The following is a 112,581-nucleotide window of genomic DNA, read 5'->3' on the forward strand; positions in this document are numbered from 1 at the left end:
CCGCGCATCTGAGGGAGGAGAATGCGATAGTCATCAAGCCCCTCTGCTCCTGCGAAAAGCGCTGACGCGGGCTCAAACTCGCGCACGTCCGGGTCGAGCACCGCAGCGTCCTCAACATAAGGCGGGTTGCACAGGATAAGGTCGAATTGGCCCAGATCATCCGCCCACCCCTCGCTCGTCCAATCGCGCAGCGTAAACTGCGCGCGAGTTTCGTCCAGGCCGAGCGCACGAGCATTGCGTTCTGCGACTTTGAGCGCGGCTGATGATTTGTCTGTTGCACAGCCACTCGCCTCCTTCAGCTCCAGCAAAGCCGTTACCAAGAGAGCGCCCGTTCCCGTTCCAAGATCCAGCACACGCCGTGCTTCTGGAGCGTATTCGAGTGCAGCGTCGATCAGAACCTCACTATCCCCGCGCGGGATCAGAGTGTCGGGAGTGACCGAAAAGTCGCGCCCGTAAAACTCCTGGTTCCCTGTGATGTGAGCCACAGGTTCGCGAGTTGTACGTCGGGCGATCAAATCACCATAAGCAACTGGTGCAGGGTCCGCCATATGCCGCAAAAGCATATCAGAGCGGCTCACCTTAAGCGCGTGCGCCATAAGCAATTCAGCATCGAGCCGTGCGGTGTCGCTTGTGGCTCCAAGCTTTGCGGCGGCGGCGCGGATTGCCTCAGCGACGCTCACTCCGCCAAAGCCGCCAGCCGCTTGGTCTCGTCCTCTGCGATCAGTGCCTGCACCAGTTCATCGAGCCCAGTGCCTGCGAGCACCTCTTCAAGCTTGTGCAGCGTCAGACCAATGCGGTGATCGGTGACGCGGCCTTGCGGGAAGTTATAGGTGCGGATGCGCTCTGAACGGTCGCCTGACCCCACCATCGCCTTACGCGCTTCGGCTTCGGCCCCTTGCGCTGCATCGCGCTGCGCTTCGAAAAGCCGCGCGCGCAGCACCTGCATCGCTTTTTCTTTATTCTTGTGCTGGCTGCGCCCGTCCTGACAGGTCACGACGAGGCCCGTCGGCTCGTGAGTGATACGAATGGCGGAATCGGTGGTGTTGACGTGCTGACCGCCTGCGCCGCTCGCGCGGTAGGTGTCGATTTTGAGGTCGCCAGGATCAATCTGAACGTCCACCTCATCGGGTTCGGGCAGGACTGCTACAGTCGCGGCAGAGGTGTGGATACGCCCCCCGCTTTCGGTAACAGGTACGCGCTGGACCCGATGCACGCCGCTTTCAAATTTGAGCTTGGCGAACACACCTTGGCCGGTGACATTGGCGACGATTTCCTTGAAACCGCCCACTTCTGACGCGTTCATGGAGACAGGCTCGACCCGCCAACCCTGCTCGGCCGCGAATTTTTCGTACATACGGTAAAGGTCGCCTGCGAAAAGCGCCGCTTCATCGCCGCCCGTGCCAGCGCGAATTTCGAGCATGGCAGGTTTGCTGTCAGCCCGGTCGCGCGGGAGCAGAGCGATGGCGAGAGCGCGCTCTTTTTCAGGGAGCGCCTCGTTAATCGCGGCGAGTTCTTCGGCTGCCATATCCTTCATTTCCGGATCAGCGAGCATTTCCTCAAGCCCTGTGATCTCCTCGCGAAGGCTCGTAACTTCAGCGGCAATCTTGGCGACAGGCTCAAGCTCCGCGTAATCGCGGCTGGCCTGAACGAATTCATCGCCTTCGAGAGTTCCGCTCGCCATGCGAGCTTCCAATTCGGCGAAGCGATGGGCGATTTGGTCGAGACGTTCTTTTGGGATGGTCATTATTAGCTACTCTCTTCGTCATTCCGGCGAAGGCCGGAATCCAACCTGATCGGGACGGTGACGCCGCCCTGGATCCCGGATCAAGTCCGGGATGACGAAGATGGCTAGACCTTGTCCTTCAAGAAGTCGGCGAGGGCCTGGTCAATTGTCTCACCCGAATAGCCATAGTAGCCACTTTCATTGACCCTCAAAATGGCCCTTGGGTCCTGCTTGACCGCTTTATCGTAGCGCTTTTTCTTGGAGCCTGACGCAATCATATCGCTCACGAAGCCAGCCTTGCGCAAATCGCTCAAAAGCTGCGTTGCGTGAGGAAGGCCAGCGTCATTTTCGAGCAAAACCATCGCTTCGAGGGGGTCGGATTGCCGCTCCCCCACCAACATCGCTAGCCGCTCGATCCCCGCAGCCCAACCGACCGCTGGTGTCGGAGGCCCGCCGAGGCTTTCCATCAGGCCGTCATAGCGCCCGCCGCCAAGGACGGTCGATTGCGAGCCCAAGGCACCCGCAGCCGCCGAGCCTTCATCCGGGATGAATTCGAACGCCGTGTGACGGTAATAATCGAGCCCGCGCACGAGGCTCTCGGCGCGCTTCCACTTCACGCCTGCCGCATCAAGCCCGCTGGTGACGCTCTCGAAGAACGCGAGCGCCTCGTCAGACAAGAATTCATCAATCTTGGGCGCATCCGCCACAAACGCCCGGTCGCGCGGGTCTTTGCTGTCGAGGATGCGCAGCGGGTTTTTCTCAAGGCGTTCCTGGCTGTCCTCTGATAATTCACCACGCACCTTGGCGAAATATTCGATCAAGCCAGCGCGCCACGCATCTCGGCTCGCCGCATCGCCGAGCGTGTTGAGATGCAGTGTCACGCCCTCAATCCCGAGCTCTTTCAAAAGCTGATCGGCCATCGCAAGCAGCTCGACATCGGCCTGCGGCTCGCCCGCGCCCAAAATCTCTGCGTCGATTTGGTGGAACTGGCGATAGCGGCCTTTTTGCGGGCGCTCGTAACGGAAGAGTGGTCCGTGCGTCGCCAGTTTCAAAGGTGCGTGTTGTTGCCAGCCGTTGGTGAGATAGGCGCGCGCAATCCCGGCGGTGAATTCAGGGCGAAGGGTGAGCGAATCCCCGCCGCGATCTTCGAAGGAATACATTTCTTTGGACACCACATCGGTCGTCTCACCAATGGCGCGGGAGAAAACCTCGGTCTTCTCGAACACCGGCATTTCAGCGCGCCGGAACCGGTAAAGCTTCCTCACCCGCTCAAACGTCTCAACCACGAAGGCAAAGCTTTCTGCTTCGGGTCCAAAGATGTCCTGGGTGCCGCGAATGGCTTTGGGAGTGTTCTTGCTCATAACTCTTGTATGTCTCAGGCGTCTAAACTGTGCCGCGCGATTACGACTAAGGAAGGTCTTTCGCAATGGCTTGCAGGTCGCTAGAGGCGCTTGGCAACCAGAGCGGGCGCAATTGCCTGCCGCAATTATCAGGAACCTCTCAATGCGTATCGACATGATCCCTACCGGGGACAATCCGCCAGAAGACCTCAACGTCATCATTGAAGTGCCCACCGGCGGCGAACCGGTAAAGTACGAGTTCGACAAAGCCAGCGGCGCGCTTTTCGTGGACCGTATTCTCCACACGCCCATGCGCTATCCTGCCAATTACGGTTTTGTGCCGCACACATTGTCGCCCGATGGCGACCCGCTTGATGCGCTGGTGATTGCGCGCTCGCCCTTCATTCCGGGCTGCATTGTGAAAGCGCGCCCTATCGGGGTTCTGAACCTCGAAGACGAACATGGCGGCGACGAAAAGCTCGTCTGCGTGCCGATCAACTCGACTTTCCCTTACTATTCAGATGTGGGCGAGACGAAGGATTTGCCTTCGATCATCCTGCAACAGATCGAACATTTCTTCACCCACTACAAAGACCTGGAAGCCGAAAAATGGGTGCGCATCGGTAAATGGGGCGATGCTGCAGAAGCACGACAAGTCGTCACCGAAGCGATCGAGCGCGCCAAAACTGGCGGTTAAGCTCTAGTGCAATGATTGCGCGATTTTCGCGGCTCGTTCTTAGACGAGTGCGAAAATCGCCTTGCACAGACCGGTCAATGCCAGCGGCAGACCGATTGCCATTACCCACAGCATAATAGTGTCGCGGCGAAACGCGCCTGCGAACGCTGGATCGACCGCCTCTTCGTCCGACATCACGGTCCAGCGCCGCTCAAACCAGCGGCAAGCCGGGATGATGGCAGCCACAAGAATAACCAGAGCGATGTAGGGAAGGATCGATGCCATCCCCTGATTGAGCGCTTTGACTGTCATGAAAATTTGCAAGGCGGTGTAGACCAGAAGCGCATAAGCGACGTGATCGCTCATGCGTTTGCGCCAATCCTTGACGCTTTCACTTTGCCTATCAGCAACCTCGTGCTGGTGTGACAGCTCTCTCATATGCACGCTCCCCAACGGCTTTCTCTCTCTGACGTGAGTATCTCAAAGAGTGCCGAGTCTTGCAAGCACAGTAACCAAAGTGAAATATCGCGACCTGCAAGCGGGCCCAACGCACGAAAAATTAGGGGGTTTTTCTTAGAAGAGCGTTGTCAAAACGGCGGCTCTAGCAAAAATCTTGCCAATTTGTCTTATGACCCTTTTCGCGAGGGCAAGGACGATGCTAAGCGAGAATCGTATGAGTGATACAACGACCTTTGATACGCCACCCGACGCGTCGCGCGAGAGCGTGATTGATGCCAATGCCCCAATGCCCGATGGCGGGCTGGAAGTTGTCTCTATTGCCAAAAGTTATGACAAGCGTGCGGTTTTAACCGATATTTCGCTGACCGTGGCAAAAGGCGAGGTGCTCGGCCTGCTTGGCCCTAATGGCGCAGGCAAGACCACCTGCTTTTATTCGATCATGGGTCTGGTGAAGCCTGATTCTGGCCGCATCCTGATGGATGGCGAGGATGTGACGAACCTGCCGATGTACCGGCGGGCCATTCTGGGCCTTGGCTACTTGCCTCAGGAAACCAGCATTTTTCGGGGCATGACAGTTGAACAGAACATCAACTGCGTGCTTGAAATGGTCGAACCCGACGCCCAAACGCGCGCGCGCGAATTGGAGCGGTTGCTTGATGAATTTGGCCTTACTCGCCTTCGCGAAAGCCCCGCCATGGCATTGTCAGGTGGTGAACGGCGACGGTGTGAAATTGCGCGCGCTTTGGCTGCCAAGCCTTCGATCATGCTCCTCGATGAACCTTTCGCCGGGATTGATCCGCTCTCGATCAGCGATATTCGCGATCTTGTGAAGGATTTGAAAAGCCGCGGGATCGGGGTTCTCATCACCGATCACAATGTGCGTGAGACTTTGGACATCGTGGATCGCGCTTGCATCATCTATGGCGGGCAAGTGCTGTTTGCAGGAACACCGCAAGCATTGGTCGCGGATGAAAACGTCAAGCGGCTTTATCTCGGCGAAAGCTTTACGCTCTAGGCCCACCCCCTATGGCCCTTGGTCCACGCCTCGACTTACGCCAATCACAACAGCTGGTGATGACGCCCCAGCTGCAGCAGGCGATCAAACTGCTCGCAGCCTCAAACCTTGAGATTGAGACATTCATTGGCGATGCACTGGAGAGCAATCCGCTGCTCGAAAGCGGCTCTGTTTCTGCTGACAATGATGGGCCTTCTGGCGAGGCGGACGACATCCCGCGTGAGGAATTCACCAGCGATCAATTGATGGCTCAAGGTCAGGGCGAGAGCGAGGCACCGCTCGACATTGATACAAGCGCGCTCGACCGCGACCGCGATACGGGCGAGGCCGATGTTGGAGGGCGCGCGGGACCGTCGGATGCGGAGTGGGGTGCGGCTGGCAGTTCAGGTGGCGGGCTCGACGATTTGCCGGGGCTGGAGGCCACCAAAGCTGCAGAGCTCACGCTCGCCGAGCATCTCGACGCGCAAATTGGCGGGCTTGCTACAAACCCGCGCGAAGAATTTGTCGCGCGCCACATCGCGGGGCTGCTCGACGATGCGGGCTATCTGAGCACGCCCTTGCGCGATGTGGCCTATGATCTGGGCGTCGATATGGATTGCGCTGAGGACGCGCTTGAGGTGGTCCAGATGTGCGATCCCACCGGCGTTGGCGCGCGCGACCTTGGCGAATGTCTCGCGCTTCAGGCGAAAGAGGCAGACCGCTATGATCCAGCGATGGCGACGCTGCTCGCCAATCTCGATCTGCTGGGCAAGGGTGAGATTGCGCGGCTCAAACGCCTGTGCCGTGTCGATGATGAAGACTTTGCCGATATGCTGCGCGAACTTCGCCAGTATGACCCCAAGCCAGGCCTCGCTTTCGCCTCATCAACAAGCGAGGCTGTCATCCCCGATGTGCTCCTGAATGCAAAGGATGATGGCGGCTGGGACATTCAGCTTAATGAAGACACGCTCCCGCGCCTTGTCGTGAACCGCGACTATTTTGTCGAACTTGGCGGTGAGAGCAAAACCGCCGATGCTGAAACGCAAGGCTGGCTGAAAGAGAAGCTTGCCGATGCACATTGGTTGATCCGCGCGCTGGACCAACGTCAGAAGACGATCCTCAAGACAGCGGCTGAAATCGTGAAGCAGCAGGACGGGTTTTTCCGCCGCGGCGTATCCGAACTGCGCCCGCTCACTTTGCGCGAAGTCGCCGAGCAGATTGATATGCACGAAAGCACGGTCAGCCGCGTAACCTCGAACAAATATCTGTGGTGCGAGCGCGGCACGTTCGAGCTCAAATACTTCTTCACCAGCGGCGTTTCCTCCTCGGACGGCGAAGGCGCATCTTCGGAAGCGATCAAGGCACGGATCAAGGCGCTCACCGATGCAGAGGACCCCAAAAAGGTTCTCTCCGATCAGAAACTCGCAGACCTGCTCAATGAGGAAGGCTTCGGCCTAGCGCGGCGGACGGTTGCGAAATACCGCGAGGCGATTGGGGTGGGTTCGAGTGCGGAGAGAAGGCGCGCGAAGAAGCTGGCGGGGATTTGACGATTACCTAAGCGCGGCGTTCGCTCTTTGACGCTGCCAATTTATTCTCAATTTGCTGGCGAACCTGCGCAAAATCCTGTCTCTTTACAATCCAATTTTTGAACCGTGGCTGCCAACGCCCTCGCCCCTTGACCGTGCCTCGTACCGCCTCAATCAACCGCTCGACTGGCGGGTTTCTGATGGCCACCTCGCTATTGCCTAGTGCGACAAATTTAATCTCGCCATATGGCGACACAATGGTTGAGAGATCAGGCTCATCCTGGCTCGCTTGTTTTTTCGCCGCGTGCAGCACACGCACATTAGAATTGGCTCTCTGTTCTTGTATCGGATCGATAGTCGGTTCCAATCCAAGCCGCTTCTCCCAGTCGAAAGTTATTGGGGTATGCGCACTGCACAGCTTATCGCCAAGCTCGCGCAGCCAAGCCTCATCCCGTTTTTCCCAAAGCGCGGCCGCCGCCATTTTCAGTGCGGTCATTGCCCCAAGTTCATTTGCTTGACGTTCCCACCATTCACCAAATTGGTCGGATTTCACGACCGTCACATCCTCTGGCATCTTACGGCGATCAATACTCGCGGTCGGAGCAAGCAAAACGAGTGGAAAGACTTCGAGGTAGCCATAGCCATTGAGCTTTAACCAGCGTTCAAGCACGATGGCTTGGCGGCGGGCCTGACTTACGGGAGACGGTACAGGCTGTGGCTTCTTGCCATACCAAACGGTCCACTCACCGTGCTCATTGCATTGCAATCGTCCGCCATAATTTTTCGTCTCGCAAAGCCAGAGACGCCCCTGCAAACGGTGAATTGCAAGGTGATCAATTTGAGCAAACTCGTCATTCACCGCTATCCGCAAATCGTGGACGATGCCGATAGATTTAGATTGGCCAAATTCACGGTTCATAAAATAGGCCGCGTCTCGCTCGCCTTTCCTGCCGGAACATAAATTTGCATATTCTTTATCAAGGCGGCGCTTCTGCACTTCGTCACAGCGGCCAGCCAAGCGCGTTAGTTCCAGAAAATCCCCGGCGCGGTCATCGGATTGCTTAAGAATCAAGATGCACTCTCCTCTTCAGTCCTCCGAAGTAGCCTGCAAGAATTAAGAGACAGTATTGCGCGCCATTCGATCATTATTTGCCGATACACGCTAGAGCCATGGAGATTTCCTACAACGCCCCATGGCGACTATGCCAGCGCTCAAATGGTAACCCTTTCTTCGTCAATCCTAACGCCCATCACCCACCCATTTGGCAGAAAATATTTTCGCCCCTTGAACAGTGTCTCAAGTGTCTCAAACGCCCCGGTCAAACCCTGATCCCTTCACTACGTATTCCCCCTGCGACTCGCCGGAATTGCTTGGTTTACGCTAAATTAACCTTTTCCGTTCAGAACTTGTGTGGTTAATAGAGGGCAATATCTCTTAGCGAGACGTTACCAATAACCTTTTACGTCCATCCGATGGGGCAAATAGGGGACCAGAAATGCGAGTGTTGTTGATTGAAGACGAGCCGACAACGGCAAAAGCCATCGAGCTTATGCTGACCACTGAAGGCTTTAATGTCTACTCAACCGATCTTGGCGAAGAGGGCCTCGATCTGGGTAAGCTGTATGATTACGATATCATCCTGCTCGACCTGAACCTGCCTGATATGCACGGCTATGACGTTCTTAAGAAACTGCGCGTTGCCAAGGTGCAAACGCCGGTTCTCATCCTCTCGGGCATTGCCGAGATGGACAGCAAAATCCGCTCCTTCGGTTTTGGCGCAGACGATTATGTGACCAAACCCTTCCACCGCGAAGAGCTGGTGGCGCGTATCCACGCTGTTGTGCGGCGTTCGAAAGGCCACAGCCAGTCGATCATCCGCACTGGTAAGCTTGCGGTTAACCTCGATGCGAAAACCGTCGAAGTCGATGGCGCACGTGTTCACCTGACGGGTAAAGAATATGCGATGCTTGAGCTTCTCTCGCTTCGCAAGGGTACGACCCTCACCAAGGAAATGTTCCTGAACCACCTTTACGGCGGCATGGACGAACCTGAACTCAAGATCATCGACGTTTTCATCTGCAAGCTGCGCAAGAAATTGAGCCTTGCTTGCGGCGGCGACAACTACATCGAGACAGTGTGGGGCCGCGGCTATGTGCTTCGCGATCCGCACGAGGATGCCGAAGCCGCGTAAGCGCCTCGCACCAAACACGAACTTCAGCGCGAAACGCCCGGTAGCCAAAAGGCCGCCGGGCGTTTTGCTTTCCTACAGGCTTAGTGGTGGTTTACGAGCCCCGGTCAACGAGCCTGGCGTAGTCGCTGCCCGAAGGCTCTTGGAATAGCTGCAAGTCAAACTCGGACACAATCGCGATCAGGTGATCGAAGATGTCGGCCTGAATGCCTTCATAGATCTCCCAGGCGGTTGTGTCGGTAAAGCAATAAAGCTCCAGCGACACGCCTTGCGGGCCGGGGGCAAGCTGGCGCACCATCAAGGTGAAGTCATTGTTGATGTGCGGATGCCAGCGCAAATAGGCCTCGATATAGGCGCGCAATGTGCCCAGGTTGGTGAGGCGCCGAGCATTGACGGGCGCGTCCTCGCCTTCAAGCTCCCTTGCGTTCCACTCGGCAATCTCTTCGCGCTTATCGGCAAGGTAGGCCTTGAGCATTTTGAATTTCTTGAGGTCCAAAACCTCCTCATCGGAAAGGAACCGCACCGAATTCTGATCGAGATGCAGCGCCCGCTTGATCCGCCGCCCCCCGCTCTCAGCCATCCCGCGCCAGTTCTGGTAGCTGTCAGCGACGAGGCGATATGTGGGGATCGACACGATGGTCTTGTCGAAATTCTGCACCTTTACCGTGTGAAGCGAGATGTCGATCACGGTGCCATCTGCGCCCATGCTGGTCATGGTGATCCAGTCACCCACGCGAAGCATATCGTTAGTGCTCAGCTGGACGCTGGCAACGAGACTGAGGATGGTGTCTTTGAAAACGAGGAGCAAAACCGCCGTGATCGCGCCAAGCCCGCTTAAAAGCAGGAAAGGGCTTTCGTTAATTAGGATGGAAATCAGGATGATCACCGCGCCGCAAAGGACGATAATCTTGACGACTTGCAAATAGCCTTTGATCGGGCGATTTTTCGCCTGCGGGCGGCGCTCATAAACCTCATTCACATAGGTCAACGCCTTGACGATTCCCATTGCGATGGAAAGAACGATAACCGACTGACTGACATCAGAAATCAGCTCCACCGCCCAATCTTCTAGGCCCGGTACAAAGCCAATACCCTTGGAAATCACCAGCAGCGGGGCAACGGTTGCAAACCAGGTGGCTGATCGGTCGATCGTGCTGCTCTTGCGATCCAGATACGGCGCAGCAATCCGCAAAATCACGTCTTTGAGAATGAAATTGACGAGGAGCGAGGCAATCAGAAGCCCGGTGACGCCGATGACACTTTGTGCCCACAAGGGCTGAGCGGAGAAAAAGGCCAAAAGCTGTTCCATATGCGGTGCGATATAGGAAGGAGCGGCGCAGCCTCAAGCGGCTTGCCCCTCTAATGGCTGGACAAATCCCCCCTCCTCCGACTAGCGAGCCTTCGCATGAGCGCATTTAAAGAAGGTGATCCGACGACATTGAGCAGGCTTTATGGCCGCTCGATTGGCAAACCCCTGAGCGCGAAGCAGCAGGGGCTGGTCGATAATCTGTTGCCGCAAATCGCTGTGCCTGCGGAAGGTCCGGTGACGGCTGAACGTCTGTTTGGCGAAGACTGCCAGATGCATTTCGAGATCGGCTTTGGCGGGGGTGAGCATTTGGCCTACCGCGCAGATTTGCTTCCAAATCATGGGTTTATCGGCGCAGAACCGTTTATTAACGGGGTCGCGCAGGCGTTGACGCACGTCGATGATGGCAAGCTTTCAAACGTGCGCCTTCACGCAGGGGACGCCTTGGAAGTGCTTGGCCGCGTGCCGGACGCATCGCTTTTGATGGTATATCTTCTCCACCCCGATCCTTGGCCCAAGAACAAGCACGCTAAGCGCCGGATGATGAACGACGGCCCGGTTCAGATGATCGCGGACAAGTTGAAACCGGGCGGTGAATTCCGCTTTGGCACCGATCACCCGATCTACGTGCGCCATGCGCTAATGGTAATGCAGCGCTTTACGAACGAATTTGAATGGGTCGTGGAGGGCCCGGAAAGCTGGCAAAACCGCCCCTCGGGCTGGTGCGAGACGCGCTATGAAACCAAAGCGCGCAATGTGTTCGGTCACGAGGTTTGGTACTTCCGGTTCAGGAGAAAGTGAGCCGGAGACGGAGCAGGCAGGCGGATCTTGAGAAGCGATTTAGTAGCCAAGTTCTGTTGGTGTGACTTCTGAATATCGAGATAGAAGCTTAGCGACTTTTGGATTGGTAGCAGGTTTCTTGCCCTTTGATTTCAGGCAATGATCCAAGCATTCTATAATCGCTTTGAGCTTAGTCGGATTGGCCGAGGGAATACTAGCACTGTTTAGTGTCTGCGGTTGCTTCTGAAAGCTCCTATTGAACAGTCGATCATGATGCGCGCATATGTTTCGTAAATCGACAAAAGCATCTTGCCAGCTCTGAAATACCGCGGTCGATGGAACCCCGAAGCCTCTCGCAACACCTCCTCTTGTTGTTCCGTCTAGACACTTGAATAAACGTCCAGCAGCCCCGAAGGTTAGAAATTCTTTCATCGTCCAGATGGGTGGCAGGAGCGGTGGGTTGTATTTTGCCCGGTAGTGCTTCGCTCTCTGATCCTTGCTTTTATCATACGTGGAGAGAAGCATTTGGTAGGCTTGTGCGTGTGCTTTCGCATTTTTGAAGGCAGCAACATTTTCGTAAGGGTGACCACCGAAGCGCTGGCTTAGTTCTTCTGACATCGCATTGCGAAATAAGAGTTCGTATTTGCCGATCGCATCAAAGCATATGGCCCGAAGCTTCTCGTCGAATTCGTAAATGCGCAAGATGTCTCGGTAAGATGTGCCGTGCAAGAATGGTCTGTGGGCTAGAGTATGGTCACGGCGGCTCAGAAAATAGATTCTCAGGCGCTCATAGCCGATTGAATCAATTTTCTTTGCCGCCACATTTGGCTGTGGAATATGTAAGCCACGGGCGCGCAAATGAGTTACTCTCTGAAGAGCGGTTGCGTGAGGTTTGGTGTAAGGGATTAACGTCATTAGAATAAAAAAGGACCGCCCTTTTGCACTCCTCTAAGAGGACGTGTGGCGGCCCATGACATGATCTGAATAGATATAAAATTGCATTTTTGCAAGTCTATTTTGTCTCGATTAGCGATAGTATATTCTCAAATATTTGAAATACCATCGGTAAATCGTCAGCGCTAACCCACAACCCCCGCGCTAGCCAGCACCGCCAGCGTCAACACATCGGGCGCAATCGCTGTCATTGGCGCAATCTGCACTGGCTTCTCCATGCCCAAGAGCATTGGACCAACCGTCGTGTTGGACCCAAGCTCACGCAGCAGTTTCGCAGACAGGTTCGCCGATTGAAGACCCGGCATGACCAGCACATTGGCAGGGCCGGACAAGCGGCTGAACGGGTAAAGCTTCATCACCGCAGGGTTGAGCGCTGCATCGGGCGCCATCTCGCCTTCATATTCGAAGTCGCAGCCTTCTTCATCAAGAATACCAACGGCTTTACGAATATCGGCAAGCCATTGACCCGACGGATTGCCGAAGGTTGAATAGGACAGGAACGCCACACGCGGTTCGTGACCCATTCGGCGCGCCACAGCAGCGGTTTCGCGCGCGATATAGGCAAGCTCGCTTGCGCTGGGCCGCTCGTTGATGGTGGTGTCGGCCAAGAATGTTGTGTGGTTCTTCCCGATCATCATGTGGATGCCAAACGGCAGCGCGCCCGCTTTCTTGTCGAGCACAAGGTTCACCTCGCGCATGGTCTGGGCATAGGTGCGCGTGAGGCCTGTAATCATGCCATCGCCATGCCCAAGCGCGACGAGAAGCGCAGCAAAGACATTCCGCTCCTGATTGACCATGCGGCGCACATCACGCTCAGTATAGCCGCGCCGTTGAAGGCGGTCATAAAGATAATCGACCATCGCAGGCACGTGCTCGCTATCGGCTGAGTTCTGGATCTCAAAGCTTTGCGGGTCAGAAACCGACAGCTGGTGAAGCTTGTCGAGCACCGCTTTGGTGCGACCCACGAGGATGGGCGTGCCATAGCCAAAATCGCGGAACTGGATCGCGGCGCGCAGTACAACCTCTTCCTCGGCTTCGGCAAACACCATGCGCTTAGGATTGGCCCGCGCCTCGTTGTAAACGCCCGTGAGGACCGAAGTGGTAGGATTAAGGCGCGATTTGAGAGCGTGCTTGTACTGGTCGAAATCCTCGATGCTCGCTTGCGCAACGCCTGAATCCATCGCAGCCTTGGCGACAGCGGAAGAAACCACTTCGATCAAACGTGGATCGAAAGGCGCAGGGATGATGTAGTCGGTTCCAAACTTCTGGTTTTTGCCATAAGCGCTCGCGACTTCCTCTGGCACCTGTTGGCGCGCGAGTTCCGCAATCGCAGTGGCAGCGGCGACCTTCATCTCTTCGTTGATCGTGGTCGCCTGCACATCGAGTGCGCCGCGGAAGATGAAGGGGAAGCCAAGCACATTGTTGACCTGGTTGGGAAAATCGCTGCGCCCGGTGGCGATGATTGCATCGGGACGCACGGCTTTTGCTTCATCCGGCATGATTTCAGGCGTTGGATTCGCCATTGCAAAGATGATGGGCTTGTCCGCCATATCGGCGACCCATTCGGGCTTGAGTGCGCCAGCAGCAGAAAGACCGAGGAAAATGTCAGCGCCCTTAAGAGCCTCTTCAAGGGTGGTCGCATCGGTTGCCACCGCATGAGCGCTCTTCCATTGGTCGACATTGTCGCGTCCCGGCGTGATCGGTCCTTTGCGGTCGCACATGATCACGTTTTCGTGACGCACACCCATGGCTTTGACGAGAGCGGTACAAGCGATCGCCGCCGCACCAGCGCCATTCACGACGACTTTGACATCTTCGATCTTGCGGTCGGTGAGGTAGCAGGCGTTGAGCAGGCCGGCTGCGGTAATGATTGCAGTCCCGTGTTGGTCATCATGCATGATCGGAATGTTCATGCGTTCGCGAAGGGCGGCTTCAATGATGAAGCATTCAGGCGCCTTGATGTCTTCTAAATTGATGCCGCCAAAGCTTGGCTCCATCAGGGCAACCGCTTCGATGAAGGCTTGAGGGTCTTCGGTCGCCAGCTCAATGTCGATTGAGTCCACATCAGCGAAGCGTTTGAACAGCACCGCCTTGCCTTCCATGACGGGCTTCGATGCCAGTGCGCCAAGATTGCCAAGGCCAAGGATAGCCGAACCGTTGGAAATCACCGCCACAAGGTTCGCCTTTGCGGTGTAGCGCGCGGCGAGCGATGGATCACCGGCAATCGCTTCGACAGGAACGGCCACACCGGGGGAATAGGCAAGCGACAGATCGCGCTGCGAGGTCATCGGCTTAGTCGCGACGATCTCAAGCTTACCTGGACGGATAGTCTCGTGGTAAAAGAGCGCTTCGCGGGCGGTAAATCCGCCCTTGGGTTCGTCTGACATAATGGGCCCCCTAAAGTGTAGCGTGCTGAGTGTCGCCGATGGAACGTGTTGTCTTGGCGTGGGTTTATCGTGAAGCCTTAGCCCGCCGCTCCCCGGTTGAATAGTGCCCAATCTCACATTGTCGGAAGCAGACAATCGCGGGAGCGAACACGAGAGCGGACACGGGGGCGGATAAGTGAGTTGCCCGCCCTTCCCGAATCGCGCCCACGCTGGTTAGGCCTGTTGCGATGGCCGGCTCGAAAACATCCTCTGGCAAACCCACTCCGATGATGGAGCAGTATCTTGCGCTTAAACGCGAGGCTGAAGGCTCGCTCCTGTTTTATCGGATGGGCGATTTTTTCGAGCTGTTTTTCGATGATGCGAAGGTCGCAGCCGACATTCTCGACATTGCTCTAACGGCACGGGGCGAACATGACGGAGAGCCTGTCGCAATGTGCGGTGTGCCGGTGCATTCAGCCGAAGGCTATCTGGCACGGCTGATCAAAGCAGGGCAGCGCGTCGCGATTGCTGAACAGGTGGAAACACCGGACGAAGCCAAAGCGCGGGCAAAACGCGAGGGCAAGCCATCATCCAAAGTGCTGGTCGCGCGCGATATTGTGCGGTTTGTGACAGCGGGAACGCTCACCGAAGAGGCTTTGTTGGAGCCGCGCCGGGCTAACCTCTTGGTTGCCGTATGCGAGGTGCGGGGCACTTTGGGCATTGCTTCGTGCGACATTTCAACCGGATCAATGGTGCTTGAAGAGTGCGAGCCTTCGCTTCTGAGTGCAACGCTCGCGCGCCTTGGCCCTAGCGAAGTTGTCGTGCCTGAGGATTTCGAACATTCGCTGGATGAGGCGGCGACACAGGCGAAGAGCCTGTTTGCAAGCGATGAGGGCGCTGAGCGACTGAAAGCGCTCCACGGCGTATCCACGCTTGATGGCTTTGGCGAATTTTCGCGGCCGATGCTGGCGGCGGCAGGCGGGCTTATCGCTTATCTTACCCATGTTGGGAGAGGCGAATTGCCTTTCCTCCTGCCGCCAAGCTCGCGCGCGGGCGCGCTGTGCATGGCGATGGACGAGGCGACCCGCACCAGCCTTGAAATCCTCGAAGCGTCGGGCGGCGGGCGCGCAGGAAGCCTTGTCGCAACGCTTGACCGATGTTCGAGCGGTGCGGGATCGCGGGCTTTGGCAGAGGATTTGTCAGCGCCGCTCCTTGACCAACAAGTAATTGAGGATCGCCTGGCGCTGGTGCAGTTCTGGCTCGATCGTCCGATTGAGCGGGCAAACTTGCGCGATTGCTTGCGAGCTTTGCCCGATTTTGGCCGTGCCCTTGGGCGTATTGTCGCAAGTCGCGGGTCCCCGCGAGACTTGGGGCAGGTGCGCGATGGATTGGGCGAAGCGGCGCGTCTTTATGACTGGCTCACAAGAGAGGCGGATCGCCCTGCCCTGCTCGACCAACTACTGCCAAAGCTGACCGGCCACGGGGCTCTGGTGGACGAGCTGTCGCGTGCGCTTGTTGCATCGCCTCCCACCGAGCGCTCGAACGGCGGCTTTATCGCTGAAGGGTATGACGCGAGCCTCGATGAATTGCGCGCAATGTCAGGCAGCGCGCGGCGCGCGATCGCCGCTATGGAAGCGCGTTATCGTGATGAAACGGGCATTGCCTCGCTCAAGATCAAGCACAACGGTGTGCTTGGATATTTCATCGAAGTGCCCAGCCGCCATGCCGATGCCCTGATGGCACCGGACAGCGGCTTCACCCATCGCCAGACGATGAAAGGCGCGGTTCGGTTCAACTCGCTCACCCTGCACGAAGAAGCATCTCGCGTCTCCGAAGCCGGAGGCCGCGCACTGGCTTTGGAAGAGGCGCATTTTGAAGAGCTTTGCCGGGCGGTTGCGCAGGTGCGCGAGGCGATTGCCGCCACCGCAGCGGCTCTGGCGCGCATTGATGTGTCCGCTGGCAATGCCGAACGCGCGAGCGAAGGCGATTGGGCGCGGCCCGAAATCTCCCAAAGCGGCGCGCTCAATATCATCGGTGGGCGCCATCCGGTGGTGGAAGCCGCGCTTGCGAAAGCGGGTGAGCGCTTTGTCGCCAACGACTGCAAGCTCAAAGACGATGATCGCCTGTGGCTCATCGGTGGGCCCAATATGGGCGGTAAATCGACCTTCCTCCGCCAGAACGCGCTCATCGCTCTGATGGCGCAAGCCGGGTGCTTCGTGCCTGCGACTTCTGCCCATATAGGTCTTGTTGACCGCCTCTTCAGTCGCGTTGGGGCCTCCGACAACCTCGCTAGGGGTCGTTCAACCTTTATGGTCGAGATGGTCGAAACCGCAGCCATCCTGAGCCAAGCGACCTCACAAAGCCTTGTAATTCTGGACGAAGTGGGTCGGGGAACATCGACCTACGATGGCCTCGCGCTCGCATGGGCAGTGGTTGAGGCGGTGCATTCAAAAATCGAGTGCCGCTGCCTTTTCGCAACGCACTATCACGAACTTTCCCGCCTTGCTGAAACCTGCAAGCAATTGTCGCTTCACCATGTGCGCGCGCGTGAATGGAAGGGCGATCTCGTCCTCCTCCACGAGCTTGCCGAAGGGCCTGCGGATCGCTCTTACGGGCTGGCCGTGGCAAAACTGGCGGGCGTTCCCAAGAACGTCATAGCGCGGGCCTCTCAAGTGCTTGAAAAGCTTGAAGCGGCGCGCAATGAAACGGGAGGCTTGGCCGCAGGGCTGGGCGAACTCCCGCTATTCGCTGCTGCGGCGGCAAGCGCGCCTGCTGAAACCAGCGAAGAAGCGCTCGCCCGGCGGCTGAAAGAGGCGGACCTCGATGCGCTTTCCCCGCGTCAAGCGCTCGACCTTCTTTATGACCTGAAAAAAGGATTGGACTAACGCCCGCTAAGCGTTTGCCGAAAACCAAACCTTAACCATCGCGAGGCTATCTCCTCCGTCATGTCCAATTCAATTTTCGGAAATCCCAAGATCGCACTCGGCTTTGCCGGGGGAGTTGTGGCCATCGCACTGGTCGCGAGCCTTGTGCTCAATGAGTATAAGCCCGGTGCGCAGCCCGCCGCTGAACCTGTGGCCAGCGCACCTGTGCCTGAGGCGGCTCCAACTGCGCCTGCCGAGCAGGGCTTTGCCGATGGAACGGGAGCGGGATGGGGCGATGCTGGCGGTGGCGATGCCGGATGGGGCGCCGCACCTGCGCCGCGCGCCGCGTCACAAAAGCCCAGCTTTACCGGCCCATCAGCCGCAGACCCGTTTGCCGACCTTGGCGCAATGGACAACGCGCCCACCCGTAACGCCGGCGGACGCAGACGCGACAGCGCGGGCGGCCCGACCATCACGTCGAGCGCAGCACCAAACGCACCCGCTGTTGAGCCACCAGGCGGCGAAAGCCGTGGCACCCTCAACACCACTGGCTAATCGCAATCAGCGCGTGGGGACTGGTTCCTCGCCAGTGTAATCGTAAAAACCGCGGCCCGTCTTGCGGCCAAGCCAGCCTGCTTCGACATATTTGACCAGCAAAGGCGCAGGGCGATACTTGCTGTCGCGCGTGGTTTTGTAGAGCACTTTGATAATATCAAGACAGGTATCAAGGCCAACGAAATCAGCTAGTTGCAGCGGACCCATCGGGTGGTTGAGGCCAAGACGGCAACCCTTGTCGATGTCTTCAATCCCGGCGGTCGATTGGCCCAGCACGAAGACGGCCTCGTTGATCATCGGCAAGAGAATGCGATTGACAACAAAGCCGGGTTCATCCTGGCTCAGCACCACTTCTTTACCCAAACCTTGCGCAAATTCGGTGACGCAGTCGGTCGTGTCCTTGGCGGTGGCAAGGCCGGGAATGACCTCGATCAGGCCCATGACAGGCACCGGGTTGAAGAAGTGAAGCCCGATAAAGCGCGCAGGGTCAGGCGAATGGTTCGCCATGCGTGTGATGGGAATAGAGCTGGTGTTGGATGCAAGGATCGCATCATCGCTCAAAACCTTGCCCGCTGCCTCGAAAATAGCGTTCTTGATCTCTTCGCGTTCGGTCGCTGCCTCAATGATGAGATTGGCCTCAGCCATCGGGGCATAGTCAGCAACCGGCGTAATCCGGGCAAGCAGTGCCTCTGCAGCATCGGCTTCCATCTTGCCGCGCCCAACCAGTTTCGCGACCGCTTTGTCGACCTTGGCCTTACCCCCTTCAGCGGTTGCCAGATCAACGTCTGAAAGCATCACCTGCATACCATTTGCGGCAACAGTTTGAGCAATGCCGGTGCCCATTTGTCCGGCTCCGATTACGGCGATTTTTTGCATAGCAGCAGGTCCCTTCGCAAGTGCAGCATGGGCTACTAGCGAAGGTTTGGCCAAATGACTAGCGGTTAGCGCATCACCGGTTGGCGCCGGGCACCCATTTAATGTCTGCCTTACCCGCATCATTGGCATCGCGGCCAAGAACAAAAAGGTAATCGGACAGCCGATTGATATAGCGAAGCGCAGCAGGATTAACGGGCTCCTCGCCCGCAAGAGCGGCCATGGCGCGTTCGGCCCGCCGCGCAGCGGTGCGCGCCAAATGCAGACGCGCGGCAGCTTCTGTGCCGCCGGGCAGAATGAAGCTGGTGAGCGGCTCAAGCTTAGCGGTCAAACTGTCAATCTGATGCTCAAGCCATTCCACTTGTACCTCGATGATGCGCAAGACCATGTCGGAAGGGGCAAAATCATCGTCCTTGCCCGCCGGTGTCGCCAAATCAGCGCCCAGATCAAACAGATCGTTCTGGATGCGGTAGACGGCATCGGCCGATGCACCCGAAAGCTTGCGAAGGGCAAGACCAAGCGCTGCGTTCACCTCGTCAACCGCGCCAATCGCTTCCATGCGCGCTGCGTGTTTGGGAAGACGTGAGCCATCGACAAGGCCCGTCGTTCCATCATCGCCTGTGCGCGTATAAATCTTGTTGATTTTGACCATGGAAAAGCGCGGCGCTATTCGCCGCCAGCGCCCGCAATCACGGCAATCAGAGCGATCACGGCGATGGCCATGGCCTGATATTTGATCCGGGCAAACATCGCCTTGTTCTGCATTTCCTGCATCTCAGGCACGGTTTCCGCCTCACCGCTATCAAGGTCAATCTTGGTGGTTTTGAGGAAAGCGATAATCCCGCGCACCAGCGAAAAGACGACAAGCGCACACAGCACCGCAAGGACAATGATCAGAAAATAATTCATGGGTTATAAATGGTCCTTACGCCTTCAAGTTCCAAGCTCGAATTTTTGCATCCTGAGTTGTTCGGCAAGCACGCGGCCATCATCGCCCGCCTCGCGCCGCGCTGCAAGGGCGGGTGACCCTCGCCTTTTAGCAAGTTTTTCGCCCCTTTCATCGAGCACAAGCGCATGATGGTGATAGGCTGGCGTTGGCAAGTCGAGCAGCGCCTGAAGCACGCGGTGAATATGGGTCGCTTCAAACAAATCCCGACCTCGCGTGACCAAAGTCACCCCATCCGCTGCATCATCAAGGGTGGCGGCCAAGTGATAGCTTGCCGGCTCATCGCGCCGCCAAAGCACTACATCGCCAAGCTGATAGGGGTCGCAAAACTGCACGCCGTCGAAGTCGTCATACCATTTAAGCTGACCCGTTAGCCGATCCGCAGCCTCCAAGTCGAGCCGCCATTGGACCTGCGTATCTGCGGGGATAACCACGTTCTTGCACGTGCCGGGATAGATCGGACCCATCGGCCCCATCTTTGCCCCAGCCGCCTGAACATCGGCCCGCGTACAGCGGCAAGGATAGACAAGGCCAGCCGCTTTCAACCTTGCAAAAGCCGCCTCGTAAGATGCCAGCCGCGTGGACTGGGCGGGCACCTCCTCCCATTCAAGGCCAAGCCACTCGAGATCGCGACGAAATTCATCGGCCAGCTCAGGACGCGAGCGCGCGCCGTCAATATCCTCGATCCGAACAAGAAACCGCCCCCCGCTCGCCTTCGCCAGGTCATGCGCGACGATAGCGGAATAGGCATGACCCAGATGCAGCGAGCCATTCGGGCTGGGCGCAAATCGCGTGATGCAAGGTCGGTTTGAAGCAGTCGGGGTGCTCATGCCTTTATCTGTGCCACAGGAGTTGTCCTCAGGCTATCCACACGCTGTTCCTGTGGATACCCACAATGTCACATATTTGACTCTGACACCGCCTAGGTCATGTTCAACATCAATCAGAAAAGGATTTGCGAACCCATGTTCAAAGCCGAACTGATCGAAACGGCGGCGCGCTATCGCAGCGCTGAGGACGATGCGGGCAGTCATCTCTCAGCCTGCCCTGCGCTTGTGCTGAATGCCGATTACACTCCGCTTTCCTACTATCCCTTGAGCCTGTGGCCATGGCAGACCGCGATCAAGGCGGTGTTCCTTGACCGGGTGGACATTGTCGCAAGCTATGATCGCGAAGTGCACTCGCCCAGCCTCGACATGAAGATCCCAAGCGTGATTGCATTGCGGCAATATGTAAAGCAGAGCGAGTTTCCCGCCTTCACGCGCTTTAACGTGTTTTTGCGCGACAAGTTTACCTGCCAATATTGCGGTTCGGGCGAAAACCTGACCTTTGACCACGTGATCCCGCGCCGCTTGGGCGGAAAGACCACTTGGGAAAACATCATCACCGCGTGTGGAACCTGCAATATGAAAAAAGGCGGGCGCACTCCGAAACAGGCCGCAATGCCAGTGCAGGCTCGCCCGATCCGCCCGACCAGCTGGCAATTGCAGCAGCAGGGCAAGATGTTCCCGCCCAATTATCTGCACGAAACTTGGCGCGACTGGCTTTATTGGGACATCGAACTGGAAGCTTAGAATAGCTGGAGCTCAGCGCGCCTCAAACGCGCGCCCGATCAACCCTCTAAAACGCGGGTTTCGGGGTGATGTTTATCCAGATGCTTTTTCAAAATGCGCAAGTTTTTGGTGTTGGAGCGGTAGAAGAAATCGGCTGCATCCCCGACCAGCGGCACAAGACCAAGAAGCGTATCGAAAGCAACATTGGCACCCATACGGGTCAGCTGAAACTTGGAAAGGCCGAGATTGCGCGCTTCCCACACGATGTAAGCGCCAAGCGCAGTGGTCACAATATCGCCAACGACCGGGATCAGACCGACAATAGCGTCAAGCCCGATCGGCATATTCACACCGGGAATCCGAAAGGAGCGCTCAAGCAATATCTCCAATGCTTCGACCCTTGCCCGAACCGAATGTGGATCCGTGCCAGTGGGAAGCGAAAAGCCCATCGTTTCTGCATGAAGCCCGGCATCGTTTTCCTGCCCGTCTGCTTTGCTTGGGCGCACAGGTGTCAGGATCGAGGGTCGGTCAGCACGGTTCGTCATTATGCACTCCTTCACCCTTAATTGGTGTTTTCAGCCAGCGCAGGCAAGGGGTGGAGACCCCAGGGGTTCGGCTGAAACCCCTCGACAGAGCCGCGAACGAGTGACCAGCGCACCGGAACGCCTAGCGGGATGAAGACTTCGGCCTCAGTCAAAATCGAATGCGCTTCGATCAAAAGGAGCTCTTTGGATTCGGGGTCTTTTAATGCCAGAGAATCGCGCACCAATGCGTCGGCTTCTTCTGAACACAGCCCCAAAGCAACAGCGCAGTTCAGCTGGTTCAAGAACCATCGCGGCGAGGAATAGCGGGCCAGCCGGTCGCGCAGTTCCAGATCTCCGCCCTCACCAATTCCGACGCGCCGCGTCGTCACGCCAATCTGGCGCCAACTGGAAGAAAGCGCATCGAACAAAAGATCACCCCCCGGCCCATCTGGGAGGCCAACGGAAACGCTCGGCTCCCCAGCGCTCCACGTCGCGATGCGACGGCGTGCAACCGCGCGGCGCTCTTCCAGACCAAGATCGGGCCAGCGATTGGCGGTCAGCGTTCCGGGAGTGAAGAATTCAGGGGGCACGATCCAGGTGGCAGAAACCCAGCCGCCAAGCCCAAAGGGCTGGATCAGCGCCTCGCGGTCAATCGCCATCGACAACGCTTCACGCCGATCAGGATCGGACAGCAATCCGCTGTCATTGCGCACTTGCAGGCCGAACAGACCGATAGCAGGATCAACCTGGACCGCGCCGCGCGACAAGGGGCCAAGCTCAATCATCGGAAAATCAGCAATCGAGCCGTTCAGAACAAGATCGACCTCGCCGTCGGAAAACGATTCAATCGCCTCAGTCGCAGTGAGATTGCGCACAGCGAGATTGCGAGTCATCTCCTCCCAATCCTCGCGCGCGGGAAGCCCGCGATTTTCAGGGGGCATCATCGCCAGTCGGGCAAGAGGCGCGTTATCATCGCGCGTCACCGTCATCGGCCCGGCACCCACCCCGCGGCGCCCGAAGGAAAAGCCAAGTTCCGGCTGAGCCAGAAGGCGAAGGAATTGCGGCATGGGCCCAGACAGGCGAAGCTCGATCACCCGCCCGGTCATCGCCCGCACCTCAACGACCTTGGCAAGGTCAAGGCCAAGCGAAGTGCCTTCAAGCTCGCGCAAGCGCTCTTGCAGCATCGTTCTGATGTCGCTGGCGGTGATAGGTTCGCCATTGGACCAATTGGAGTTGCGAAGGCGGAAAATATAGCTGAGCCCATCATCGGTGACGATCCAGCGTTCAGCTATCGCAGGCACAACCTGTCCGGACAGATCGAGCGCGACCAACCCTTCATTGGAAGCTGCGCGCAAATGCTGCGCTCCTGCGGAAAGCCTGACCCCTGTGTCAAACAGGGCCTCGCTTTCACCAATCACGCCAATAGTGACAGGGCCCCGGTCGGCTGCGGGTCCGCAGGCGAACAGGGCAATAACAAGGGGAAAGGCGAATGCGGCGCGTATCACAGCGCCAATCTAGCAAGGATTGGCCAGCAAAACACCGCCAAGTGCGGCTGCGCGTTGAAATTTACGCTAGATTTTTCGCAAATTGACCGGAGTTGCAGGCGGTGGAGGCGCGCGATGGGCACGCGAAATGCCGCTTTCAGACACATCTTGCCCGCCAGAGCCAGCTGGCGCACGAGCCGCAGCAGAATTGATCTCTTCATCAAAAGCAACGCCAAAGCGTTGATCCTGAACCCACGCGACCGAGCCTTTAACAGTGCCGATATTGCGCAGTTCAACCTCGACCCGGTTACCCCGGACGATTTGCACGGCCCCTTCGCCCATCATGCCACCATCGGACAGGTTGCGAACGCGCACGCGCGCAGGTTCGCCACTTTGCTCAACGCGCACGTTAGCCAGAAGGAAAAGGCTATCACGCGATACACTTCTCGTCTCGACACCTGTCATTGTCGCAAGATCTCCGTTTGTCACACCAGGCCCATTCTTCCAGAAGGCCGCTAATTCCCGGCGTTTCTTCCTCCTAAAGCACCCGGAAACGCGTCTTGGAAGATAGGTACAAGCACGCAGTTAATCACTTGTAAAATTCACCGCCGATTCACCCCCAAAATGGCGGCAAACGGAAAGGGTGTCCCAAAATGGAGCAGAATTGAGGATAAATCAGTCGTCGCGCGAGATTTTCTCACGACGCTCATGCGCTTCTTGCGCCTCAACCGTCATAGTCGCAACCGGCCTTGCAATCAGACGTTTGAGCCCGATGGGATCTCCGGTCACTTCGCAATAGCCATATTCGCCTTCCTTGATGCGGCGAAGGGCAGAATCGATTTTGGAGACAAGTTTACGCTGACGATCGCGGGTGCGCAGTTCGATACCCCAATCGGTTTCGCTCGACGCGCGGTCATTCAGGTCAGCTTCGCGAATAGGTCCATCCGCAAGCGATTGAAGCGTTTGACCGGCTGCTGAATGAATGGAGCGTTTCCAATCAAGCAAAAGCATTTGAAAATACGCAAGCTGACGCTCGCTCATATACTCTTCATCATCACTCGGTGTGTAATCTTCGCCAAGAAGCTCTTTGGCTTTTTCGATGATTTCAATCTCTTCAGATGCCGCCGCTGCCATGTGGTCCTCTAATCCCAAAACCCGTGTTGCTGACGGCCAGACTCATCGCGCTTCCACTCGCAAAACAGTCCGGCAATCCCATTGCTAGGCGCGCCTATAGGCAAGCCACCAGAACCCCGCAAGACAGTTTACCAAGGACTGGAAAAGAAACGCCCAAAAACGCCTCAATACGCCACGCAAACCCTTTGCTAGCACCTGCGCCCGCACTCCCGCCCGCACTCCCGTCCGCACTCCCGTCCGCACTCCCGTCCGCAGGGGGCAGCAAGAAAATCGCGATGTCGTTAACCAATTGTTGACCATGATCGGGGAGTTCTTGGCATCGGAGTTCAACCGGGGGGTTAGAACTTTGGAAAAACGGGGAATGTGGAAGATGGAATTGAAAGCACTTAATGGCCTTGATGCCGAAGTTGTTGGAAGCGGTGAAATTGATCTGGCGATTGCAGGTTATCTGGCCGATGCGATGGCTGGGGATGTCGCAGCCCTGTTCAATTTGGGCGTTGCCTATTCAACAGGCTCGAATGGTGTGGAATGTGATCTGGTCGAAGCGCACAAGTGGTTTAACCTTGCTGCATCAAGAGGCCACGAAGATGCCGGTTTTTGCCGCGCCGATGTTGCCGATGAGATGACTGCTCGTGAAATCGCCGAGGCGCAACGCCGCGCTCGTCGCTGGCTCGCTGAGGAGCGCCGCGCCGCTTAAACCCTTTTGATCAATCGCCTTTTTTGAACGGTGTTCTTTGATCCAGATACACTTGATCCGCGGCAACGCCTTGACGTTCGCGCTCAAGAAAATCGGCAACCGCTTCGCGAAAGCCGGGATCGACGAGATAGTGGGCTGAGAAAGTCTGCACCGGTTCATAGCCCCGGGCAAGCTTGTGCCCGCCCTGCGCCCCGGCCTCTACACGCGGCAAGCCAAGCTCGATCGCAATGTCGATCGCCTGATAATAACACAGTTCGAAATGCAAAAAGCGCACATCGCGCGTGCATCCCCAATAGCGGCCATAGATCGCATCCTTGCCGACGAAATTAAGCGCGCCTGCAATGGGTTCATCGCCGTCAAACGCAAGAATGAGGACGATACGATCGCCCATCCGCTCCCCCATCAATGTAAAGGCTTCTCGCGTTAGATAAGGCGTCCCCCATTTGCGCGCGCCAGTGTCTTGATAAAACACCCAAAACGCGTCCCAATGCTCTGGCTTGATCGCATCGCCTGAAAGCCGCTCAATCCGTAGGCCCCTTACCGCTGCCTCGCGTTCTTTGCGCAAATTCTTGCGCTTGCGCGACGCGAGATCGCCCAAGAACTCATCAAAACTATCGTAGTCACGGTTGAGCCAGTGAAACTGGAGGTCGCTGCGGATGAGCCAACCCTCTTCCTCAAAGATCGGCACCTGCGCAGGCTCCACAAAGGTTGCGTGAGCCGATGAAAGGCCATTTTGCGAACACACCACTTCCGCGCCTTTCAAAAGGTGTGTCGCGAGAGAGGGGGCAGAGAGCAACAAGCGAGGACCGCTTGCCGGAGTAAACGGCGCTGCGATTTGAATTTTGGGATAATAATTGCGACCTGCGCGGTGCAAAGCATCCGCCCAAGCATGGTCGAAGACATATTCGCCTTGAGAATGTCCCTTTGCATAGCTTGGCATGGCGGCGAGCAGCTTGCCCGCCTCATCGGTGATCGTGATTGGGGCGGGATCCCATCCTGTGCCAGATCCCACACTGCCTGAATCTTCAAGCGAAGTCAGAAATTCGTGCGACATGAATGGGTTATCCGCGCCCCGCAGCGCATTCCATTCGCTGGCATCAAATTCACCGACACCGGGTGCCAGCCGAACTGTAAGTTCGCCGTCGCTCATGCCAGACCCTCGCCTTCGCTGATCAAAGCGTTTGCGAATTTAAGAGCGTGCGCGCGCGCGTCAGGCGAATTGACCGTCCATGTCAGCACGGGAAGCCCGCTTTTGCGAAGCTCTTCAACCCACGGATTAGCCAGAGCAACCACATGGTAGGCGAGGAAATCAGGCTCCGCCTCAGCAAAAGCCGCCTCACGCGCTTCCTGCGTCTGAGTGTAGCCATAGCCGTCTTCGCGCATCACTAGGCCTGCGGCGACGCTTGGCTCTTCCTTATGGAACCACGCAGAAACCCTCGGATCAAAGCTCATCACGGCAAAATCGCCTGAATAATGCCGCACCGCATCAGCAACCGCTTTACAGCTTTGTTCCACATCATAGTCAGGCTTCGACTTTATCTCGATCAAAAGCGGCACCGCGCCGCTCACACATACAAGAAAAGCCTCAATCGAAGGGATCGGTTCCCCATTGGAGCGCAATGTAAGGCTTTCGAGCGCTGCTCGCGTGTGTTCTTCGGTTATCCCGGATGCAGCGGTAAGCCGATCAAGCTCCCAATCATGAAATACCATCGCCTGCCCATCGCTGGAGCGCTGAATATCGCATTCAATGCCCAATCCGGCAGCAATCGCTGCCTTTGCAGCCGCCAGAGAGTTTTCCGGCACTTCGGATGAATGCAGGCCCCGGTGAGCATATTCCCACCGGGTCAGCCATTCAGGTGCGCGCCGCAAGGTCGTCGGCTCAACGATTAGGAGCGCAGGGCGACAACTGCGTCCACTTCCACCGCCGCCCCTAGTGGCAATGACGGTGCGCTCACTGCGGCCCGTGCATGGCGACCCGCATCACCGAAGACTTCGAGCATCAGGTCAGAGGCGCCATTGGCGACTTTGGGCTGGTCAGTGAAATCAACGGTCGAATTGACGAAAGCGCCAAGCTTCACAACGCGGCTTACGTTCTCAAGCACCCCTGCGCCTTTCAACTGGGCCAGGATCATCAACCCGCAAGCGCGCGCAGCCTTCATACCGCCATCAAGATCGACGTTTTCGCCCAGTCGCCCAGTCACGAGATTTCCTTCCACGAAAGGCAACTGACCCGAAACATAGGCAAAGCCGCCTTCGACGACGACAGGCACGTAGCTCGCGACAGGGGCTGCTGCTTCAGGCAAAACAATACCAAGCTCGTTCAATCGGTTTTCAATGCTCATGCTGCATCCTCTTTCAGTTGTTGCGAGAGCCAAGGCAGAGCTTCGTCCCATATATCAATCCTTGCATGGGCATGGCCTGCCTTATGAGCGCAAGGAATTGCCGATGAGATCATGGGCTCACCGCAAAAATGAAGGCGTTTGACGTGAGGCGTAACCTCTTTCACAGAGGCGTGATGCTGAGCCAGATCGTCGATGAACAGCGCTCTACTGGGCCTAAATTCTTCGATGATCTTGGCCATTGCCGGGCCCTTTGGTCCCTGATTGGTGTACACCTTTGCATGGAGCCCGTGTGCGGCCAATTGCTCCGCGCGCTTTTCACGGTTTGCATCAACCAGATTGGTCAACACAACGACATCGGCCTCTTCTGCCAGCGTGTTGAGGGCGTGGATTGAGCCGGCGATAGGGCTTTGGCTATCCATCTCGGTTGCAAAAAAGCCGCCGAGCTTTTTCCAAATCTCTTCAGGGGCAAGAAATTCGCCCGTCTCGCGCCAACGCAACGCTTTGGAAAAGTCGCCAGTGCCAAGGTTGAATTCGACGCCCTGTGTTTCCTCAAGCCACACCTTGAAGGGTGCAACCATGTGCAAGATCACCTCATCACAATCGCTGATAATCAGTGGGCGGCTCATCAGGACAATATCCTTTGCATTTCGATCAATTCCTCCGGCGTCACCGCCAGCGCTTCGGCAGCGCGTATAAGGTCTGGTTCGTGATTTGCCAGAAATTCAAGCGCTGAGCCCAGGACGGTTGAATCATCAAGTCCCGCGCGAAGAGCATCAGGATCAAGCCCGGTAAGCGACAGATAGCGCTCGGCCCGGTCAGTATCCTGAAGGATCCAGCCAAGCGCAGCGAGAGCCAAGGTCTTCGCTCTTACGACCGGGTCATAGACGCCTGAGCGATCAGTGGGATCAGGGATTGTGATGGGCTTCCCCTACGATTAGGTGTGCGATGGTAGCAATGAACAGGCGAACCTGATGACAAAGCGAATTATGGTTGTTGAGGATAACGACCTCAACCGGAAATTGTTCTGCGATGTCTTACAGGCGCAAGGTTTCGAGGTGGAGCCTATCGCTGATGGGCATGAGGTGCTGGACAAGGCGCGCATCGCTGTTCCTGATCTTATCATCATGGATATTCAGCTTGCAGGGGTTTCTGGCGTTGATTTGATCGAGGCGGCGAAAAAAGACCCGGCCTTGCGCGAGATTCCGGTTTTGGCGGTCACGGCATTTGCAGCCAAGGGCGATGAGGAACGAATCAGGGAAGCAGGGGCAACCGGCTATTTATCGAAACCTGTGTCGATCATTCCGTTTATGAACGCAGTGAAAGACCTTTTGCCGAATTAAAGCACCAAGTTTTCGTAAGCGAAGACAATCCAGGTCACAAACACGCCCCATACAAAGGTGCGATAGGCGTAATTGAGGTATTTGTACTTCTTGGCTGCCAGCACCTGACCGCCTTGATGAATGTCGGTCAACATGGTGCGAAACAGACCTTCATCGGTTTCGAACCTTTCGAGCATATCCTCAATCCATTCATCCGTTTCTAGCGCGACGTAATGCCCGAAAAACAGATAGTTAAAGTGCTTTTTATCCTCGGGCGCCTTCGGCACAGAAGGGATGACCGACAGGACCGCAAAAAGGGAGGAGATAAACGCCGTCGCCGCCAGTGACAAAACCGCCCAAGTCGCGCCGCCGCCAAAAAGATTGGTGATCGACATTGAGAAGACGACAAACGTCGCACCAATCAGGATCGAAGCCTTATTATCTGCCATCGAAGAGAGCGACAGGGTTTGAACCTGAGCCGTTCTGACCAAATGGATCGCATGATTTGAAAATGTGCGCGGTGGTTCCTCGCGCCGGGCTGTTGCACCGTCAGCCCCGGCTTGTGCCAAATCTATCCCGCCTTGTGCCATATATTTCGTGCCCCATATCACCCGTGCAACCGTGATTGCCACTTGGCTCTAAGCTTGACAAGTTCGCCCCGCTCAAGCTTTGGCTAGTGCAACCTAGCACCGACCCGCGCCGTATTCTTGTAAGAAAGCACCCATCGCATGACCGAAGCCGAAGTCGACGAACGCATCCGCGCTCTGATCGAACCCTTCAACAAGAAGGGCGTAACAATCGAAAACAGCACCACCTTTGCCAACGATCTTGAGTTTGACAGCCTCACCGTCATGGATTTCGTGGCCGAGATTGAGGACGAGTTCGACATCATCATCAGCATGAACCAACAGGCAGAGATTGAGAATTACGGCCAATTGGTAACGGCAGTGCACAAGTTGCAGGATAGCTGATAAGAGCCATTTATGACTGACACTGCCACTGCGCCCAAAGGCGACCTATTTTCCAAGTTTGATGAACTGATCCAGCTACGCGAAGGCTTGCTCGCGACTGGCGTGGAAGACCCTTACAATCTTGTCATGGAAAAGGTGCTCTCGCCGACCCGCGCGATTTGCAATGGGCGTGATACTATCCTGCTCGGCACCTACAATTACATGGGCATGACGTTCGACCCGGACGTGCTTGAGGCGGGCAAGGACGCATTGGAAAACTTTGGTTCAGGCACCACTGGAAGCCGCGTTCTTAATGGCACCTATCAGGGTCATAAGGAATGCGAAGAAGCGCTCAAAGAATTTTACGGGATGGACCATGCGATGGTCTTCTCAACCGGCTATCAGGCAAACCTCGGGATCATTTCCACGATCGCTGGCAAAGGCGATTATGTCATCCTCGACATCGACAGCCATGCGTCGATCTACGATGGCTGCGCGATGGGCAATGCTGAAATCGTTCCCTTTCGCCATAATGATATTGAGGCGTTGGAAAAACGCCTGCGCCGTTTGCCAGAGGATGCTGGCAAGCTGGTTGTTCTTGAGGGCGTCTATTCGATGCTGGGCGATGTCGCTCCGCTTAAAGAGATGGTTGCGCTGTCCAAGAAATATGGCGCCATGGTGCTGGTCGATGAAGCGCACTCGATGGGTTTTATCGGAGAAAACGGGCGCGGCGTTTGCGAAGAGCAGGGCGTGATTGACGACGTCGATTTTATTATCGGCACGTTCTCAAAAAGCGTCGGCACGGTCGGCGGTTTCTGTGTGTCAAACCACCCGAAATTTGACGTGATGCGTCTTGTTTGCCGTCCTTACGTTTTTACAGCGTCGCTGCCGCCAAGCGTGGTTGCCACCGCTGCGACTTCGATCCGCAAACTGATGCACGGCGCAAACAAGCGTGCGCATCTTTGGGAGAATTCCCGCACTTTGCATAAGGGGTTGACCGATCTTGGCTTCAAACTCGGCACAGACACCCCCCAAAGCGCGATTATCGCGGTCATTATGCCTGATCTTGAGCAAGGCGCGATGATGTGGGAGGCGCTTTTGAAAGAGGGTCTTTATGTGAACCTTGCCCGGCCTCCAGCAACGCCTGCTGGGATGACGCTGCTGCGGTGTTCACTGTGTGCCGAACATTCAGCCGACGAAGTGCAGACCATCCTCTCCATGTTTGAGCGCGCCGGCAAAGCGGTTGGAATCATTTAAGCAAAAGGCGGGCCCATGGCAGATCCGGTTCTGGTCAAAGAAGACGGTGCGGTTGCAACCGTCACGCTGAACCGCCCGGATCGTTTGAACGCCATGAATGAGACGCTGATCGCAGCGCTCGATGGCTATTTTCGTGAGCTCCATGATCGCCACGACATCCGCATCGTCGTTTTGAAAGCAGCGGGCCGCGCATTTTGTGCAGGGCTCGATCTGGAAGCTTGGCGCCCAGCTGAGGGGGTTGGCTCGGTTCAGCACACCTGGCGCACCCAGCGTAGCATAGCGACGGTCATGCAGCTGATGCGTTCATGCCCTCAACCGATCATCGCCTTGGCGCAAGGGGCCGCGTGCGGCGGGGGACTATCGCTTCTGCTGTCGAGCGACATCCGCTTTTGCACGCCCGATTTTCGGATGAATGCAGCTTACATCAAGATCGGGCTTGGCGGCTGCGATATGGGGTCGAGTTACTTTCTTCCGCGCCTCGTGGGATCATCTCTCGCCTCTGAGATGATCCTTACCGGTCGTTTTGTTGATTCTGCGCGTGCACTTTCAAACGGGTTTGTAAGCGCTGTGGTTGAAGCCGACCGTTTGGGTTCCGCTGCGCAAGAAATCATCGACGAGATGCTATTAACCGCGCCTATGGGTCTTCGGCTTAGCAAGGATGCGCTCAACCGGAATATCGATGCCCCCGGTTTCGAAGCGGCGCTGGCGCTTGAAGATCGCCAGCAAGTGCTTCTTTCACAAACTGAAGATTCAACCGAAGCGCAGCGCGCCTTTCTGGAAAAGCGCAAACCCGATTATCGGGATCGCTAACCAAATTGGCGATAAAGTGCGGCTTTGTGCACCAATAGTTAGGCTCAAGAGCCTCTGACATTGGTTGCCGTATCGCAGATATGCGCCTCGCCTGTATCCTCATCGCTACTGGCCAATTGGGTGAACAGCACGAAGCCACCGACGACAAGCACGACAAAAAGCGTGGTGAGCAAGCCCAGATATTTGTCGATAATCGCCTTGATCGGCGCGCCGAAGATCTGGAACAGAATGCCGACCACCATGAAGATGAGCGATCGTCCAGCAAGCGCAGCCAAAGTAAAGGTCGCAAGGTTCATTTCGATAAACCCGGCGGTAATGGTCATTAGCTTGAAAGGCACCGGAGTGCCTGCGGCAAAGAAAACCGCCATCGCCCCCTGCTCACGGATGTAGCACGCCGCGACCGGGAAGCTCTCTGTAAGCCCCAATAGACCAATCACCCATGCGCCCACGGCTTCATAAAGGAAATACCCGATGCCGTAGCCGAGTAATCCGCCCGCGACCGATGCAAGCGTGCAGATCGCTGCAAAACGGATCGCTTTTTTGGGCTCAGCCAGACACATCAGGCCAAGCAGGGGGTGGGGAGGAATTGGGAAGAAACTCGATTCGATGAAGCTGAAGAACGCCAGCCACCAAACCGCATGAGGATGCGCCGCCTTTTCGAGCGTCCAATTGTACAAACCTCTGAGCCAAGCCATTTGCGTGTGATCCCAATAATTCCGCGTGCAATTTGCCCGTGGAACAGCGGGGACTAGGTCAGCCCCACGAGAGACGCAACCTCAAAAAACTAACCTATTTGGTTATTTTCTATTGACATCGTCGCGCTATTTGGCTAGAAAAAGACAACATCGCAAAAGTGTGAGTCGCTCCCAAGCAACCACGCACCTCTCGTTCGGCAGCCTCCATCTTGGAGCGCTGCCTTTTTGTTTTCTGGGTACGGAGAACACCTATGGCCGGTCGCAGAAGGCAAAGAACCAAGATAAAGAGCCAACTCAAAGAAGGAGAGAACGCCAAGCTCAACCGTCACTGGCGCGGGCTTTTCCTCGATTATCTTGCCGAAAGCTCAAACGTCACACAATCCGCACAGAAGGCCGGGATTAATCCCAGCCGGGCGTACAAAATTCGACGCGAAGAGCCCGAATTTGCCCGTCAGTGGCTTGCGGCTTTGTGGGAAGGCTACACCCATCTGGAAATGGAAATCCTCGGCCGCTTGCGCGAAGGCAGGCTGCAAACAGCCGATGGCGACAAATATGACTTTGCCAACGCCATCCGTTTGCTCGCTGCGCATCGCGAAAATGCAGCGCGTGCGCAGGCGCAGCAACGCAATGTAAGCGCGATTGAAGTTCGCGCGTCGATTGACCGCAAGGTTGATGCCATTCGCGAACAGGTTCGCCGCGAAAAAGAACGCGCAAAAACAGGCAGGCTCGCGTGAGTGAACGGTTCGATTGGATATTGTCTGCACCGCCTGAAACGCGCGACCGGGTGGTTGCTGCGCTCAACGCTGATGAACGCAAGGAATTCGATTGGCATTGGTTCATGCAAGCGCGCGAACCCCAATTGCCGCCATCTGGTGATTGGCGCACCTGGTTGATCCTTGCCGGACGAGGTTTCGGCAAAACCAGAGCCGGCGCTGAATGGGTGCGCATGGTTGCAGAAGAGAATTGCGAGGCGCGCATTGCGCTTATCTCGTCCTCATTATCAGAAGCACGTTCCGTTATGGTCGAAGGAGAAAGTGGTTTGCTTGCCTGCTGTTCTCCTGAGAGCCAACCTGTTTTCGAAGCATCCTTGCGCCGTGTGCGGTTTCCCAATGGAGCGCAGGCGCAATTGTTTTCTGCCGCTGAACCAGAGAGTTTGCGCGGGCCCTAATTCAGTCACGCCTGCAGGACAGGCGCAGAAGGAGCCATTTATCAATCATGCATTTTCCGCAATTGATGCACTTTTAACCGGGGTGATTGACGATTCGCTTGCAACACCCCCCTCCGAGCCGATTGAAGGTTCACGCTATCGCATTCTCGATAATGCTACCGACGAATGGCAGGGGCGCGATGGCGCAATCGCCATTCATGTGGGCGGCGCTTGGGAATATATAGCCGCGCAAGAGGGTATGAGCGTCTTTGATACCAGTGCTCGAACAACCTATTTCTTTACAGACACTTGGACAGCAGCTGTGACACCAGCGGCTCCCTCCGGTGGAAGTGTGATCGATGTCGAAGCAAGAGCAGTGCTGGCAAGCCTGATTGAGGCCCTTGAAACGGCGGGGATTTTTGAAAGGCCTCTGTAGGTAAAGCCCCCTAGCGCTTGGCCCGTCGAGCCAAGAATCTCATTTTTATGGAACTTTTCCGGCTGAAACACCTAATTAGAGGCAATCTTGCAACAGTAGATCACATTGTGTGCTTGCTTGTACATAACCGAGAAGTTAGACAAGCCGAGCGCCTCAACTTGAATAAGGGGATTTCCATAATGCGCAATTTCGTCATTGGTTTGGCGATGGCTTCAACGGCTCTGACAACACCGGCCATGGCCCGCGAGGGCCAGTGGTACATCCAAGGTGATGCCGGTGCGATGATCGTTGAGGACGTCGATTTTGATATTAACGGCACTCCGGATCAGGCTATTTCTTCGCACGACACAGGTTTCGACCTTGGTGCGGCTGTTGGCTATGACTTCGGTGGTTTCCGTCTCGAGACTGAGACAAGCTATCGTCGTGCAGCTCTCGAAAACGTCGAGGCAGGCTCGGCCGGCCTTCCGCTCAACTTCACCGGCGACGGTGGCGTGAACTTCTTCGGTCAGGAAACTCGTCCTGCAACGGGTACGTCAAGCGCTCTGAGCTTCATGGTGAACGGGCTTCTCGACTTTGGTGATGACGACGGACTGCAAGGCTTTGCTGGCGGTGGTGTCGGTATCGCTCGCGTCGATTACGAAGGCCGCGTCAATCAGAATGGCCCAGGTGTATGGGACGATTCGGACACTGGCTTTGCGTATCAGCTGCTTGCTGGTATCCGTTCACCACTCAGCGACAGCTGGGATGTTGGTCTGAAGTATCGTTACTTTGTGGCTCCAGGCGTTGACATCATCGATCCGGTTGGCCGCGATCTGAGCTCGACCTTCGTCACTCACTCGCTGCTTGGCACGTTGACGTACAACTTCGGTGGCGAAACTCCGCCGCCTCCACCGCCACCGCCGCCACCTCCGCCTCCACCGCCACCGCCGCCGCCGCCACCTCCACCGCCTCCACCGCCGCCGCCGTGCAACACTGGCCCTTACATCGTCTTCTTTGATTTCGATGAGTCGGTGATCACTGCAGACGCAGCGACGATCCTGGACAACGCGGTTACGGCTTACGCGAATTGCGGTACTGCTGCGGTCATGCTTGCTGGTCACACCGACCGTGCAGGTAGCGTCTCTTATAACGAGGCACTTGCAGCACGTCGTAACGCCAGCGTGACCGATTATCTTACCGGCCGTGGCATCCCAGGCGCTCGTATTTCGAGCGAAGCATTCGGCGAATCGCAACCACGCGTACCAACCGCTGACGGTGTTCGCGAATTGCAAAACCGCCGCGTGGAAGTCACTTACGGTCCAGGTTCTGGAATGTAAGCTCAGCTTTCATAAGCAAATTGAAAAGGGCCGGAGCGATCCGGCCCTTTTTGTTTGTGCGCAACCCTTGTTTTGAGAGGCTACGCAGCGCTTACTGGAACTCAACGACTACGCGCCGTCTTCACGGAACGCCTCGCTCGTCCCGGCCGCCAAGCCCGCCCATCGCAACGTCGCAGACGCAGCAAGGTGCTTCAGACGGTCAAGGTCTAAGCGGTAAATACTTTGCCAACCCTCAAGCGGCTATATTACGCGCAACCTGCGCGTGCTTCACCCAACGGTTCTGACAGCCAAACTCGACACTAGCTGAAATTCGGATCGTTTCGGTCAACCACTTCACCAGCAGCCGCAGCACGCGACACAACCGTCCGGCTAGCCTCCGGGGTGAGCTTGAGTGCCGCTATCAGCAAGACCAACCCAATTGGCGCAATCCAGAGGGTTGAAAGCACGCCCACGCTCAAATTATCAGAGTTGATCGTGGAAACGTAACCAGCAGTGAACGGACCAAGAGCCAAGCCTACCAGCGTCGTCGCGAGAAAGAATGTTGCGGTCGCAGTACCGCGCATACGCGGAAGAACAAGAGCCTGGCTCGCTGCAGCCGCGGCTCCCAGAGCAGAAGCGGCCAAACCGCCAACCACGATGTTCAGGGCGATAAACAGCCAATAGCTTTCTGTCGTGTACTGCACATATGCAAATGGCAATGGGCTCAAGAGCCCGAACATGACGACCCAAATTCTGCCTGCGCTCGTTTTGGCAAGCAGCAAATCGGCCATCCTACCCCCGAGAATAACGCCAAGAAAACCGCCAACCGCCCCGCCGCCGCCAAGCCAGAAGCCGAGGCTGCCCTTGGAAACTTCAAACACACGCTCCGCGTAAGGGGCACCCCAATAGCTTGCAGCATAGGCTGCAAACGAAACTGTGCTGTAGCCCAAAATGGTGCACAAAAATGCAGGCGAGCCCCAAGTGAGAGCGAATGTCGGATAATCACGGACGCGCAGTGCGCAAGCCCAGCTGAAAACGGCATAATAGCCAATTGCGAGCAAAAGCCATTGGTCAGTGATGGCTGGCACCGCGATACCAGAGCCATTTGCAATCGCCTCCATAATAAAGCCTTGCCCGGTGTCGAGTACCAAGGTCAGGCCGTGACCGACTGCAAGCATGAGCAAAAGCACAGCAATGTTAATCATCAAAGCTCCAACCCCGCGAGCACCAGCCCCAAAAAAGGTGAAACCGGGGATCACAGTGGTAAGCTCCCTCACAAAGCCGCGAAACGGATGAGGATCCTCAGGCGTCTCAATTCCGTCAATTGCGCCTCTCACGGGTTCCCGAAGGGTCATCACCCACACAGCGAGCAACAATCCGGGCAAGCCAACGGCTATGAAGGCCGCTTGCCAACCAGCAAGCCCAAGCGGGCCGCCATCGGGGAATGTCTGATTCCATCGATCAACAACCATGCCGCCAATCGCGAGCGAAATCCCGCCGCCGATGTAAAGGCCAGAGCTATAGATCGCGAGCGCAGTAGCGCGTAAGCGGGCGGGAAACCAATCCGATATCAGCGAATAGGCTGAAGGACTTGCGGTTGCCTCGCCGACCCCGACGCCAATGCGTGCTACGGTCAGCTGCCCTGCATCTTTTGCAAATCCCGATAGAGCCGTCATCGCTGACCACAGCGATAACCCCAGGGTCATCAAGCGAACTCTTTTCCAACTGTCAGCTAACTTGCCAAGCGGTATCCCGAAAAGAGCGTAAAAGATCGCAAACGCGGTGCCGTAAAGAAAGCCCAGATAGGCATCATCGACACCAAGATCGGCCTTGATATCGTTAGCAAGGATGGAGAGAATTTGGCGATCAATGAAGTTGAGGACATAGATCAGCACTAAAACGCTCAGCGCATACCAGCTGTATGCCGGAACCTCGGCGTCGCTTAGGCTGACGGGGGCCTGATCGTCTGCCCCTGTCGGCACAGCAGTATTGTCACTCAACGAAATCTCTCCCAAATTTTAGCATCAGCATCACGATGCGCTTACCTATGTCTCAGTCCGCGTAGATGGTGCTATCGACAATTCCTGCTTCGGCAAAACCCTTTTTACGCAAACGACAAGAATCGCATTTGCCGCAAGGGTGTCCCTCGGAAGTGGGATCGTAGCACGACCAGCTCCACGCAGGGTCCAATCCAAGCCGTATGCACTCTTTGGCTATGTCGGCCTTTGTCATATGCTGCAAAGGCGCATGGATAGCGAGCGGCCTCCCCTCAACGCCAGCTTTGGTGCCGAGCCTCGCTGTTTGCGCAAAACTTTCGATAAATTCAGGACGGCAATCCGGGTATCCTGAATAATCAAGCGCATTTACACCGATGAAAATATCACGGGCACCCTTGGCTTCTGCACAGGCGGTAGTAAGGGCAAGAAATACCAGGTTTCGCGCAGGCACATAGGTGACCGGGATGTGATCCTCGACCCCCGACTTTGGGACGTCAATATCATCGGTAAGAGCCGAGCCGCCGAACGCCCTGAGATCCAGCGAAACCTCGGTGTGGCTAGCAAGGCTCAGACGCTCCGCGATTGTCTGCGCGCGATCCAACTCTATCCTGTGACGCTGTCCGTAATTGACGGTCAAAGCGTGCACCGCAAAGCCACTTTCAATGGCCCGTGCAGCCGAAACCATGGAATCAAGCCCCCCTGATAGGAGGACAATTGCCGGTGATTGAGTGGATGTCATAGCAAAGCGGCTTAGCGGCAATTTGCCGATTGGCAATCCCGACTAGGCGCTTTGACGAGTCAGCAGCTTCCTGTGCGACGCGCTTCGGCTGCGAACTGGAATGGCAGGCCCGATGCAATGCCCTGACTTTCAATCTGTACCAGCGCACCTGTTTCCTTGCGAATATTGGTGCGTCCGTATCCATTGCCCGGACACGTGTACTGGATGGTAATCTTGCTCTTGCTATCTTCAACCACGAAGCGGCTGCAATCCGGCTCTTTATGGCGCAATTGAATGAGTTCGCGGCCCGATTTCACACAAATCTTACGGTCTGCTGAGCCGTCACGATGCTTTATAGTCCATTCGCCCTTCGACAATCCGCTCAGCATAGAAAGGCTGTCGCTTTGAGCAGCAACGGGCAAGGCAAGGCCGAGCATGACCATGCCGATCGCGGCAGTCATGCCAACAGGTGAAATTTTTCGGCTTGCACTCATCATGAATACCTCGGCTAAACCCGTGTCGATTCCTTGTGACAATTTACACTTCTACGATGAGTCGTTCCTGAACAGCGATAAACCGTTAGACAGAAAGCTCAAACGTCTTCGCACAAAACGCGCAATCGACCGAGATGATCCCCGAATCGTTGCGCATCTCATCGCGCTCGCCTTCGGGAAAGCGCGAGAGAACCGAGGCGTAATACTCCGCGCTGCAGCGGCAACCGCGCGATAGCTCGCTTCCTGACTGGACGCGCACCTCGCTTTCTTCATGGAAAAGACGCCAGACGAGCGTTTCCAGCGAGAGCTCTTTATCGAGCAACTCGTCATGACTGATCGAACCAGCCATGGTGGCAACGTGCTCCCAGTCAGGATGATCCATCCGCACGTGCAAGCGCTCACGCCCTTCTTCACCGTCGGCAAGATGTTGGATCAAGAGCCCAGCTGCCACGCCTCCTTTACCGCCAGAACGGCTGGCGACGCGGATGAGCGTGGGGATTTGCTCTGACTGGCTGAAATAGGCTTCGCACGCTTGCGCCAGACCATCTCCCTCTAGCGGCACGATACCCTGATACCGCTGCCCCGCCCCTGTTTCAAAGGTGATTGCAAGATACCCCTCGCCAAAGAGCGCAGGCAAAGTGGGGTTCGCTCCGAGTTCTGATAGACGCTCAGAGTCGAAATCTGCGTAGCCGCGCAAAGCGCCAGCGCGATAATCGCACACTAGGAGCGAAACCGCCCCCACTTTGGTTTGCGCTTGCATGGTGAGCTGCGCATCCTCGCCGTCAGCCTTCAGAAGGCCGCCCATCAGCGCGGTTAAAACCAGCGCCTCTTCAAGAAGGTGAGTGACAGGCGCAGGATAATCGTGCGCAGCGAGTACCTCATCTACCACACGGTCAAGACGCACCATGCGTCCGCGCGCACTGCGGTCTGGGACAGTAAAGCCCAAGAGCTTATCGGAAAAAGTTTCAGCTTTTGTATTCATCACCGCCGCATATGGTGGTTAGGAGGCTGTTCGGTAAGCCCCCTTTCCACCCAAAGCTCAGTCTAGCTTGTTAAAGCACCACAAGAGCACCGACTTTTGAGCATGGATGCGATTTTCTGCTTCATCGAATACGACCGATTGCTCGCCCTCAAAGACATCTTCGCTGACTTCCTCGCCGACATGAGCCGGAAGGCAGTGAAGAAAGATCGCGTCGGATTTTGCTTGGGCCATCAAGTCTTCATTGACCTGAAACGGCTCCATCGCTCGGCGTTTTTCATCGGCATCGGTCTGACCCATGGAAATCCAGGTGTCGGTTACAAGCACATCTGCGCCCGATGCCGCCACACTCGCCGAATTCGTCAAGGTAACACTGGCACCGCCTGCACGCGCCATATCGACGAACTCCTTCTCAGGCTCAAAGCCAGCAGGGGTCGCAACCCGGACGTTGAACTTCATCAATCCTGCCGCCTCAAGGATCGAGTGGAGGACATTGTTGCCGTCACCAAACCACGCGAGTTCGAGGCCGGGAAGCGCCTTCCCATGTTCAATTACAGTGAGAAGATCGGCAACAATCTGGCAAGGGTGCGAACGATCGGTAAGACCGTTGATTACTGGTACGCTGGCATGGCGCGCCATTTCCTCGATCTTGGCGTGATCATCGGTGCGCAGCATGATTGCATCGACCATTCGGCTGAGCACGCGGGCGGTGTCCGCGATGGTTTCCCCGCGGCCAAGCTGGCTTGACCCTGCTTCGAGGATTAAAACCGTACCGCCCAATTGCCGCATGGCGATATCAAAGCTTACCCGGGTGCGGGTGGAGTTTTTCTCAAACACCAATGCAAGCACGCGGCCTTCCAATGGGCGGTCGGTGTCGGCCATACCCTTGGGAAAATCAGCGCGCGCTTTCTTGCGATCAATCGCGTTTGCAATCATCGCCGCAATCGCATCGGGGCCTGCATCGCCAAGGTCGAGAAAGTGCTGGAAGGGTGTCGACATCATGCTGCTTCCGGGATTTTGAAACTAGCCGCACCTGCGGACAACTTGTCGAAGAATTCCTCGATCTCAGCATCGCCAATCACAAGCGGCGGGATGACCCGAAGCGTGTTGTCGCCCGCTGCGACCGTCAGCAATTGGTGGTTGTCGCGCAGGTGCACGAAGAATGGCCGACTTTCGACTTTCATTTTGATGCCCAGCATCAACCCCTTGCCGCGTACAAGCTCAAAAAGATCTGGGTAATTTCCGATGAACTGCTCAAGCCGCGTCCGAATACGCTCACCCTTTTCAGCAACTTCACCAAGAAATTCAGGGTTTGCAACCGCGTCCATCACTGCGCTGCCCGCCGCCATAGCGAGCGGGTTACCGCCATAGGTCGATCCGTGCGTGCCAAAGGTCATCCCGCGGGCCGCCTTTTCCGTCGCCAGCACAGCGCCCAGCGGGAAGCCGCCGCCAAGCCCCTTTGCCGTCGCCACAATATCTGGCTCAATGCCGTAATGCTCATAGGCGTACATTTTACCAGTGCGCGCGACACCGCACTGAACTTCGTCGAGCACCAGCATGAGATCATGCTCATCGGCAAGCGCGCGAAGGCCTTTCATAAAGGCATCGGACGCGGGACGAATCCCGCCTTCGCCTTGGATCGGTTCAACAAGAAAACCCGCCGTGTGCGGGCCCATCAATGCTTTGGCCGATTCCAGATCATCAAACTCGGCATACTTGAACCCGTCCAAAAGCGGCGAAAACCCGTGGTGCATTTTGGTTTGGTTCGAGGCGCTGATTGTCGCCATGGTCCGCCCATGGAAGGCATTTGCAAATGTGATCAGCTCGAACCGGTCTTTGTCACCCGCATCGCCCGCATTTTGATGGTAGGCACGAGCCGCTTTGATCGCGCCTTCAACCGCTTCGGCGCCTGAATTGGTGAAGAAAACTGTGTCAGCAAAGCTTGCATCCACCAATTGCTGAGCCAGTTTCTCGCCTTGCGGACTGCCATAAAGGTTGGAGACGTGCATTAACTCAGCAGCCTGCGTCTGGATCGCTTTGATCAATCCCTCATGCGAGTGGCCCAAAAGGTTCACCGCAATTCCGCTGGCAAAGTCCAAATAGCGCGTGCCGTCCTCATCGATCAGGTGGCAGTGTTCGCCCTTGACCGGACGCACTCCGCAACGTGGGTAAACTGGCATAAGCGGCGATATCGTCATAATCTCTTATCCTGGATTTTGTGGTCGGGCCAAAAGCAAATGGCGGCCCAGAAATGAGCCGCCATCCGAAAAATTTCAAGGCCGCTCTCAAGCTTGGTCAAGCGGCTGCAAGGTGAGGCAGGCTATTCCTGCACAGGCACCAGATTGACCGCAGAGTATTTGCCTCGTCGATCGACTTCGAGGTCGAACTCAAAGCGTTCGCCTTCGTTAATCTCGGTGAGGCCAGAGCGTTCAACCGCGCTGATGTGTACGAACGCATCAGGCTGGCCATCGTCGCGAACCAAGAAGCCAAAACCCTTCATGGAGTTGAAGAATTTCACTGTCCCGGTTGCTTTATCGCCGGTAAGTTCGCGCTTGGGCGGACCGTCAGCTTGCGGAGCTGCGATCACTTCACCAACAATCTGGAGATCTTGGGCTGAAATCTTGCCGCCGCGATCAACGAGGTTGAATTCAAGCTCCTGACCTTCAGCAAGACCTTCAAGACCAGCGCGTTCAACCGCGCTGATGTGAACGAATACGTCCTCACCGCCGGTTTCTTGCTGGATGAAGCCGAAGCCTTTTTGGCCGTTGAAGAATTTCACGGTGCCTTTGCCAGTACCGACAACTTGGGCAGGCATACGGTTGAAACCGCCACCGCCGCCGCCGCGAGGACCACCGCCCCCTCCGCGTGGGCCGCCACCAAAACCGCCGCGATCACGATCACCGCCGCCGAAACGGTCGCCACCGCCTCCGCCGCCGTAGCGATCACCGCCGCCAAAGCGGTCACCACCACGATCATTTCCGAAGTCGCGCGGGGGTGGAAAACCATCACCGCCGCCAAATGGATCGAAGCCGTCTTCGCCGAAACCGTCGCGCTTATCCCGACCGCGCCGACGTCCCCTATCGTATCCCATAACTGAGCAAATACCTTATCACGTCGCCCAAATTCACGAACGTTGACAGCGGGGGCAACGAGCCGCGCCAAACGTTTCGGGTACAATCAAGAATCTGATTGCGCCCTTTTCTCACATCATCATAGCGCACATAGGCATTCTATGCGAACGATTTAAGCTGTTTGCGTTCGTTGCAGCATAATTGTGACATTTTCGAACTGGCAATTGGTCCGCCAAAGCCGCACACAGCAAGAGCCAGACGCCCTGGTGACAAATGATCATGCGCTGAAATAATGACGCTCGAAATGGGAGCCCAACTACTTTGTCAAACTTTAAACCCCTTTCCCAAAACGTCTTTGCGAGCGAGCAGATTTCGCTTGCCGGTGTTAAAGCAGCAAAGGCGGCTGGCATCACCCTGATCGTCAACAATCGTCCAGATGGAGAGGATCCGAGCGCGCCTCAAAGCGAAGATGTCGAGGCCGAAGCCAAGTCAGCAGACATTGGCTATGTCTCTATTCCAATTGGACATTCTGGCTTTAGCGAGCAGCAAGTCGACGCCATGATCGAAGCTTTGGAAAGCGCCGAAGGCCCGGTGCTCGCCTATTGCCGGTCAGGCACTCGCTCGACCTTTCTTTGGGCATTGGCGAGGGCAAAAATGGGTGGCAACCCGGATGAGATAACGCAGGCAGCAATGTCAGCTGGATACGATGTGAGCCCGATCCGCCCAATGCTGGATATGCTTGCAGCGCGCTAATTGAACAACGCATCGCCCGAAGTTCCGACATATGAATATCCCACCGCTTGTTTTGCAGTTTGGAGGATCGTTGCTTGCGATCTTTACGCTCTTTCTGATTGCGCGAGCGCTGAGACTTGGTGGAACGCGCCTTTTTGAAACTGACGAATCGGTGAGATTCGCTGCAAGCGAGGTAGAGGACGGATTTGAAGCGCTGCGCATCTCAATCGCGAAAGGCGGCCGCGCTGCGCTTGCATCAGATGATCAGGGCCGGATCATGATCATAAAAAGTCACGGCAATCAATTCGCTGGTCGAATTCTTACGAGCGAGGCGCGCGTCAGTGAGGAAGTGGACGCCATAATCGTTGACTGCGGCGACGCGCGGTTTGGATCCGTTCGCCTCTCTCTTGATCAGCCTGCGCCTTGGGTCGACGCGATCAACCGGTTATAGGACACCCGTGATGCCAGACTTTTCTCCCACCCAATATGCAGTCCCTTTGTTCGTCATTGCAGTCCTTGCCGAGATGATCTGGGCGCGATTCAAACGGCCCGAAGCTTATGAGCCGATGGATACCTTGGTCAGCCTCGCCTTTGGGCTTGGCTCAACGATGGCCGGCGCGCTCTTCGGAGGGTTTGCCGCATATGTTTTCATTGAAGCTTACGATTACCGCATCTTCGACATAGGGGATGAGTGGTGGACAGTTTGGTGGGCCTGGCCGCTATGCTTTGTCCTTGATGACCTCAAATACTATTGGGTGCACCGCGCCGGACACCGGATCCGCTGGATGTGGGCAAGCCATGTGAACCATCACTCTTCACAGCATTACAATCTGTCCACGGCTCTTAGACAAAGTTGGACGGGAGCTTTCACCTTTGGCCTCTTGTTTGCGATACCCTTGGTGCTTTTGGGCTTTCACCCGGCGATGATCGCAATCTGCGGCGGGTTTAACCTCATCTATCAATTCTGGATCCACACCGAAGCCATTGATCGTATGCCAAAATGGTTTGAGGCGGTGATGAATACGCCCAGCCACCACCGGGTCCACCACGCCACCAATCCGCGCTATCTCGACCGCAATTACGCAGGTGTTTTCATTATCTGGGACAAGATGTTCGGCACCTTCGAAGCTGAAAAAGGCCTCAACGAAGGCGGCGAACCCATCCGCTATGGAATCGTCAAACAATTGGGCAGCTTCAACCTTCTTTATGCCGTATTCCATGAATGGATCGGCATGATTACCGACATTTGCCGCGCGCCGTGGAAGCACAAGCTGTCCTATCTCCTTCGCGAACCGGGCTGGTCCCACGATGGCAGCCGCGACACCTCTGACATGATCCGTGACCGGTGGCGGCAGCGTCAATTGAGCGGTTCCACTGTGGATTCAAAGCCAGTGGCTGATCGAAACCCGATTGAAGGCTCTGTGAAAGCTGCTAACCCTTCAATCTGAAGGAGAGATCATGGAGAGTTTTGACTACATCGTCATTGGCGGTGGCAGTGCGGGCAGCGCTGTTGCCGGACGTTTGGGCGTCGATGGGACCAGGCGCGTCTGTTTGTTGGAAGCGGGTGGCCGCAACGACAATATGATCATCAAGACGCCGGGCTTCATGCCCTTCATCCGCAATTCGTCGAACTACAAGTTTGAAACCGTGCCCCAAAAGGGCCTCAATGGTCGCATCGGCTATCAACCACGCGGACGCGGGCTTGGCGGTTCGTCTGCTATCAACGCGATGGTCTATATCCGCGGCAACCGCTGGGATTATGACAATTGGGAAGCGATGGGGTGCACAGGCTGGGGCTATGAAGATGTGCTCCCCTATTTCCGCAAAGCGGAAAGCAATGAGCGCGGCGCTGATGACTATCACGGTGCGGGCGGACCGCTTTTCGTATCGAACCAACGCGGCGTAAACCCGGCAAGCGAGGCATTTGTCGAGGCGGCTGGCGAGCTGCAATTGAAGCGCAATGATGACTTCAACGGCGAGACGCAGGAAGGGTTTGGCCTTTACCAAGTGACGCAGCGCGACGGCGAACGCTGGTCAGCCGCGCGCGCATATGTCGAACCCATTCGCGACCTTGGCAATATCGACATTCGCACCAACACTCTGGTCGAAAAGCTCGTGATTGAGGAAGGCCGCGTGACAGGCGTGCAAATCCGGCGCGGTAAGAAATCGGAAGTCCTTCATGCGCGCAAAGGCGTGGTGCTTTCAGCGGGTGCATTCAACTCGCCGCAAATCTTGATGCTGTCAGGGATTGGTCCTGCCGCTCACCTGAAGGAACACGGCATTGATGTCGTGATGGACAAGCCCGCTGTAGGCTCAAACCTTCAAGACCACATCGACTATGTTTCGGGCTGGGAAACGACAAGCGATGTGCCGATTGGCGGTACATTGAAAGGGACGCTCAAGATGGCCGCTGCCATTCTGGAGCATCGCCGTAGTCGCACAGGGCCAATGACCACGCCTTACGCTGAGGGAGGCGGGTTCTGGACGGTCACCGACGGCGCGCCAGCCCCGGATGTACAATGGCATTTCGTCCCCGCAGTTCTTGAAGATCACGGGCGCGAAAGAGTGAATGCACACGGCTTCTCGCTCCATGCCTGTGTTCTTCGCCCTGAAAGCCATGGCACAGTTCGCCTCGGCTCCAACGATGCGGCGGCAGCGCCGGTAATCGATCCCAATTTCCTTGACGATGACCGCGACATAGCCGTCTTACGGGACGGTGTGCGCTTGTCTCACCGGATTGTCGAGGCACCGGCAATGCAAGCTTTCGGCCCCACCGATCGCCATCCCGTCAATCTTGATAACGATGATGAGCTCGATCGATTGATCCGCGAGCGTGCAGACACCGTTTATCATCCGGTTGGAACCTGCCGAATGGGCGCAGATAGCGATGCGGTGGTCGATCCCACACTTAAAATGCGCGGACTGGATGGGCTTTGGATCGCCGATGCGAGCATCATGCCCAAGCTTGTTAGCGGCAATACCAATGCCCCAAGCATCATGATCGGCGAACGCTGCGCAGACTTTATCAAGGCCGCTGAAACCGCCTGATTAATCAATCCCTGATACAATAAAAAAGAGGCCGGAGCGTCAGTAGCGCCCCGGCCTTCATTAGTTTGTTCGTTCGCAGGAGGAACGTCGGTTGGCGTAAGGAAGGGAGAGAGAGGAGAGAGGTTCCTCCCTTACGCCAAACTGTTTGCGCTCTTACCGAGCGAATTCAGGATAGGCTTCGACGCCGATTTCAGCTTTATCGAGCCCCATCATCTCGTCTTCTTCCGAAGGACGCACACCGATGGTGTATTTAAGAGCGAGCCAGACGACAGCCGATGCAGCCGAGACCCAGACAGCGGTGAGAAGAACACCAACCAGCTGACCCATAAAGGTCGCATCACCCGTCCAGGCAACGATCAGCGTGCCCCAGATACCTGCAACGAGGTGGACAGGGATTGCGCCGACAACGTCGTCGATCTTGAACTTGTCGAGAAGCGGAACAGTGAAGACCACGATAACGCCGCCGATGCCGCCGATAAGGATCGATTGACCCACAGTCGGAGCAAGTGGCTCGGCAGTGATCGATACAAGGCCAGCCAGCGCGCCGTTAAGCGCCATGGTGACGTCCGCTTTCTTGTACATAACCTGCGTCAGGATGATCGCAACGACCACACCGCCGGCTGCTGCCATATTGGTGTTGACGAAGATCTTTGAAACGTCAGAGGCATCGCCCACAGTGCCCATCGCAAGCTGCGATGCACCGTTAAAGCCGAACCAGCCGAGCCACAGGATGAAGGTACCCAGCGTTGCAAGCGGGATGTTCGAGCCCGGAAAGACGTTCACTTTGCCGTCAGCGCCATAGCGGCCTGCACGTGCGCCGATGATGATCGCACCCACAAGAGCTGCCCAGCCACCGGTTGAGTGGACAAGGGTTGAACCAGCGAAGTCGCTGAAGCCGTGGACGCTATCAAGATAGCCGCCGCCCCACTCCCAGCTGACAACAACTGGATAGATGATACCGGTAAGGACGGTAACAAAGATGAAGAACGGAACGATCTTCACACGCTCTGCTACCGTACCCGAAACAATCGATGCGGTGGTTGCGCAGAAGACCATCTGGAAGAACCAGTCAGAAGCGACCGAGTAACCCGTTTCCGTGTCCGCTGAGCCGACGCCTTGCATTGCGTATGGAAAACCAGCGACACCAAAAAGGCCAAGCGACCCCTCGGCGAAGCCAGGATAGGCAATTGAGTAACCGATCACCCAGAACATCAAACCCGCAATCGAATAAAGGCCGATGTTCTTGATGCACTGGGTTGACGTGTTCTTTGCACGGACAAGGCCAGCTTCGAGCATGGCAAAGCCTGCGGCCATCCACATTACGAGGAAGCCACCGATCAAGAACAGCAGTGTGTTAAAAATGTAAGCGGTGCCAGCGGAAACAACTTCCGCGTCTGGCACGGCAGCCAAAGCTGGCTGTGCGATGAGCGCCGAAGCTCCAAGAAGAGCAGCGCCTTTAAGAAGAGGTGTTTTCATGAGCCTGTTCCCCGTGAGCTTAGAGTGCGGTTTCGCCAGCTTCGCCGGTGCGGATGCGCGTGGCGGAGGCGAGGTCGAGAACGAAGATTTTGCCGTCACCGATTGCTTCGGTGTTGGCGGTTTGCTGGATGGTTTCGACCACTTGGCCAGCGATCTCGTCGCTCACTGCAATCTCAAGTTTTACCTTTGGCAGCATATTGGTGGAGTATTCTGCGCCGCGATAGATTTCGGTTTGCCCTTTCTGGCGGCCAAACCCCTTGACCTCAGAAACAGTCATTCCAGCGACCCCGATCGCGCCCAGCGCTTCGCGCACCTCGTCGAGCTTAAATGGTTTTATGATGGCGATGATGAATTTCATCCTTGCCCCCTCTTGTAGGTTTCAGCCGGCCATTCCGGCTCGCCAACGCAAAGAGCAAAGAGCGTGCCATTTCTGGCGGAGAGGAGTTTTCGCTAGGGAATCCGCGAGAGCACGGCGTGAAGACGTTGAGCCCGATTGTGCAGTTGCACAAATATGCGTGCCTAACTTTTAATCTTTTGTTTAATTTTTAAGCAGGCGCGATCGATCTGCCTCAAAATTTCACTTCGCTCGTAATAATCTGTCGAAGCTTAAGACTCGCCCGTAATATATCGGTCAGATGCGCGAGTTGGCAGTCCATCAATGCTTGACGTACGAGCGGCAACCTTTGCCTCCCACGCGGCAGGATCGGCTTGACCATGATATTTGACCAGCGTGTCACGCTCGCCTTCAAGGCTCATGAAGGGCACGCCCCAGCCGCACGATGTCTGAATGCTCTCGACGTCGATCACAAAGATCTGACGCGTTCCGGGCAAAAGCGTAAAATTGGCCGCCAGCCCTTCCCATTCCTTGTCTTGCGGGAGAATTGGCCGAGCCTTGCCATAAATGCGCAATATTTGGGCCGGTTGCTGGAAATTGCAGAACATGATGGTGATGCGCCCCTTGTCGGGCTGATCAGCGATCACATGAGCGTGGGTTTCATTCCCCGACCCGCCAAGGTCAAGATAGGCGACCTGCGTGGGGGAAAGCACGCGAAACGCATCATAGCCTTTCGGACTTAGGTTGACGCGCCCATCACTGGCAGCGGTTGCGATGAAGAACACCGCTTGCTGCTTGATCATGGCTGCGTGCTTTTCGTTTAACTCATCGAAGAAATCAGCCACGTCAAAGGGATCCTAAACTCTACAGAAAGTCACGCAAAACGCCCATAAAGCGGTCGAACTGATCGTGGTGCAGCCAGTGGCCGGCATTTTCAAATTCGATCACGCTGGCGGTGTTGAAGTGCTTGAGCCGACCGTCTTTCTCTGGATTAGAGGCCCAACTTTTCTCTCCATAAAGAAGAAGCGTCGGGCAAGAGATCGCCCCCCACATTTCTTCCATGAATTGATCGGCAACGTCCTCAACCTGCCATACGTTGAGGTGCGGATCGAACTTCCAGCTATAAGTCCCGTCTTCGTTGCGATTGACACCATGGATGGTGAGGTGACGGGCTTGTTCCTTGGTGAGGTAGGAGTTTTCCTCAATCATCCGGGCAAATGCAGCTTCGATGCTTTCATACTTGCGTGGTGTCCGCCCCGCGGCCTTGCGCTTTTTCTCAATCCATTCGCGCATACGCTTTGGATAAGGTGTTTCGCGCTCTTCTTCCTTGCGCTTGGGCGACGGACCAAGCCCCTCGATAGCGACCAGCTTGGTCACCATATCAGGGAACATGGCGGTATATCGCAGCGCGACATTGCCACCCATTGAGTGCGAGACGATGGTCACTGGGCCCCGGCCAAGTTGGTGCACAAGCTGAGCCAAGTCATAGACCATGTCATTGGCAGTGTAGTTACCATCGGAAACCCAATCGCTGTCACCGTGGCCGCGGTGATCCATGGCAACGACGTGATAGTCCCTAGCAAGTTCTTCAGCCGTCCAATCCCAGCTTCGCGCATGATCACGACCACCATGCACCAACACCAATGGCGGTGCCTCTTCGTTGCCCCAATCGACGTAATTTAATTTGAGGCGCTGAGAGATGAAGCTTTGCGAAGTGGGGCCTGTTTGGGTCATGTGACCCCAATGCCGCGAACCGCTCTCTCTCGCAAGCTACCTTTCCTTAGTCGCGGAGAAGGTAAGCTCGGGGTTCTTTTCAACCTGATAGTTCACGTCCCATGGGCTCTTGGCCATGAAGACGAGATCGCCATCACGGTCGCGTGCGAGATTGGCGCGGTTGAAGCTTTCAAATTCATTGAGAGCCTTCGCATCACCTTTCAACCATCGAGCGGTGGCAAAGGGCGAGGCTTCCAGAGCCGCTTCGACTTTATATTCGGCTGAAAGCCGCGAGATGAGCACGTCCAATTGCAGCTGGCCGACGACGCCCACGATGTGCTGCGCGCCGATCTCTGGGTAGAAGACCTGGATCACGCCTTCTTCAGAGAGATCGTCGAGGGCCTTGCGCAATTGCTTTGTCTTGGTGGGGTCCTTGAGTTGAACCCGGCGCAGGATTTCCGGCGCAAAATTTGGCAGCCCTGTAAAACGAAGCTGGTTCTTTTCCGAAAGCGTATCGCCGACCCGCAGCGTGCCGTGGTTGGGAATACCGATTATATCACCTGCTTCTGCGGTGTCGGCAATTTCGCGATCCTGAGCAAAAAACAGGATTGGTGAGTGGATAGCGATCGGTTTACCCAGCCCTGATGGCGTCAGTTTCATGCCGCGTTTAAACGTGCCCGACACCTGACGCATGAAGGCAATGCGGTCGCGATGGTTGGGATCCATGTTCGCTTGAACCTTGAAGATAAAGCCAGTGACTTCATCATGGTCAGGTTCGACCTGCACTTGGCCTGCGGGTTGAGAGCGCGGTGGGGGCGCAAAATTGGCGATGGCTTCGATCAGCTCTGTCACGCCGAAATTCTTGAGCGCTGAACCGAAATAGACAGGCGTGAGATCGCCATTGCGATAGGCTTCAAGGTCAAATTCGGGATAACCGATCTGCGCCAATTCGACATTCTCGGCTGTGTCTTCGGGCAGGTCGAAGTCTGCAACCCGCTTGCCCTTAAACTCGCGCGATGGGCCTTCAGGCACAACCACGTCCCCACTTGCGAAGTCGAGAATACCTTTAAACTCTCCGCCCATACCAACCGGATACATTTGCGGCGACACATCGAGCGCAAGCATATCTGCGATCTCGTCCAGCAGCTCAAACACGGGTCGGCCCTCGCGGTCGACCTTATTGACGAAGGTAATGATCGGAACCGAGCGAAGGCGGCATACCTCGAACAATTTGCGCGTTTGAGGCTCAATACCTTTGGCCGCATCAATGACCATAACAGCTGAGTCTACGGCGGTCAGCGTGCGATAAGTGTCTTCAGAGAAATCCTCGTGCCCCGGTGTGTCGAGCAGGTTGAAAGTGACGCCATCCCGCTCAAACGTCATCACCGACGAAGTCACCGAAATCCCGCGCTGCTGCTCGATTTTCATCCAGTCAGAGCGCGCACGCCGTTGGTCCCCGCGCGCCTTGACCTCACCGGCAAGGTGGATTGCCCCCCCTTGCAGGAGGAGCTTTTCAGTAAGCGTCGTCTTACCAGCGTCAGGGTGCGAAATGATCGCGAATGTGCGTCTGTTGGACATGAGAATGTAGCGCGTTTGGGTTATCCCCTCAGCTCAGCTCCCACTTTGGCCGCCGCCGCAACGACATTGTCCGCGATTGCTTTGAGGTCCTTGTCCTTAAAGCTCTTTTCCTGCGGTTGAAGCGTCACTTCGATCGCGATGGATTTCTTGCCATCTGGAACACCTTCGCCAGTGAACACGTCGAACACGCGCGCGGCTGTGATGTTGGTCTTGTCCGACCCGCGTACCGTTTTGAGCAGATCCTCGGCGGCCAAATCAGCTGGCACCAGAAACGCAAAATCGCGTGTCACCGCTTGCAGGGCAGGCGGTGTGAAGCTTGGCCGGGCAAAGCTAACCGGACCCTTGCTCGCTTTCTTCGCAGGGATCGCATCAAGGAACAGCTCCACCGCAGCGACGGGGCCATCCATATCAAACGCCTTAAGCGTTGCGGGATGGATCATTCCGAATCGGGCGAGCACGTTCTTGGGGCCAAGGCGCAAGGTGGCCGATTGGCCGGGATGGAACTGGTCTCCTGCCTCACCCATGACCATCAACCGTGCGGTTGGAGCGCCCGCTGCTTCGAGCAGAGTGATAGCTGCCGCTTTTGCGTCATAGGCATCAAAACTCGTCGCCTTGCCATTGACCCAGCCGCGCTCTGTCTTTTCGCCAGCCAAAACTACGCCAAGTGTCGCGCGCTCATCGCTCGCACCACCCTTCCCTTTGAAATAACGGCGACCAAGTTCGAAAACGCGGGTCGCGCCTGCGCCGCGGTCGGCATTGCGTTTCGCCGCAAGCAGAAGCCCCGGAATAAGCGAGGGACGCATGACTTTCATGTCCTCGCTAATCGGATTGCTCAGCTTCCAAAGGTCATCCGTGGCGGTGAAGTGTTCAGCAACATTTTCAGGGAGGAACGACCAAGTGATCGCTTCATCAAGCCCGCTTCCAGCCGCTGCCCGGCGCAACTTGCGCTCAAGCATCTGCTGCGGGCTGGCCGTGGGGCGTGCGACGCCATCAACGCGCGGCAGAGCGACGCTTTCGACCTTATCGAGGCCATAAATGCGCACGACCTCTTCAACCAGATCGGCGGGCCCTTCGATGTCATTGCGGCGCAGCGGGCAGGTGACTTCCCACGCCTGCCCCGGACTTGATCCGGGGTCCGCCACGTTGAAGCCCAGCTTTTCAAGGATAGAGCGCTGCTCATCTTCAGCGACATCGACACCGCCAAGACGCTTTGTCAGGCCAGTGTCAAACGCGACGACCTTCGCCTCGCTTGGCGGAGAGCCTGCACGCTTCACCTCGCTGGGTATTCCGCCAGCAAGCTCAACGATGAGGCCTGTCAGCAGGTCAAGCCCCTCGTCCAGAAACTCTGGATCAACGCCGCGCTCAAACCGGGTGCGCGCATCGGTCGCAAGGCCAAGTTTGCGGCCCGTCACGCCAGTAGCGGCTGGGTCAAAGAATGCGATTTCGAGCAGAATATCGGTGCTGTCCTCCTGCACCCCGGTTTCCTCACCGCCCATAATGCCGCCAATACCAACAACTTTCGCCTCATCGGCAATCGCGGTCATGGTGTCATCGAGCGTGTAGGTCTTCTCGTTCAAAGCGAGCAGTTCTTCCCCCGCTTTGGCTTTGCGAGCGCAGATCGAACCTTCAAGCTTCGCAAGGTCATAGACGTGGGCAGGCCGCCCAAAGGCAAGCATGAGATAGTTGGTAAGGTCAACCAGAAGCGAAATTGGCTTTTGTCCAGCCGACTTCAACCGCTGTTGCAGCCAATCGGGTGATGGACCGTTTTTAACGCCTTTGATCACGCGGCCATAAAATGCGGGGCAACCGTCGGGATCATCGGTGCGAATTTCGACCGGGCATTCTCCAGCCGCCTCAAAGGAGGGAACCGCGATTGGCTTTAAAGTCCCAAGGCCCGCTGCCGCCAGATCGCGCGCGATACCGTAAACACCCATGCAATCGGGGCGGTTGGGCGTGATTGCGACGTCAATAATCGGAGAAGAGCCTTGATAATCGGCAAAGCTGTGACCCACGGTTGCATCATCTGGCAGTTCGATGATGCCGTCGTGATCTTCGCCCAGATCAAGTTCGCGCGCAGAACACATCATGCCGGTGCTTTCGACACCGCGGATGGCCGTTTTGCGCAGTTCCATCCCGTTTGATGGCACCACTGCGCCGGGAAGGCCCAAAACGCCTTTCATCCCGGCACGCGCATTTGGCGCGCCGCAAACCACCTGCACCGGATCACCTTCGCCGGTATCGACGCTGAGCACTTGCAGCTTGTCCGCATCCGGGTGCTTTTCTGCTGTCAGAACGTGAGCGACACGAAAGCCAGCGAGACTTTCAGAAGGGTCTTCGACCCCCTCAACCTCAAGCCCGATCGCGTTCAGCGCATCGAGGATTTCCTGAAGGCTCGCTTCGGTTTCTAGGTGGTCTTTCAACCATGTGATCGAGAATTTCATGGTCGCACTCCCACACCAGCGGAAAGCGTCGGCTGATCATATGGCGAGAAGCCATAGTGAGCGAGCCAGCGCGGATCACCGTCGAAGAAAGCGCGCAAATCGTTCATCCCGTATTTCAGCATAGCAATGCGGTCGATACCGAGGCCAAAGGCGAACCCTTGATATTTATCGGCATCAATCCCTGCGAATTCGAGGACGCGGCGATTGACCATGCCGCTGCCGCCCAATTCCATCCAGTCGTGGCCATCATCATCGCCATGACCGCCAACGACGCGGCGGTCGCCTTCGTTGGAATAGCCCACATCGACTTCGACCGATGGTTCGGTGAAGGGGAAGTAGGAAGGGCGAAGACGCAGGACGATGTCCTCGCGCTCGAAGAACGCTTTGAAAAAGGTCTCGAGCGTCCATTTAAGGTGGCCGAGGTGAATGTCCTCATCCACGACAAGCCCTTCGACCTGGTGGAACATTGGCGTGTGGGTCGCGTCTGAATCAGAGCGGTACACACGGCCCGGCGCGATCAGGCGAATGGGCGCGCCTTGCGCTTTCATCGACCGGATCTGCACAGGCGATGTGTGCGTGCGCAGCAGCATGGAGGCACCGTCCGCCGCCTTATCCGGGAAGTAGAACGTATCGTGCATCGCGCGCGCTGGGTGGCTTTCATCCATGTTGAGCGCGGTAAAATTGTGCCAATCGTCCTCAATCTCCGGACCAGTCGCAACCGAAAAGCCAAGGTCCGCGAAAATTTCGGCCAGCTCATCCATCACCTGACTAACCGGGTGGATCGAGCCTTTGGGCTGATTTGGCGCAGGGAGCGTAAGATCAATCGTCTCGGCTGCCAGCTGCGCTTCGAGAACAGATGCTTCAAGCTGAGCCTTTTTGGCTTCGAGGGCAGAGGCGACTTCCCCGCGCACAGCCTGAATCGCGGGAGCTGCATCCTTGCGCTCTTCGGGGCTCATCGTCCCAAGCGTTTTAAGCGCCAGGCTCACCCAGCCTTTTTTGCCGAGCGCTGCCACGCGCTGTTCTTCGAGCGCATCGAGAGTCGCGCTCGCCTCAATTGCCGCAAGGGCGGCTTCTTTTTGATCTGTCAGTTCGGTCATCAAATCTGCTTTCACTAAGCCGCGTCCGCTAGCGAGATTTGCGCAGCGATGCAAAGCGCGTTTGCAGGAGTGGCGCGATTAAGTGCGATCGGGGTTGTGGAGCGCTTGCACCGCCTCGCCCGCAATCGCCATCCTCGCCTGCGCTGCGGCCATCAAAATGGGCTTGTCCAGCTTCGCATATTCGCTCGGCCCCATACCCATAAACCGCTTGAAATCACGAACGAAATGCGCCTGATCGTGGTATTGTTCATCTAGAGTGCTGAGCCATTTTAAAGATGGGTCGAGCATAAATTGGGCAAGGCTGCGCAAGAAACGCTGACGACGAAGCAGGAGTTTGGGCGTGAAGCCAAATCCACGCTTCGAAAGCCGCTCAAGCGAACGGATGTTCATCCCTGCGCGGTCTGCAAGCTCGCTCACCATAGCTATTGTCGGATCGACAAGGGCGCTGCTGACCCTTTGAATTGCAGGCATATCGGTGGTCTGACGCAGAGCGATCGCCTCCATATGCGTCTCGATCAGGGCAAGCTCTTCTGCAAAGTCGCCGCTGCTTTGTGCAAGGGCATTAGCCAGCGGCCTGAATGCCGCGAAAGCTGGATCGCTCAGACCATCGACCACCCGGTCCGCATAGTCACTCGCGCGCGCCGCGAACAGCGCGGCCCAGCCAAGCGGCAACAGGCCAATGCCCCAGCTCCTGCCTGAGCCCATGCGAAAGCAAGGGGAACAGGCGGTAGGACCAACAACGCTAAATTCGGGCACCTCCTCAAACGGCGCATCACCAATTGAGCATTGAGCGCGCCCCTGACCCACAAAACGCAGGTTTGCCCATTCTGGATGCAGGCGATCCTCGACAAATGGTTCATCCGGCCGCGCAACGACTTCGGTGTAATAGTAGGTCGTCACATAAGGCTTTAGCCTTGCGCTCGGCAAAGCGAAGCGGATCGTGACAGAGCTTCCTGACTGCGCGTGCATTTCCGTTTGCTATGCCTGTCTCAGTCGCCAGAGCCGCTCGATTGAGTGGGTGTATCAAGCGCCTGCGCGGCGCTGCCCCAAATGCGGGCGCGCGCTTCGATAAAGGAGGCAAGGATCGGGTGATCAAGGCTTGCATATTTGCTCGGCGTCATCGTCATGAACTCGCTGAACTCACGGGTGAATTGGGCCTGATCGTGATACTCTTCGTCCATCGATTGAGTCCATAGCGAACCGCGCTGCAACATAAAGGCGGCCAGCGTCCGCGTGAAGCGTTGGCGCCGCATCAGCCGCTTGGGCGTAAAGCCGAAATAGCGTCGGCACACGCGTTCCAGCGTGCGGATGCTCATGCCGCAGGAATCGGCCAGATCCGCGACCGCCAGATGTTCTCCGCTCACCAGCGCATCATGAACGCGAACAATCTTGGCATCATCGCGCGAGGGACGCATAAATTGCTCCATCACCTTGATGATCTCGGCCAATTGCTCCTCTTCATCAGCCTCCGGATTGCACAGGAGATCGGACAAACAATCAAACTTGGCAAAGTTTGCATCCTTCGTCCCGTCAAGCAGCGCGTTGCGGTAGCCAAACGCATCTGCGCCGATCAGCCGCGCCCAACCCAGCGGCAAGAGCCCGATGCCCCACATTCGCGACGTACCGAGCCGGAAGTGGCACGAAAGCGAGCTTGGCCCGGTCACCCCGAACCGCGCGCCCGAGATCACTTGATCACCAATGCGCGAAGTCGGACACGAACCGCCAAAAAAGCGCAGGTTCGCCCATTCGGGCTGAAGGTAATCCTCAACCTCCCCGCCATCTGCCACATCGAGCTTCAGCTGATAGAACGTCGTGAAACATCCAGCGAACTGTTCGGGAGGAGCATGGAAGACGGCTCTTACAGATTGGCGCGGTGTGCCCAGGGCATCGGCCGCCGCTTTGCCGACAGGTCTGAATTGTTCTTCTGCACCCATAGAAAGCTATGTGTCGCAATTGTCGTATAACTACAAGTGCCCAGACAGCGCTCTTTCAAACTCCTTCACTGACGAACAAAGGGGCCTCGGCGCTTTTCCCGCGCCGGGCCCCTTGGTTGTTTCTGTATGCCGCCGATTATTCGGCTGGCACTGGCTTACGCTGGAAGCGCTTGCTTAGCTTGAGCGATGATCGTTTTGAACGCCGCTTCTTCGTGCATGGCAAGATCAGCCATGACTTTACGGTCAAGCTCGATCCCGGCCAGTTTCACGCCGTGCATGAACTGTGAATAGGTGAGGCCTTCAGCGCGCACTGCTGCGTTGATACGCTGGATCCACAGAGCGCGGAAATTGCGCTTCTTAACCTTGCGGTCGCGGTAAGCGTATTGGCCTGCCTTTTCGACCGCTTGACGGGCGATGCGGATCGTATTTTTACGACGGCCGCGGTAACCCTTGGCCTGCTCTAAAAGACGCTTGTGCTTTTGGCGCGTGGTAACGCCGCGTTTAATGCGTGGCATATCTTATCTCCTGACTAACCGATCAATCGAGGCCGTAAGGCGCCCATTTCTTGACCGTCTTCGCGTCAGGATCAGCAGCAACGGTGGTGCCACGATTTTGACGGATGTACTTTGCATTGTGGCTGATCAAACGGTGGCGTTTACCAGCAACGCCGTGCTTAACCTTGCCAGTTGCGGTGATTTTGAAGCGCTTCTTCACACCGCTTTTGGTCTTAAGCTTGGGCATTTTTATCTCCTTCAATAGAGACACGTTGGACCAGCCCTGGCAGCCCTTGTCGCCAGGCCGGACTCGCAAATTCGTGTCAGTGAGGCGCGTCACATAGCGATTTTGCCGCGCAATGCAAGCGATTCGGCGCGTTTGCGGCCCGAAGCGAATGTTGGACATTTGAGACACTTGAGACACTGTTCAGGGGCGGAAAATCTTTGTTCGCCCAAACGCCGATAAATACGATTTTTCAAAGATTTGGGGCGGCGCGAGGTCATTTCAGCGTTTTTAGCGCGCCCCCACAATGTAGGAAAATGTAGGAACCCTCGTGTGCCCTATCCTCCGGAGTACGCCTTGCGCTCTGTTTCGGTGAGCCACTGCGCAAAGTTGCCGCTCGCAATTGGCTCGGCTCCTTCGGGCAGATCATCGGTCCAGATGTAAGCATCCGCCATCGTCTCACCGTATCCGTCCCAGCCATCAACGGGCACGCCCCGGCGGGTGTAGCTTTCCCCCTCGAACTCATCGACTGGCCCCATGTCCACATGGCTCGCCTCATAGATTGTGCCGTGAACAATCGTGGAATAGCGCGCCTGCGTCAGGATAAGCGCAGGAAACCACTCGCCTTCATGGGCAATCGCATAAAGCGCCCCTTGCGTGGTGGCCGGCGCTCCCATGCCAAGGCCTTTCAGAAACGGCCAATCGCCGCCGTCGGGGCCGAGGCCTTCTTGAAGGACGCCGTAGAAGAACAGGTGAGTTGGCTGGGTCATGGTCACAGTGGTATCCGCACAGTTGGAGCCTGTCCAAATATGACGGCTTTCGGACAGAAAGGCATAGTGCGTTTATGACCGCATCTGGGGGTGGAAGCGGAATGCCTGATCATAGGATCATGTGCAGCAAACCAGTCATAGCAAGTAAGGGAGGTACTGCGAAATAGTCGTATGTTAGGCAGACAAGTCACTCGCTCGACGGCCCTCTTTCGTCAACTTAAGGGGACGCTAACAAACTCTTGCTACTGTAATTAGCTATGCGTCGTAGTATTTTGATCTTGTTCTTGGTGATCGCTGCCTCTGTCGCTTACGTTTACTTGAACGAAGTGACCCAAGAACCGGCCGCGCTTCCACAAGTTTCAATCTCTACGAGTTCCGAGCCAAGAGAGCTAGCGGGACCGTCTGTTACACCTTGCCAAGAAGAGTCCCAGATAGATGCGGAGCCGCTCAACTCTGGTCCTGCCAGCCTGAGAAAAGTGACCTGTGTGACGGTTCCGGGATATGGGCTTTGGGCAACCGTCGTTATGTCGCCTGACGCAAAATCCATGGCTTTTTGGGTTAACGGTCGAGAGAATTTGCTCGATTTGATCAACCTGGAGTCCGGCCTCGGCTCTAGGTTGTTCAACCGGGTGACGTTCCGCGATTTTGGCCAACGATATAGCGAGGATGCAATTGCTTGGAGCAGCGATGGATCAACACTTTGGTCAATTGAACAAGAAGTTCAAGAACCGGCGGGCTGGGCGCTAAGTGGTCTCACACCCATACTCATCGATGAAGAAGGCAGGGTAGAGCGCTTTGCGCCGCCTCAGCACCAAGCGGGTCCGTTAGACGGCATAGACTGGGTTGGCGGTGATGGTCTTGCAGTCGCCAAGTTCGGCACAAAAGGAAGCTACTACCGGCCAATGCGGGGAGATATCTCACCAACATTGGCGATGATCGATGTACCAGCTGGGAAAGTGCTCGATACAATTGTGATCGATGACGCCGAAGTACTTCAACAACGTGCGGCTTCCAACCATGATTTTAACTACTTTAGCTCTGCATCCGTTCAATTGCCCGACGGTCGCATACGGACCTTGTTACAGTTCCCGCGGGTTGTTGATCGTACGTATGGGCAGGATGCGATGGCATGGTCAAACGATAGGCGCTTTCTGCCCGCCGCATGGCTGACTTGGACACAAGGACAAACGCCTGTTGAAATGCCAGCGCCATTTGGGTTCTCCCCTGCTCATTCCGAACTCAGCCCTGACGGTGCGCATGCGCTAGTATGGCGTCCTTTGCAGCCTGAAGGAGTAATTCACATAGAGTGCTTTCAAGATTGCCCTCCTTTGCCAGAAGTTACGCCGGTCAAAGACACTATTGCTGCGCTCGTCGATACTGAGACTGGTGACACTCTTTGGAAAGTTGAGGCGACCGCGCGCGAAGCGTGGAACACCTTTGGTGGTGCTGTGATTAGTCCAACGGGTGAATTTGCCCTGATAGCTCTACCATCAGAAGGCCGCCGTCAGATGATTGCGCTGCTATCAATGAATGACGGTCGCATCCTGCAGCGCTTTTCACCCTCCTGCAACGGGTGTTTCACCTCAAGTTTCGGCTTTACGCGAGGCGGAGATCAAATGTGGATTGCCGCATATGGCAGTTTGGCTTTCTATGACCTCTCGCAACGCTGATAAGACAGCCTAGCTGAAGCGCAAACGTCCAATCAGCTTACCGCCCAATCCGACGTCTGTTATCTCACAAATCGAGGCTTTCCAGCATGTCCACAATTGGGTCGTAAGCGGAATGGCGGCTTTTGGAGCGGAGCGAGGGGTAGCCGCACATCTGCTATGATCGCTGGCGAGGTAAGGGCATCAATCCTCACCCAAAGGAAAGCTCAAGCCCCCTGAGCTCGGCAAGATCGAGCTGTCGTTCGATTGCTTCACATTGGGCGCAAGCTCGCTTGAACCCATAGCAGCAAGGACATCCTCAATCCGCGCCGGATCGCCCAGAGCAATCACGGTCCCGTCGCTATCGGCGTCAAGCGGGTTGCCTTGCCAGTCGCTCATCACTCCGCCTGCGCCTTCGACCACGGGGACGAGTGCAGCGTAGTCGTGAAGCTTGAGCCCTGTCTCCATCACTAAGTCGATATGGCCGCTCGCCAGCATCGCGTAATTGTAGCAATCGCCGCCGTAGATCGGCCACGGCTTTTTGGGATAAGCATTGGTGACGACATTCAGCCACGCATCGGCCTCATCCGCGCTGAAGCAGTGGGGTGAAGTGGTCGCCATGCTCATCCCTTCAACCCCGCGACAGGGGCGGGTTTTGACAGGCTTGCCATTCAGCGTCGTGCCATCGCCCACGCGGCCTGCCCAGCGTTCGCGCTGCACCGGCTGGTCGATAATTCCGAGTACGGGCCAGCCGTCCTGCATCAGGGCAATCAAAGTCCCGAATATCGCGCGGCCCGCGACGAAGCTTTGCGTGCCGTCAATCGGATCGAGCACCCATTGCCGCCCTGCGCTTTCGTTGCTTGTGCCATATTCTTCGCCGATAATGCCGTCATCGGGGCGCTCTTCCTCGATCATCTTGCGCATGACCGCCTCGGCAGCGCGATCGGCCTCGGTCACAGCGGAGGCATCGGCCTTTGTTTCCGCCGCCCAATCACCCTTCGCATCACCGCGAAACAGCGGACGGATGACGGAACCGGCTGCATCGGCGAGGCGGTTGGCGAATTCGAGATCGGCTGGAGTCATGGGCGAACGCTTTCTGTACTACGCCTGCCTACGTCAAGCCCAAAGGATATCTGTTCGGAAAAGTGCCATGTTCACAATAGCTTCACCTGCCGATTCATAAGGCAGCCCTAGTCAGATGTTCGGGAGTTTGGGCGGTGTTCTATCGGTTGTGCATGTTGGTAATCGCATCGCTTTCCGTCAACGGATGCGCGGGGTTGGGATATCTGGGCAGCGCGGTGCTTTCGCCTCCGCAAAAGGTGATGGTCCAATCTGAAGGCTTTGGCGAATTGGAACTTTATAGTTTCGATACTGGCCCCTCACCTTCACAGGCCATTTTTTTCATATCAGGTTCGGGATGCGCATCGCTTCGCTTCTTCCTGAAACGCTACTTCACAGGGCTACCCGAAGGCTACCGAATTTATGCGCTACAAAAGTCGGGTGTTGACGCGATGAACACGGGCGCGAATTGCTCTGATCAGTTTCACCGCTCCAACACTATAGATCAACTGATCGCGCGAAACGGAGCGGCTCTGACGGCTGTAAAAGCCCAGTTTGGCGGCGAGTTTGTAGCAATTGTAGGTGTATCCGAAGGCGGGGTTGTCTCGGCACCCGTAGCTGTAGCGAACCCGCAGATCCCCAACCTCATCATCATCGGCGCAGGCGCAATGACGTTTCGTGAAGAGCTTTCAATTCTTGCCCGCCAAAGAGGGAGGGAGGACGAACTCACCGCCGCTCTTGCGAACGTGGAAATCACCCCGAAAAGTATCGATGAGCGCTTTATGGGAATGCCTCATCTCTATTTGACGAGTATGCTCGATTTCGATCCCCTGCCGCATCTGCTTGCCTCCAAGCAGCGCGTCCTTTTCGTACATGGTGAAAAGGATGAGAGTGTACCTCTTGCCTCAGCACGCGTCGCTGCCGAAGCATTGTCCCGTGACAGCAGCCGTAAGGTGGTTCTCGAAATCGTGCCCGGCGCAAATCATGTGTTGGTGAATGAGGAGGGTGACCAGAAGGTGGACATTATGAGGAAGCTTCCCGTCTGGATGAACGTCGCAGATCAAGGCGCCCTCCAATAATCGAAGGCAATCTTCTGATGGAGGGCGACGTAGTTCTTGGCCTCGACACCTTCCCAATCAAGCGGCCACTCGCCTTGCATTTCATCGGATAGGTGGGAGCGGCTGACGAACCAGCCTTGGCCCGGCAAGCCGTCTGACTGGCGAACGACAAGCACCGCAAGCCCCGGTTCGCCCGCGATACGCGCATCCTCGTCATGGGCGTCGAGCACCTTGCACAATGCACGCATCTTTGGCCGTGTAAAACCGTAGCCGAGGAGCCCGAGCATCTGCGAATAGGTAAGCGCATTACCAGCACGCGCCGCGCCCTTGAGAATTTCCCGGACCTCGCCGGGATCAAACATCAATCAAACAGGCTGCTGACCGAGCTTTCGTCGGCAATCCGGCGGATCGCTTCGCCTACCAGCGGAGCAATGGGAAGCGCACGGATTTTGTCTGATTTTTCCGCTGCTTCGGTCAGTTGGATCGAATCGGAGATCACCAGCTCTTTCAGTTTGGAGCCATCGATGCGCGCCACCGCACCGCCCGACAAAACGCCGTGGGTGATGTAAGCGGTCACCGATTTCGCGCCATTTTCAAGCAGAGCCTCGGCCGCGTTGCATAGCGTGCCGCCTGAATCGACGATGTCATCGATAAGGATACAATGGCGACCAGAAACGTCGCCGATGATATTCATCACTTCCGATTCACCAGGGCGATCACGGCGTTTATCGACGATGGCGAGAGGCGCATTGTCGAGACGCTTGGCCAGTGCGCGTGCGCGCACAACGCCGCCCACGTCGGGTGAGATAACCATCAAATCCTGATCGCCGTAACGCGCCTGAATATCGGCGGCCATGACGGGCGCTGCATACAGATTGTCGGTCGGAATATCGAAGAAGCCCTGAATCTGGCCAGCGTGCAAATCCACCGCCAGAACGCGGTCCGCGCCCGCTTCGGTGATAAGGTTGGCAACCAGCTTTGCCGAGATGGGCGTGCGCGGGCCGGGTTTCCTGTCCTGGCGGGCATAGCCAAAGTACGGCACGACCGCAGTGATCCGACGAGCCGACGCGCGCTTAAGCGCATCGATGCAGATCAACAGCTCCATCAAATTGTCATTGGCGGGATAGCCGGTCGACTGCACCAGAAACATATCCTGACCACGCACATTTTCATGGATTTCGACGAAGATCTCTTCATCGGCGAACCGGCGCACGCTTGCATCGGTCAACGGCACTTCGAGATAGGCGGCAATCGCCCGGGCGAGCGGCAGGTTAGAATTGCCGGACATGATCTTCATGGACGCGAATCCCTGTTTAGGAGCTTTGCACCCCGCCTAATGAAGCGTCATTGAATTGCAACACGCGAAGGGGTGTTTGCCCTCAGTTTCTCACGCGCCGATGGCGGAATGGGGCGCAATTTATGAAAGCGCGCAACGCAAATATTATGATTGCCCGTTGGCGGCTATTTCGTCAAACGGCAGGCGAATGTGAATATCACATAGAGCGAAAGCCCTTGCCTAAGCCAAGAACAGTTTTCTAATGTACATAGTGCAACTGGCTGATTACTTATACGCGACCGTAAATCCACACCATCAATTCCACATCTTGTGGAGAGCGACAAGCCAGTGTTAAAATTGGGAGAGATTTACATGGCGCATTCCACCCGCACTGATGCGAAGGGCGTTCAAGTGAGCTGGCCAGTCCTTTTACTAGCGGCAATTGTGGCAGCACCCATTCTTTTCAGCCTGGGCACATACATCGGCGAACAGCTATTTCTGGCTTTCGGAGAAAGCTAAACGAAGCGCATCAGTTTGTGATCAGCAGGGCGACTACCGCCGCCAGAACGAGCACATTTACAACCCATAAGCCCAATGCTGCGGGCAATTTATAATGCCTTCTCGCTTCAAGGCCCGCCGGACGCATATTTACCGCTTGGAAGACAAGCAGCACAATAAAAAACCCGATGTAAGAGTAGGCAGGAATTTGAAGTTGCCCCAATTGGCTACCGCCGTACAACCCACCAAGAACTATGCCGCCAATGAATGGTGTGACTACCAAGAGAAGATAGTAAGCTGCTTTACCGGTGCCGTTCGCAAGCGACAGACGCTGGCTGAGGAAATCGAAATAGTTTGTCATTTTTATGTCTCGTGCAAGGCTGAGTGGGACGACCAGTCCGAGCCAGACGACCCACTCAGACAGGATTGTCAGCTGTTGACAACCCAAGCTTCACCGATGAGATAAAGCCCGCCGCCAAGTGCTCCGATTACCGCGCTTCCCGCCACAATTTGGGGTTGACCAGTTACAACGCCAACACCAGCTCCGGAAGCGCCTACTGCCATGAGAACTCCTCCGGCTTCCTGTAAGGTCAAATCGCCCCCAGAAACAGCATCCAGTTCATCAAGTCCCAGCGTTTTGATTGAGGTCGCGCGCGAACTACTATCAAGACTTAGTGTATTAATCTTTTTCCTTCCTAATTGAACCGACACGATACTTGTCGATCAAGAAGGTTCTTTCCAATATTACGTTGGCCAATTCTATAGTTGCGATGTACTATCTGATCGGTCTTTGAATCTTTAAGAGAGAAATTGCCGCGCTACGTCCTACCCTAACGCTCACCCCCGGTGCGGAGCAATCCGGTGTTCGCCCCTGATCCAGCGCACTGTTCCCGATGATGCGCGCATCACCACGCTATCGGTGGTCATGATCGTTGCGCCGGTGGACTTCTTGCGCTTTTTCACCCCGTCGAGAAGCGAGCCATCGGTCACGCCTGTTGCAGCGAAAATACAATCCGATTTCGCCAGCTCTTCAAGCTTGTAGATTTTGTTGAGGTCCGTGATGCCCCATTTTTTGGCGCGCGCTTTTTCATCGTCGTTGCGGAAGACAAGACGACCGTTGAACTGGCCGCCGACACAGCGCAGGGCCGCAGCTGCAAGAACGCCTTCGGGTGCGCCGCCTTGGCCCATGTAGATGTCGATGGTGGTGTCCTGATCGGTCACGGCAATCACGCCTGCGACATCGCCATCACCGATCAAGTGCACGCCGCAACCGATTTCGCGCAGCTCTGCGATAAGGTCGGCATGGCGCGGGCGGTCAAGGACGCAAACGTTTATCTCGGACGGCTCAATGCCCTTGGCCGCTGCAACCGCCTCGACATTCTGCGTCGGCGTTTTGGCAAGATCGATCACATCGGCGGGAAGGCCCGGCCCAACGGCGAGTTTATCCATGTAAACATCAGGTGCATTCAAAAGCCCGCCTTCTTCCGAAGCGGCAAGAACCGCTAGCGCATTCGGACCAGCCTTTGCGGTAATTGTGGTCCCTTCCAACGGATCAAGCGCGATGTCGATCCTGGGCCCCTTACCCGGCGCACCGCCAACCTTTTCTCCGATATAGAGCATGGGCGCTTCGTCGCGCTCGCCCTCACCGATGACCACCGTGCCGTCCATGTAGAGCGTGTCGAATGCGCGGCGCATGGCCTCAACCGCCGCTGCGTCCGCGGCCTTTTCATCGCCGCGCCCGATCAATTGCGCCGCCGCCACCGCAGCTGCTTCGGTCACGCGCACCATTTCCAGCACGAGCACGCGGTCGATCGCATTTTCGTCAGCTTGGTCTTTTGCGGCCAGTACATCTGTGCCAAGGTCGGAAGTCGTTTCGGTAGTGTTCATCGAGAATTCAGTCCTTATGCGCCCATGAAGGGCCGGGGCCTTTGATTGTCGCCAGAGCGCTTAGCCACGAGGATACACGCTTGTCGAGCATTCCTATGCATAACTCACCAATTGCGCGCTTTCTCGCAGCGGTTTTGTGTGTGTCCACCCTTGGCGCTCCTTTGACCGCGCAAGATGAAGGGGGTGTGACATCACAGTCTGATGATGAAGATGAGGCCGGGAGCGCCAAAGGACCGCCGCGTCCTTTTGGTGGAGGGCTCGATTTATCCGTCACGGTTCCGCGCGATCCCGATGCTCTGGTCGAAGAGCAATGCGAGCGCGAAAACGACGTCGGCCGGGTTCAGGGTGAAATCGTCGTGTGCCGCCAATTGGGCGAGGCCAGCGATGGGTCTTATGATCGCGAAGAATTCGAGCGCGGCTATGCCGAGCGAACGCAGGGCGATAAGCCGGTGAATGTTTCAGGGATGCGCGACCTTGCCCATTCCATCACGCTGGGCTCTGCCCCCGAAGCGGTGTTGATGATTGATGTCGAAGCGCTGCCAGAGGCACCCGCAGGTTCAGACGCGGACCGTATTGCGCGCGGACTGCCAGCACTGGGGCAAGATGAAGACCTAACCCCTGAAGAAATCCAGCGCCGCCGCCGCGCAGCCGGGCTCGATGCGCCCGATTTGCCGGGACAATAGGTACATTGAAGGCAGCGCTCGCCTTTTGGAGCATGGTTGCCTCAATCGGCCCCGCCGCCTTGGCACAAGAGCCGCAGGAGACGGGCGAACAGGCCGCCATGGATCCGCCGGTGGTCATTGACCTGACCCTTCCCTCGTCCTCCCCCGCATCAAGCGAAGAGTGTGACGAACAAGCCGATGCCGCGCGCATCGCTGGCGAAATCGTTGTGTGCCGCTCCTTGGGCGAGGAAAGTGATGGCTATTATGATCCACAGCGAGTGCAAGAGGCGGTGGGCAGACGCACCATTGGACCCATCGCGCCCGATGTGGACGGGTCTGGCCTCAAATTGCCGACAGAGGGATCGCTTATTGCCATCATCGTCACCGTGCCCACAGGCGAACCGGGCGAGCAGCCGCTTATGGTTGACCTAGAAGCTTTGCCCGAAGCTCCTCCCGGCTCGGACGCAGACAGAATAGCCAAGGGGCTCTCGCTAAAAAACTAGGCTCAAGCCATAATCGGCAGGACCAGCGGTTCGCCTGTTAGGCTGTCTGAACCATCGAGCAGCGCCAAAGCTTTGCCGACATTGGCCTCTGGCCCTTCGTGCGTGACCATGGCAACCAGCACTTCATTATCGTCGCTTCCACCGCCCGCTTTTTGCAGGCCCAGCTGAATAAGGCTTTCAATCGAGACATCGGCATCGCGCATGGCAGCAGTGATCTCGGCCAGCACGCCGGGGCGATCATTGACTGTAAAGCGCAGATAAGCGCGACCCATGCGGCCACCGGGCTCAGCAGGGGCAAGCTTCGCCAGAGCATCCACAGGCGCGGAAAATGGCGTTCCCACATCGCCGCGTGCAATATCAATAAGGTCAGCCACAACCGCGCTTGCGGTCGGACCATCGCCAGCGCCCGCGCCCTGGAACAGCAGACGGCCAACATAATTGCCCTCTGCCACCACGGCATTGGTCGGGCCATCGACAGGGGCAAGAGGGTGATCTTTTGCAACAAGGCAAGGGCGCACACGCTGAAGCAACTTTGGCCCATCGGCGTCGTTCTGAACGTCAGCCTCGCCAATCAGGCGGATAACAAAGCCGAGCGCATCGGCCTGAGCGATGTCAGCGGCGCGCACCTGTACGATGCCGACGGTATCGACATTGGCAAAATCCAATTCGACCCCGAAGCCGATCGTGGCAAGGATGGCAAGCTTATGCGCTGCGTCCACGCCCTCAATATCAAAAGTCGGGTCCGCCTCGGCGTAGCCAAGCGCCTGCGCCTCGGCGAGCGTCTCGCCAAAGTCTGCGCCGGTCGCCTCCATCGTGGTGAGGATATAATTGCAGGTGCCGTTGAGGATGCCATAAACGCGCGTCAATTCATTCGCGCTCGCCCCTTCGCGAAGGCCCTTGACCACCGGAATACCGCCAGCCACCGCTGCTTCGAATTTGAGCGCGTGGCCGCCCGCTTCTGCTTGGCGAGCAAGCTCCATCCCGTGATGAGCGATCATCGCCTTATTCGCGGTGACGAGGCTTTTCCCACCGTTAAACGCTGCGCGTGACAGCGTCAGGGCCGGGCCATCGGAACCCCCGACAAGCTCGACCACCACATCCACATCATCGCGGGCGGCAAGCGCGGTCATATCGTCTTCCCACGCAAAGCCGCTGATATCGACGCCGCGATCCTTGCCGCGTTCACGCGCACTGACCGCGGTCACTTCAATGGGTCGGCCTGCACGGCCTGCGATCAAATCGCCATTGGACTGGAGCAGGCGAATAACGCCCGCACCAACGGTGCCAAGGCCAGCAAGGCCGATGCGCAAAGGGCTTGAAGATGATGCAGTGGTGCCCAAGGGGGTGCTCCCGAATGTGTAATGATCCCAATAAGGCGCACTCGCTTAGGGTTCAGCACTCTCACGTCAAGGGAGATTGCACCCCTAAGACTGAACAGGCTCGGTTATCGCGCGGGTGCACGGGCCAAGCTCTTTGCGTACATAAAGGTAATCTTCCTCTGCCAATCGCCGCGCTGCTGGATCGCGCGCGAGATTGGCGCTTGAAGGCAGGCGGTCGGGCAGTGAGCAGGCGAGGCGATACCAGCGCAGCGTTTGAGGGGCCGGCGCGCGCGCCGCCGAATCGATGATTTCGCCCCACGACACACCCCATTGCGGCGCCTGCCCCGGACGGCGAAGCACGGTGATCGAAACCGGTGAGCGATCCTTGGTTTGGACAAAAATCTGTGTCTCGGATTCGCCGACAAGCGTGCCCGGCACAGCCAGCGCATCACCGATGCCTTCAACCTTTGGAGGCACATCACCAGAGGCAAGCTCAGTCAAAATCGGGCGCAGCCGCGCTTCGAATGCAGGCGTGTAATCAAGCATCGCCTGTTTGCCAGTCAGGCGCACAGAGCCCGGCCTGCCTTCCACCCGGTCAGCAAACAGCAGCACCTCGCGCTTTTTATATTTTTGCGGCTTACCTTTCGAATCGAGCGGCACGTCAACAAGAAAAGTGAGCGATTCGCCCACCGCCGCCGCCCCTGCGATCAGCGAAAGCGTGCGCGCCTCCATGTAAAGCCTTGCAAAACCGGGGGCTAATCCGGGGGCTCTTTCAGGTTCCAATCGGATTTGGCGGCGAATCTGAGCGCGAATAACCATGTCCGAACGCTCCGCCAGATCGACCAAATCCACATAAGTGGCCCTGTCGGTCGCATTGATCATTTCTGGGACAGGGGTTTGAGAAAAGGCTGGCTGGGCCAAAAATCCGATCCCCATAACAGCGCTGCCGATCATAGCCAGCCTGCTGAAATTAAATGTTAAATTTGTGTTAACGCGCCTAACCATCGAGGGTCCTCATGTGTTTTTTCCGCAAGCTTTTGCGGGTCTTCTTATTGCAAACCTATCGCAATGAATCACCCCTGAATGGATAAAGCGTTTGATTGCCTAGGTGTTGCCCGTTAATGGACGTTGCTCGTGTTGAGGTTGGGGACAAAGTCAGCACGTGGAGAGCGCTGCTTCGTTTCGGTCCATTTTGGATTTGTTGCGGGCAGTCGATTGGGACGAAATTCGCGAACGCCTTGCCGGGTTACTGGGCCGGGTTGCCGGATAGCTGAGTACTTGGCGTCGTGTGAGAGAAATCTGACCAATCGGAAGTTCAAGATTCTGGGAGTCACAGCCCGGGTCTGGTTGAGTGCGTTGTGTGGCTTCTTCGGTTGCGATTCGGCGTTTGCTTGATTTGGCCCTGATGTGAAAATGTGTGTCGAGCTCCCCGGTTCGACATTGAGTATGGAGTGAAAGCGACTGCATGTCCTACGCTGACCAATCAAATAAGCTGACGCCAGCAAAAATGGTCGGGCTCATCTTCGCCGTAGGATTTGTTGCCCTTGCCCTTATCGGCATGGCAATGGGTCTGACTATCAGCAAGGCGGTCCAAGCGATCGAGCGCGTTACGACGGTTGATATTGAGGAACCACCACCCCCGCCGGAAGAACCCGACGAGCCACCACCACCGCCGGAGAATGCACCGCCACCTCCGCCGGTAGCACCGCCGCCGCCGATCAATATCTCGCCGGCACCGCCACCTATTCAGACGACGCCGAAACCGCCGCCGCCTGCTCCTCCGGTCCTGGTGATTCCACCTCCGGCTCCTGTGGCTCCGCCGCCGCCGCCTTCACAGGCACGTGGTGCAAGTCCGCGCGGTCAAAACCGTTGGGCAGGCAGGATTCAAGAGAACTATCCATCACGCGCCCTGCGTGAGGAAATCGAGGGCACTGTTGGTGTTCGCGTGACTGTAACCCCGGATGGCCGTGCAACCGGCTGCCAGGTCACCTCGTCAAGCGGCTCAAGCATTCTCGATGACGCAGCCTGTAAGGGTGTGGAGCGTTATGGTCGCTTCAATCCAGCTCTTGATGACGCTGGTAACCCGACCACAGGCTCGTTCTCGACCCGGATCACTTATCGACTGAACTAATGCAATCCATGGGCCTTGGCGCGAGGGGACAATCTCGCCAAGGGTCATAAAATTATCTCAAGAGGATTACTCGCAATGAACCTTTATTATCTTGCTGCGGCGGCTGCCGACACTGAAGCACCCGTCAACGAGTTCGGCTTCTGGAAAGCCATGGAAGAAGGCGGCCCCGTCGCCTGGTCGATCCTTGCTGTCATGATCATCATGTCAGTGGGCTCGTTCTACATCCTGTTCACCAAATACTTTGAGCAAGCCAAAGTGATGCGTCAGTACAAGAGCGTTCAAACCTCGTTCTGGCGTGCGGCGTCGCTTAAGGAAGGCGCAACCAAGCTTGAGAAAAACTCAGCATGGCGCCAGCTTGCAGACGATGCTGTGACCGCACAGGATCACCACAGCAAAATGGAAGGCGCAGGCAACGAGATCCACTTCGTTGAAGAAGAACTCGCTCACTCGCAAAACACCATCAACCAAGCGCTTTCAGGCGGTCTTTCGTTCCTCGCATCGGTTGGTGCTACCGCTCCGTTTATCGGTCTGCTCGGTACCGTGATCGGTATTTACCGCGCGCTGATCAACATCGGTATCGAAGGTTCTGCTTCGATCGATAAAGTTGCCGGCCCGGTTGGTGAGGCGCTCATCATGACCGCTATTGGTCTGCTTGTGGCTGTGCCTGCTGTGCTTGCGTTTAACTGGCTGCAATCGCGCAACCGTCGCATCGACGCTTTGATGACCGATTTCTCGAACAACATCGTTTCTTACATCGGCTCAAACGGCACGATTAAGCCTACGGCTGCTGCTGCTGCTCCTGCGAAGAAGCCAGCTCCAGCTGCACCTGCGAAGAAGTAAGTTTGCATTCAGCCTCGGGAACATACTGAAAAGTCTTCCCGAGGCTGCAAACACCGCTTTCGCAGGGACATCTGAAACCTCAGATGTCGGTTTTGAGAAACGCTCTTTTTGAGCAAATAAGGAATTCACAATGGCGATTTCGATGGGAGGCGGGGGCGATACCCCAATGTCCGACATCAACACCACGCCGCTGGTGGACGTGATGCTGGTTCTCCTGATCATCTTCTTGATCGCGGTTCCGGTGGCGATCCAAACGATCGAGCGGCTGGAAATTCCAATCTTCGAATCGCGCGAATCGAAGAATAAGGTTGAAAACCTCCAGCTCACCGTCAGCACGACCGACGCAGCCGGCAACACCGCGGGCACAATCCGCAGCGGTTTCCAGGGTGCGACGCGTTCTGGCGAATGTCGGGTGTACTTCAACAACATCACTCCGATGACGTCTGAAGAGCTCTACAATGCCGCGTTTGAACGCCTGGACAAGATCGTGCAGGCAGCCGGCGGCGTTGATGCGATCATGGATGATCCCGAGAAGATCCCACAGGTTCACATCCGTGCCGACAAGAACGCTCCATGGCGCTGTGTCGCTGGAGCTATCTACAACATTCAAGCTGCTGGCTATCCGACGGTTGGGTTCATTTCCAACCCGGTCGATCCAAACGGCTAACGGCTAGAATAAGGAGAAACAGACATGGGTATGGCTGGAGGTAAGCTCGACGGCGAACCGATGATCGATATGAACATGACCCCGCTGATCGACGTTCTGCTCGTTCTGCTGATCATGTTCATCATCACCATCCCGGTGGCGACCCACTCGGTCGACATCGACCTTCCATCAGGTGAAACACCGCCAAGCGACGTGCAAGTGGACCCGGTGAAGAACAAGCTGGTCCTAACCGCAGAAAACCAGATTTTGTGGAACGGCGATGCCATCTCGCAAGGTCAGCTGCGTACGCTTCTCGCTGAAAGCACAGCAATGGCGGTTGAGCCTGAGCTGCAATTCGAGCCTGAAGCGCTTGCCAGCTACGATCTCTCAGCCAAAGTGCTGCAGACGATTAAAGCATCGGGCGTCACCAAGTTCGGCTTTGTCGGAAACGAGAAATATCGCGTTTTCGGTAAAGAATAAGCTTTAGAGCCGCGGCTCTGACAAAGGGCGCTCGCGGGAAACCGCGGCGCCTTTTTTATTGGGGGAAGGTCAGAGCTTGGTCATGACCTTCTCGGCGAACGTGCCTGCCGATTGGTTATAAGGGGCCAAACTCGTCTTTCCGCTGCGATAAGCCAGCGCCTGTGAGACAACGTCATTCTCACCCTCATGTGCCAGCCACCATTCTCCGCCTTGGCTTTTTGAAACAATTTCACCCGAAGTTGCCGCGTAAAGCGAACGCGCCGCATTCAGCACAGCATTGGCAGTCGAGGAGCCGGGTGACGCGTCCTTCAAGTCGCGGATGTGCCAGTCAAGTTCATCGCGGAGCGCTTGGCGAAGCGCGTCTGAATCGGGGTGCCCAAGCACCTCCACAGCTGATGGGCCGTAAAGAGCGAACGAGCTTTGTCTACACAGCTGCATATTGATAAGAATGTCGCTGCTCATGCCTTTCGTTTCCGTCTGAACGCCCCATTCACTACCCGTTGAAAGAGCATACTCGTACGGCATTTGCACAACCGGTGATGTGACCGCACCGAGAGAGCAGATGATAAGCTCCAACCCGAAAGCAGGCACCGGCAGGGCCTCGTGGCCGAGCTGGTCAGTGAGCCGCTTCTGGCGTGTTGGAGTGATCTCTCCCAAGACTACGCCAAGGATATCCAGATCGCTCAAGCCGGGCCGAAAGTCGTTCTGTACGAGCGATCCGTGGAGGTACAAGGCAACCAGATCGGAGCCTAGGATTTCACAGTGGATGGACGTGACCTCTTCAAGATAGGGCGTTATCGCAGAATCAGGCGGGAGGAGATCGAACAGCTTTTGCAACGGACTAATCTCCCTCCCCACAATCTATCTCTTGGGGGTCGATCCGCATCGCTTCACCCACCAGTGTCTCCGCCTCGATCAAGAGCTCATCATCGACCGCGCCTTGCGGCACCGCCTCGCGGCCGATCATTGTCATCACGGGCACGGCCAATGGCGAAACCCGTTCCAGCTCCACGTGTACCAATTCGTGCTGCGAACGCTCCAGCAAATCCGCGAGCCGCCCCACGTCTGTCATCCGCGCTCTCGCGTCCGCCCAGGCAGCCTCCAAAAGCACGTGATCGGGCTCGTACTTCTTGAGCACATCGTAGATGAGGTCGGTTGAGAAAGTGACTTGCTTACCCGTCTTACGCTTGCCGGGGTGTTGTCGCTCGATCAGGCCGCTGATCACCGCCACTTCGCGGAATGCGCGGCGCAGGAGGTGGCTTTCGGTGACCCAATCGGTGAACTCTTCGGTTAGAATGTCGGGCGACAAGAGCGGTTTGGGATCAAGCACGGGCTTCAGCCCCCAAACGGCAAGTGTGTAGTCATTCGCCACAAACCCCGCGGGCATCAGCCCCAGGCTCTCCATCCGCCGCGTGATCAACATCCCAAGCGACTGGTTCGCGTTCCACCCCTCGAAGGTGTAGTAAACGGTGTAGTGCTTATTCGCGTGAGGGAAGCTTTCGACCAGCAGTTCGCCGGGCTTTGGCAGGCGGCTGCGATAATCCTGCACTTCCAGCCATTCGCGCACATCATCGGGAAAACGCCCCCATCCTGCGCGGTCATCAAGCATCGCTTGCACCCGCGTTGCCAAATGGCTCGTAATCGGGAGGCGCAAGCCGCCATAAGAGGGGATCGTCGCCGACGTCTTGGCCGCGCGCACGATCACATCCATGTCCTTGACGCTCTCAACCTCAAGGCTCATGCCCGCAAAGAAGAAGGTGTCCCCTGTCGAGAGCTGCGCGGCAAAGCGCTCCTCCACCTTGCCCAGCTGTCGCCCGTTTTTGAAGCGCACTTGGAGCATTTCACTATCGACAATGATGCCGGCATTCATCCGGTGACGCTGCGCCTGATTGGGATGGGAGAGCCGCCAGACCCCGGCCTTGTCACGCACGATCCGCTTGAACTTGTCATAGGCTTTGAGCGCGTAGCCGCCGCTCTCGACGAAATGCAGAACGCGATCGAATGTCGTCCTATCGAGCCAAGCGTAGGCCAGAGACGAACGGATTTCCGCGAGCAAATCATCCTCTTGAAAAGGCGCAGCGCAAGCGCAGGCCATTACGTGCTGTGCGAGTACATCAAGCCCTCCCGCACGAAAGTCCTCGCCATCGCGCATCCCTTCATCAACCGCGTCTTTCGCCGCCATGGCTTCCAAGAATTCAAAGCGGTTGCCCGGGACCAGCACCGCGCGGCTGGCGGTGTCGAGGCGGTGGCCTGCGCGCCCGATTCGCTGAAGGAGGCGCGAAGAACCCTTGGGCGCACCCATCTGCACCACGAGATCAATATCGCCCCAATCGACCCCTAAATCGAGGCTGGCGGTGCACACCAGCGCGCGCAATTCCCCTGCTGCCATAGCGTCCTCGACCCGCCGCCGCGCCTCTTTGGAAAGGCTGCCGTGGTGGACACCGATGGGCAGATTGTCCTCATTCTCTTCCCAAAGGCATTGGAAGATAAACTCAGCCAGAAAGCGCGTGTTGGTGAAGATCAGCGTGGTGCGATTAGCCGCGATTGCCTCCATCAATTGCGGCACCGCCCAGCGCCCCGCGTGCCCACCCCAAGGCACGCGTTCTTCAATCGGCAGGAGGATGTCGACTTGCGGTTCCGCCCCGTCCTCGCCCAGAACCAGATCGGCAGCGCGGATTTCACCCGTGTCATCGGCGGGTTGGTGCGCAAGCCACTCCTGAAAGCTGAGCGGATTGGCGAGCGTTGCGGAAAGCGCGACCCGCTGCATATCGGGCGCGAGGCGTTGCAAACGCGCCAAAGAAAGCGCGAGCAAGTCGCCCCGCTTGCCGGTGGCGAAAGCGTGAACCTCGTCGATCACCACGCGTTTCAGCGTGCGGAAAAGCTCCATACTTTCGGGATAGGAGAGGAGCAGCGACAGACTCTCAGGCGTTGTCAGCAACACGTGCGGCGGCTTTTCGCGCTGGCGTTTTTTGCGGTCCGAAGAGGTGTCGCCCGAACGCGTCTCGACCCGAATGGGGAGGCCAATTTCCTCAATCGGGGTGAGAAGATTGCGCTTCACATCATGCGCCAGCGCCTTGAGCGGAGACACGTAGAGCGTGTGCAAGCCATCTTCGGGCGGCTCGACAGATGAGGGCGCAAAATCGCACAAGGTAGGCAGGAAACCGGCCAAGGTCTTGCCAGCGCCCGTGTCCGCCACCAGCAGCGCATCGGCTCCAGCGCGCGCCTTCTTGAGCATTTCGAGCTGATGGCGACGCACCCGCCACCCGCGCGCGTCAAACCAGCCCTGAATCTCTGGAGGAATTTCAGGCAGATTTGCGTTTGCGATCACTCGCCTTGGATCGTGACCGGCGCAACTGGGGTCACAACATCGCCAAGAGTGGCTTCATCCACTCCCAATATCTGCGCCATGCGGCTGCGCTGCTCTGCACTCAAATCACTGACATCGCGCTCCGGCGGGAGGGCCGCCATCGCTGCCTCCATTTGCGCACCCATATCGCCGAATTGCTGCATCATCGCAGGCATCGCTTGCATACTTGCTGACATGACTTGCGGGTCAGCCATCAGCTTGATGTTTTCCTGAGCATAGAGTTTGCCTGTGGGCGTTGCGAAGAAAGCGGCAATGTCGGCAAGCTGCGCATCATCGAACCGGATTGCATAAGCTTTGGCCATGCCTTCCTTAAAGCCCGGTTCGATCAAGACCGCTGCCTCAAGCATGATGTCATTCAACATGTCCTGCATGATGGTGCCGCGTTCTCCAAATGACGGGTCAAGCAATCCTGCAAGCTCGGCCTTTTCCGCATCGGAAAGCGAGGCGGTAACTTGCGGGTCCACCATCACGCGGCTGCCGATCACCATCTCAGCAGCGCCCGCTCCGCCCATCATATCAAGCAGCGGCCCCATGGTGCTCGACATCATTTCGCTCATCATGTCGGCGTAGAAGCCTTCGGGCATCATCACGTCGATCAACGCTTTTGCTGCGGGCAGACGCGCCTCTTGTTCGTCGGTCAGGGGTTCGGAAGTGAACATCCCTGCGAACATATCGCCCATCGCTTCAAGCTGCTGTGCACTTGGTTCGCCCGAATTTTGAGCCAGAGCGGTCACAGGGGCGGCAATCAGCGAAAGTCCGGACGCAGCGGCAAAAAGGAAACGTTTCATATTCATGATCCTTGGTAAGGTCGTTGAACTGTCAATGCCCGACACTTTCGCCGCGTTCCAAACCCGATAGCTCCAACTGCTCATCGATCTGCGCGATAAGGCGATCAAGACCCTCTTGCGTGTCGCTCTCGGCGCGCGCGACCAGAACGTCCTGTGTGTTGGACGCACGAAGGAGCCACCAGCCATCGGCGGTGTTCACGCGCACACCGTCAGTTGTGTTGACCTCTTCAACGCCATCGCCCGGATTGGTGGTGAGCCGCTCGGAAATCTCGGCCATCGCCGGGAATTTGCGCGCTTCGTCCACTTGAAAGCGCATCTCTGGCGTGTTGAGCATATCAGGGATAGCCCCGCGAAGCTCAGTCACGGATTTGCCGAGCCGCGCGGAGGCTGCAAGCAGGCGCACACCCGCATAAAGCGCATCGTCAAAACCGTAATAAGTGTCAGCAAAGAACACGTGCCCGCTCATTTCGCCAGCCAGCGGCGAGCCCGTTTCCTTCATTTTGGACTTAATCAGTGAGTGACCGGTCTTCCACATCAGCGGCTCACCGCCGCACTTTGCCACGTGATCGAACAGCGCGCGGCTCGCCTTCACATCCGCGATAATCGTTTGACCTTGGTGCGTTTTTAGAACGTCCTCGGCATAGATCATCAATAGCTGATCGCCCCAAATTATCCGGCCCTCACCGTCGATCGCTCCGATCCGGTCACCATCCCCGTCAAAGGCCACTCCAAAATCGAGGTTCTTCTCAGCGACAAGCTTGCGCAAATCCACCAGATTTTCCTCAACCGTTGGATCAGGGTGGTGATTAGGAAAATGACCGTCAACTTCAGTAAACAGCAAATGATGCTCACCCGGCAAACGCTCAGCCAGCGCTTCGAGAGCTGGGCCCGCCGCACCATTGCCCGCATCCCAGCCAACTTTCAGCCCGGCAAGCTTTGCCTCGTCAATACCGGTGAGCCCTTCGAGCATACGCTCGACATACTCGCCAAGGATGTCTCTGGCGGTGACTTCTCCCGCCCCCTCGGCCCAGTCCCCGGCCGCCGCCATCGTGCCGAGCCGTTGAATGTCAGCCCCAAAAAACGGTCGCCCCTGAAATACCATCTTGAAGCCATTGTAATTGGGGGGATTGTGGCTGCCAGTTATCTGAATGCCGCCTTTCACCTCTTCGCTTGAAGCTTCGGCGTAATACAGCATCGGGGTTGCCCCCATGCCAATCGCCACGACATCACAGCCGCTCGCGGTCAGCCCTTCGACAAGAGCGTGTTCAAGCATGGGTGAGCTAACCCGCCCATCATAACCCACCGCAACCTTGGGCGCTCCTTGGGCGCCAGCCGCTTCTTCCGCACGGCGCAGGAGCGTGCCGAATGAACGGCCAATCGCGCGCGCATCGTCCACTCCCAGAGTTTCGCCAATAATGCCTCGAATATCGTATTCGCGAAGGATGGTGGGATCAAAATTGTATGACATCGTTAGTAAGAACCTCAATTCGCTTGAGTTTAGTGCTTGGGAAAACAGCTTGTCGGTTTACTTGACCCCTAGCAGCATTCACGATGCTCTGCTTGCATGAAATGATGTCAAACTGGTGTATCTTTGTCCGATTGTTCACCATCGCTCAGCGCAAGATCGGCAAGCAATAAATCGCGCGCGTCATTGGCATCGTGCACCTCGCCGCTTGATCCGCCGCGATCGGGGTGAACCTGTGCGATCAATTTCTTATGCGCGCTCAAGATTTCTGCCCGCGTGGCTTTGCGTGATACGCCCAAGATTTTGCGCGCCTCTGCAAGTTTTTGTGAGCGGGATTGCGGGCCGGAGAGCATTTGCCACGGCCACTTGCCGAGCGCCCAACGGAACAGAACCGCACCAAGCGCAAGGATGATCGCAAACTTGAGCATCCTAGGCGGGCTCCATCGCAGCGCTCGCTTCGGTCTTGCCCGGTTTCATGGCGGGAAGCTTCAGCGCGGCCACAAGCGCGCGCAATTCCTGACGCGCGACCAGATGGCTGGTGCCAAGTTCGCCCAAATGCCCTTTGTCCAGAAGAGTGAGCCCGGATGGAAACAACTCGCGGTAAATCACCCTTTCGGAAAGGCCGTGAGTCACGCGAAAGCCCACGCGCTTTGCCATTTCGGTGAGCGCTTTATTAATCCGCGCCATATTGCGCGCCTCTGTGTGACCCGTACGATTGCGCACAACCACCCAATCCATTTCAGGCCGCGCGCCGGTCGCTGTTGCCCGGCTCCTTTTCATCCGCGCTTCCCATATGAGTTCGGCGAAAAAGGACAGCTTTTTGACCTTGAAGTTTTCCGGATCAACCTGTCCGATCAGGTCGAAATCGACAAAGCTGTCGTTCATCGGCGTGACCAGCGTATCCGCTTGCTCCACGGCCGCGCGCGCCAGAGGATCGTCCCGGCCCGGATTGTCGATGATGAGAAATTCGCAGTCTTTCTCAAGCTTTTCAATCTTTAGGAGAAGGGCAGAATCGCTGCGCCCCTTGAACACTTCGCAAGCCGGTGTCGGCAGTTCGAGCCCACGCCGCTGCATCGTGTGAAAGCGGTTTTCCATATAGCGGTGCGAGGTGCGCTGACGCGGATCAAGGTCAAGCATGGTGACACGCTTGCCCAGATAGGACAGCGCCACTGCCACGTGCACAGCCGTAGTTGATTTGCCCGTCCCGCCTTTTTCATTGGCGAAGACAATCCGGTGAGTGCCGTATCTTGCAGGCGCGCCGTCCATAGAAACTGTCCTGTGCGTATGGCCGGTGCGCCGCGCCCACCAGCTCTGAAATGTTGACCCAGTGCGTGAAGGGAAGCTTGTCGAAACGCAGCGCCCCGGTCTATCGCACGCCCAAGTGTTATCCGAGGGGAGCCAGAGGTGCAAACAGCAACCACGCTCGATGTGTTGAGAACAAGCATTGCCAAGCTTCGCGAGAACGGCGCGCGTATTGGGCTCGTCCCGACCATGGGCGCGCTGCATGAAGGGCACCTGACGCTCATCCGCCGCGCGCGCGAAGAATGTGACAGTGTGGTGGCCTCAATCTTTGTGAATCCGACGCAATTTGGCCCGAACGAAGACCTGGACGCATACCCGCGCCAATTGGCCGAGGATGCAGCCATGTTGGAGGCTGAAGGCTGTGCGTTTTTGTGGGCACCAGAGCCGCAGGAAATGTATCCCGATGGCTTTGTGACCAGCATTTCGGTGAGCGGAGTAAGCGAGGGGTTATGCGGCGCGGCACGCCCCGGCCATTTTGACGGCGTTGCAACGGTCGTGAACAAGCTCTTCAACCAAGTCGCGCCCGACATGGCCTTTTTTGGCGAGAAGGATTTCCAGCAGCTCGCCGTCATCCGCGCAATGGCCCGCGATCTCGATCTGACGCGCCCTCATGTGCACTCCATCGTCGGCGTGCCGACAGTGCGCGAAAGCGACGGCCTCGCCATGTCGAGCCGCAACCGTTATCTGTCCGAAGGCGATCGAGCCGCTGCGACCACTCTGCCGCAATCAATGAAAACGGCGATTGCACGCATTGAGGACGGCGAGCCAGTGGCCCCGGTCCTCGCCGCGCTTGAAGGGGAGTTGCTGCAAGCAGGCTTTGCCAGCGTTGACTACGCCGTTCTTGCCGATAGCGCTTCCCTTGCGCCGTTGGAGCGCCTATCGGGATCTCCTGCGCGGCTATTGGTTGCCGCTCGCATTGGCACCACCCGCTTGATCGACAATATGGCCGTGTGCGCATGATACATCCGGCGTGAGCGGCCACGAAGGACACACACCGTAATGCTTAAGCACTTCTGGGGCTCTTTCCTCTTCACTGCCATATGTATGGCGCTGGGCGGATGGTATGGCTGGGAGATGACCGGCACGGTCGATGGCACGCTCTCAATCCTATGGATTTGTGCCGTTTTGGCAGTGCTCGAAGTCTCGCTTTCGTTCGACAATGCAGCCGTCAACGCATCCATCCTGAAAGACATGACCCCAGTCTGGCAGCAACGCTTCCTCACTTGGGGTATCGCAATCGCGGTGTTCGGGATGCGGGTCGTCTTCCCGATTGTGATCGTAATGGTCGCAGCCTCGCTTGGCCCTGTGGACGCGGTGCGTCTGGCACTTAGCGATCCGGCAGAATATCAACGCATCGTCAGCGATGCGCATATCGGCCTGATGGGATTTGGCGGCGCGTTTTTGGGCATGGTAGGGCTCAAATTCTTCTTCGACGCAGATAAGGACCACGATTGGATCCGCGTGATCGAACGGCCATTGGCAAAGGTTGCCGACATCGAGGCGATCTCTATTGGTCTTGTCCTCGCTGGCACCTGGGCGACATCAACCATGCTGGCAGACGCAGACGCGCTCACCTTTATTGTCGCAGCCATTGGCGGGCTTCTGACCTATCTCGCCGTTGAAATCGTCAACCACGTGCTGGAGCCGCCTACCCCTTCGTCCGGCGACGTCGCAAAGGCAGGGTTTGGCGCGTTTCTCTATCTCGAAGTGCTCGATGCGAGTTTCTCCTTTGATGGAGTGATCGGTGCCTTCGCGCTCACCAATAACCTTATCATTATCGCTATCGGCCTTGGCATTGGTGCGATGTTCGTGCGCTCAATGACGATCTTCCTCGTGCGTAAAGGCACGATGAGCGAGTACCGCTATCTCGAACACGGTGCGTTCTACGCGATCCTTGCGCTGGCGGTGATCATGTACATCAACACTTTCGCGCACATCCCCGAAGTCATCACCGGGTTGATTGGCGCTGTACTGATTGGCCTTGCCTTTTGGTCATCGGTGCGCGCGAACAAGGCGGACGCAGCCGCTCAACCTGCTTGACGAGCGCGCTGATTTAATGGCAATGAGCGCTCCTGACTGACCTGAGCGGGTATAGCATAGTGGTAATGCTCCAGCCTTCCAAGCTGGCTAGAGGGGTTCGATTCCCCTTACCCGCTCCAAAATTTTCCCTCCCCATAGGTTTTCTAATTTTGCGATAGGCGCGTAAGGCACTAGCTGGCGTGTCATGACGTTACTTACGCACCTTCAAAGGCTCGAGGCTGAGAGCATCCACATCCTGCGCGAGGTGGTGGCTGAGGCTGAGAATCCAGTCATGTTGTATTCGGTGGGCAAAGACAGTGCGGTTATGCTGCACCTGGCCCGCAAGGCCTTCTACCCCGCACCTCCGCCTTTCCCGCTGCTCCATGTCGATACGAGCTGGAAATTTCAGGATATGTACGCCCTTCGCGATAGCATGGCGGAAAAGACCGGTATGAAACTGCTGGTCTGGCAGAACGAGGAAGCTGAGGAGCGCGGGATCAACCCGTTTGATCACGGGGCGCTGCACACCGATATGTGGAAGACCCAAGGGCTGAAACAGGCGCTTGACCACTATGGCTTCGACGCAGCCTTTGGCGGGGCGCGCCGCGATGAAGAAAAAAGCCGCGCGAAAGAGCGTGTTTTTTCCTTCCGCACAGCATCTCATTCGTGGAACCCCAAGGACCAGCGCCCTGAGCTTTGGAACCTTTACAACGCCAAGAAAAACAAGGGCGAAAGCATCCGCGTCTTCCCCCTGTCGAATTGGACCGAGCTCGACATCTGGCAATATATCATGGCCGAAAATATCGAGATCGTGCCGCTCTATTTCGCAGCGGAGCGACCCACATTTGAGTGGGAGGGCGGCCTGTTCATGGCGGACGATATTGATCGGCTCGAACGGGTGATGGGCAAGAAACCGGAAATCACCATGAAGTCGGTGCGGTTCCGCACGCTTGGCTGTTTCCCGCTGACCGGCGCGGTTGAAAGCACAGCGTCCACCCTTTCCGAAGTGGTACAGGAAACCCTCCTCACCTCCACCAGCGAGCGTCAGGGCCGCGTGATCGACAAAGACGCAGGCGGTGCTGGAATGGAGAAGAAAAAGCAGGAGGGGTATTTTTGACCTGCCACGTCAGACATGAAGTGGCTGACGAAAGGTCAACCCCGGACTTGATCCGGGGTCCTTCGCCCCACACGGAAGCTAGCAGGATTCCTGCCTTCGCGGAAATGAAGAACGCATCATGACCAACCACCCCACCTACGAAACCGATGCTCTCATCGCAGAAGACATCGATGCCTATCTCGAAGGGCACCAGAACAAGAGCCTCCTGCGCTTCATCACCTGCGGCAGCGTAGACGATGGCAAATCGACCCTGATCGGGCGCCTTTTGTACGATTCCAAGATGATCTTTGAAGATCAGCTGGCGAGCCTTGAAGCCGACAGCGCGCGCCACGGAACGCAAGGGCAGGAGATCGACTTTGCGCTGCTCGTGGACGGCCTTGCCGCAGAGCGCGAGCAGGGTATCACCATTGATGTCGCGTACCGGTTTTTCACCACTGAAAAACGCAAGTTCATCGTCGCCGATACGCCGGGGCACGAACAATACACCCGCAATATGGTGACAGGTGCTTCGACCGCTGACCTCGCCGTGATCCTTGTCGATGCGCGCAAAGGCGTGCTGCAACAAACGCGGCGGCACTCTTTCCTTGTGCACCTTCTTGGCATCAAGCATCTGGTGCTGGCGGTAAACAAGATGGACCTTGTCGATTATTCGCAAGCGACATTTGACGCGATTGTCGAGGATTACTCTGCCTTTGCCAAAGAAGTCGGGATTGAGGGCTTCACCCCCATCCCCATCTCCGGCTTCAAGGGCGACAACATTACTTCTGCGCCCTCTGCCAACACCCCTTGGTATGACGGCCCTGCGCTGATCGACCATCTTGAAAGCGTTGAGCTTTCGAGCACGGCTGCGCAGGACGCTTCTTTCCGAATGCCGGTCCAATGGGTGAACCGCCCTAACCTCGACTTTCGTGGGTTCGCCGGCCAGATCACAAGCGGTACGGTAAGACCGGGCGATAAAGTGCGCGTAGTGCCATCGGGCAAGACGAGCACGATCAAGAGCATAGCGACCTTTGATGGCGACATGGATGAAGCTGTCGCGGGCCAATCAGTGACGCTCACCCTCGAAGACGAAGTTGATTGCAGCCGCGGCGATGTCATTGCAGCCGCGGATAACCCGCCAGAGGCCTCCGACCAGTTTTCTTCGACCATTGTATGGATGGACGAAACCGCGATGAAGCCGGGTCGGGGATATTGGCTCAAAATCGGGAGCCAGACGGTCACTGCTACCGTTCAGCCGCCAAAATATGAGATCGACGTCAACAGCCTCGATCATCTGGCGGCAAAGACGCTGGAGCTCAATTCCATTGGCGTTGCCGAATTTGCGACCGACAAGCCGATCGTGTTTGAACCCTACGCGACGAATAAAGGGCTTGGCGGGTTCATCCTGATCGACAAATTCACCAATGCGACCGTCGCCGCCGGCATGATCGCATTCAGCCTCCGCCGCGCACAAAATGTGCATTGGCAAGCGACCACGATCACCCGCGATGACCATGCGAGCCTAAAGAACCAGAAACCGCGCGTCTTGTGGTTCACGGGGCTCTCGGGCTCTGGCAAATCCACAATCGCCAATGAGGTTGAAAAGCAGCTTGCTCTGATGAACCGGCACACTTTCCTGCTTGATGGGGACAATGTGCGCCATGGCCTGAACAAGGATCTGGGCTTCACCGAAACCGACCGGATTGAGAACATCCGCCGCATAGGTGAAGTTGCGCGGCTTATGGCGGATGCCGGGCTGATCGTGCTCACCGCCTTTATCTCGCCTTTCCGGGCGGAGCGTCAGATGGTGCGCGAAATGCTTCCTGAAGGCGAGTTTATCGAGATTTTCGTTGATACACCCCTCGAAGTTGCAGAGCAGCGAGATGTGAAGGGCCTGTATAAAAAGGCACGTTCGGGCGAGCTTAAAAACTTCACCGGGATCGACAGCCCTTACGAAGCGCCCGAAGCCCCCGAAATTCGGGTGAACACGGTGGATATGACTCCGCTTGAGGCTGCCGAATACATCATTGCTCAGATATTGCCGCTTAAATGAGTAGCGCGATGAACGATGCCGAACTGGCCGCGCATCTGGCGAAGATTGCCGGACGCATCCTGCTTGAAGTGCGCGAGAGCGGCGTGTTTGAAGGCAAGGCGCTCGGCGATGCAGGCGATGAAACTGCCAATGAGTTTTTGTGCCATGCTCTTCGCGCCGCGCGGCCCGACGACGGACTTTTATCGGAAGAGGAAAAGGACGACACCTCGCGCCTCTCCAAATCGCGGGTCTGGATTGTCGATCCGGTCGATGGCACCCGCGAATATGGCGAGAATCGCAGCGATTGGGCGGTGCACATAGGCCTTGCGATCGATGGCGTAGCGACGACAGGGGCGGTGGCGCTGCCCGGCCTTGATGGCGGAGTGGTGGTGCGCACAGACGAAGTGAGCGCGCTCCCTGATGCGGCCAAAGCCCCACGCTTCCTCGTCAGTCGCACGCGCCCTGCAAAAGAGGCCATTGCTGTCGCCGAAGCGATGGGCGGCGAGCTTGTCGGCATGGGCTCCGCTGGCGCAAAAGCAATGGCAGTGGTGCGCGGCGAGGCGGAGGTTTATCTTCACTCAGGCGGTCAATATGAATGGGACAGCTGCGCCCCTGTCGCCGTGGCAAAGGCCCACGGCCTGCATTGTTCGCGCATCGATGGAGCGCCGATCAAATACAACCGCGAGAACACATACCTTCCCGACCTGCTGATCTGCCGGCGAGAGCTGGCCGACGAAGTACTACGACTGGTTGCCGGGCTCTGAAGGGCTTGGCTCAGGCGCGCTTTCCGCTTCGTCCCCTTGGGTGGTGAGGGGCAGTATCTCGATCTCAACCCGGCGATTGGCCGCACGTCCCGCTTTGTTGGGCGCGCCATCGGGCAAGGCGTTTGGCTCTGCCGGATTTTGTTCGCCAAAGACGATGACATCAATCCGATCAGCTTTGGCGCCCGCATTGATGAGCCACTCAGCCACAGCAAGCCCGCGTGCCTCAGACGCACGCGCGTTCACCGCATCGCTGCCCGCGCTGTCGCTATGCGCGCGAAGGATGATCGGGGTGTCATTGGCAAATTGTTCAGATGCAGCCACTTCTTCCAACGCAGCGATGGCATCTGCGTCAAGCTCGCTGCCGCCGTCAGGAAAACCGATTGTTGTGCTGTACCCTTTCGAGGAGGCGATCACTTCGTCAGGGACCGCTACATCAGGGCGAAGGATCGACACCGCTTCGGTAGGCTGTGCCACAGGTTCTTGAGGCGGGGCAGGCTCTTCGCTTTCGGTTTGGCAGGCGCTCAGCAGCAACAAACAGATCGGGGCAAGGGCATTAATCGGGCGCATCAACTCGCTTTCTCTCGTGCTTTGGGATCTTCGCGTTTGGGTTGAGCATCTTTTGGCTCTGGCGCTTTTGGGGGCACGTAGGAGATGATGGTGTCTCCTGCACGCGGCACGGGGCGCACCGCATGGGTGAAGAAGCGCAAAGTGCCGCTTTCACGGACAATCAGCAACAGGCTCGCATCGTCCGGCAAAAGCTTTTGCGCATCTTCAAACGTGAATTCCTCGCTGAGCTTGGTTTTCTTGAAATCCCAATTGGCTCGCACCCGTTCATTCACTTCGGCAACGCCGACACCATCGTCAAAAAGCGCGCGTCCACGAATACTTTGAGGCAAGGCTGTGCGGCTCTCGCTGTCCTGATTTTCACCCAGTTGATAGACCATATCGCGGCCAATCTCGTGTGCGAACTCATTGCAGACAAGCGCATTATACGCCTCGTTCTCTGTGGCTGCGACAAGGACTTGAAAGGGTGTGAGGTCGAGGTTGTGCTCAGTCGCCTCATTGAGGATTTCGCCGTGGTAATGCGGCAAGCCTTCCAGCCTCGCGCGGCCAAGTCGCTGCCAGCTTTGATCGACGATTTGAACCGGCGTGCCAATCGCGTGAAGCTCTTTTGCAAGGGCGATGGTCCAAGGTGTTGCCCCGACGAGAAGCAGGCCGGGCCGCGAATCGCCTTTGACCTTCAACAGGCGCGCAACGAGATTGACGCTGAAGCCGTGCGCGATGACGGTGGTAACCACCACAGCAAAGCTGAGGCCGATGAGGATTTGCCCGCCTGCAATGCCAAGATCACCGAGGCGAAGCGCAAACAGGCCCGAAATAGCGACCAGAACAATGCCGCGCGGCGCAATCCATGCGACGAAGATACGTTCATTCCACGGGATGTCACTGCCAAGCAGGCTGACAAGGACGGTGATCGGCCGCACCAGAAAAAGGAGCACGACAAGAAACGCCCAAGGCCGCCAGCTGGTCTGGAGATAGGTGAGCTCTTCCCATTTAAGGGACGCTGCGAGCACGATGAAAATGCCCGATACCAGAAGAACTGCGATGTTCTCTTTGAACGGGTGAATGGACCGAAGGCTTGAGACATCTCGATTGGCAAGTGTGACACCCATCACTGTTACCGCGACAAGCCCTGCCTCATGCTCAATCTGGTTGGTGAGGACGAACACGCCGATCACGGTAATGAAGAGCACCGGGACTTTGAGATATTCCGGGATCGCACCGCGCGGGAACGCCCAGGCGATAGCGCGCGCCGCAGCATATCCGACAAGCCCTGCCAGAATGGCTGCAATGATCAATGGCGGCGCAACATCAAAGACGCTCGCATCGGGAAATTCATTGACCCGGCGGAAATATTCGTAGGCGAGAACCGCACACAAAGCGCCGGTGGGATCGTTGACGATGCCTTCCCATTTAAGGATCGAATTGGGCCGCGGTTGAATATTGGCCTGTCGCAGCAGCGGGATCACCACAGTCGGACCGGTGACGATCAGGATACCCCCGAACAGCACCGCGACGGGCCAGACAAGCCCCGCGATGTAAAACCCCGCAAGCGCGCCCAAAGCCCATCCGATGACCACGCCAATGGTCGCAAGGCGCCAAACCGCCTGCCCGGAATGGCGCAGTTCGCGAAGGTCGAGGCTAAGCCCTCCTTCAAACAGAATGAGTGCAACGCCGATGGAAATGAGCGGGTCAAGAAGCTCACCAAAGGCGGCTTCCGGGTCGATGAAGCCAGTGATCGGCCCCGCGATAAAGCCTGCCGCCAACATCAGGACGATCGCCGGCCATGCGGTCCGCCACGCAGCCCACTGCGCGCCGATGCCAAGGGCACCGACGGCAGCAATCGTGATGGCTTGAGTTTCTAATGAAATGGCAGTGGGCCTTCTATATCGGAGCGGATAAGGTGTTACTCGCCCTCGAATTGCATCAGTACGCTCACATCAACGCTTACCTCGCGCAAACGATCCGCGCCGCCCAGATCAGGCAGATCGATCACGAATAAGGCATCGCTCACCTCAGCGCCCGCTTGGCGCAGCAAGTCAGCGCTGGCGAGCGCAGTGCCGCCAGTGGCGATAAGGTCATCGACAATCACGACGCGCTCCCCAGAAGCGATGGCAGCAGGGTCAATCTCCAAGCGGTCGGTGCCGTATTCAAGGTCGTAATCAACCCCGATGGTTGCAATCGGGAGCTTGCCGGGTTTTCGCACTGGCACAAAACCCATACCCAATTGCACCGCGACCGCTGCGCCAAAAATAAACCCGCGCGCTTCCATCCCGGCAATCTTTTGAGCACCCTTAGCCTGAGCCAACCGGGCGAGATGGTGGACGGTGGACGCGAGGCCCTCACCATGACCAATCAGCGTCGTGATATCGCGAAACTGAATACCCTCTTGCGGAAAGTCAGGGACGGTTCGCACCAGCGCTTTGAGCGCGTCAGGGGATAGCGGCTGAGAGTTCATGCGATTGTCCTAACGCTGTGACGAGAAAACGAAAGGCTGCAAATGAAAACGCCCCGCCATCCGGACCCGGACGACGAGGCGCTTGATTTAGCTTTCGCGAGGAAGATCAGATGAGCTCTGCCTTGCCTTTTTTCTCAGCCTTTTTGGTTGCCCAGACTGTCTTGTAGGACATGAAGCCAAGGAGCGTTGCAATCAGCAGGAAGCCAATCACGAACCAGCCGGTTTGCTTGCGCTTGATCAGCGCAGGCTCGCCCGCCCATGTCAGGAATGCGGTGATGTCCTGTGCCATTTGCTCGGTCGTAGCTTCGGTGCCGTCGTCATAGGTGACGATGCCATCAAGAAGCTGCGGCGGCATAGCGATGTTGATGTTGTAGAAGTACTCGTTGAAGTACAGGCCCGGCGGCGTTTCGAAGTTCGGTGACTTGGCCACATCTTCTGGATCGGGTTCGTTATAACCCTGCATCAGAGAGTAAACGTAGTGAACACCGTCCTTACGCGCCTTCGTGATCAGCGAAAGGTCAGGCGGCAGAGCGTTGTTGTTGAACGCGCGCGCTTCGACTTCGTTGGCGTAAGGCGATGGGAATTGGTCAGTCGGAAGGCCCGGACGCTTGATCGCAGAACCATCCTTGGGGTCGATGCCGGGAACTTCCCATGTCGCCGCCTCGGCGCGTACTTCCGCCTCAGTGTAGCCAAGCTGCTCCAGATTGCGGAACGCGACGAACTTCAGGCTGTGACAGGCCGAGCAGACCTCTTTGTAAATCTTATAGCCGCGCTGCAGCTGCGCATAGTCCCAGGTGCCAAGCGGCCCATCGAACGAGAACCCACCTTCAGGAGCAATGTAGGGCTCCTGAAACGCGTAGTAATCGGGCTTTTCAGGGCTTGCGTAGTTGAAGAGACCCGGCATCAGCGACCAGAGGACCAAAACCCCCGTGATCGCGATACCTGCAAGAATGCCTCCAAGACGAATGGTCATGACCTAACTCTTTCTCGTTATCGGGTCAGTGAAAAGGGTTACTCAGCCGGTTCAGCCGCGGTTGGTGCTGCTGGTTCATTCTTACCAAGGACAGCGTCCGTGATCGAGAACGGCAGCGCCTTTGGCACTTCGATCTGGCTGATGATCGGCAGGATCACCAGGAAGTGAAGGAAGTACCACGCGGTCGCGATTTGCGAGAGCACGATATAGGGCTCTTCGGCTTTCGCACCGCCAAGATAGAACAGCGCAGCCATGTCGACGACGAAGATCCAGAAGAAGATGCGAAACAGCGGACGATAGGAACCCGAACGCACCGGGCTCTTGTCGAGCCATGGCAGGAAGAACCACAGCAGGATCGAACCGAACATCGCGATAACACCGAGAAGTTTCGCCTCGATCAGCACAATCCCGGTGAACGGAATGGTGAGATCGCCGGTGAAAGCACGAAGGATCGCGTAGAAGGGGTAGAAGTACCACTCAGGCACGATCAAAGCAGGGGTCGAAAGCGGGTTGGCCTCAATCCAGTTCTCAGCGTGGCCCAGCGCGTTTGGCGCAAAGAACACGACCGCTGCAAAAAGCGAGAGAACAAGGCCCAGGAACCAGCCATCCTTGGCGGTGTAATAGGGGTGGAAAGGAACCGTATCGCTTTCCTTCTTCACTTCAACGCCGGTGGGGTTTGAAGACCCCGGAATGTGCAGCGCCCAGATGTGCAGGATAACCGCACCCAGGATCACAAACGGCAGCAGGAAGTGCAGCGAGAAGAAGCGGTTCAGCGTCGAGTTGTTCGGTGCATAACCACCGACCAGCCAGACCTGAAGCGGCTCACCAATAAACGGAATAGCGCCAAACAGGCCGGTGATCACCTTCGCGCCCCAGAAGCTCATCTGGCCCCATGGCAGAACGTAGCCCATGAAGGCGGTCGCCATCATAAGCAGGAAGATCACAACCCCCAGTAGCCAGATCATCTCACGCGGGGCTTTATAGGATGAATAATAAAACCCGCGGAAAATGTGCATATAAATGACGAGGAAGAAGAAGCTCGCGCCGTTGGCGTGGGCATATTTCAGCAACCAGCCGTAGTTCACATTGCGCATGATATGCTCAATCTGACCAAAGGCGACCTCGGTGTTCGCAGAATAGTGCATCGCAAGGACAATCCCTGTGACAATCTGGAACATGAGGAAGAAACCGGCGAGAACGCCGAAATTCCACATATAGTTGAGGTTACGCGGCACCGGATAACCAGCACCAACCGCGTTATAGACCAACCGTGGCAGCGGGAGTTTTTCATCCAGCCACTTGGTAAAGTCATTCTTCGGTTCGTAAGAATTTGCCCAGGCGAAGCTCATAATGCTCTCTTGCTCGTTCTTTTCGTTGAAACAGTTTGCGTAACCATAGCTACGATCAATTAGCCGACACGGATGGTGGTGTCAGAGGTAAAGGCGAAATCCGGCACCACGAGGTTGGTTGGTGCAGGCCCTTTGCGGATGCGGCCAGCAGCGTCATAGTGCGAACCGTGACACGGGCAGAAATAGCCGTCGAACTCGCCCTTGTCCTCACCCTCGCCAGCGCCAAGCGGCACACAACCAAGGTGCGTACACACGCCAAGCTGGACCAGAATGTCTTCATTGCCTTCGCCAAGACGATCTTCCAGCGTCTCTGCATCGCGAAGGCTGCCGGCATCCACTGCTTTGACTTCAGCGATTTCTTCTGGCGCCATGCGCTTCACAAACAATGGCTGATCGCGGAACACGCCTTTGATCGACTGACCTGGCTCAAGCGACGAGACATCAACATCGGTGGTGGACGCTGCGAGAACGTCAGCGGTTGGTGCCATTTGACTTACCAAAGGAAACAGAACCGATGCACCGCCAACACCTGCGGTGCTGATCGCGGCGATGTGAATCCAGTCGCGGCGACGTACGCCTTCACCCTTGCCTTCTTCAGCGTTTGCGTTGTCTGCAGTCGAAGCCATTTTTCGATACCCTGCTAATTTAACCGCGACCGGAGAAGCCCGACGCGGTGTTTCAGTTATTCCTGCCAGCAACGCGATCCACGCGCCAGCTATCCCAATCCATCGTAGCGCCCCGAAAACTCACGGGACACACGTTCCACGATTGGCGCCCCTATAAGTGAATTCTTGGGAAAGCCAATGGTGTTTTAAGCACAATCAGTTCCGCTAGGCGCAAGGTGCGAAGAATTGCAAGCCCTAACGCACCGCAATTGCACTGAGTTGTCGCCCGTAATCCGGCGCGCCTTCCTGCGTAGCACGGCGGTAAGAATAATATGCTCTCCGGCCAGCGTAGGTGTCCTGGCCGATGATTGAAACGGTCCCGACGCCCGCTGCATTTAACCGCGCGGCGATGTAGCCTGGCAAATCGAAATGCCACCGCTCGCGCCCATCGCGCACTCCTGCAGGGGCGAAATGGACATCATCGGATACCATGAAATTCTCGCGAAAGGCCGCATCGACTTCATAGCTTTCTTGCGCAATTGTGGGGCCAAGGACAGCGGCAATGTCAGGGGTTTGCGCCCCCAAAGCCTCCATCGCGGCGAGCGTGTTTTCAAGGATCCCTCCATGCGCGCCGCGCCACCCGGCATGAGCTGCGCCCACCACTCCTGCCTTTTCGTCTGCGAAAAGCACCGGCCCGCAATCGGCAGTGACAATGCCAAGGACGATACCGGGGCGATTCGTGACAAGGGCATCGGCCACCGGGCGACCTTCAGGCTCATCAGACCACGGCTCATCCACTGTGATCACATCGCAAGAGTGCACTTGATGCGGCGCCACCAAAGGCGCACCTTTGACCAATGCGCTTGCCGCACCGGCTCGCACGGCCTGGATCGCGTCGCTATCTCCGGGTCCGCCAAAGCCAAATTGATGCAAGCCCTCTGCTGACCCGAAAAAGGCATGGGGAAGGCTTGCCAACTCTGGCGAGCGCTCAATGTGAAACGGCGTTTCAGCCATCCAGACTGCGGCTCACTTGTTCGAACGTATCGCGCGAGAGCTTGCCCTGCGCTGCGATTCGCTCAAGCTCGGCCTTCATCAGTGAGGCACGCCCCGCCTCAATCCGCCGCCATTTGCCTAAAGCTGGCACAAAACGCGCGGCCGTTTGCGGGTTGATCGGATCAAGCGCGATGATGCAATCGGCGATCACCTTGTAGCCTGAGCCATCGGCCGCGTGGAAGGCGCTGGGGTTCCCGGCAAACGCCATATAAAGCGAGCGCACACGGTTGGGATTGCTCATCTTGAAATCGGGGTGTTTGGCAAGCGCCTCAACCTGAGAGAGCACATCGGGGTGTAACGAGAGCGCTTGAAGGGTAAACCATTTGTCGATCACCAGATCATTGTCTTTGAAGCGCTCGTAAAAATCTTCGAGCCGCGCTTCGCGTTCAGGGCAATCAAGGCTGGCGAGCACCATCAGCGCGCCTTGCCGATCAGTCATGTTATCGGCGCTGTCATATTGATGTGCGGCAAGCTCTGCGGCCTTGGCCGGGTCTGATGCAGCGGCATAGCCCAAAACGATCGTCTTGACTTTGCGCGCCCCGCGCCCGGCCGGATCATCGAAGGCGACCTTTTCGCAGCGGTCATAAAGCGCATGGAACTCATCCTTGAGCTCGCGCCCAAGCATGGCTTTAAGCCCTTCGCGCTCGGCATGGATTGCGCCCGGATCAGCCTTGCTGTCCCCGCTTGCCATGCGTTCGAACAGATAGGTTTCGCTCGGCAGGCTGAGCAATTCGCCGCGCATTGCATCATCGAGGTCGGCATCTTCGATCACCGACTTGAACGCGCGAACCAGCGAACGCTCAAAGCTCACCTTCGAGCCGGCGATAGCATCGCGCTGAAGCTCTGACGTGCCGCGAGACGGATCGAACTCACCACGAATAGCGCTGAGCATATACATCACCGTCAGCTCTTGCAGCGCTTCATAGCGGGCAAACGGATCGTCATCGTTCTGCGCCAAAATCACCAATGCAGCTTTGCTGGCGGCCTGATCGATGATGACCGGAGCAGTGAAGCCGCGATTGATCGAAATCGCATCGGTGCGATCATCAATCGGCAGAGTCATGCTGTGCTTGTCGAGAATCAAGAGTTGTTCTTGATCACCCACCCCATTGCCGAACAGCTTGATCCGCAACGGGATCGTGAAATCGCACGGGACCTCTTCCCCGTCTTTGCCGCGAAGGAATTGCGAGATGTGGAGCCAGTCATCGTGATCGCGCGGTATGCTCTCGCGCCGCACCTTCACGACCGGAGTACCCGCAGTCGAATACCACTTGCGGAAATTGGTAAGGTCGAGCTGCGCGCCATCCTCAATCGCCTTGATGAAATCCTCGCAGGTCGCCGCCTCGCCATCGTGGCGCTCGAAATAAAGATCGGTACCTTTGCGGAAACGCTCCACCCCGGCCATGGAACGCATCATGCGGATGACTTCAGCGCCCTTGTTGTAAACTGTGGCGGTGTAGAAATTGCTGATTTCGCGGTAGCTATCCGGGCGAATGGGGTGCGCCAAGGGTCCAGCATCCTCAGGGAATTGAGCCGCGCGCAAGATGCGCACATCTTCAATGCGTTTGACCGCTTCTCCGCGCATATCCTGCGAGAAGAGCTGGTCACGCAGCACCGTGAAGCCCTCTTTCAAGGACAATTGGAACCAGTCGCGGCAGGTGATGCGGTTGCCCGACCAATTGTGGAAATATTCGTGCGCAATAACCCCTTCGACACCGTCGAAATCGGCATCGGTTGCGGTTTCAACGTCGGCCAGCACATATTTCGTGTTGAAGACGTTGAGCCCCTTATTCTCCATCGCACCCATGTTGAAATCGGAAACGGCAACGATGTTATAAAGGTCGAGATCATACTCGCGCCCGAACACCTCTTCGTCCCATTTCATCGCATTGTGAAGCGATTGAAGGGCATGATCAGTGCGGCCCAAATCCTCAGCGCGGACCCAGATATTGCACTCCACCTCGCGGCCAGACATGGTGGTGAAAGGCCCGCTGTTCGCGACAAGATCGCCAGCAACCAGCGCGAAGAGATAGGAAGGCTTGGGCCAAGGATCGAACCATTCGGCAAAATGGCGCCCACCTTCAAGATCGCCCGTCGCCTCTTTATTGCCGTTGCAAAGGAGGATCGGGAAGGTCGCCTTGTCCGCCTCCATCCGCACGCGGTAGGTGGACAATACGTCGGGGCGGTCGGGGAAGAAGGTGATCCGCCGAAACCCTTCTGCCTCACACTGGGTGCACAGCATCCCATTAGAGGCATAGAGCCCCATCAATGTCGTGTTTTTATCAGGCGCGATTTCGGTGGTGATCGTCACCTCGTGATCCTCGCCCTGAAGCGTCAGAAGAAGATCCGGCCCTTCCATCACCCAGTCATTTGTGGGCGCACCATCCACCAGCACGGCTTTCGCGGTAAGGCCATCGCCGTTCAGCCGCAAAACCTGGCTTGCATCCGCTTTGGCATTGCGCCGAACGCTCAGCGTTGCAGTCACTGTGGTTTTCTCAATGCCAAGGTCAAAGTGCAGCTTTGTCTCTGGCACTGCCCAAGGGTAAGGCTTGTAATCCTCGCGCCGGATTACCGGGGGTTCAGCCGGATTGGGCGCTGCATCAGCCAGTTCAGGGTTGCCTTGGGGATTCGATGGGGTTGTCGCTATATCCATGCGCATCGATTTAGGTTGATTTGGCTCTGGTTCCAACCGATTGAGGCAAGCAATGTCGCATTTGTTGATTTTTGGCCTTGGCTACACCGCCAAGCGCATCGCCGCCCGGCTTGAGGCACTCGACTGGCAGGTTGAGGCGACGGGGAGCGATGGCACCATCGATTTCGGCGATTCGACGGCGGTTGAAGCTGCCCTTGCCCGCGCCACTCACGTTCTTTCTTCCGTACCGCCAGATCGCGATGCGGGCGAAGACCCGGTGCTGGCGAAATATGGCGACGCTTTACGGGGCCGCGCGCTCTATTACCTTTCCTCCACCGGCGTTTACGGCGATCAGCAAGGCGCATGGGTCGATGAAGCCACCCCAACAATCGTCCAAACAGGCGAAGGCCGCCGCAATGCGCGCGCCGAGGCGGATGCAGCTTGGATGGAAATGGGTGCACGGGTCTTTCGCCTGCCCGGCATCTATGGCCCGACAAGAAGCGCATTGGACCGGGTGCGCGAGGGGCGTGCGCGGCGGATTGATCTACCCGGACAAGTGTTTAGCCGCTGCCACGTCGATGACATTGCCAGCGGCGTAGTGGCCGCGCTCACCAGCAATGCACCTGCCGGCGCCTATAACCTCGGCGATGATTTGCCGATCAGCGGTAATGCCGTGACCGAACACGCCTGCGCGCTTCTTGGGATCGAACCTCCCACAATGGAGACGCTGGAGGAGGCCAAATTATCGCCGATGGCGCGCGGATTTTATGGTGAGAATCGACGAGTCGCGAACGGTAAGGCCAAGCGCGTGCTTGGCTGGAAACTTCAATATCCGACCTACATTGAGGGGCTAGCGAGCCTGCTTTGACCTGAGCGCCAGTACCATCCCGATCACCGCAAGCCCCATCCCGCTCGCGGTGAGAGCCGTCCATTGATAGCCCTCAAACAGGGTCGAGATCAGCATCGCGACGCTGATCGTGAGGATCGAATTATACGCGGTGCGCCCTGCGCCAATCTCGCGCACGAGATTGTAATGCAATGGAAAAGTCACCACCGATCCGATCAGCGCCAAATAGACAATCCCGCCCCAATAGCTTGGAGCGGTTGGCACGGGCGGTGGCCCTGCGGTCACGAACGCAAAGCCCAGATCGAAGATCGTGCCATACAGCATCGCCCAAGCAAGCAGGCTCACCATCGGCACGCCGCGCCCGGTCGGATTGGCTTGAATGACATTAGCAAAGGATGCGGCGAGAATACCCAGCATCGCGAGCACGATGCCAAGCCCGACATTGCCGCCGACAACGCCAGCATCAGGGTTCGCCCGCCATTCATGCACCAACAGCAAGGACACACCCACAATCGCAATCGCACTGCCGATCCAGAAGCGGCCCTGAGCGCGCTCTCCGATAAAAACCTTTGCGAGCAGTGCATTAGGCACCATCAAAAGCCCAAACATCATCGCAACGATGCCGGAGGTCACATAAAGTTCGGCATGATAGACGAAGAGAAAATTGCCGCTGAACTGAAACAGGCCAACAAGCACGGCCAGCATTTGCTCTGGCCGAGTAAGGCGAAGCCTGCGCTTCGTCAAAAACGCAACGAGGAACAGCGCCGGTGTCGCGAGCGCAAAGCGGTAGAACACCGACCACGCCGCCGGAATGCCGTTGATTTGTCCAGTGATGACGAACCACGTCGATCCCCAGATCGTGCCGGTGAGCACGAAGGGGAGGATGACCCGCCAGTTCAGCATTGTTGGAGCCGAGGCGCTCACAGGCTGGCGATCGCTTTACCCAGCGCGCTCGCGTGGTCTTCGCGTGTGTCCCATGCAGTGACAAAACGCGCGGCATCGGCGCCCCAGTCGTAAAACGCGAAACCTTGCGCTCTCAAAGCCTCCCTATCGGCACCAGAAAGGCACACAAAGAGCTCATTCGCCTCCACAGGGTGCATCAATCGGTCCCCGCAACCGCTTGCAATCTCGCGTGCCGCCGCATTGGCGTGGGCCGCATTTTCAAGCCACAAATCACCCTCTAACATCGCAAGAATTTGCGCAGCGAGATAGCGGCCTTTGCATTGAAGGTGTCCGGCGCGCTTGCGGCGATACTTGGCAAGGCTCGCCTGTTCGGGGTCGAACAGCACCACGGCCTCCGCGCTCATCGCGCCGTTCTTGATGAAGCCGAACGCCAGACTATCGACACCGTGAGCGGCATCCGCTGCCGACCCGCCCAAGAAAGCCGCCGCATTGGCAAAACGCGCGCCGTCCATGTGGAGGCCAAGACCCCGCTCCTTTGCGAACGCATTTAGCGCTTGCAATTCTGTCTTGGTATAAGAGCGGCCATATTCGCTCGCCTGCGTTATTGCGATGGCGTGGGGTTGAACCTGGTGAACATCATCGCGGATCGGATCAATCAGCGCGGCGATACCTTCAGGTGTCAGCTTGGCTCCTTCACCCCCATGGCTATCGGCACACAGCATCAACTTTGCCCCGTGGAGATAAAATCCCGGCGCGCCGCCTTCATCGACTTCAATATGCGCTTCTGTATGGCAGACAACGCCGCCATGCGGCTGGACCATAGTGGCCAGCGCCAGACAATTCGCCGCCGTCCCCGTCGCCACCCAAAGAGCGGCGCATTCGCGCCCGAACAGATCGCTGAACCGTTCATCAAGCTGCGCAGACAGCGCATCGCCATCGTAAGGGTTGTCCGCGCTATCAGCGGCCCTCATCGCCTCCCACACCTTGGGGTGGACGCGGGCTGCATTGTCGGACAGGAAGGGCCTAGTCACAGTCATGGGGGTCTCGCTCATGGCGCAAAGCCTCTAGTGAGCTTGGCGAAGTTGGCAAGAAGGAGCTTTCCATTGGACGACATCACCATCACCCATGAGCCATCGGCAAACGGCGGTAAGTATATCGCAACCCTCGCCAGTGAGAGCGCCACCGGCCATCTGGATTGGGAACCTCAAGGTGAGGGGGTCCGCGTTGCCACACATACCATTGTGCCAAAGGAAATTGGCGGGCGCGGGGTTGCAGCGGTGCTGGTCAAGGCGCTTATCAAAGACGCGAAAGAGCAGGGGTTCAAAGTCGTCCCGCAATGCTGGTACGTCGCAAAGAAATTCGACGAGAACCCTGAGTGGGAAGATTTACGCGCTGGCTGAGTCTGGCGGTCACGCCACCCGCTCGGATCGGAAACAATGATGCGCCTAGGCCGATTCCAACTGGCTGAAATCAGTCGCCGCAATCGTTTCCATCACTTTCGCGCGGACCTCTCTGGCTCGCTCCACCGGCACGCCAGGAATAGCAAACACTCCGCCCGCCTGTCCCAGATGCAGCGTTGCATAACCGCGCAGGCGAGCAATAGGCCCCTGCGCAATTTCGACCGAATGCAGTTTCAGCCGCGTCGCAATCTGGCTGCGCGGTGCAAGAACGCCGCGCGCTGAGACGATCTGACGCGCATCCAAAGCGTGGCGTTGATAGCGCCATGCGAGCACGTTGAGGATCGCTGAAACTCCAGCAAGTATGAGGATCGCCCCTACAGCTGTCGTCGTCCATTCAGGCGCGTAAATGCGGGTCGCAACACCCGCAGCGATTGCCGGGATTACGAATTTGAGCGCATCGAAAAGCGCGCTGTCGAACAGATATTTCTCACTCGCACGGCGCCAATCAGTATCCTCGCCCGGCAAAGTAAAGCCAGCGGCCTCGGCAATCGGCGCAATCTCGTGCAATTTGGCGAAGGGTGCGACCACGTGGCTGGATGCGCCCATATCCTGCGCCAAGCTTACAAAGCTCAACGAATGCCAGCCGAAGCGATAGCGCAAAAGCCGCGTGCCTATTTTCACGCCCTGAACGCGGTGGATCGGCATGACCACATCGGTCTTGGTGAACAACCCCCTACGGCGGCGAAATCCACGTGCGGTTCGCTCCAGCAGGAAGCCCCATTCGCGGGTGAAGACTCGGACCATGCCAGTGAGCGATCCAACGATGAAAAGCGCGATCAGGCTCGCCGCGATGCCGATGATCTGCGCCGTTCGATCAAAAGCGGTGACATCAGGCACATAGTCTTGGGCAAGGCCGCGCCAATAGTCGAACTCCCAAACATCGAAGTCGATGAAATTGTCGGCATATTGGAGAAGACCGGCGAGGACTGCGAAAACCGCAAGGCTGAATTCAAACAGGCCAAAGGTGAACAAGCGCCCCGGTCCCATAGTGAAAAGCGGCTCGGCTTCCTCGGTCGCAGCTTGGGTGCCCCCGGCTTCACTTGTCGCCGATACCTCTTCCCCTTCGCGGCGCTCGCGCACGAGCTGGCGCAATTCTTCTCCGTGCTCTTCGGTAAGGTAGGTGAGGCTTAAATCCTCACCCCCGCCAGCGCCCGTCTCGAACTTGACCGCAACAAGGCCAAAGAGGCGCGGCAAAAGCTTTTGCTCAAGGCTCACATCCTGAATTCGCTCATAAGGGACCGAGCGCGCAGAGCGGCTCAAGACCCCGCTTTCCACACGAATGTCGGTGGCCCCGATGGTATAGGTGAGCCGTTTCCAACTGATGTAGCTGAATAGCACACCAACAAGGATGACACCTGCAAGAATGGGTGCCAAAAGAAGGCCACCCAGCCCGCCAGAGCCAAGCGTTACGAGAACCAACGGAATGATCGCTTGAGGAACAGCCGCGAGCGCCCCCACGACCACCGTTTTGGGATCGGTGTTGCGTGCTTGGGATGAGGCTGCTGCCTCATGGATAGCAGACGCCGGCTCGCTCACATTGTCTCGCGCTTGATATGGGCGCGAATTTCCTCGCGCATTTCAATCGCCAGCTCATGGCCAAGTCCCGGCAAACGCACCGAGGCATTGTGGCTGCCCGCTGTGTGCAAGGTCATGGTTGCAATGTTCAAAGCGCGCTCAATCGGACCTTGATCAACGTCGATATGCTGGACCCTGCCAAAGGGGACAATGGTATCGGAATGCCACATGATCCCGCGCACGACGCGCAGGCGGTCGCGCGAAATCTGATACCCACGCGCATTATACCGCGCCATGGGAATACGGATGATGATGAAAAGCGCGATCAGGACCGCTACGCCGGTGATCACGCCAAAGGGAATGGCCACGCCTTCATTTTGCAAAGCGCCATCCGCGACGAGCCCGGCAATCACCAGAAGGAAGCCGACAATCACCGCCGTCAGCCGCATCAGCAGCTTGTAATTGGGGTGCAGCTTGGTGAGCTTTGCCTCATCATCGACATCGGTGAAGATCGTTGAGGTGATCGGCGCTGGCGCACCGGATGCTTTGCCCGCCGTCTCAATATCCCCTTCGGGACGCTGCTCTGGTCGGGGCGCATATTGCGCATCGCGTGGATAGGGCGCGGATGCTGGCTTGGGCGCAGGCGCCGATTGCGCGCGCCGTTGCCCGCGATCCCACGGCTTTGCCCCGCTGTCATGGCCGAACAAATGGGTCGCGGGACCAGGCTTGGGAGCTTGCCTTTTCTCGCCCCCTTCCGCCTGACCGGCATCCTTTTTGCCGTCAGCGTCTCCAGATCCTTCGTCGCTCATAGAAATCTATGTGCGAAGAGGCGCGCGCTTGCGCAAGGCAAAACTGACCTCGGCTTGCTCAAAACCGGAGTCCCATCCGCCCCTTAGCCTCTGGGCACACTCATCGAATTGCGCGCGATCACCATGCGGTGCACCTCGGAAGGCCCATCGTAAATCCGCATATTGCGCACGCGCCCTGCGAGCATATGAAGCGGCATTTCCTTCGTCACGCCCATACCGCCAAGGCATTGCATGGCGTTGTCGATGACTTCCTGAGCCATTTCGCTGCAATAGACCTTGATCATGGAAATTTCAGAGCGCACATCGCGCCCCTCGTCCAGTTTCCATGCGCAATCATAGGCCATCAGGCGCGCTGCGTGGATCTTGGTCTTGGCATCGGCCACCCACCACTGCACCGCCTGACGCGCTGACAAGGGCTGACCGAAAGTCACACGTTCAGGCGCGTGTTCGGTCATGATTTGGAGCGCGCGTTCTGCTGCGCCAATGCACCATGCCGCCATCTGCATACGCCTTGTGCCGAGGCGCAATTGCATCGGCGCAAAACCTTCGCCCTCTTTGCCCAGCAGCTTCCAATCCTCGACCTCGCAGTCCTCAAGCGCGATTTCATAGGTGTATTCGCCGCCCAGCATGGGCACCTGCTTGACCACATTGAAACCGGGCGCATCGCGGTCGACGAGGAAGGCCGACATTCCCGCCGATCCCTTTGCCTCAGGGTCGGTGCGCGCAAGCAGGATCGTGAAATCGGCCTCTTTTGCCGACGTGATCCAGATCTTGCGCCCGTTGATGATCCACTTGTCACCTTTAAGCACCGCCTTGGTGCTCATCCCCGATGGGTCAGCGCCCGCACCCGGTTCCGAAATACCGATGGCTGATAGCGTCCCCTGCTCGACATGGGGCACAAGATAGGCCTCGCGCTGGCGTTCATCGCAATAGCCCGCGAGCATTTTCAAATTCGGGCTGTCAGGCGGCAGATTGTATTTCGCAATCGTGCTGCCCATCGCGATATTGACGCCGACAAGCGCAACGTGCGGTAGGCCAGAGCCGCCCACATCCTCCGGCGCATCAAGCGCCCACAGGCCCATTTCTTTGGAGACTTTATCAAGCCGCGCTTTTTCATCCGGCGTAATATACCCGCCCTTGCCATTGGCATCGCGCTCCAGAACGCCGGCTTCCAAAGGCATCAACTCATCGCGCACAAACCGTTGCACGAGGTCTTCGAGCATCTGGTACTCTTCAGGAAGTTCGAAATTGATGGCGGCACCTCTTCGTTTTTTGATCTTTGCGCGCTTGTTATCGGCAAGGACGCGATCTGCAAAGCCTCATTTGCGGCAAGCTACGCGCCCGCGACAATCGCGGATGCGAGTGCGTTTGAGACACTTGAGACACTGTCCAAAGGCGCAAAATCGGTTCGATTAAAAAGCGGCCTTCTGATCGGATTATCCGATCACGCCTGAGAGCCATCTGCACAAGGCAAAAAGAGGCGATAAGCGCTGCTCTGAACATACAGCGCGCCTACCGTTTGCTCACAATGTAGGAAAATGGTGCTGCTGGAGAGAATTGAACTCTCGGCCTCACCCTTACCAAGGGTGCGCTCTACCACTGAGCTACAGCAGCTAACCGAGGCGCGCCTATCGTCAGATGGCCCCCGAATGTCAAGCCCGATTGCCAAGGGTGTGTTCCGCGAATGGCGCAAACCCCCTTGAGCTTGGCGTTTTCTAACGGCAGAGCGCTAAAGATGAGTGAAGGTAAGGCACACAAATTGACGCGAGAAGAGCGCCTCGCGGCGAAATTGCGCGAGAATCTGCGTCGCAGGAAAGCGCAAACCCGCGAAATGCGCGAGGAAACGTCCCAAGAAACTGGCGAATCGGACCGTGGGGACCTTCCCAAGACCGATGAGCCAAGCTAACCAGCGCGCCTTATTCTAAAGGATCAGATCATCCGCTAATTCGGAGCAAAGATGCCAAAGCTTATTCTCGTGCGCCATGGCCAGAGCCAGTGGAACCTCGAAAACCGCTTCACCGGCTGGTGGGACGTTGACCTTACCGACAAAGGCGTTGCCGAAGCAAAAGCGGCAGGTGCGCTGATGAAGGAAAAGAGGGTTTTGCCGACCCGCTGCTTCACAAGCTTTCAGACGCGCGCGATCAAGACGCTTAACCTCGCGCTTGAAGAAATGGGCCGCCTGTGGCTTCCGGTCACCAAGGATTGGCGCTTGAACGAACGCCACTATGGAGGGCTCACAGGCCTCGACAAACAGGAGACGCGCGAGAAGCATGGCGACGAGCAGGTGCACATCTGGCGTCGCAGCTTTGACACCCCGCCCCCGCCGATGGAGCCGGGCAGCCAATATGATCCGGGCGCGGACCCGCGCTATGACGGGATCGACGTTCCTTACACCGAAAGCCTGAAGCTCACGATTGAGCGCGTGCTCCCCTATTGGGAAAGCGACATTCTCCCTGTGCTCAAAAGCGGCGAGACAGTGATTATCTCGGCCCACGGCAACAGCTTGCGCGCGCTGGTGAAGCATCTGTCCAACATTTCGGACGATGATATTACGGGTCTGGAAATCCCGACGGGTCAACCGATTGTCTATGATTTCGACGACAACATGGTGCCGGGCGAACGTTATTACCTGAAGGACTCTTAAATGGGTAAAGTCGCAATTGTAATGGGTAGCCAGTCCGACTGGCCAACCATGAAGCTTGCTTGCGAGGTGCTGGACGAGCTTGAGGTTAAGCATGAGGCGCGCATCGTCTCTGCCCACCGCACCCCTGATCGGATGAGCGCCTTTGCCAAGGGCGCAGAGGGCGAAGGCTTCGACGTCATCATCGCTGGTGCTGGCGGCGCGGCGCATTTGCCCGGCATGATTGCGGCGATGACGCACCTGCCCGTGCTCGGCGTGCCGGTTCAATCCAAAGCACTGTCCGGCATGGATAGCCTATTGTCGGTCGTGCAAATGCCGGGCGGCGTTCCGGTCGGCACTCTCGCAATCGGCGAAGCGGGCGCAAAAAATGCGGGGCTTTTGGCAGCGTCCATTCTCGCATTGAGCGATGAGGAGCTTTCAGAACGGCTTCAGGATTGGCGCAGCAGCCGAACGTCCGATGTTGGCGAAACACCCGTCGACTGAGCTTGTAGAAACGCCGAGCTTGTAGAAACATTGGGCCTTTCTTAAAGGTCACAGCTGAGGGAAACAGCCTCTCGCGCAGAAATCGCGGGGGCAATTGGGACAGGACATTTGGCGCTTAAACCGGGATCAACAATCGGCATTCTTGGCGGAGGCCAATTGGGCCGAATGATGGCGCAGTCTGCCGCGCAGCTGGGCTTTAGCGTGATCGGCTATGCGCCTCCCGGTGATAATGTCGCAGCCGAAGTTTGCATTGATTTCTTTGAGAACGGCTGGGGCGATAAGGCCGCGCTCGCTGCCTTTGCGTCCAAATGCGATGTCATCACTTGGGAATTTGAGAATGTCCCCCTGTCGGTGATTGACGCGCTCCCTTCCAATTTGGTGGTGCCCGGAAGGCGCGCTTTGGAAGTGGCGCAGGATCGCCTTAACGAGAAAAGCTTCGTTTGCGAGCTTGGCGCGATCTGTGCGCCTTATGCGCGCGTCGATAGCGATGAAGAGCTTACCCGCGCGGTCGATACAATCGGCGCGCCCGGCATCCTCAAGACCGCGCGCGATGGCTATGATGGCAAAGGCCAATGGCGCATCGCCTCTGCGTATGAGGCCGAAGGCGTGCGCTTTCCGGGGCGCACCTGCATTTACGAAGGCTTCGTCGATTTCGCGGCTGAATTTTCCGTCATCCTCGTGCGCGGCACCAATGGCGAAGTGCGCTTCTGGGACAGCACCGCAAACGTCCACGAGGGCGGAATGCTCGCTGTTTCCACCTTGCCCGCTGGCGAAGTGATCGAAGCGCAAGTTCAAGAGGCCCGTGAAATCGCTCGCCAGACCGCCAATGCGCTCGGCTATGTCGGTGTATTGACGCTAGAATTTTTCGCGACCGCGAACGGTCCTATCTTCAACGAGATGGCCCCGCGCGTCCATAATTCGGGCCACTGGACGATTGAGGGTGCCGCGACCAGCCAGTTTGAAAACCATATCCGCGCGGTTGCGGGCCTGCCCTTGGGCGGGACGGCAACGCGCTTTGCCCACATCGAAATGCGCAATATCGTTGGCGAGGATGCCCTGAGCGCGCATCAGATTCTGGCCAAAGAAGGCGAACCGCACTTACACCTTTACGGAAAGCGTGAGGCGCGTGAAGGCCGCAAGATGGGCCATGTAACGCGGGTATCCAATCGCGCTCTATGACCCACGAAATCTTCCTCATTTATGCGCGCGCGGCCAATGGCACTATCGGGTTTGAGAACCGTTTGCCGTGGCATATCCCTGCCGATTTCAAGCGCTTTAAAACCATGACGATGGGGCGCGAAGGGCTCGGCGTGCCGATGATCATGGGGCGCAAAACCTTCGAGAGCCTGCCCGGCATCTTGCCCGGCCGTCGCCACATTGTGCTCACCCGCCACCCCGAATGGAGCTGCGAAGGCGCACAGGTCGTGCACACCGTCGCCGATGCGCTCGATCTGGCGCGCGAGAACAATGACACCGGCGAGATCGCCGTTGTCGGCGGCTCTGCGATTTACGATGTGTTCCGGCCCATGGCTGACCGTGTGGAAGTCACCGAAATCCACGCCGAGTTTAAGGGCGATGTCTTTATGAAGCCGCTTGGCCCCGAATGGGTCGAAGTGGCGCGCGAGGATCACGAAGCAGAGGGCGAAACGCCCGCCTTCTCCTTCGTCACTTACAAGCGGGCAGAGGCCGCCTAATGCGCTGGCTTGACCACCGTGAACCTGTGAGCGGCCCTTTGCGCGGTGCGGTCATTGCGCTTGGCAATTTTGACGGCTTCCATCAGGGGCACCAGGCGGTGGCTGGCGAGGCGATCAAATGGGCGAAAAGCGAAGGTCGCCCTTCGATCATTGCGACCTTTGACCCGCACCCCGTGCGCCATTTCAAACCCGATGCGCCGCCCTTTCGCCTGACCACTCTGGAACAGCGGCAAGAGCTTTACCTTGCCGCAGGCGCGACCGCGATGCTGGTGTTCCATTTCGACGCAGAGCTTGCGAGCACCAGCGCCGAGGATTTCATCACCGATATCCTGATCGAGCGTTTTGGCGCCTATGGCGTGGTGACCGGCGGCGATTTCTCTTTCGGGAAGATGGCAAAGGGCAATGTCGAATTGCTCCAGACCTTCGGGGCCGAGCACGGGCTTAAGTCACGGGTTGTCGAAGCGGTCGAGAATGAGGGCGTCATATCCTCCAGCCGCGTGCGCGAGGCGCTGCGCGAGGGTGACCCGCAGCTGGCAGCAGAACTCCTCACCCGCCCCTTCGCAATCCGAGGCATTGTCGAACATGGCGACAAAAACGGGCGCAAGCTGGGCTATCCCACCGCGAACATCGCCATCGGCACATATTTGCGCCCCAAATACGGGGTTTATGCGGTGACGGGCAAAGTGCTTTCGACCGGCGAAACCTTGAAAGGCGCGGCCAACATCGGCATCCGCCCCCAGTTTGAGCCGCCAAAAGAGCTGCTTGAACCGTATTTCTTCGACTTTTCCGGCGACCTTTATGGTCAGGAAATCGAAGTCGCATTCCACCATTTCCTGCGCGGTGAAGCCAAGTTCGATAGCCTCGATGATTTGATGGCGCAGATGGAGAAGGATTGCGCCGAGGCTCGCCGCCTATTAAGCGCGCTTCCCGATGACTGAAGAATCCTCAAAGCGCGACTATAAAGACACCGTCTTCCTGCCGAAGACGCCCTTCCCGATGAAAGCCGGCCTTCCGCAGAAGGAACCGGGCATTGAGGCGCGCTGGCGCGAGATTGATCTGTACCGCAAGCTGCGCGAGGCGCGCGCTGGGCGTGAGAAGTTCATCCTCCACGATGGCCCGCCTTACGCCAATGGCGATATGCACATCGGCCATGCGCTGAACCATATCCTCAAGGACATGGTCTGCCGCACGCAGAACCTGATGGGCAAGGACGCGCCCTATGTGCCGGGCTGGGATTGCCACGGCCTTCCGATCGAGTGGAAGGTCGAAGAGCAATATCGCAAGAAAAAGAAGAACAAGGACGAGGTTCCGGCCAAAGAATTTCGCGCCGAATGCCGCGCTTACGCGCAGAAATGGGTCGACACCCAGCGCGAGCAGCTGAAGCGCCTTGGCATCATGGGCGATTGGGACAATCCCTACCTCACCATGGATTTTCAGGCCGAGGCGACGATTGTTGCCGAGCTTTGCAAGTTTGCGGAAGGCGGCAATCTCTATCGCGGGTCAAAGCCGGTGATGTGGTCGCCGGTTGAAAAGACCGCGCTGGCCGAGGCTGAGGTTGAATATGAAGACCTGACCGACAGCCCGCAGATCGATGTGGCGTTTGAGATCACCGAGTGCCCGAACGTGCCCGAACTGGTCGGCGCGCATGCGGTGATCTGGACGACAACGCCGTGGACGATCCCAGTGAACCAGGCTTTGGCCTATGGGGCGGATGTTGAGTATGTGATCTATTCCCGTGAAGACTACGACACCGGACTGAAAGGGCAGTATCTGGTTGCGTGTGATCTTCGTGAGGCGGTCAAAGCAAGGGTCGATTCTGCGATAGGAAGTGAAGGCCTTTGGGCCTCTGAGTTTTTCATCCAAGGCTCTCAGCTGGCAGGCACCAGAGCCCGTCACCCGATGCACCATCTCGGCGGGTTCTACGCGACCCCCCGCCCGTTCCTCGAGGGCGATTTCGTCACCACCGAGTCCGGAACTGGCCTTGTCCATATGTCGCCCGATCATGGCGAGGACGATTTCGACCTGTGCAAAGCGAACGGGCTCAACCCCGTCTTCGCGGTGATGGACGATGGTCGTTATCGCGACGATTGGCTGTGGCTGGGCGCGGACGACAAAGACGACGAGGGCAAAGAACGCCGCCGTTCGGTCATCAACAAGCCCTTTAACTCGCCCGAAGGCCCGATCTGCTCGGACCTTCGCGAAGTCGGCGCGCTGCTCAGCGCTTCTGCCGATTACGCGCACTCCTACCCGCACTCATGGCGCTCCAAAGCCAAGGTGATCTATCGCTGCACGCCGCAATGGTTTGTGCCGATGGATAAGGAATTGGACGGTGGCGGCACGCTGCGCAGCCGCGCCATGTCGGAAATCGACCGGGTCGAGTTCGTCCCTGAAAAAGGTCAAAACCGCCTTGGCTCAATGGTCGAAGGGCGGCCCGACTGGGTGCTCTCACGCCAGCGCGCATGGGGTGTTCCGATCACGCTGTTCGTGCGCCCCGACGGCACCTATCTGCAAGACCCGGAAGTGAACGCGCGCATTGTCGCAGCCGTCAAAGAAGAGGGCGTCGATGCGTGGGAAGAGGCGCGCAAGGCTGAGTTCCTTGGGGACGCCTACAACCCCGACGATTTCGAGATGGTCACGGACATTCTCGACGTATGGTTCGATTCGGGCTGTACGCACTCCTTCGTGCTCGAAAGCGGGCGCTGGCCCGACCTCCAATGGCCCGCCAACCTCTATCTCGAAGGCTCCGACCAACACCGCGGCTGGTTCCAATCCTCGCTCCTGCAAAGCTGCGCCACCCGCGGCCGCGCGCCTTACGATCAAGTGCTCACCCACGGCTTCACCATGGATGCCAAGGGCAAGAAGATGTCGAAATCGCTCGGCAACACCATCGACCCGCTGAAGGTCATGGAGCAGACGGGCGCGGACATCATCCGCCTCTGGGCGCTGAGCGTCGATTTCACCGAAGACCACCGCATTGGCGATGAAATCCTGAAAGGCGTGGGCGATCAATACCGCCGCCTGCGCAACACCTTCCGCTATCTGCTCGGTGCGCTTGATGGCTTTGTCGGCGATATGTCGGACGCGGGGGAAATTCCTGAGCTGGAACTCTATGTCCTTTCGCTTCTGGGCGAGTTGGACGGCAAGCTTCGCAAAGCTGCGACCGAATACGACTTCAACACCTATACGCGCCTGCTGGTGGACTTCTGTAATGAAGACTTGAGCGCCTTCTTCTTCGATATTCGCAAAGACACGCTCTATTGCGATGGCGACGGCAGCACGACGCGCAATGCTTATCGCACGGTGCTAGACCTGCTTTTCCATGCGCTGGTGCGCTACGCTGCGCCGGTGCTGGTCTTCACCGCCGAAGAAGTGTGGCAGACACGCTATCCTGAAGATGGAGAGCAAGGCGGCAGCGTCCACCTGCTCGAATGGCCGAGCGTACCGCAAGTGCCCGCTGACACGAAGAAATGGGCTGCACTCCGCGCAGTTAGAGAGCGTGTTAACGAAGCCATTGAACCGCTGCGCCGTGAGAAGGCTATCCGCTCAAGCAACGAAGCAGCTGTGAGGGTTTATCCCAACAATCCACTCCTTCAGCACTGGATGGAAAGCATCAATCTCGCAGAGTTTTTCATCGTGGGTTCAGTGGAGTTGGTGTCTCCATTGGAAACAAGGTTCGCTCAAGATGAGGACCTGACGCATGATGTTAGGGTTGAAGTGACCAAATCCACCGATCACAAATGCGGCCGTTGCTGGCGCTTGCTTCCCGATGTTGAGGAAGATGGCGCGCTGTGTGGCCGGTGTGCAGGAGTTGTCGGTGAGTAATCTGTTCACTCGCAATCGTCTGATCGGACTTGGCTTTGCGGCCTTCATCGCCGCGATTGATCAGCTCATAAAGTGGTACGTGATTGGTCCGCTAAACCTGCGCAATGTGCGCAATATCGAGCTTCTGCCCTTCTTCGATCTCACCTATGTTGAGAACCGTGGCATCTCTTTGGGGATGCTTCAGGCGACCAATATGGAGATGCGCTGGCTTCTGGTCGGTATGACTGCGCTGATCGGGCTCGTTGTCCTTGTCTGGATGATGCGCGAGAAGATTTTGGGCGATATTCTGGGCCTTGCGCTGATCCTAGGTGGAGCGATTGGCAATATCTATGACCGATATACTTACGGTTATGTCATCGACTTTGCCGATTTTCACATCGGTAGCTTTAGGCCATTTCTTGTTTTCAACGTCGCGGATGCGGCTATCACCATCGGTGTTGTGATCATCCTTGCGCGCAGTCTGTTTGTGCGCGAAAAGGATGGTGAAGAGGGCGCGGAAATCGCCCAAGCGGAGAATTCATAATGCGTAACGTCAAAACCGCCATTTTACTCGCATCGGGCGCAGCAATGCTTGCTGCTTGCGGGGGAAGCGGGATTTTCAACCGGGACCGCCCCGATGAATTCGCCGTGCAGCGTCAGGCACCGCTGGTAATCCCACCTGATTTCACACTGACGCCTCCGGCTCCTGGCGCACCTCGCGCAGCAGAAGGAACTGCACAGGAACAAGCGCTCGACGCTCTGTTCGGCGGGCCAGCACCGCGCAGCGACATTGAGACAAGCGCTCTCGACCGTGCAGGTGCCGCCGCGCCCAGCATCCGCTCCACCGTGGGCGATGAAGGCACCAACACCGTCGCCAAAGGCCGCGTGACACGCGACATCATCGCCGCACCTGAGGGCGACGGCCAAAGCGCGCGCACGGTAATTCCTGGGTAGTTTGTTTTGCGAGAGCGCGTCCGCGCTCTCCTCCTCGGTGCGGTTCCCTCCGCGCGCTTTGCTTACTGCGGGGCACCTGCGGGCGCCCGGTCGGGCTTGCGGTCACTAGGCGTGACCGTACTCCGCAATACCATTGCAATGTAGTGCTGGAAACGACGCGCAAGCGTCGCAAGGGCGACTGCCCGCCCGCAGCGGGTCCGCACCCTGAACTTGTTTCAGGGGGAGGACGTCTAGCGAGGACGTGCGCCCGGATGGGCGTGCGAAAAACAAATCAATGCCTGAAATGCCGCATTCCGGTGAAGACCATGGCGAGGCCCGCTTCGTCGGCGGCGGCAATAACCTCTTCATCGCGGATGGAACCGCCCGGTTGGATAACCGCGCTCGCGCCTGCTTCGGCAGCTGAGATCAGGCCGTCGGCAAAGGGGAAGAAGGCATCGGATGCGACCGCGCTGCCTTTGGTGCGGGGCTCGCCCCATTCATAGGTTTCCGCCGCCTCTGCCGCTTTGCTCGCCGCAATCCGCGCCGAATCACGCCGATTCATCTGCCCTGCGCCAATGCCAGCCGTGATCCCGTCCTTGGCATAGACAATCGCGTTTGATTTGACGTGGCGCGCCACGGTCCATGCGAAGAGGCAGTCTTTGAGTTCCTGCTCGGTTGGTTCGCGCTTGGTGACAACTTTAAGGTCATCCATGCTCACCGCGCCATTGTCGCGCCCCTGGATCAGCATACCGCCCGCAATCGTCTTCATAAAGAATCCGCCCCGGCGCGGGTCTGGCAGGGTGCCACATTCAAGCAAGCGCAGGTTCTTCTTCTTGGCGAAGATTTCGCGTGCCTCAGCGCTCACCGATGGAGCGATCACGACTTCGGTGAAGATGCTGGCGATGGCCTCAGCCGTTGCGCCATCAAGCTCAGTGTTGACCGCGACAATCCCGCCAAAGGCCGAAACGCTGTCGCATTGCAGCGCGCCGTTCCATGCTTCGAGCAAAGAGCTCGCCTGTGCCACACCGCAAGGGTTGGCGTGTTTGACGATCACCACGGCAGGATCCCCACCAGCAAATTCTGCCGCGAGCTCCAACGCCGCATCGGCATCGTTCAAATTGTTGTAGCTGAGCGCCTTACCCTGAAGCTGCTCGGCCTGTGGCACACCATTTGTGCCGGTCACCTGCGGCACGTAGATCGCAGCCGATTGGTGGGGGTTCTCACCATAGCGCAGGGTGTCCGAGCGCTTGAACGCCAATGGCATAGTGTCGGTGAAGGGCGTTGCTTTCAAAGCCTCGGTCCCAAGCGGATTGGTAAAGGCATCGCCAAAGGCAAACCAGTTGGCAATCGCTGCGTCATAGGCGGCGGTCCTCGCATAGGCCTTGCCAGCCATACGGATACGGAAGGCCTCGGAAGTCGCGCCATCGTTAGCGTCCAGCTCTTCCAACAACTCTGCGTAATCCGCCGCATCCGTCATGATCGTGACAAAGCCGTGGTTCTTCGCCGCCGAACGCACCATCGAAGGCCCGCCGATGTCGATGTTCTCGATAATCTCCGCCCGTTCTGCGCCCTTCGCGACCGTTGCCTCAAACGGATAGAGGTTGACCACAACAAGATCGATTGCCCCGATTGAGTGCTCCTCCATCGAGGCTACGTGATCGTCATTGTCCCGCAGTGCCAGCAAACCACCATGAACCGTTGGGTGGAGGGTTTTGACCCGGCCATCCATCATTTCAGGGAAACCGGTGAGGTCAGAGACGTCCTTCACCTCAAGCCCTGCCTCGCGCAGAGTGCGCGCCGTGCCGCCGGTGCTGACAAGCTCCACTCCGCGCGCCGCGAGTGCTTTGCCCAGTTCAGCCAAGCCGCTTTTGTCGGACACTGAAAGGAGCGCCCGCTTGATCAGAGTTGATGCCATGTTTGGTCTATCCCATTTTCTTAAGGAGCCAAGAAAAGTGCGCTCCGCTGCGTGAGGCCAAGCCCTCTATCACCAATTGTTCGGTAGCGTGAGGGCGTCCTTCACCATCGACCCAAATACTGTCATCGCGGGTCAGCTTGATCTCTTCGCCGCCTCCGATAACCCCTTGCGCTTCACCGCGAAGGCGCAACTGCCACAGCTTGCCATCGGGCAACAGCAGGCTTGCCCCAAGCCTGTCCTCGGCAAGGTGCGCCTCGACCCCTTTGCCAAGGTGGAAGCGGATCGCAAAGCCGACCTTGCCGCGCTTGCCCTTGCGCGTGGATGGAACAAGCACGTCCTCGCCCGCGATCTCATTGCCGTCATTGGCGATAGTAAGCAGGCGTTCGTGGATGAGGCCAAATCGCTGGGCATAGCCATCATGGCTTGCCTCAAGGCGCACGCCTTCACGCCGCTGCGAGCCTGTGCCTGTGCCGACAATGCGCCGCTCGACCTCGACGGTTTCCGCGCCTCGACCAAGCTTACCGTGGAGAAGCACAGCGGTCGAATTGGCATCATCAAGAACAAGGGTCGAATGCGCAGCGGTCGCGCGCAGACCCTTGCCGATGTGCGCAGGGACAAGCCCGCCAGCAAGCGCAGAGCCACCGCAATTGACGATCACGCGGCTTGCACCGTCGGACATTTCAAACGCAAGGGTGGAGGCACAGCCGATGCGGGTGTGACGCGCGCGGGGCGGGGGCCCTGCGTCAAACTGGACTGTGGTTTGCGCGGCGCGCACGCGTTGATAGCCCCAGTGTTTCGGCTCGTTAAGGGGGCGTGTG

115 protein-coding genes and 2 tRNA genes (2 of these 117 running past the window's edge) are annotated in these 112,581 nt (G+C 57.3%); 45 read left to right on the forward strand and 72 right to left on the reverse strand.

What is annotated here, in order from left to right; genetic code table 11:
* The 3 genes from prmC to hisS form a co-directional block, all read right to left on the reverse strand.
* Window positions 1-680, reverse strand: the 5' portion of a protein-coding gene (prmC, locus tag INR77_RS00540; RefSeq protein WP_223072031.1) for a peptide chain release factor N(5)-glutamine methyltransferase. Its footprint begins 145 nt before the window's first position; the window shows 680 of its 825 coding nt (coding positions 1-680); its start codon is at window positions 678-680; the stop codon falls past the left edge of the window.
* Window positions 677-1,744, reverse strand: coding sequence for a peptide chain release factor 1 (gene prfA, locus INR77_RS00545; RefSeq protein ID WP_223072032.1), 1,068 nt, complete (start codon window positions 1,742-1,744; stop codon window positions 677-679). The genes prmC and prfA overlap by 4 nt, the downstream gene beginning before the upstream one ends.
* 104 nt (window positions 1,745-1,848) lie before the next feature.
* Window positions 1,849-3,084 (reverse strand): histidine--tRNA ligase, encoded by a 1,236-nt coding sequence (hisS, locus tag INR77_RS00550; protein WP_223072033.1) that lies wholly within the window; start codon window positions 3,082-3,084, stop codon window positions 1,849-1,851.
* Window positions 3,085-3,226: 142 nt separating this feature from the next.
* On the opposite strand from hisS, the gene ppa reads away from it, so the two are divergent.
* On the forward strand, window positions 3,227-3,760 hold the full coding sequence (gene ppa / locus INR77_RS00555; RefSeq protein WP_223072034.1) for an inorganic diphosphatase: 534 nt from the start codon (window positions 3,227-3,229) through the stop codon (window positions 3,758-3,760).
* A gap of 39 nt (window positions 3,761-3,799) precedes the next feature.
* On the opposite strand, the gene INR77_RS00560 is transcribed toward ppa, so the two are convergent.
* A complete protein-coding gene (locus INR77_RS00560) occupies window positions 3,800-4,177 on the reverse strand; it encodes a hypothetical protein (RefSeq protein ID WP_223072035.1) in 378 nt (125 codons plus the stop codon).
* Window positions 4,178-4,412: 235 nt separating this feature from the next.
* On the opposite strand from INR77_RS00560, the gene lptB reads away from it, so the two are divergent.
* Window positions 4,413-5,213: an LPS export ABC transporter ATP-binding protein gene (gene lptB / locus INR77_RS00565; protein ID WP_223072036.1), complete on the forward strand. Its 801-nt coding sequence runs from the start codon at window positions 4,413-4,415 to the stop codon at window positions 5,211-5,213.
* Window positions 5,214-5,224: 11 nt separating this feature from the next.
* Window positions 5,225-6,739: an RNA polymerase factor sigma-54 gene (gene rpoN, locus INR77_RS00570; RefSeq protein WP_223072037.1), complete on the forward strand. Its 1,515-nt coding sequence runs from the start codon at window positions 5,225-5,227 to the stop codon at window positions 6,737-6,739.
* Between the two features lie 7 nt (window positions 6,740-6,746).
* Here the strand turns inward: rpoN and INR77_RS00575 are convergent, their stop codons facing one another.
* Window positions 6,747-7,715 (reverse strand): nuclease-related domain-containing protein, encoded by a 969-nt coding sequence (locus INR77_RS00575; RefSeq protein WP_223072038.1) that lies wholly within the window; start codon window positions 7,713-7,715, stop codon window positions 6,747-6,749.
* Between the two features lie 499 nt (window positions 7,716-8,214).
* On the opposite strand from INR77_RS00575, the gene ctrA reads away from it, so the two are divergent.
* Window positions 8,215-8,910 carry a response regulator transcription factor CtrA gene (gene ctrA / locus INR77_RS00580; RefSeq protein ID WP_223072039.1) on the forward strand — a complete coding sequence of 232 codons (696 nt, stop codon included), beginning with the start codon at window positions 8,215-8,217 and terminating at the stop codon, window positions 8,908-8,910.
* Window positions 8,911-9,001: 91 nt separating this feature from the next.
* Here ctrA and INR77_RS00585 read toward each other — a convergent pair whose 3' ends face one another.
* Entirely contained in the window at window positions 9,002-10,216 is a 1,215-nt protein-coding gene (locus tag INR77_RS00585; protein WP_223072040.1) for a mechanosensitive ion channel family protein, read from the reverse strand.
* Window positions 10,217-10,312: 96 nt separating this feature from the next.
* On the opposite strand from INR77_RS00585, the gene INR77_RS00590 reads away from it, so the two are divergent.
* Window positions 10,313-11,014, forward strand: coding sequence for a tRNA (guanosine(46)-N(7))-methyltransferase TrmB (locus INR77_RS00590; RefSeq protein ID WP_223072041.1), 702 nt, complete (start codon window positions 10,313-10,315; stop codon window positions 11,012-11,014).
* 39 nt (window positions 11,015-11,053) lie between these two features.
* Here the strand turns inward: INR77_RS00590 and INR77_RS00595 are convergent, their stop codons facing one another.
* Together INR77_RS00595 and INR77_RS00600 are read right to left on the reverse strand one after the other, a co-directional pair.
* Window positions 11,054-11,851 carry an Abi family protein gene (locus INR77_RS00595; protein ID WP_255573841.1) on the reverse strand — a complete coding sequence of 266 codons (798 nt, stop codon included), beginning with the start codon at window positions 11,849-11,851 and terminating at the stop codon, window positions 11,054-11,056.
* Window positions 11,852-12,072: 221 nt separating this feature from the next.
* Window positions 12,073-14,334 (reverse strand): NADP-dependent malic enzyme, encoded by a 2,262-nt coding sequence (locus INR77_RS00600; RefSeq protein ID WP_223072043.1) that lies wholly within the window; start codon window positions 14,332-14,334, stop codon window positions 12,073-12,075.
* 227 nt (window positions 14,335-14,561) lie between these two features.
* On the opposite strand from INR77_RS00600, the gene mutS reads away from it, so the two are divergent.
* Both mutS and INR77_RS00610 read left to right on the forward strand, forming a co-directional pair.
* Entirely contained in the window at window positions 14,562-17,198 is a 2,637-nt protein-coding gene (gene mutS / locus INR77_RS00605) for a DNA mismatch repair protein MutS (RefSeq protein ID WP_370632253.1), read from the forward strand.
* Between the two features lie 60 nt (window positions 17,199-17,258).
* Entirely contained in the window at window positions 17,259-17,732 is a 474-nt protein-coding gene (locus tag INR77_RS00610; RefSeq protein ID WP_223072044.1) for a hypothetical protein, read from the forward strand.
* Window positions 17,733-17,738: 6 nt separating this feature from the next.
* Here INR77_RS00610 and INR77_RS00615 read toward each other — a convergent pair whose 3' ends face one another.
* From INR77_RS00615 to gluQRS, 4 genes are all read right to left on the reverse strand, one after another.
* Complete coding sequence (locus tag INR77_RS00615; protein ID WP_223072045.1) at window positions 17,739-18,608, reverse strand: 3-hydroxyacyl-CoA dehydrogenase NAD-binding domain-containing protein; 870 nt, start codon at window positions 18,606-18,608, stop codon at window positions 17,739-17,741.
* A 73-nt stretch (window positions 18,609-18,681) separates the two neighbouring features.
* Window positions 18,682-19,257 carry a cob(I)yrinic acid a,c-diamide adenosyltransferase gene (locus tag INR77_RS00620; protein WP_223072046.1) on the reverse strand — a complete coding sequence of 192 codons (576 nt, stop codon included), beginning with the start codon at window positions 19,255-19,257 and terminating at the stop codon, window positions 18,682-18,684.
* 14 nt (window positions 19,258-19,271) lie between these two features.
* A complete protein-coding gene (locus tag INR77_RS00625; RefSeq protein WP_223072047.1) occupies window positions 19,272-19,514 on the reverse strand; it encodes an HIG1 domain-containing protein in 243 nt (80 codons plus the stop codon).
* A gap of 24 nt (window positions 19,515-19,538) precedes the next feature.
* On the reverse strand, window positions 19,539-20,381 hold the full coding sequence (gluQRS, locus tag INR77_RS00630; protein WP_223072048.1) for a tRNA glutamyl-Q(34) synthetase GluQRS: 843 nt from the start codon (window positions 20,379-20,381) through the stop codon (window positions 19,539-19,541).
* 135 nt (window positions 20,382-20,516) lie between these two features.
* Here gluQRS and INR77_RS00635 point away from each other — a divergent pair, with 135 nt between their 5' ends.
* Window positions 20,517-21,125 carry an HNH endonuclease gene (locus tag INR77_RS00635; protein ID WP_223072049.1) on the forward strand — a complete coding sequence of 203 codons (609 nt, stop codon included), beginning with the start codon at window positions 20,517-20,519 and terminating at the stop codon, window positions 21,123-21,125.
* A 38-nt stretch (window positions 21,126-21,163) separates the two neighbouring features.
* Here the strand turns inward: INR77_RS00635 and INR77_RS00640 are convergent, their stop codons facing one another.
* From INR77_RS00640 to dksA, 4 genes are all read right to left on the reverse strand, one after another.
* Window positions 21,164-21,553 carry a DUF4112 domain-containing protein gene (locus INR77_RS00640; protein ID WP_223073330.1) on the reverse strand — a complete coding sequence of 130 codons (390 nt, stop codon included), beginning with the start codon at window positions 21,551-21,553 and terminating at the stop codon, window positions 21,164-21,166.
* Between the two features lie 113 nt (window positions 21,554-21,666).
* A complete protein-coding gene (locus INR77_RS00645) occupies window positions 21,667-23,133 on the reverse strand; it encodes an ABC transporter substrate-binding protein (protein ID WP_255573842.1) in 1,467 nt (488 codons plus the stop codon).
* Between the two features lie 66 nt (window positions 23,134-23,199).
* Window positions 23,200-23,601 (reverse strand): PilZ domain-containing protein, encoded by a 402-nt coding sequence (locus INR77_RS00650; protein WP_370632254.1) that lies wholly within the window; start codon window positions 23,599-23,601, stop codon window positions 23,200-23,202.
* A 186-nt stretch (window positions 23,602-23,787) separates the two neighbouring features.
* Complete coding sequence (gene dksA, locus INR77_RS00655) at window positions 23,788-24,246, reverse strand: RNA polymerase-binding protein DksA (protein WP_223072050.1); 459 nt, start codon at window positions 24,244-24,246, stop codon at window positions 23,788-23,790.
* Between the two features lie 370 nt (window positions 24,247-24,616).
* Here dksA and INR77_RS00660 point away from each other — a divergent pair, with 370 nt between their 5' ends.
* A complete protein-coding gene (locus INR77_RS00660; protein ID WP_223072051.1) occupies window positions 24,617-24,943 on the forward strand; it encodes a hypothetical protein in 327 nt (108 codons plus the stop codon).
* Between the two features lie 10 nt (window positions 24,944-24,953).
* Here the strand turns inward: INR77_RS00660 and INR77_RS00665 are convergent, their stop codons facing one another.
* Genes INR77_RS00665 through INR77_RS00685 form a run of 5 tightly spaced genes read right to left on the reverse strand, consistent with a single transcriptional unit; the run spans window position 24,954 to window position 28,141 of the window.
* A complete protein-coding gene (locus tag INR77_RS00665) occupies window positions 24,954-26,093 on the reverse strand; it encodes a GNAT family N-acetyltransferase (protein ID WP_223072052.1) in 1,140 nt (379 codons plus the stop codon).
* Window positions 26,090-26,812 (reverse strand): glycerophosphodiester phosphodiesterase family protein, encoded by a 723-nt coding sequence (locus INR77_RS00670; protein ID WP_223072053.1) that lies wholly within the window; start codon window positions 26,810-26,812, stop codon window positions 26,090-26,092. The genes INR77_RS00665 and INR77_RS00670 overlap by 4 nt, the downstream gene beginning before the upstream one ends.
* A gap of 17 nt (window positions 26,813-26,829) precedes the next feature.
* Window positions 26,830-27,285, reverse strand: a complete 456-nt coding sequence (locus INR77_RS00675) for a RidA family protein (RefSeq protein ID WP_223072054.1) — start codon at window positions 27,283-27,285, stop codon at window positions 26,830-26,832.
* A complete protein-coding gene (locus tag INR77_RS00680; protein WP_223072055.1) occupies window positions 27,282-27,911 on the reverse strand; it encodes an HAD family hydrolase in 630 nt (209 codons plus the stop codon). The genes INR77_RS00675 and INR77_RS00680 overlap by 4 nt, the downstream gene beginning before the upstream one ends.
* Window positions 27,911-28,141 (reverse strand): DUF3572 family protein, encoded by a 231-nt coding sequence (locus INR77_RS00685; RefSeq protein WP_223072056.1) that lies wholly within the window; start codon window positions 28,139-28,141, stop codon window positions 27,911-27,913. The genes INR77_RS00680 and INR77_RS00685 overlap by 1 nt, the downstream gene beginning before the upstream one ends.
* Window positions 28,142-28,256: 115 nt before the next feature.
* Between INR77_RS00685 and INR77_RS00690 the strand changes: the two genes are divergently transcribed.
* Entirely contained in the window at window positions 28,257-28,625 is a 369-nt protein-coding gene (locus INR77_RS00690; RefSeq protein WP_223072057.1) for a response regulator, read from the forward strand.
* On the opposite strand, the gene INR77_RS00695 is transcribed toward INR77_RS00690, so the two are convergent.
* Window positions 28,622-29,236, reverse strand: coding sequence for a Pycsar system effector family protein (locus tag INR77_RS00695; protein ID WP_223072058.1), 615 nt, complete (start codon window positions 29,234-29,236; stop codon window positions 28,622-28,624). The two genes, INR77_RS00690 and INR77_RS00695, sit on opposite strands and share 4 nt — an antisense overlap.
* A 96-nt stretch (window positions 29,237-29,332) precedes the next feature.
* Here INR77_RS00695 and INR77_RS00700 point away from each other — a divergent pair, with 96 nt between their 5' ends.
* Genes INR77_RS00700 through INR77_RS00710 form a run of 3 tightly spaced genes read left to right on the forward strand, consistent with a single transcriptional unit; the run spans window position 29,333 to window position 31,621 of the window.
* The gene (locus INR77_RS00700) at window positions 29,333-29,575 is read left to right on the forward strand and encodes an acyl carrier protein (protein WP_223072059.1); all 243 of its coding nucleotides are present in this window, start codon (window positions 29,333-29,335) and stop codon (window positions 29,573-29,575) included.
* A 12-nt stretch (window positions 29,576-29,587) separates the two neighbouring features.
* A complete protein-coding gene (locus INR77_RS00705; protein WP_223072060.1) occupies window positions 29,588-30,811 on the forward strand; it encodes an aminotransferase class I/II-fold pyridoxal phosphate-dependent enzyme in 1,224 nt (407 codons plus the stop codon).
* 15 nt (window positions 30,812-30,826) lie between these two features.
* Window positions 30,827-31,621 (forward strand): enoyl-CoA hydratase/isomerase family protein, encoded by a 795-nt coding sequence (locus INR77_RS00710; protein WP_223072061.1) that lies wholly within the window; start codon window positions 30,827-30,829, stop codon window positions 31,619-31,621.
* 44 nt (window positions 31,622-31,665) lie between these two features.
* On the opposite strand, the gene INR77_RS00715 is transcribed toward INR77_RS00710, so the two are convergent.
* Entirely contained in the window at window positions 31,666-32,316 is a 651-nt protein-coding gene (locus INR77_RS00715) for a YqaA family protein (RefSeq protein WP_223072062.1), read from the reverse strand.
* A 251-nt stretch (window positions 32,317-32,567) separates the two neighbouring features.
* On the opposite strand from INR77_RS00715, the gene INR77_RS00720 reads away from it, so the two are divergent.
* The 4 genes from INR77_RS00720 (at window position 32,568) to INR77_RS00735 (ending at window position 35,215) form a co-directional block, all read left to right on the forward strand.
* On the forward strand, window positions 32,568-33,050 hold the full coding sequence (locus INR77_RS00720) for a hypothetical protein (RefSeq protein ID WP_223072063.1): 483 nt from the start codon (window positions 32,568-32,570) through the stop codon (window positions 33,048-33,050).
* Entirely contained in the window at window positions 33,047-33,484 is a 438-nt protein-coding gene (locus INR77_RS00725) for a terminase large subunit domain-containing protein (RefSeq protein ID WP_370632256.1), read from the forward strand. The genes INR77_RS00720 and INR77_RS00725 overlap by 4 nt, the downstream gene beginning before the upstream one ends.
* Window positions 33,426-33,899 carry a DUF2793 domain-containing protein gene (locus tag INR77_RS00730; protein ID WP_255573843.1) on the forward strand — a complete coding sequence of 158 codons (474 nt, stop codon included), beginning with the start codon at window positions 33,426-33,428 and terminating at the stop codon, window positions 33,897-33,899. Before INR77_RS00725 ends, INR77_RS00730 begins: the two co-directional genes overlap by 59 nt.
* A 179-nt stretch (window positions 33,900-34,078) precedes the next feature.
* Entirely contained in the window at window positions 34,079-35,215 is a 1,137-nt protein-coding gene (locus INR77_RS00735; RefSeq protein ID WP_223072065.1) for an OmpA family protein, read from the forward strand.
* Window positions 35,216-35,514: 299 nt separating this feature from the next.
* Here the strand turns inward: INR77_RS00735 and INR77_RS00740 are convergent, their stop codons facing one another.
* The 7 genes from INR77_RS00740 to INR77_RS15975 form a co-directional block, all read right to left on the reverse strand.
* Complete coding sequence (locus INR77_RS00740) at window positions 35,515-37,194, reverse strand: MFS transporter (RefSeq protein ID WP_370632257.1); 1,680 nt, start codon at window positions 37,192-37,194, stop codon at window positions 35,515-35,517.
* Between the two features lie 52 nt (window positions 37,195-37,246).
* Entirely contained in the window at window positions 37,247-37,930 is a 684-nt protein-coding gene (queC, locus tag INR77_RS00745) for a 7-cyano-7-deazaguanine synthase QueC (protein WP_223072066.1), read from the reverse strand.
* 59 nt (window positions 37,931-37,989) lie between these two features.
* Window positions 37,990-38,370 carry a hypothetical protein gene (locus tag INR77_RS00750; protein ID WP_223072067.1) on the reverse strand — a complete coding sequence of 127 codons (381 nt, stop codon included), beginning with the start codon at window positions 38,368-38,370 and terminating at the stop codon, window positions 37,990-37,992.
* A gap of 118 nt (window positions 38,371-38,488) precedes the next feature.
* A complete protein-coding gene (locus tag INR77_RS00755) occupies window positions 38,489-39,385 on the reverse strand; it encodes an Hsp33 family molecular chaperone HslO (RefSeq protein WP_223072068.1) in 897 nt (298 codons plus the stop codon).
* Window positions 39,386-39,442: 57 nt separating this feature from the next.
* Complete coding sequence (gene argF / locus INR77_RS00760) at window positions 39,443-40,381, reverse strand: ornithine carbamoyltransferase (protein ID WP_223073335.1); 939 nt, start codon at window positions 40,379-40,381, stop codon at window positions 39,443-39,445.
* Window positions 40,381-41,580, reverse strand: a complete 1,200-nt coding sequence (locus INR77_RS00765) for an aspartate aminotransferase family protein (protein ID WP_223072069.1) — start codon at window positions 41,578-41,580, stop codon at window positions 40,381-40,383. Before INR77_RS00765 ends, argF begins: the two co-directional genes overlap by 1 nt.
* A 122-nt stretch (window positions 41,581-41,702) precedes the next feature.
* A complete protein-coding gene (locus INR77_RS15975) occupies window positions 41,703-42,473 on the reverse strand; it encodes a cold-shock protein (protein ID WP_223072070.1) in 771 nt (256 codons plus the stop codon).
* Between the two features lie 301 nt (window positions 42,474-42,774).
* On the opposite strand from INR77_RS15975, the gene INR77_RS00775 reads away from it, so the two are divergent.
* The 3 genes from INR77_RS00775 to INR77_RS00785 all read left to right on the forward strand — a co-directional run bounded on the left by INR77_RS00775 (window position 42,775) and on the right by INR77_RS00785 (window position 46,233).
* Complete coding sequence (locus tag INR77_RS00775; RefSeq protein ID WP_223072071.1) at window positions 42,775-43,206, forward strand: TIGR01244 family sulfur transferase; 432 nt, start codon at window positions 42,775-42,777, stop codon at window positions 43,204-43,206.
* A 440-nt stretch (window positions 43,207-43,646) separates the two neighbouring features.
* Entirely contained in the window at window positions 43,647-44,633 is a 987-nt protein-coding gene (locus INR77_RS00780) for a sterol desaturase family protein (RefSeq protein WP_223072072.1), read from the forward strand.
* 10 nt (window positions 44,634-44,643) lie between these two features.
* Window positions 44,644-46,233, forward strand: a complete 1,590-nt coding sequence (locus INR77_RS00785; protein WP_223072073.1) for a GMC family oxidoreductase — start codon at window positions 44,644-44,646, stop codon at window positions 46,231-46,233.
* Between the two features lie 153 nt (window positions 46,234-46,386).
* Here INR77_RS00785 and INR77_RS00790 read toward each other — a convergent pair whose 3' ends face one another.
* From INR77_RS00790 to INR77_RS00845, 12 genes are all read right to left on the reverse strand, one after another.
* A complete protein-coding gene (locus INR77_RS00790; RefSeq protein WP_223072074.1) occupies window positions 46,387-47,709 on the reverse strand; it encodes an ammonium transporter in 1,323 nt (440 codons plus the stop codon).
* A 19-nt stretch (window positions 47,710-47,728) separates the two neighbouring features.
* On the reverse strand, window positions 47,729-48,067 hold the full coding sequence (locus INR77_RS00795; RefSeq protein ID WP_223072075.1) for a P-II family nitrogen regulator: 339 nt from the start codon (window positions 48,065-48,067) through the stop codon (window positions 47,729-47,731).
* Window positions 48,068-48,315: 248 nt separating this feature from the next.
* Window positions 48,316-48,888, reverse strand: a complete 573-nt coding sequence (locus INR77_RS00800; RefSeq protein ID WP_223072076.1) for a pyridoxamine 5'-phosphate oxidase family protein — start codon at window positions 48,886-48,888, stop codon at window positions 48,316-48,318.
* A 19-nt stretch (window positions 48,889-48,907) separates the two neighbouring features.
* Complete coding sequence (locus INR77_RS00805; protein WP_223072077.1) at window positions 48,908-49,777, reverse strand: alpha/beta fold hydrolase; 870 nt, start codon at window positions 49,775-49,777, stop codon at window positions 48,908-48,910.
* 36 nt (window positions 49,778-49,813) lie between these two features.
* Complete coding sequence (locus INR77_RS00810) at window positions 49,814-51,334, reverse strand: peptide chain release factor 3 (protein ID WP_223072078.1); 1,521 nt, start codon at window positions 51,332-51,334, stop codon at window positions 49,814-49,816.
* Window positions 51,335-51,354: 20 nt separating this feature from the next.
* On the reverse strand, window positions 51,355-53,775 hold the full coding sequence (gene pheT, locus INR77_RS00815; RefSeq protein ID WP_223072079.1) for a phenylalanine--tRNA ligase subunit beta: 2,421 nt from the start codon (window positions 53,773-53,775) through the stop codon (window positions 51,355-51,357).
* The gene (gene pheS / locus INR77_RS00820; protein WP_223072080.1) at window positions 53,772-54,872 is read right to left on the reverse strand and encodes a phenylalanine--tRNA ligase subunit alpha; all 1,101 of its coding nucleotides are present in this window, start codon (window positions 54,870-54,872) and stop codon (window positions 53,772-53,774) included. The genes pheT and pheS overlap by 4 nt, the downstream gene beginning before the upstream one ends.
* A gap of 78 nt (window positions 54,873-54,950) precedes the next feature.
* Window positions 54,951-55,841, reverse strand: coding sequence for an AraC family transcriptional regulator (locus INR77_RS00825; RefSeq protein ID WP_223072081.1), 891 nt, complete (start codon window positions 55,839-55,841; stop codon window positions 54,951-54,953).
* Between the two features lie 20 nt (window positions 55,842-55,861).
* A complete protein-coding gene (locus INR77_RS00830; RefSeq protein ID WP_223072082.1) occupies window positions 55,862-56,806 on the reverse strand; it encodes an AraC family transcriptional regulator in 945 nt (314 codons plus the stop codon).
* A gap of 155 nt (window positions 56,807-56,961) precedes the next feature.
* Window positions 56,962-57,321: a 50S ribosomal protein L20 gene (gene rplT, locus INR77_RS00835; protein ID WP_223072083.1), complete on the reverse strand. Its 360-nt coding sequence runs from the start codon at window positions 57,319-57,321 to the stop codon at window positions 56,962-56,964.
* A gap of 22 nt (window positions 57,322-57,343) precedes the next feature.
* Complete coding sequence (gene rpmI, locus INR77_RS00840; protein ID WP_223072084.1) at window positions 57,344-57,547, reverse strand: 50S ribosomal protein L35; 204 nt, start codon at window positions 57,545-57,547, stop codon at window positions 57,344-57,346.
* A gap of 314 nt (window positions 57,548-57,861) precedes the next feature.
* Window positions 57,862-58,293 carry a gamma-glutamylcyclotransferase gene (locus INR77_RS00845; RefSeq protein ID WP_223072085.1) on the reverse strand — a complete coding sequence of 144 codons (432 nt, stop codon included), beginning with the start codon at window positions 58,291-58,293 and terminating at the stop codon, window positions 57,862-57,864.
* Between the two features lie 524 nt (window positions 58,294-58,817).
* Here INR77_RS00845 and INR77_RS00850 point away from each other — a divergent pair.
* Complete coding sequence (locus INR77_RS00850) at window positions 58,818-59,963, forward strand: hypothetical protein (protein ID WP_223072086.1); 1,146 nt, start codon at window positions 58,818-58,820, stop codon at window positions 59,961-59,963.
* Between the two features lie 180 nt (window positions 59,964-60,143).
* Here INR77_RS00850 and INR77_RS00855 read toward each other — a convergent pair whose 3' ends face one another.
* A complete protein-coding gene (locus INR77_RS00855) occupies window positions 60,144-61,022 on the reverse strand; it encodes an inositol monophosphatase family protein (protein ID WP_223072087.1) in 879 nt (292 codons plus the stop codon).
* A gap of 152 nt (window positions 61,023-61,174) precedes the next feature.
* Here INR77_RS00855 and INR77_RS00860 point away from each other — a divergent pair, with 152 nt between their 5' ends.
* Complete coding sequence (locus INR77_RS00860; RefSeq protein ID WP_223072088.1) at window positions 61,175-62,077, forward strand: alpha/beta fold hydrolase; 903 nt, start codon at window positions 61,175-61,177, stop codon at window positions 62,075-62,077.
* Here the strand turns inward: INR77_RS00860 and INR77_RS00865 are convergent.
* From INR77_RS00865 to glpX, 5 genes are all read right to left on the reverse strand, one after another.
* Window positions 62,059-62,418, reverse strand: a complete 360-nt coding sequence (locus INR77_RS00865; protein ID WP_223072089.1) for a ribose-phosphate pyrophosphokinase — start codon at window positions 62,416-62,418, stop codon at window positions 62,059-62,061. The genes INR77_RS00860 and INR77_RS00865 overlap by 19 nt on opposite strands.
* On the reverse strand, window positions 62,418-63,353 hold the full coding sequence (locus tag INR77_RS00870) for a ribose-phosphate pyrophosphokinase (RefSeq protein ID WP_223072090.1): 936 nt from the start codon (window positions 63,351-63,353) through the stop codon (window positions 62,418-62,420). Before INR77_RS00870 ends, INR77_RS00865 begins: the two co-directional genes overlap by 1 nt.
* Window positions 63,354-63,861: 508 nt before the next feature.
* On the reverse strand, window positions 63,862-64,191 hold the full coding sequence (locus INR77_RS00875; RefSeq protein ID WP_223072091.1) for a hypothetical protein: 330 nt from the start codon (window positions 64,189-64,191) through the stop codon (window positions 63,862-63,864).
* Window positions 64,192-64,259: 68 nt separating this feature from the next.
* Window positions 64,260-64,541 (reverse strand): Blp family class II bacteriocin, encoded by a 282-nt coding sequence (locus INR77_RS00880; RefSeq protein WP_223072092.1) that lies wholly within the window; start codon window positions 64,539-64,541, stop codon window positions 64,260-64,262.
* Between the two features lie 126 nt (window positions 64,542-64,667).
* The gene (glpX, locus tag INR77_RS00885; protein WP_223072093.1) at window positions 64,668-65,717 is read right to left on the reverse strand and encodes a class II fructose-bisphosphatase; all 1,050 of its coding nucleotides are present in this window, start codon (window positions 65,715-65,717) and stop codon (window positions 64,668-64,670) included.
* A gap of 95 nt (window positions 65,718-65,812) precedes the next feature.
* On the opposite strand from glpX, the gene INR77_RS00890 reads away from it, so the two are divergent.
* Window positions 65,813-66,400 (forward strand): hypothetical protein, encoded by a 588-nt coding sequence (locus INR77_RS00890; RefSeq protein ID WP_223072094.1) that lies wholly within the window; start codon window positions 65,813-65,815, stop codon window positions 66,398-66,400.
* Between the two features lie 5 nt (window positions 66,401-66,405).
* Window positions 66,406-66,882 (forward strand): hypothetical protein, encoded by a 477-nt coding sequence (locus INR77_RS00895; protein ID WP_223072095.1) that lies wholly within the window; start codon window positions 66,406-66,408, stop codon window positions 66,880-66,882.
* A gap of 2 nt (window positions 66,883-66,884) precedes the next feature.
* Here the strand turns inward: INR77_RS00895 and INR77_RS00900 are convergent, their stop codons facing one another.
* Both INR77_RS00900 and INR77_RS00905 read right to left on the reverse strand, forming a co-directional pair.
* Window positions 66,885-68,222 (reverse strand): homoserine dehydrogenase, encoded by a 1,338-nt coding sequence (locus INR77_RS00900; RefSeq protein ID WP_223072096.1) that lies wholly within the window; start codon window positions 68,220-68,222, stop codon window positions 66,885-66,887.
* 84 nt (window positions 68,223-68,306) lie between these two features.
* Window positions 68,307-69,155, reverse strand: coding sequence for a hypothetical protein (locus INR77_RS00905; RefSeq protein ID WP_255573844.1), 849 nt, complete (start codon window positions 69,153-69,155; stop codon window positions 68,307-68,309).
* A gap of 511 nt (window positions 69,156-69,666) precedes the next feature.
* Between INR77_RS00905 and INR77_RS00910 the strand changes: the two genes are divergently transcribed.
* The 4 genes from INR77_RS00910 to INR77_RS00925 all read left to right on the forward strand — a co-directional run bounded on the left by INR77_RS00910 (window position 69,667) and on the right by INR77_RS00925 (window position 72,298).
* Window positions 69,667-70,332: an energy transducer TonB gene (locus INR77_RS00910; RefSeq protein WP_223072097.1), complete on the forward strand. Its 666-nt coding sequence runs from the start codon at window positions 69,667-69,669 to the stop codon at window positions 70,330-70,332.
* A 75-nt stretch (window positions 70,333-70,407) separates the two neighbouring features.
* Window positions 70,408-71,172, forward strand: a complete 765-nt coding sequence (locus tag INR77_RS00915; RefSeq protein ID WP_223072098.1) for a MotA/TolQ/ExbB proton channel family protein — start codon at window positions 70,408-70,410, stop codon at window positions 71,170-71,172.
* Between the two features lie 130 nt (window positions 71,173-71,302).
* Window positions 71,303-71,839 (forward strand): biopolymer transporter ExbD, encoded by a 537-nt coding sequence (locus tag INR77_RS00920; RefSeq protein WP_223072099.1) that lies wholly within the window; start codon window positions 71,303-71,305, stop codon window positions 71,837-71,839.
* Window positions 71,840-71,863: 24 nt separating this feature from the next.
* Complete coding sequence (locus INR77_RS00925) at window positions 71,864-72,298, forward strand: biopolymer transporter ExbD (RefSeq protein ID WP_223072100.1); 435 nt, start codon at window positions 71,864-71,866, stop codon at window positions 72,296-72,298.
* A 69-nt stretch (window positions 72,299-72,367) separates the two neighbouring features.
* Here INR77_RS00925 and INR77_RS00930 read toward each other — a convergent pair whose 3' ends face one another.
* The 6 genes from INR77_RS00930 to INR77_RS00955 form a co-directional block, all read right to left on the reverse strand.
* On the reverse strand, window positions 72,368-73,135 hold the full coding sequence (locus INR77_RS00930; protein ID WP_223072101.1) for an aminoglycoside adenylyltransferase domain-containing protein: 768 nt from the start codon (window positions 73,133-73,135) through the stop codon (window positions 72,368-72,370).
* Between the two features lie 4 nt (window positions 73,136-73,139).
* The gene (locus tag INR77_RS00935) at window positions 73,140-75,626 is read right to left on the reverse strand and encodes a ligase-associated DNA damage response DEXH box helicase (protein WP_255573845.1); all 2,487 of its coding nucleotides are present in this window, start codon (window positions 75,624-75,626) and stop codon (window positions 73,140-73,142) included.
* Entirely contained in the window at window positions 75,623-76,453 is an 831-nt protein-coding gene (locus INR77_RS00940) for a DUF2059 domain-containing protein (protein WP_223072102.1), read from the reverse strand. Before INR77_RS00940 ends, INR77_RS00935 begins: the two co-directional genes overlap by 4 nt.
* Window positions 76,454-76,484: 31 nt before the next feature.
* Complete coding sequence (pgmG, locus tag INR77_RS00945; RefSeq protein WP_223072103.1) at window positions 76,485-77,921, reverse strand: phosphoglucomutase/phosphomannomutase PgmG; 1,437 nt, start codon at window positions 77,919-77,921, stop codon at window positions 76,485-76,487.
* 107 nt (window positions 77,922-78,028) lie between these two features.
* On the reverse strand, window positions 78,029-78,346 hold the full coding sequence (locus tag INR77_RS00950; protein ID WP_223072104.1) for a J domain-containing protein: 318 nt from the start codon (window positions 78,344-78,346) through the stop codon (window positions 78,029-78,031).
* A gap of 1 nt (window position 78,347) precedes the next feature.
* Entirely contained in the window at window positions 78,348-79,184 is an 837-nt protein-coding gene (locus tag INR77_RS00955) for a division plane positioning ATPase MipZ (RefSeq protein WP_223072105.1), read from the reverse strand.
* Window positions 79,185-79,322: 138 nt separating this feature from the next.
* Here INR77_RS00955 and panC point away from each other — a divergent pair, with 138 nt between their 5' ends.
* The 6 genes from panC to INR77_RS00985 all read left to right on the forward strand — a co-directional run bounded on the left by panC (window position 79,323) and on the right by INR77_RS00985 (window position 85,131).
* A complete protein-coding gene (panC, locus tag INR77_RS00960; RefSeq protein WP_223072106.1) occupies window positions 79,323-80,180 on the forward strand; it encodes a pantoate--beta-alanine ligase in 858 nt (285 codons plus the stop codon).
* Window positions 80,181-80,219: 39 nt separating this feature from the next.
* Window positions 80,220-81,260: a DUF475 domain-containing protein gene (locus INR77_RS00965; protein ID WP_223072107.1), complete on the forward strand. Its 1,041-nt coding sequence runs from the start codon at window positions 80,220-80,222 to the stop codon at window positions 81,258-81,260.
* A 45-nt stretch (window positions 81,261-81,305) separates the two neighbouring features.
* Window positions 81,306-81,379 (forward strand) — tRNA-Gly (locus tag INR77_RS00970).
* A 65-nt stretch (window positions 81,380-81,444) separates the two neighbouring features.
* Window positions 81,445-82,356, forward strand: coding sequence for a sulfate adenylyltransferase subunit CysD (gene cysD, locus INR77_RS00975; protein ID WP_223072108.1), 912 nt, complete (start codon window positions 81,445-81,447; stop codon window positions 82,354-82,356).
* A 118-nt stretch (window positions 82,357-82,474) separates the two neighbouring features.
* On the forward strand, window positions 82,475-84,388 hold the full coding sequence (gene cysN, locus INR77_RS00980) for a sulfate adenylyltransferase subunit CysN (protein ID WP_223072109.1): 1,914 nt from the start codon (window positions 82,475-82,477) through the stop codon (window positions 84,386-84,388).
* Window positions 84,389-84,396: 8 nt separating this feature from the next.
* Window positions 84,397-85,131: a 3'(2'),5'-bisphosphate nucleotidase CysQ gene (locus INR77_RS00985; protein WP_370632259.1), complete on the forward strand. Its 735-nt coding sequence runs from the start codon at window positions 84,397-84,399 to the stop codon at window positions 85,129-85,131.
* Here the strand turns inward: INR77_RS00985 and INR77_RS00990 are convergent.
* The 8 genes from INR77_RS00990 to pepN all read right to left on the reverse strand — a co-directional run bounded on the left by INR77_RS00990 (window position 85,108) and on the right by pepN (window position 94,783).
* Complete coding sequence (locus tag INR77_RS00990; RefSeq protein WP_223072111.1) at window positions 85,108-85,698, reverse strand: OmpA family protein; 591 nt, start codon at window positions 85,696-85,698, stop codon at window positions 85,108-85,110. The genes INR77_RS00985 and INR77_RS00990 overlap by 24 nt on opposite strands.
* A complete protein-coding gene (locus INR77_RS00995; RefSeq protein WP_223073338.1) occupies window positions 85,698-87,563 on the reverse strand; it encodes a sodium:proton antiporter in 1,866 nt (621 codons plus the stop codon). Before INR77_RS00995 ends, INR77_RS00990 begins: the two co-directional genes overlap by 1 nt.
* 35 nt (window positions 87,564-87,598) lie before the next feature.
* On the reverse strand, window positions 87,599-88,150 hold the full coding sequence (locus INR77_RS01000) for an adenine phosphoribosyltransferase (RefSeq protein WP_223072112.1): 552 nt from the start codon (window positions 88,148-88,150) through the stop codon (window positions 87,599-87,601).
* A gap of 106 nt (window positions 88,151-88,256) precedes the next feature.
* Window positions 88,257-89,123 carry a cytochrome c1 gene (locus INR77_RS01005; RefSeq protein WP_223072113.1) on the reverse strand — a complete coding sequence of 289 codons (867 nt, stop codon included), beginning with the start codon at window positions 89,121-89,123 and terminating at the stop codon, window positions 88,257-88,259.
* A 38-nt stretch (window positions 89,124-89,161) separates the two neighbouring features.
* Complete coding sequence (locus INR77_RS01010) at window positions 89,162-90,472, reverse strand: cytochrome b/b6 (protein WP_223072114.1); 1,311 nt, start codon at window positions 90,470-90,472, stop codon at window positions 89,162-89,164.
* A gap of 59 nt (window positions 90,473-90,531) precedes the next feature.
* Window positions 90,532-91,098, reverse strand: a complete 567-nt coding sequence (petA, locus tag INR77_RS01015; protein WP_223072115.1) for a ubiquinol-cytochrome c reductase iron-sulfur subunit — start codon at window positions 91,096-91,098, stop codon at window positions 90,532-90,534.
* 234 nt (window positions 91,099-91,332) lie between these two features.
* Window positions 91,333-92,091 (reverse strand): peptidoglycan editing factor PgeF, encoded by a 759-nt coding sequence (pgeF, locus tag INR77_RS01020; protein WP_223072116.1) that lies wholly within the window; start codon window positions 92,089-92,091, stop codon window positions 91,333-91,335.
* Window positions 92,084-94,783, reverse strand: coding sequence for an aminopeptidase N (pepN, locus tag INR77_RS01025; RefSeq protein WP_223072117.1), 2,700 nt, complete (start codon window positions 94,781-94,783; stop codon window positions 92,084-92,086). The genes pgeF and pepN overlap by 8 nt, the downstream gene beginning before the upstream one ends.
* Before the next feature lie 52 nt (window positions 94,784-94,835).
* On the opposite strand from pepN, the gene INR77_RS01030 reads away from it, so the two are divergent.
* Window positions 94,836-95,630, forward strand: coding sequence for an SDR family NAD(P)-dependent oxidoreductase (locus INR77_RS01030; RefSeq protein ID WP_223072118.1), 795 nt, complete (start codon window positions 94,836-94,838; stop codon window positions 95,628-95,630).
* On the opposite strand, the gene INR77_RS01035 is transcribed toward INR77_RS01030, so the two are convergent.
* On the reverse strand, window positions 95,613-96,512 hold the full coding sequence (locus INR77_RS01035; protein WP_255573846.1) for a DMT family transporter: 900 nt from the start codon (window positions 96,510-96,512) through the stop codon (window positions 95,613-95,615). The two genes, INR77_RS01030 and INR77_RS01035, sit on opposite strands and share 18 nt — an antisense overlap.
* Before the next feature lie 17 nt (window positions 96,513-96,529).
* Window positions 96,530-97,549, reverse strand: a complete 1,020-nt coding sequence (locus tag INR77_RS01040) for a low specificity L-threonine aldolase (RefSeq protein ID WP_223073339.1) — start codon at window positions 97,547-97,549, stop codon at window positions 96,530-96,532.
* Between the two features lie 66 nt (window positions 97,550-97,615).
* On the opposite strand from INR77_RS01040, the gene INR77_RS01045 reads away from it, so the two are divergent.
* Complete coding sequence (locus tag INR77_RS01045; RefSeq protein WP_223072120.1) at window positions 97,616-97,912, forward strand: GNAT family N-acetyltransferase; 297 nt, start codon at window positions 97,616-97,618, stop codon at window positions 97,910-97,912.
* A 45-nt stretch (window positions 97,913-97,957) separates the two neighbouring features.
* Here INR77_RS01045 and INR77_RS01050 read toward each other — a convergent pair whose 3' ends face one another.
* From INR77_RS01050 to INR77_RS01065, 4 genes are all read right to left on the reverse strand, one after another.
* Window positions 97,958-99,508: a PH domain-containing protein gene (locus INR77_RS01050; RefSeq protein WP_255573847.1), complete on the reverse strand. Its 1,551-nt coding sequence runs from the start codon at window positions 99,506-99,508 to the stop codon at window positions 97,958-97,960.
* Window positions 99,505-100,296 (reverse strand): PH domain-containing protein, encoded by a 792-nt coding sequence (locus INR77_RS15820; protein ID WP_255573848.1) that lies wholly within the window; start codon window positions 100,294-100,296, stop codon window positions 99,505-99,507. Before INR77_RS15820 ends, INR77_RS01050 begins: the two co-directional genes overlap by 4 nt.
* Before the next feature lie 83 nt (window positions 100,297-100,379).
* Window positions 100,380-101,519, reverse strand: a complete 1,140-nt coding sequence (locus INR77_RS01060) for an acyl-CoA dehydrogenase family protein (protein ID WP_255573849.1) — start codon at window positions 101,517-101,519, stop codon at window positions 100,380-100,382.
* A gap of 316 nt (window positions 101,520-101,835) precedes the next feature.
* Window positions 101,836-101,910, reverse strand: a tRNA-Thr gene (locus INR77_RS01065).
* Window positions 101,911-102,031: 121 nt separating this feature from the next.
* Here INR77_RS01065 and INR77_RS01070 point away from each other — a divergent pair.
* The 9 genes from INR77_RS01070 to INR77_RS01110 all read left to right on the forward strand — a co-directional run bounded on the left by INR77_RS01070 (window position 102,032) and on the right by INR77_RS01110 (window position 109,869).
* A complete protein-coding gene (locus INR77_RS01070) occupies window positions 102,032-102,202 on the forward strand; it encodes a hypothetical protein (protein ID WP_223072121.1) in 171 nt (56 codons plus the stop codon).
* 51 nt (window positions 102,203-102,253) lie between these two features.
* Window positions 102,254-102,940: a 2,3-diphosphoglycerate-dependent phosphoglycerate mutase gene (gene gpmA, locus INR77_RS01075; protein WP_223072122.1), complete on the forward strand. Its 687-nt coding sequence runs from the start codon at window positions 102,254-102,256 to the stop codon at window positions 102,938-102,940.
* Window positions 102,941-103,420: a 5-(carboxyamino)imidazole ribonucleotide mutase gene (gene purE, locus INR77_RS01080; RefSeq protein WP_223072123.1), complete on the forward strand. Its 480-nt coding sequence runs from the start codon at window positions 102,941-102,943 to the stop codon at window positions 103,418-103,420. It abuts the gene before it with no gap.
* 108 nt (window positions 103,421-103,528) lie between these two features.
* Window positions 103,529-104,599 carry a 5-(carboxyamino)imidazole ribonucleotide synthase gene (locus INR77_RS01085; RefSeq protein WP_223072124.1) on the forward strand — a complete coding sequence of 357 codons (1,071 nt, stop codon included), beginning with the start codon at window positions 103,529-103,531 and terminating at the stop codon, window positions 104,597-104,599.
* Complete coding sequence (locus INR77_RS01090; RefSeq protein WP_223072125.1) at window positions 104,596-105,114, forward strand: dihydrofolate reductase; 519 nt, start codon at window positions 104,596-104,598, stop codon at window positions 105,112-105,114. Before INR77_RS01085 ends, INR77_RS01090 begins: the two co-directional genes overlap by 4 nt.
* Window positions 105,114-106,052, forward strand: a complete 939-nt coding sequence (locus INR77_RS01095; protein WP_223072126.1) for a bifunctional riboflavin kinase/FAD synthetase — start codon at window positions 105,114-105,116, stop codon at window positions 106,050-106,052. Before INR77_RS01090 ends, INR77_RS01095 begins: the two co-directional genes overlap by 1 nt.
* Window positions 106,045-108,936, forward strand: coding sequence for an isoleucine--tRNA ligase (ileS, locus tag INR77_RS01100; protein ID WP_223072127.1), 2,892 nt, complete (start codon window positions 106,045-106,047; stop codon window positions 108,934-108,936). Before INR77_RS01095 ends, ileS begins: the two co-directional genes overlap by 8 nt.
* Window positions 108,929-109,459 (forward strand): signal peptidase II, encoded by a 531-nt coding sequence (gene lspA / locus INR77_RS01105; protein WP_255573850.1) that lies wholly within the window; start codon window positions 108,929-108,931, stop codon window positions 109,457-109,459. Before ileS ends, lspA begins: the two co-directional genes overlap by 8 nt.
* Window positions 109,459-109,869 carry a DUF3035 domain-containing protein gene (locus INR77_RS01110; RefSeq protein ID WP_223072129.1) on the forward strand — a complete coding sequence of 137 codons (411 nt, stop codon included), beginning with the start codon at window positions 109,459-109,461 and terminating at the stop codon, window positions 109,867-109,869. The genes lspA and INR77_RS01110 overlap by 1 nt, the downstream gene beginning before the upstream one ends.
* Window positions 109,870-110,140: 271 nt before the next feature.
* Here INR77_RS01110 and purH read toward each other — a convergent pair whose 3' ends face one another.
* Both purH and INR77_RS01120 read right to left on the reverse strand, forming a co-directional pair.
* A complete protein-coding gene (gene purH / locus INR77_RS01115; protein ID WP_223072130.1) occupies window positions 110,141-111,763 on the reverse strand; it encodes a bifunctional phosphoribosylaminoimidazolecarboxamide formyltransferase/IMP cyclohydrolase in 1,623 nt (540 codons plus the stop codon).
* A gap of 7 nt (window positions 111,764-111,770) precedes the next feature.
* On the reverse strand, window positions 111,771-112,581 hold the final stretch of the coding sequence (locus tag INR77_RS01120) for a heparinase II/III family protein (protein ID WP_223072131.1). 1,115 nt of this gene lie beyond the right edge of the window; 811 of the gene's 1,926 nt are visible here — the last part of the coding sequence; its start codon lies off the right edge, out of view — the gene reads right to left on this strand; its stop codon occupies window positions 111,771-111,773.

Origin of the sequence: Erythrobacter sp. SCSIO 43205, from assembly GCF_019904235.1 — a bacterium.
In the GTDB taxonomy this organism is placed as follows: Bacteria; Pseudomonadota; Alphaproteobacteria; order Sphingomonadales; family Sphingomonadaceae; genus Erythrobacter.

Excerpts from the sequence above, each read along its gene's own strand:
- INR77_RS00865 (WP_223072089.1), bottom strand. The coding sequence starts at position 62,418 with ATGTTTGATCCCGGCGAGGTCCGGGAAATTCTCAAGGGCGCGGCGCGT.
- INR77_RS15820 (WP_255573848.1), bottom strand. The coding sequence starts at position 100,296 with ATGAGCGACGAAGGATCTGGAGACGCTGACGGCAAAAAGGATGCCGGT.
- INR77_RS00680 (WP_223072055.1), bottom strand. The coding sequence starts at position 27,911 with ATGAGCCGCCCACTGATTATCAGCGATTGTGATGAGGTGATCTTGCAC.
- pepN (WP_223072117.1), bottom strand. The coding sequence starts at position 94,783 with ATGGATATAGCGACAACCCCATCGAATCCCCAAGGCAACCCTGAACTG.
- dksA (WP_223072050.1), bottom strand. The coding sequence starts at position 24,246 with ATGGCAGCGGCGGCATCTGAAGAGATTGAAATCATCGAAAAAGCCAAA.
- INR77_RS01005 (WP_223072113.1), bottom strand. The coding sequence starts at position 89,123 with ATGACCATTCGTCTTGGAGGCATTCTTGCAGGTATCGCGATCACGGGG.
- cysD (WP_223072108.1), top strand. The coding sequence starts at position 81,445 with ATGACGTTACTTACGCACCTTCAAAGGCTCGAGGCTGAGAGCATCCAC.
- INR77_RS00590 (WP_223072041.1), top strand. The coding sequence starts at position 10,313 with ATGAGCGCATTTAAAGAAGGTGATCCGACGACATTGAGCAGGCTTTAT.
- INR77_RS01010 (WP_223072114.1), bottom strand. The coding sequence starts at position 90,472 with ATGAGCTTCGCCTGGGCAAATTCTTACGAACCGAAGAATGACTTTACC.
- lptB (WP_223072036.1), top strand. The coding sequence starts at position 4,413 with ATGAGTGATACAACGACCTTTGATACGCCACCCGACGCGTCGCGCGAG.
- INR77_RS00875 (WP_223072091.1), bottom strand. The coding sequence starts at position 64,191 with ATGACAAACTATTTCGATTTCCTCAGCCAGCGTCTGTCGCTTGCGAAC.
- ppa (WP_223072034.1), top strand. The coding sequence starts at position 3,227 with ATGCGTATCGACATGATCCCTACCGGGGACAATCCGCCAGAAGACCTC.
- pgeF (WP_223072116.1), bottom strand. The coding sequence starts at position 92,091 with ATGGCTGAAACGCCGTTTCACATTGAGCGCTCGCCAGAGTTGGCAAGC.
- INR77_RS00755 (WP_223072068.1), bottom strand. The coding sequence starts at position 39,385 with ATGAATACAAAAGCTGAAACTTTTTCCGATAAGCTCTTGGGCTTTACT.
- rpmI (WP_223072084.1), bottom strand. The coding sequence starts at position 57,547 with ATGCCCAAGCTTAAGACCAAAAGCGGTGTGAAGAAGCGCTTCAAAATC.
- INR77_RS00810 (WP_223072078.1), bottom strand. The coding sequence starts at position 51,334 with ATGTCCAACAGACGCACATTCGCGATCATTTCGCACCCTGACGCTGGT.
- INR77_RS00965 (WP_223072107.1), top strand. The coding sequence starts at position 80,220 with ATGCTTAAGCACTTCTGGGGCTCTTTCCTCTTCACTGCCATATGTATG.
- INR77_RS01060 (WP_255573849.1), bottom strand. The coding sequence starts at position 101,519 with ATGCTCGAAGACCTCGTGCAACGGTTTGTGCGCGATGAGTTGATGCCT.
- INR77_RS00715 (WP_223072062.1), bottom strand. The coding sequence starts at position 32,316 with ATGGCTTGGCTCAGAGGTTTGTACAATTGGACGCTCGAAAAGGCGGCG.
- INR77_RS00845 (WP_223072085.1), bottom strand. The coding sequence starts at position 58,293 with ATGACCCAGCCAACTCACCTGTTCTTCTACGGCGTCCTTCAAGAAGGC.
- INR77_RS00985 (WP_370632259.1), top strand. The coding sequence starts at position 84,397 with ATGAACGATGCCGAACTGGCCGCGCATCTGGCGAAGATTGCCGGACGC.
- INR77_RS00870 (WP_223072090.1), bottom strand. The coding sequence starts at position 63,353 with ATGAAGATCATGTCCGGCAATTCTAACCTGCCGCTCGCCCGGGCGATT.
- INR77_RS00920 (WP_223072099.1), top strand. The coding sequence starts at position 71,303 with ATGGCGATTTCGATGGGAGGCGGGGGCGATACCCCAATGTCCGACATC.
- INR77_RS00750 (WP_223072067.1), bottom strand. The coding sequence starts at position 38,370 with ATGACTGCCGCGATCGGCATGGTCATGCTCGGCCTTGCCTTGCCCGTT.
- cysN (WP_223072109.1), top strand. The coding sequence starts at position 82,475 with ATGACCAACCACCCCACCTACGAAACCGATGCTCTCATCGCAGAAGAC.
- INR77_RS00825 (WP_223072081.1), bottom strand. The coding sequence starts at position 55,841 with ATGCACGCGCAGTCAGGAAGCTCTGTCACGATCCGCTTCGCTTTGCCG.
- INR77_RS00830 (WP_223072082.1), bottom strand. The coding sequence starts at position 56,806 with ATGGGTGCAGAAGAACAATTCAGACCTGTCGGCAAAGCGGCGGCCGAT.
- INR77_RS00730 (WP_255573843.1), top strand. The coding sequence starts at position 33,426 with ATGGAGCGCAGGCGCAATTGTTTTCTGCCGCTGAACCAGAGAGTTTGC.
- glpX (WP_223072093.1), bottom strand. The coding sequence starts at position 65,717 with ATGAACACTACCGAAACGACTTCCGACCTTGGCACAGATGTACTGGCC.
- INR77_RS00905 (WP_255573844.1), bottom strand. The coding sequence starts at position 69,155 with ATGATCGGCAGCGCTGTTATGGGGATCGGATTTTTGGCCCAGCCAGCC.
- INR77_RS15975 (WP_223072070.1), bottom strand. The coding sequence starts at position 42,473 with ATGGGATACGATAGGGGACGTCGGCGCGGTCGGGATAAGCGCGACGGT.
- INR77_RS00940 (WP_223072102.1), bottom strand. The coding sequence starts at position 76,453 with ATGAAACGTTTCCTTTTTGCCGCTGCGTCCGGACTTTCGCTGATTGCC.
- INR77_RS00850 (WP_223072086.1), top strand. The coding sequence starts at position 58,818 with ATGTCGCCTGACGCAAAATCCATGGCTTTTTGGGTTAACGGTCGAGAG.
- INR77_RS01040 (WP_223073339.1), bottom strand. The coding sequence starts at position 97,549 with ATGACTGTGACTAGGCCCTTCCTGTCCGACAATGCAGCCCGCGTCCAC.
- INR77_RS00925 (WP_223072100.1), top strand. The coding sequence starts at position 71,864 with ATGGGTATGGCTGGAGGTAAGCTCGACGGCGAACCGATGATCGATATG.
- purE (WP_223072123.1), top strand. The coding sequence starts at position 102,941 with ATGGGTAAAGTCGCAATTGTAATGGGTAGCCAGTCCGACTGGCCAACC.
- rpoN (WP_223072037.1), top strand. The coding sequence starts at position 5,225 with ATGGCCCTTGGTCCACGCCTCGACTTACGCCAATCACAACAGCTGGTG.
- INR77_RS00705 (WP_223072060.1), top strand. The coding sequence starts at position 29,588 with ATGACTGACACTGCCACTGCGCCCAAAGGCGACCTATTTTCCAAGTTT.
- INR77_RS00560 (WP_223072035.1), bottom strand. The coding sequence starts at position 4,177 with ATGAGAGAGCTGTCACACCAGCACGAGGTTGCTGATAGGCAAAGTGAA.
- INR77_RS00955 (WP_223072105.1), bottom strand. The coding sequence starts at position 79,184 with ATGGACGGCGCGCCTGCAAGATACGGCACTCACCGGATTGTCTTCGCC.
- INR77_RS01095 (WP_223072126.1), top strand. The coding sequence starts at position 105,114 with ATGCGCTGGCTTGACCACCGTGAACCTGTGAGCGGCCCTTTGCGCGGT.
- INR77_RS00710 (WP_223072061.1), top strand. The coding sequence starts at position 30,827 with ATGGCAGATCCGGTTCTGGTCAAAGAAGACGGTGCGGTTGCAACCGTC.
- INR77_RS00790 (WP_223072074.1), bottom strand. The coding sequence starts at position 47,709 with ATGAAAACACCTCTTCTTAAAGGCGCTGCTCTTCTTGGAGCTTCGGCG.
- INR77_RS00735 (WP_223072065.1), top strand. The coding sequence starts at position 34,079 with ATGCGCAATTTCGTCATTGGTTTGGCGATGGCTTCAACGGCTCTGACA.
- ctrA (WP_223072039.1), top strand. The coding sequence starts at position 8,215 with ATGCGAGTGTTGTTGATTGAAGACGAGCCGACAACGGCAAAAGCCATC.
- INR77_RS00890 (WP_223072094.1), top strand. The coding sequence starts at position 65,813 with ATGCATAACTCACCAATTGCGCGCTTTCTCGCAGCGGTTTTGTGTGTG.
- hisS (WP_223072033.1), bottom strand. The coding sequence starts at position 3,084 with ATGAGCAAGAACACTCCCAAAGCCATTCGCGGCACCCAGGACATCTTT.
- INR77_RS00855 (WP_223072087.1), bottom strand. The coding sequence starts at position 61,022 with ATGACTCCAGCCGATCTCGAATTCGCCAACCGCCTCGCCGATGCAGCC.
- prfA (WP_223072032.1), bottom strand. The coding sequence starts at position 1,744 with ATGACCATCCCAAAAGAACGTCTCGACCAAATCGCCCATCGCTTCGCC.
- INR77_RS00585 (WP_223072040.1), bottom strand. The coding sequence starts at position 10,216 with ATGGAACAGCTTTTGGCCTTTTTCTCCGCTCAGCCCTTGTGGGCACAA.
- INR77_RS00720 (WP_223072063.1), top strand. The coding sequence starts at position 32,568 with ATGGCCGGTCGCAGAAGGCAAAGAACCAAGATAAAGAGCCAACTCAAA.
- pheS (WP_223072080.1), bottom strand. The coding sequence starts at position 54,872 with ATGACCGAACTGACAGATCAAAAAGAAGCCGCCCTTGCGGCAATTGAG.
- pgmG (WP_223072103.1), bottom strand. The coding sequence starts at position 77,921 with ATGTCATACAATTTTGATCCCACCATCCTTCGCGAATACGATATTCGA.
- INR77_RS00625 (WP_223072047.1), bottom strand. The coding sequence starts at position 19,514 with ATGAATTATTTTCTGATCATTGTCCTTGCGGTGCTGTGTGCGCTTGTC.
- INR77_RS00910 (WP_223072097.1), top strand. The coding sequence starts at position 69,667 with ATGTCCTACGCTGACCAATCAAATAAGCTGACGCCAGCAAAAATGGTC.
- INR77_RS01035 (WP_255573846.1), bottom strand. The coding sequence starts at position 96,512 with ATGCTGAACTGGCGGGTCATCCTCCCCTTCGTGCTCACCGGCACGATC.
- INR77_RS01110 (WP_223072129.1), top strand. The coding sequence starts at position 109,459 with ATGCGTAACGTCAAAACCGCCATTTTACTCGCATCGGGCGCAGCAATG.
- mutS (WP_370632253.1), top strand. The coding sequence starts at position 14,562 with ATGGCCGGCTCGAAAACATCCTCTGGCAAACCCACTCCGATGATGGAG.
- argF (WP_223073335.1), bottom strand. The coding sequence starts at position 40,381 with ATGTCGACACCCTTCCAGCACTTTCTCGACCTTGGCGATGCAGGCCCC.
- INR77_RS01090 (WP_223072125.1), top strand. The coding sequence starts at position 104,596 with ATGACCCACGAAATCTTCCTCATTTATGCGCGCGCGGCCAATGGCACT.
- INR77_RS00805 (WP_223072077.1), bottom strand. The coding sequence starts at position 49,777 with ATGACCCAAACAGGCCCCACTTCGCAAAGCTTCATCTCTCAGCGCCTC.
- INR77_RS00610 (WP_223072044.1), top strand. The coding sequence starts at position 17,259 with ATGTCCAATTCAATTTTCGGAAATCCCAAGATCGCACTCGGCTTTGCC.
- INR77_RS00785 (WP_223072073.1), top strand. The coding sequence starts at position 44,644 with ATGGAGAGTTTTGACTACATCGTCATTGGCGGTGGCAGTGCGGGCAGC.
- INR77_RS00700 (WP_223072059.1), top strand. The coding sequence starts at position 29,333 with ATGACCGAAGCCGAAGTCGACGAACGCATCCGCGCTCTGATCGAACCC.
- INR77_RS00620 (WP_223072046.1), bottom strand. The coding sequence starts at position 19,257 with ATGGTCAAAATCAACAAGATTTATACGCGCACAGGCGATGATGGAACG.
- INR77_RS00795 (WP_223072075.1), bottom strand. The coding sequence starts at position 48,067 with ATGAAATTCATCATCGCCATCATAAAACCATTTAAGCTCGACGAGGTG.
- gpmA (WP_223072122.1), top strand. The coding sequence starts at position 102,254 with ATGCCAAAGCTTATTCTCGTGCGCCATGGCCAGAGCCAGTGGAACCTC.
- INR77_RS00600 (WP_223072043.1), bottom strand. The coding sequence starts at position 14,334 with ATGTCAGACGAACCCAAGGGCGGATTTACCGCCCGCGAAGCGCTCTTT.
- INR77_RS00950 (WP_223072104.1), bottom strand. The coding sequence starts at position 78,346 with ATGCTCAAGTTTGCGATCATCCTTGCGCTTGGTGCGGTTCTGTTCCGT.
- INR77_RS00780 (WP_223072072.1), top strand. The coding sequence starts at position 43,647 with ATGCCAGACTTTTCTCCCACCCAATATGCAGTCCCTTTGTTCGTCATT.
- queC (WP_223072066.1), bottom strand. The coding sequence starts at position 37,930 with ATGACATCCACTCAATCACCGGCAATTGTCCTCCTATCAGGGGGGCTT.
- INR77_RS01000 (WP_223072112.1), bottom strand. The coding sequence starts at position 88,150 with ATGAACTCTCAGCCGCTATCCCCTGACGCGCTCAAAGCGCTGGTGCGA.
- INR77_RS00635 (WP_223072049.1), top strand. The coding sequence starts at position 20,517 with ATGTTCAAAGCCGAACTGATCGAAACGGCGGCGCGCTATCGCAGCGCT.
- INR77_RS00860 (WP_223072088.1), top strand. The coding sequence starts at position 61,175 with ATGTTGGTAATCGCATCGCTTTCCGTCAACGGATGCGCGGGGTTGGGA.
- INR77_RS01070 (WP_223072121.1), top strand. The coding sequence starts at position 102,032 with ATGAGTGAAGGTAAGGCACACAAATTGACGCGAGAAGAGCGCCTCGCG.
- INR77_RS00690 (WP_223072057.1), top strand. The coding sequence starts at position 28,257 with ATGACAAAGCGAATTATGGTTGTTGAGGATAACGACCTCAACCGGAAA.
- INR77_RS00675 (WP_223072054.1), bottom strand. The coding sequence starts at position 27,285 with ATGAGCATTGAAAACCGATTGAACGAGCTTGGTATTGTTTTGCCTGAA.
- INR77_RS00665 (WP_223072052.1), bottom strand. The coding sequence starts at position 26,093 with ATGAGCGACGGCGAACTTACAGTTCGGCTGGCACCCGGTGTCGGTGAA.
- INR77_RS00765 (WP_223072069.1), bottom strand. The coding sequence starts at position 41,580 with ATGACGATATCGCCGCTTATGCCAGTTTACCCACGTTGCGGAGTGCGT.
- INR77_RS00615 (WP_223072045.1), bottom strand. The coding sequence starts at position 18,608 with ATGCAAAAAATCGCCGTAATCGGAGCCGGACAAATGGGCACCGGCATT.
- petA (WP_223072115.1), bottom strand. The coding sequence starts at position 91,098 with ATGGCTTCGACTGCAGACAACGCAAACGCTGAAGAAGGCAAGGGTGAA.
- pheT (WP_223072079.1), bottom strand. The coding sequence starts at position 53,775 with ATGAAATTCTCGATCACATGGTTGAAAGACCACCTAGAAACCGAAGCG.
- INR77_RS00990 (WP_223072111.1), bottom strand. The coding sequence starts at position 85,698 with ATGCGCCCGATTAATGCCCTTGCCCCGATCTGTTTGTTGCTGCTGAGC.
- rplT (WP_223072083.1), bottom strand. The coding sequence starts at position 57,321 with ATGCCACGCATTAAACGCGGCGTTACCACGCGCCAAAAGCACAAGCGT.
- INR77_RS01030 (WP_223072118.1), top strand. The coding sequence starts at position 94,836 with ATGTCGCATTTGTTGATTTTTGGCCTTGGCTACACCGCCAAGCGCATC.
- INR77_RS00660 (WP_223072051.1), top strand. The coding sequence starts at position 24,617 with ATGGAATTGAAAGCACTTAATGGCCTTGATGCCGAAGTTGTTGGAAGC.
- INR77_RS00915 (WP_223072098.1), top strand. The coding sequence starts at position 70,408 with ATGAACCTTTATTATCTTGCTGCGGCGGCTGCCGACACTGAAGCACCC.
- ileS (WP_223072127.1), top strand. The coding sequence starts at position 106,045 with ATGACTGAAGAATCCTCAAAGCGCGACTATAAAGACACCGTCTTCCTG.
- purH (WP_223072130.1), bottom strand. The coding sequence starts at position 111,763 with ATGGCATCAACTCTGATCAAGCGGGCGCTCCTTTCAGTGTCCGACAAA.
- gluQRS (WP_223072048.1), bottom strand. The coding sequence starts at position 20,381 with ATGAGCACCCCGACTGCTTCAAACCGACCTTGCATCACGCGATTTGCG.
- INR77_RS00640 (WP_223073330.1), bottom strand. The coding sequence starts at position 21,553 with ATGGGCTTTTCGCTTCCCACTGGCACGGATCCACATTCGGTTCGGGCA.